The sequence below is a fragment of the Rhodococcus sp. PD04 genome, assembly GCF_035918275.1.
Classification (GTDB): Bacteria; Actinomycetota; Actinomycetes; order Mycobacteriales; family Mycobacteriaceae; genus Rhodococcus; species Rhodococcus rhodochrous.
Genome location: NZ_CP142143.1, coordinates 2,406,769 through 2,522,111 on the forward strand (window position 1 = coordinate 2,406,769; position 115,343 = coordinate 2,522,111).

At 68.6% G+C, this 115,343-nt stretch carries 100 protein-coding genes, 2 tRNA genes and 1 riboswitch (2 of these 103 only partly in view); of the genes, 59 read left to right on the forward strand and 43 right to left on the reverse strand.

Going from position 1 to position 115,343, the window contains the following annotated elements; translation table 11 throughout:
- Nucleotides 1-964: the 5' portion of a polyprenol phosphomannose-dependent alpha 1,6 mannosyltransferase MptB gene (gene mptB / locus U9J23_RS11135; protein WP_370670838.1), read on the reverse strand. Its footprint begins 764 nt before the window's first position; only the first 964 of its 1,728 coding nucleotides appear in the window; it begins with the start codon at nt 962-964; its stop codon lies off the left edge, out of view.
- Between the two features lie 109 nt (nt 965-1,073).
- Between mptB and U9J23_RS11140 the strand changes: the two genes are divergently transcribed.
- From U9J23_RS11140 to U9J23_RS11170, 7 genes are all read left to right on the forward strand, one after another.
- Entirely contained in the window at nt 1,074-1,856 is a 783-nt protein-coding gene (locus tag U9J23_RS11140; protein WP_442802280.1) for a helix-turn-helix transcriptional regulator, read from the forward strand.
- A 115-nt stretch (nt 1,857-1,971) separates the two neighbouring features.
- Nucleotides 1,972-3,417, forward strand: coding sequence for a Fe-S cluster assembly protein SufB (gene sufB, locus U9J23_RS11145; protein ID WP_272266613.1), 1,446 nt, complete (start codon nt 1,972-1,974; stop codon nt 3,415-3,417).
- Nucleotides 3,418-4,623: a Fe-S cluster assembly protein SufD gene (gene sufD / locus U9J23_RS11150; protein WP_059381402.1), complete on the forward strand. Its 1,206-nt coding sequence runs from the start codon at nt 3,418-3,420 to the stop codon at nt 4,621-4,623.
- 50 nt (nt 4,624-4,673) lie between these two features.
- Nucleotides 4,674-5,462 carry a Fe-S cluster assembly ATPase SufC gene (sufC, locus tag U9J23_RS11155; RefSeq protein ID WP_059381403.1) on the forward strand — a complete coding sequence of 263 codons (789 nt, stop codon included), beginning with the start codon at nt 4,674-4,676 and terminating at the stop codon, nt 5,460-5,462.
- A gap of 4 nt (nt 5,463-5,466) precedes the next feature.
- The gene (locus U9J23_RS11160; RefSeq protein ID WP_059381404.1) at nt 5,467-6,720 is read left to right on the forward strand and encodes a cysteine desulfurase; all 1,254 of its coding nucleotides are present in this window, start codon (nt 5,467-5,469) and stop codon (nt 6,718-6,720) included.
- Nucleotides 6,721-6,724: 4 nt separating this feature from the next.
- On the forward strand, nt 6,725-7,216 hold the full coding sequence (sufU, locus tag U9J23_RS11165) for a Fe-S cluster assembly sulfur transfer protein SufU (protein ID WP_026061042.1): 492 nt from the start codon (nt 6,725-6,727) through the stop codon (nt 7,214-7,216).
- Nucleotides 7,216-7,635 (forward strand): metal-sulfur cluster assembly factor, encoded by a 420-nt coding sequence (locus U9J23_RS11170; protein WP_059381405.1) that lies wholly within the window; start codon nt 7,216-7,218, stop codon nt 7,633-7,635. Before sufU ends, U9J23_RS11170 begins: the two co-directional genes overlap by 1 nt.
- A 56-nt stretch (nt 7,636-7,691) precedes the next feature.
- On the opposite strand, the gene ku is transcribed toward U9J23_RS11170, so the two are convergent.
- Together ku and U9J23_RS11180 are read right to left on the reverse strand one after the other, a co-directional pair.
- A complete protein-coding gene (gene ku, locus U9J23_RS11175; RefSeq protein WP_085468128.1) occupies nt 7,692-8,732 on the reverse strand; it encodes a non-homologous end joining protein Ku in 1,041 nt (346 codons plus the stop codon).
- Nucleotides 8,733-8,830: 98 nt separating this feature from the next.
- On the reverse strand, nt 8,831-9,946 hold the full coding sequence (locus U9J23_RS11180) for a lycopene cyclase family protein (protein ID WP_059381407.1): 1,116 nt from the start codon (nt 9,944-9,946) through the stop codon (nt 8,831-8,833).
- 168 nt (nt 9,947-10,114) lie between these two features.
- Here U9J23_RS11180 and U9J23_RS11185 point away from each other — a divergent pair, with 168 nt between their 5' ends.
- Nucleotides 10,115-11,746, forward strand: coding sequence for an ABC-F family ATP-binding cassette domain-containing protein (locus tag U9J23_RS11185; protein WP_059381408.1), 1,632 nt, complete (start codon nt 10,115-10,117; stop codon nt 11,744-11,746).
- A 120-nt stretch (nt 11,747-11,866) separates the two neighbouring features.
- Nucleotides 11,867-12,118 carry a helix-turn-helix domain-containing protein gene (locus U9J23_RS11190; protein WP_026061044.1) on the forward strand — a complete coding sequence of 84 codons (252 nt, stop codon included), beginning with the start codon at nt 11,867-11,869 and terminating at the stop codon, nt 12,116-12,118.
- Nucleotides 12,119-12,135: 17 nt separating this feature from the next.
- On the opposite strand, the gene U9J23_RS11195 is transcribed toward U9J23_RS11190, so the two are convergent.
- Both U9J23_RS11195 and acnA read right to left on the reverse strand, forming a co-directional pair.
- A complete protein-coding gene (locus U9J23_RS11195; protein ID WP_085468129.1) occupies nt 12,136-12,702 on the reverse strand; it encodes a TetR/AcrR family transcriptional regulator in 567 nt (188 codons plus the stop codon).
- 105 nt (nt 12,703-12,807) lie between these two features.
- The gene (acnA, locus tag U9J23_RS11200) at nt 12,808-15,612 is read right to left on the reverse strand and encodes an aconitate hydratase AcnA (RefSeq protein ID WP_272266623.1); all 2,805 of its coding nucleotides are present in this window, start codon (nt 15,610-15,612) and stop codon (nt 12,808-12,810) included.
- A gap of 342 nt (nt 15,613-15,954) precedes the next feature.
- Here acnA and U9J23_RS11205 point away from each other — a divergent pair, with 342 nt between their 5' ends.
- The 8 genes from U9J23_RS11205 (at nt 15,955) to U9J23_RS11240 (ending at nt 25,084) form a co-directional block, all read left to right on the forward strand.
- A complete protein-coding gene (locus U9J23_RS11205) occupies nt 15,955-16,503 on the forward strand; it encodes an Rv1476 family membrane protein (protein ID WP_272266624.1) in 549 nt (182 codons plus the stop codon).
- A 365-nt stretch (nt 16,504-16,868) separates the two neighbouring features.
- Entirely contained in the window at nt 16,869-18,818 is a 1,950-nt protein-coding gene (locus U9J23_RS11210) for an NlpC/P60 family protein (protein ID WP_326602671.1), read from the forward strand.
- Nucleotides 18,819-18,989: 171 nt separating this feature from the next.
- Entirely contained in the window at nt 18,990-20,384 is a 1,395-nt protein-coding gene (locus U9J23_RS11215) for an AAA family ATPase (RefSeq protein WP_080968168.1), read from the forward strand.
- On the forward strand, nt 20,381-21,340 hold the full coding sequence (locus U9J23_RS11220; RefSeq protein WP_059381412.1) for a DUF58 domain-containing protein: 960 nt from the start codon (nt 20,381-20,383) through the stop codon (nt 21,338-21,340). Before U9J23_RS11215 ends, U9J23_RS11220 begins: the two co-directional genes overlap by 4 nt.
- Entirely contained in the window at nt 21,337-22,317 is a 981-nt protein-coding gene (locus tag U9J23_RS11225) for a VWA domain-containing protein (protein WP_059381413.1), read from the forward strand. The genes U9J23_RS11220 and U9J23_RS11225 overlap by 4 nt, the downstream gene beginning before the upstream one ends.
- A 65-nt stretch (nt 22,318-22,382) precedes the next feature.
- Nucleotides 22,383-23,132 (forward strand): 3-oxoacyl-ACP reductase FabG1, encoded by a 750-nt coding sequence (gene fabG1 / locus U9J23_RS11230; protein ID WP_326602672.1) that lies wholly within the window; start codon nt 22,383-22,385, stop codon nt 23,130-23,132.
- A gap of 46 nt (nt 23,133-23,178) precedes the next feature.
- The gene (inhA, locus tag U9J23_RS11235; protein ID WP_016694069.1) at nt 23,179-23,985 is read left to right on the forward strand and encodes an NADH-dependent enoyl-ACP reductase InhA; all 807 of its coding nucleotides are present in this window, start codon (nt 23,179-23,181) and stop codon (nt 23,983-23,985) included.
- A 22-nt stretch (nt 23,986-24,007) separates the two neighbouring features.
- Nucleotides 24,008-25,084: a ferrochelatase gene (locus U9J23_RS11240; RefSeq protein ID WP_059381415.1), complete on the forward strand. Its 1,077-nt coding sequence runs from the start codon at nt 24,008-24,010 to the stop codon at nt 25,082-25,084.
- 10 nt (nt 25,085-25,094) lie between these two features.
- On the opposite strand, the gene U9J23_RS11245 is transcribed toward U9J23_RS11240, so the two are convergent.
- Nucleotides 25,095-25,775, reverse strand: coding sequence for a winged helix-turn-helix transcriptional regulator (locus U9J23_RS11245; RefSeq protein ID WP_326602905.1), 681 nt, complete (start codon nt 25,773-25,775; stop codon nt 25,095-25,097).
- 169 nt (nt 25,776-25,944) lie between these two features.
- On the opposite strand from U9J23_RS11245, the gene U9J23_RS11250 reads away from it, so the two are divergent.
- On the forward strand, nt 25,945-26,775 hold the full coding sequence (locus U9J23_RS11250; protein ID WP_326602673.1) for a class I SAM-dependent methyltransferase: 831 nt from the start codon (nt 25,945-25,947) through the stop codon (nt 26,773-26,775).
- An 18-nt stretch (nt 26,776-26,793) separates the two neighbouring features.
- On the opposite strand, the gene U9J23_RS11255 is transcribed toward U9J23_RS11250, so the two are convergent.
- Nucleotides 26,794-27,603, reverse strand: coding sequence for a hypothetical protein (locus U9J23_RS11255; RefSeq protein WP_272266631.1), 810 nt, complete (start codon nt 27,601-27,603; stop codon nt 26,794-26,796).
- An 82-nt stretch (nt 27,604-27,685) separates the two neighbouring features.
- On the opposite strand from U9J23_RS11255, the gene U9J23_RS11260 reads away from it, so the two are divergent.
- The gene (locus U9J23_RS11260; RefSeq protein WP_272266632.1) at nt 27,686-28,519 is read left to right on the forward strand and encodes a DUF3097 domain-containing protein; all 834 of its coding nucleotides are present in this window, start codon (nt 27,686-27,688) and stop codon (nt 28,517-28,519) included.
- 12 nt (nt 28,520-28,531) lie between these two features.
- Here the strand turns inward: U9J23_RS11260 and U9J23_RS11265 are convergent, their stop codons facing one another.
- The 11 genes from U9J23_RS11265 to U9J23_RS11315 form a co-directional block, all read right to left on the reverse strand.
- Nucleotides 28,532-29,227: a hypothetical protein gene (locus tag U9J23_RS11265; protein ID WP_272266633.1), complete on the reverse strand. Its 696-nt coding sequence runs from the start codon at nt 29,225-29,227 to the stop codon at nt 28,532-28,534.
- Entirely contained in the window at nt 29,224-30,174 is a 951-nt protein-coding gene (locus U9J23_RS11270; RefSeq protein WP_272266635.1) for an MlaD family protein, read from the reverse strand. The genes U9J23_RS11265 and U9J23_RS11270 overlap by 4 nt, the downstream gene beginning before the upstream one ends.
- The gene (locus U9J23_RS11275; protein ID WP_272266636.1) at nt 30,171-31,199 is read right to left on the reverse strand and encodes an MlaD family protein; all 1,029 of its coding nucleotides are present in this window, start codon (nt 31,197-31,199) and stop codon (nt 30,171-30,173) included. The genes U9J23_RS11270 and U9J23_RS11275 overlap by 4 nt, the downstream gene beginning before the upstream one ends.
- Nucleotides 31,196-32,296: an MCE family protein gene (locus tag U9J23_RS11280; RefSeq protein WP_272266637.1), complete on the reverse strand. Its 1,101-nt coding sequence runs from the start codon at nt 32,294-32,296 to the stop codon at nt 31,196-31,198. The genes U9J23_RS11275 and U9J23_RS11280 overlap by 4 nt, the downstream gene beginning before the upstream one ends.
- Before the next feature lies 1 nt (nt 32,297).
- A complete protein-coding gene (locus U9J23_RS11285) occupies nt 32,298-33,314 on the reverse strand; it encodes an MlaD family protein (RefSeq protein WP_059381423.1) in 1,017 nt (338 codons plus the stop codon).
- Entirely contained in the window at nt 33,314-34,351 is a 1,038-nt protein-coding gene (locus tag U9J23_RS11290; protein WP_059381424.1) for an MlaD family protein, read from the reverse strand. Before U9J23_RS11290 ends, U9J23_RS11285 begins: the two co-directional genes overlap by 1 nt.
- Nucleotides 34,348-35,364 (reverse strand): MlaD family protein, encoded by a 1,017-nt coding sequence (locus U9J23_RS11295; RefSeq protein WP_059381425.1) that lies wholly within the window; start codon nt 35,362-35,364, stop codon nt 34,348-34,350. Before U9J23_RS11295 ends, U9J23_RS11290 begins: the two co-directional genes overlap by 4 nt.
- A gap of 7 nt (nt 35,365-35,371) precedes the next feature.
- The gene (locus U9J23_RS11300) at nt 35,372-36,256 is read right to left on the reverse strand and encodes an ABC transporter permease (RefSeq protein WP_059381426.1); all 885 of its coding nucleotides are present in this window, start codon (nt 36,254-36,256) and stop codon (nt 35,372-35,374) included.
- Nucleotides 36,256-37,101, reverse strand: a complete 846-nt coding sequence (locus U9J23_RS11305; RefSeq protein WP_226949813.1) for an MlaE family ABC transporter permease — start codon at nt 37,099-37,101, stop codon at nt 36,256-36,258. Before U9J23_RS11305 ends, U9J23_RS11300 begins: the two co-directional genes overlap by 1 nt.
- 161 nt (nt 37,102-37,262) lie before the next feature.
- Nucleotides 37,263-38,126, reverse strand: a complete 864-nt coding sequence (locus U9J23_RS11310) for an oxygenase MpaB family protein (RefSeq protein ID WP_145706777.1) — start codon at nt 38,124-38,126, stop codon at nt 37,263-37,265.
- A 43-nt stretch (nt 38,127-38,169) separates the two neighbouring features.
- Entirely contained in the window at nt 38,170-38,805 is a 636-nt protein-coding gene (locus tag U9J23_RS11315) for a TetR/AcrR family transcriptional regulator (protein WP_059381428.1), read from the reverse strand.
- A gap of 216 nt (nt 38,806-39,021) precedes the next feature.
- Here U9J23_RS11315 and U9J23_RS11320 point away from each other — a divergent pair, with 216 nt between their 5' ends.
- Both U9J23_RS11320 and U9J23_RS11325 read left to right on the forward strand, forming a co-directional pair.
- Nucleotides 39,022-39,462, forward strand: coding sequence for an NfeD family protein (locus tag U9J23_RS11320; protein ID WP_326602683.1), 441 nt, complete (start codon nt 39,022-39,024; stop codon nt 39,460-39,462).
- 2 nt (nt 39,463-39,464) lie between these two features.
- Nucleotides 39,465-40,706: an SPFH domain-containing protein gene (locus U9J23_RS11325; protein ID WP_059381430.1), complete on the forward strand. Its 1,242-nt coding sequence runs from the start codon at nt 39,465-39,467 to the stop codon at nt 40,704-40,706.
- Between the two features lie 103 nt (nt 40,707-40,809).
- On the opposite strand, the gene U9J23_RS11330 is transcribed toward U9J23_RS11325, so the two are convergent.
- Nucleotides 40,810-41,850, reverse strand: coding sequence for a DMT family transporter (locus U9J23_RS11330; RefSeq protein ID WP_272266640.1), 1,041 nt, complete (start codon nt 41,848-41,850; stop codon nt 40,810-40,812).
- A 142-nt stretch (nt 41,851-41,992) separates the two neighbouring features.
- Nucleotides 41,993-42,082, reverse strand: a riboswitch (glycine riboswitch).
- A 262-nt stretch (nt 42,083-42,344) separates the two neighbouring features.
- Between U9J23_RS11330 and U9J23_RS11335 the strand changes: the two genes are divergently transcribed.
- The 13 genes from U9J23_RS11335 (at nt 42,345) to U9J23_RS11395 (ending at nt 55,317) form a co-directional block, all read left to right on the forward strand.
- Nucleotides 42,345-43,838, forward strand: coding sequence for a class I adenylate-forming enzyme family protein (locus U9J23_RS11335; protein ID WP_272266643.1), 1,494 nt, complete (start codon nt 42,345-42,347; stop codon nt 43,836-43,838).
- 40 nt (nt 43,839-43,878) lie between these two features.
- Nucleotides 43,879-44,922 (forward strand): NADP-dependent oxidoreductase, encoded by a 1,044-nt coding sequence (locus U9J23_RS11340; RefSeq protein ID WP_272266645.1) that lies wholly within the window; start codon nt 43,879-43,881, stop codon nt 44,920-44,922.
- Between the two features lie 104 nt (nt 44,923-45,026).
- Nucleotides 45,027-45,791 (forward strand): SDR family NAD(P)-dependent oxidoreductase, encoded by a 765-nt coding sequence (locus U9J23_RS11345; RefSeq protein ID WP_326602687.1) that lies wholly within the window; start codon nt 45,027-45,029, stop codon nt 45,789-45,791.
- Between the two features lie 40 nt (nt 45,792-45,831).
- A complete protein-coding gene (locus tag U9J23_RS11350; RefSeq protein WP_059381434.1) occupies nt 45,832-46,926 on the forward strand; it encodes an ABC transporter substrate-binding protein in 1,095 nt (364 codons plus the stop codon).
- Nucleotides 46,927-46,957: 31 nt separating this feature from the next.
- Nucleotides 46,958-47,785 (forward strand): mycofactocin-coupled SDR family oxidoreductase, encoded by an 828-nt coding sequence (locus U9J23_RS11355; RefSeq protein ID WP_059381435.1) that lies wholly within the window; start codon nt 46,958-46,960, stop codon nt 47,783-47,785.
- Nucleotides 47,782-48,597, forward strand: coding sequence for an SDR family NAD(P)-dependent oxidoreductase (locus U9J23_RS11360; RefSeq protein WP_229580036.1), 816 nt, complete (start codon nt 47,782-47,784; stop codon nt 48,595-48,597). Before U9J23_RS11355 ends, U9J23_RS11360 begins: the two co-directional genes overlap by 4 nt.
- 44 nt (nt 48,598-48,641) lie before the next feature.
- Nucleotides 48,642-49,829 carry a thiolase C-terminal domain-containing protein gene (locus U9J23_RS11365; RefSeq protein ID WP_059381436.1) on the forward strand — a complete coding sequence of 396 codons (1,188 nt, stop codon included), beginning with the start codon at nt 48,642-48,644 and terminating at the stop codon, nt 49,827-49,829.
- Entirely contained in the window at nt 49,826-50,308 is a 483-nt protein-coding gene (locus U9J23_RS11370; protein ID WP_059381437.1) for a Zn-ribbon domain-containing OB-fold protein, read from the forward strand. Before U9J23_RS11365 ends, U9J23_RS11370 begins: the two co-directional genes overlap by 4 nt.
- On the forward strand, nt 50,305-50,736 hold the full coding sequence (locus U9J23_RS11375) for a Zn-ribbon domain-containing OB-fold protein (protein WP_059381438.1): 432 nt from the start codon (nt 50,305-50,307) through the stop codon (nt 50,734-50,736). Before U9J23_RS11370 ends, U9J23_RS11375 begins: the two co-directional genes overlap by 4 nt.
- Nucleotides 50,733-51,875, forward strand: a complete 1,143-nt coding sequence (locus U9J23_RS11380; RefSeq protein ID WP_059381439.1) for a thiolase family protein — start codon at nt 50,733-50,735, stop codon at nt 51,873-51,875. The genes U9J23_RS11375 and U9J23_RS11380 overlap by 4 nt, the downstream gene beginning before the upstream one ends.
- Before the next feature lie 56 nt (nt 51,876-51,931).
- Nucleotides 51,932-53,221 carry an acyl-CoA dehydrogenase family protein gene (locus U9J23_RS11385; RefSeq protein ID WP_326602694.1) on the forward strand — a complete coding sequence of 430 codons (1,290 nt, stop codon included), beginning with the start codon at nt 51,932-51,934 and terminating at the stop codon, nt 53,219-53,221.
- On the forward strand, nt 53,221-54,336 hold the full coding sequence (locus U9J23_RS11390) for a phosphotransferase family protein (RefSeq protein ID WP_059381441.1): 1,116 nt from the start codon (nt 53,221-53,223) through the stop codon (nt 54,334-54,336). Before U9J23_RS11385 ends, U9J23_RS11390 begins: the two co-directional genes overlap by 1 nt.
- Nucleotides 54,337-54,423: 87 nt before the next feature.
- Nucleotides 54,424-55,317 carry a TIGR03619 family F420-dependent LLM class oxidoreductase gene (locus tag U9J23_RS11395; protein WP_059381442.1) on the forward strand — a complete coding sequence of 298 codons (894 nt, stop codon included), beginning with the start codon at nt 54,424-54,426 and terminating at the stop codon, nt 55,315-55,317.
- 61 nt (nt 55,318-55,378) lie between these two features.
- Here U9J23_RS11395 and U9J23_RS11400 read toward each other — a convergent pair whose 3' ends face one another.
- The 3 genes from U9J23_RS11400 to U9J23_RS11410 form a co-directional block, all read right to left on the reverse strand.
- Nucleotides 55,379-56,098 carry an SDR family NAD(P)-dependent oxidoreductase gene (locus U9J23_RS11400; RefSeq protein WP_059381443.1) on the reverse strand — a complete coding sequence of 240 codons (720 nt, stop codon included), beginning with the start codon at nt 56,096-56,098 and terminating at the stop codon, nt 55,379-55,381.
- Nucleotides 56,099-56,196: 98 nt separating this feature from the next.
- Nucleotides 56,197-57,453 carry an MFS transporter gene (locus U9J23_RS11405; protein WP_145706770.1) on the reverse strand — a complete coding sequence of 419 codons (1,257 nt, stop codon included), beginning with the start codon at nt 57,451-57,453 and terminating at the stop codon, nt 56,197-56,199.
- 130 nt (nt 57,454-57,583) lie between these two features.
- A complete protein-coding gene (locus U9J23_RS11410; RefSeq protein WP_059381444.1) occupies nt 57,584-58,372 on the reverse strand; it encodes a FadR/GntR family transcriptional regulator in 789 nt (262 codons plus the stop codon).
- A gap of 141 nt (nt 58,373-58,513) precedes the next feature.
- Between U9J23_RS11410 and U9J23_RS11415 the strand changes: the two genes are divergently transcribed.
- The 12 genes from U9J23_RS11415 to U9J23_RS11470 all read left to right on the forward strand — a co-directional run bounded on the left by U9J23_RS11415 (nt 58,514) and on the right by U9J23_RS11470 (nt 71,862).
- Nucleotides 58,514-59,320 carry an SDR family NAD(P)-dependent oxidoreductase gene (locus tag U9J23_RS11415; protein ID WP_442802281.1) on the forward strand — a complete coding sequence of 269 codons (807 nt, stop codon included), beginning with the start codon at nt 58,514-58,516 and terminating at the stop codon, nt 59,318-59,320.
- Between the two features lie 204 nt (nt 59,321-59,524).
- Nucleotides 59,525-60,742 (forward strand): CaiB/BaiF CoA transferase family protein, encoded by a 1,218-nt coding sequence (locus tag U9J23_RS11420; RefSeq protein ID WP_059381446.1) that lies wholly within the window; start codon nt 59,525-59,527, stop codon nt 60,740-60,742.
- Nucleotides 60,743-60,855: 113 nt separating this feature from the next.
- On the forward strand, nt 60,856-62,025 hold the full coding sequence (locus U9J23_RS11425) for an amidohydrolase family protein (RefSeq protein ID WP_059381447.1): 1,170 nt from the start codon (nt 60,856-60,858) through the stop codon (nt 62,023-62,025).
- 244 nt (nt 62,026-62,269) lie between these two features.
- Nucleotides 62,270-63,523: an acyl-CoA dehydrogenase family protein gene (locus tag U9J23_RS11430; protein ID WP_145706766.1), complete on the forward strand. Its 1,254-nt coding sequence runs from the start codon at nt 62,270-62,272 to the stop codon at nt 63,521-63,523.
- Between the two features lie 82 nt (nt 63,524-63,605).
- Entirely contained in the window at nt 63,606-64,667 is a 1,062-nt protein-coding gene (locus U9J23_RS11435; protein ID WP_059381449.1) for an ABC transporter substrate-binding protein, read from the forward strand.
- Between the two features lie 87 nt (nt 64,668-64,754).
- Nucleotides 64,755-65,039 (forward strand): hypothetical protein, encoded by a 285-nt coding sequence (locus tag U9J23_RS11440; protein WP_059381450.1) that lies wholly within the window; start codon nt 64,755-64,757, stop codon nt 65,037-65,039.
- Nucleotides 65,040-65,097: 58 nt separating this feature from the next.
- Complete coding sequence (locus U9J23_RS11445; protein WP_145706763.1) at nt 65,098-66,285, forward strand: acyl-CoA dehydrogenase family protein; 1,188 nt, start codon at nt 65,098-65,100, stop codon at nt 66,283-66,285.
- A 28-nt stretch (nt 66,286-66,313) separates the two neighbouring features.
- On the forward strand, nt 66,314-67,480 hold the full coding sequence (locus tag U9J23_RS11450) for an ABC transporter ATP-binding protein (RefSeq protein WP_059381452.1): 1,167 nt from the start codon (nt 66,314-66,316) through the stop codon (nt 67,478-67,480).
- 7 nt (nt 67,481-67,487) lie between these two features.
- Nucleotides 67,488-69,221 carry an ABC transporter permease gene (locus tag U9J23_RS11455; RefSeq protein ID WP_272266656.1) on the forward strand — a complete coding sequence of 578 codons (1,734 nt, stop codon included), beginning with the start codon at nt 67,488-67,490 and terminating at the stop codon, nt 69,219-69,221.
- Nucleotides 69,222-69,334: 113 nt separating this feature from the next.
- The gene (locus tag U9J23_RS11460; protein ID WP_059381454.1) at nt 69,335-70,156 is read left to right on the forward strand and encodes an SDR family oxidoreductase; all 822 of its coding nucleotides are present in this window, start codon (nt 69,335-69,337) and stop codon (nt 70,154-70,156) included.
- A 94-nt stretch (nt 70,157-70,250) separates the two neighbouring features.
- Nucleotides 70,251-71,591, forward strand: coding sequence for a DUF2254 domain-containing protein (locus tag U9J23_RS11465; protein ID WP_228525578.1), 1,341 nt, complete (start codon nt 70,251-70,253; stop codon nt 71,589-71,591).
- A 61-nt stretch (nt 71,592-71,652) separates the two neighbouring features.
- Entirely contained in the window at nt 71,653-71,862 is a 210-nt protein-coding gene (locus tag U9J23_RS11470) for a DUF2945 domain-containing protein (RefSeq protein ID WP_059381455.1), read from the forward strand.
- Nucleotides 71,863-71,877: 15 nt separating this feature from the next.
- Here the strand turns inward: U9J23_RS11470 and U9J23_RS11475 are convergent, their stop codons facing one another.
- The 3 genes from U9J23_RS11475 to U9J23_RS11485 all read right to left on the reverse strand — a co-directional run bounded on the left by U9J23_RS11475 (nt 71,878) and on the right by U9J23_RS11485 (nt 73,755).
- Entirely contained in the window at nt 71,878-72,393 is a 516-nt protein-coding gene (locus tag U9J23_RS11475) for a hypothetical protein (protein ID WP_230822927.1), read from the reverse strand.
- Nucleotides 72,390-72,971, reverse strand: a complete 582-nt coding sequence (locus U9J23_RS11480) for a SatD family protein (RefSeq protein ID WP_059381457.1) — start codon at nt 72,969-72,971, stop codon at nt 72,390-72,392. The genes U9J23_RS11475 and U9J23_RS11480 overlap by 4 nt, the downstream gene beginning before the upstream one ends.
- A 79-nt stretch (nt 72,972-73,050) precedes the next feature.
- Nucleotides 73,051-73,755, reverse strand: coding sequence for a DUF6875 domain-containing protein (locus U9J23_RS11485; RefSeq protein WP_145706751.1), 705 nt, complete (start codon nt 73,753-73,755; stop codon nt 73,051-73,053).
- A gap of 612 nt (nt 73,756-74,367) precedes the next feature.
- On the opposite strand from U9J23_RS11485, the gene U9J23_RS11490 reads away from it, so the two are divergent.
- Complete coding sequence (locus U9J23_RS11490) at nt 74,368-88,122, forward strand: non-ribosomal peptide synthetase (RefSeq protein WP_326602704.1); 13,755 nt, start codon at nt 74,368-74,370, stop codon at nt 88,120-88,122.
- On the opposite strand, the gene U9J23_RS11495 is transcribed toward U9J23_RS11490, so the two are convergent.
- The gene (locus U9J23_RS11495; protein ID WP_059381459.1) at nt 88,101-88,772 is read right to left on the reverse strand and encodes a TVP38/TMEM64 family protein; all 672 of its coding nucleotides are present in this window, start codon (nt 88,770-88,772) and stop codon (nt 88,101-88,103) included. The two genes, U9J23_RS11490 and U9J23_RS11495, sit on opposite strands and share 22 nt — an antisense overlap.
- Nucleotides 88,773-89,049: 277 nt before the next feature.
- On the opposite strand from U9J23_RS11495, the gene mutA reads away from it, so the two are divergent.
- Genes mutA through U9J23_RS11515 form a run of 4 tightly spaced genes read left to right on the forward strand, consistent with a single transcriptional unit; the run spans nt 89,050 to nt 94,951 of the window.
- Nucleotides 89,050-90,915, forward strand: coding sequence for a methylmalonyl-CoA mutase small subunit (gene mutA, locus U9J23_RS11500; protein ID WP_272266664.1), 1,866 nt, complete (start codon nt 89,050-89,052; stop codon nt 90,913-90,915).
- A complete protein-coding gene (scpA, locus tag U9J23_RS11505; protein ID WP_059381461.1) occupies nt 90,916-93,162 on the forward strand; it encodes a methylmalonyl-CoA mutase in 2,247 nt (748 codons plus the stop codon). It abuts the gene before it with no gap.
- Nucleotides 93,163-93,169: 7 nt separating this feature from the next.
- A complete protein-coding gene (gene meaB, locus U9J23_RS11510; RefSeq protein ID WP_059381462.1) occupies nt 93,170-94,219 on the forward strand; it encodes a methylmalonyl Co-A mutase-associated GTPase MeaB in 1,050 nt (349 codons plus the stop codon).
- 3 nt (nt 94,220-94,222) lie between these two features.
- Nucleotides 94,223-94,951: a lysoplasmalogenase gene (locus U9J23_RS11515; protein WP_145706740.1), complete on the forward strand. Its 729-nt coding sequence runs from the start codon at nt 94,223-94,225 to the stop codon at nt 94,949-94,951.
- Here U9J23_RS11515 and U9J23_RS11520 read toward each other — a convergent pair.
- From U9J23_RS11520 to U9J23_RS11550, 7 genes are all read right to left on the reverse strand, one after another.
- Nucleotides 94,891-95,514 (reverse strand): hypothetical protein, encoded by a 624-nt coding sequence (locus U9J23_RS11520; protein ID WP_059381464.1) that lies wholly within the window; start codon nt 95,512-95,514, stop codon nt 94,891-94,893. The genes U9J23_RS11515 and U9J23_RS11520 overlap by 61 nt on opposite strands.
- Nucleotides 95,515-95,583: 69 nt before the next feature.
- Nucleotides 95,584-96,162, reverse strand: a complete 579-nt coding sequence (locus tag U9J23_RS11525) for a hypothetical protein (RefSeq protein WP_145706737.1) — start codon at nt 96,160-96,162, stop codon at nt 95,584-95,586.
- A 16-nt stretch (nt 96,163-96,178) separates the two neighbouring features.
- Nucleotides 96,179-97,219, reverse strand: coding sequence for a sulfite exporter TauE/SafE family protein (locus U9J23_RS11530; protein ID WP_059381466.1), 1,041 nt, complete (start codon nt 97,217-97,219; stop codon nt 96,179-96,181).
- A 294-nt stretch (nt 97,220-97,513) separates the two neighbouring features.
- The gene (locus U9J23_RS11535; protein WP_106199839.1) at nt 97,514-98,749 is read right to left on the reverse strand and encodes a saccharopine dehydrogenase family protein; all 1,236 of its coding nucleotides are present in this window, start codon (nt 98,747-98,749) and stop codon (nt 97,514-97,516) included.
- A 13-nt stretch (nt 98,750-98,762) separates the two neighbouring features.
- Nucleotides 98,763-99,143, reverse strand: coding sequence for a DUF2784 domain-containing protein (locus tag U9J23_RS11540; protein ID WP_059381468.1), 381 nt, complete (start codon nt 99,141-99,143; stop codon nt 98,763-98,765).
- A 61-nt stretch (nt 99,144-99,204) separates the two neighbouring features.
- Nucleotides 99,205-99,573, reverse strand: a complete 369-nt coding sequence (locus U9J23_RS11545; RefSeq protein ID WP_059381469.1) for a universal stress protein — start codon at nt 99,571-99,573, stop codon at nt 99,205-99,207.
- Nucleotides 99,574-99,729: 156 nt separating this feature from the next.
- Nucleotides 99,730-101,199: an SDR family NAD(P)-dependent oxidoreductase gene (locus tag U9J23_RS11550; protein WP_059381470.1), complete on the reverse strand. Its 1,470-nt coding sequence runs from the start codon at nt 101,197-101,199 to the stop codon at nt 99,730-99,732.
- Between the two features lie 86 nt (nt 101,200-101,285).
- On the opposite strand from U9J23_RS11550, the gene U9J23_RS11555 reads away from it, so the two are divergent.
- Nucleotides 101,286-101,519, forward strand: a complete 234-nt coding sequence (locus tag U9J23_RS11555; RefSeq protein WP_059381471.1) for a PLDc N-terminal domain-containing protein — start codon at nt 101,286-101,288, stop codon at nt 101,517-101,519.
- 77 nt (nt 101,520-101,596) lie between these two features.
- Here the strand turns inward: U9J23_RS11555 and U9J23_RS11560 are convergent.
- Together U9J23_RS11560 and U9J23_RS11565 are read right to left on the reverse strand one after the other, a co-directional pair.
- Nucleotides 101,597-101,682 (reverse strand) — tRNA-Leu (locus tag U9J23_RS11560).
- A 283-nt stretch (nt 101,683-101,965) separates the two neighbouring features.
- A tRNA-Leu gene (locus U9J23_RS11565) sits at nt 101,966-102,051 on the reverse strand.
- Nucleotides 102,052-102,184: 133 nt separating this feature from the next.
- Here U9J23_RS11565 and U9J23_RS11570 point away from each other — a divergent pair.
- Both U9J23_RS11570 and U9J23_RS11575 read left to right on the forward strand, forming a co-directional pair.
- Nucleotides 102,185-103,537, forward strand: a complete 1,353-nt coding sequence (locus tag U9J23_RS11570; protein WP_085468146.1) for a M20/M25/M40 family metallo-hydrolase — start codon at nt 102,185-102,187, stop codon at nt 103,535-103,537.
- A 29-nt stretch (nt 103,538-103,566) separates the two neighbouring features.
- Nucleotides 103,567-104,109: a YbhB/YbcL family Raf kinase inhibitor-like protein gene (locus U9J23_RS11575; RefSeq protein WP_059383571.1), complete on the forward strand. Its 543-nt coding sequence runs from the start codon at nt 103,567-103,569 to the stop codon at nt 104,107-104,109.
- Between the two features lie 57 nt (nt 104,110-104,166).
- Here the strand turns inward: U9J23_RS11575 and U9J23_RS11580 are convergent, their stop codons facing one another.
- The 8 genes from U9J23_RS11580 to U9J23_RS11615 all read right to left on the reverse strand — a co-directional run bounded on the left by U9J23_RS11580 (nt 104,167) and on the right by U9J23_RS11615 (nt 111,395).
- On the reverse strand, nt 104,167-105,237 hold the full coding sequence (locus tag U9J23_RS11580; protein ID WP_272267312.1) for a quinone-dependent dihydroorotate dehydrogenase: 1,071 nt from the start codon (nt 105,235-105,237) through the stop codon (nt 104,167-104,169).
- 46 nt (nt 105,238-105,283) lie between these two features.
- Complete coding sequence (locus U9J23_RS11585) at nt 105,284-105,538, reverse strand: DUF5703 family protein (RefSeq protein WP_006551956.1); 255 nt, start codon at nt 105,536-105,538, stop codon at nt 105,284-105,286.
- Complete coding sequence (locus U9J23_RS11590; protein WP_085468148.1) at nt 105,538-106,560, reverse strand: hypothetical protein; 1,023 nt, start codon at nt 106,558-106,560, stop codon at nt 105,538-105,540. Before U9J23_RS11590 ends, U9J23_RS11585 begins: the two co-directional genes overlap by 1 nt.
- 139 nt (nt 106,561-106,699) lie before the next feature.
- Nucleotides 106,700-107,566 carry a heme ABC transporter ATP-binding protein gene (locus tag U9J23_RS11595; protein WP_228525577.1) on the reverse strand — a complete coding sequence of 289 codons (867 nt, stop codon included), beginning with the start codon at nt 107,564-107,566 and terminating at the stop codon, nt 106,700-106,702.
- Nucleotides 107,563-108,660, reverse strand: coding sequence for a FecCD family ABC transporter permease (locus U9J23_RS11600; RefSeq protein WP_145708138.1), 1,098 nt, complete (start codon nt 108,658-108,660; stop codon nt 107,563-107,565). Before U9J23_RS11600 ends, U9J23_RS11595 begins: the two co-directional genes overlap by 4 nt.
- A 7-nt stretch (nt 108,661-108,667) precedes the next feature.
- Entirely contained in the window at nt 108,668-109,693 is a 1,026-nt protein-coding gene (locus tag U9J23_RS11605) for a heme/hemin ABC transporter substrate-binding protein (protein WP_059383565.1), read from the reverse strand.
- Between the two features lie 3 nt (nt 109,694-109,696).
- The gene (locus tag U9J23_RS11610) at nt 109,697-110,362 is read right to left on the reverse strand and encodes a biliverdin-producing heme oxygenase (RefSeq protein WP_085468150.1); all 666 of its coding nucleotides are present in this window, start codon (nt 110,360-110,362) and stop codon (nt 109,697-109,699) included.
- 94 nt (nt 110,363-110,456) lie between these two features.
- Nucleotides 110,457-111,395 carry an aldo/keto reductase gene (locus U9J23_RS11615; RefSeq protein WP_059383563.1) on the reverse strand — a complete coding sequence of 313 codons (939 nt, stop codon included), beginning with the start codon at nt 111,393-111,395 and terminating at the stop codon, nt 110,457-110,459.
- Nucleotides 111,396-111,606: 211 nt separating this feature from the next.
- Between U9J23_RS11615 and U9J23_RS11620 the strand changes: the two genes are divergently transcribed.
- From U9J23_RS11620 to mshC, 5 genes are all read left to right on the forward strand, one after another.
- Complete coding sequence (locus U9J23_RS11620; protein WP_174479658.1) at nt 111,607-112,452, forward strand: undecaprenyl-diphosphate phosphatase; 846 nt, start codon at nt 111,607-111,609, stop codon at nt 112,450-112,452.
- A gap of 36 nt (nt 112,453-112,488) precedes the next feature.
- The gene (locus tag U9J23_RS11625; RefSeq protein ID WP_059383561.1) at nt 112,489-113,217 is read left to right on the forward strand and encodes a histidine phosphatase family protein; all 729 of its coding nucleotides are present in this window, start codon (nt 112,489-112,491) and stop codon (nt 113,215-113,217) included.
- Nucleotides 113,218-113,262: 45 nt separating this feature from the next.
- Nucleotides 113,263-113,853, forward strand: coding sequence for a DUF3090 domain-containing protein (locus U9J23_RS11630; protein WP_059383560.1), 591 nt, complete (start codon nt 113,263-113,265; stop codon nt 113,851-113,853).
- Between the two features lie 4 nt (nt 113,854-113,857).
- A complete protein-coding gene (locus U9J23_RS11635; protein ID WP_059383559.1) occupies nt 113,858-114,664 on the forward strand; it encodes an SCO1664 family protein in 807 nt (268 codons plus the stop codon).
- Between the two features lie 75 nt (nt 114,665-114,739).
- Nucleotides 114,740-115,343 carry the 5' portion of a cysteine--1-D-myo-inosityl 2-amino-2-deoxy-alpha-D-glucopyranoside ligase gene (gene mshC / locus U9J23_RS11640; protein ID WP_059383558.1) on the forward strand. It continues 638 nt past the right edge of the window, so 604 of the gene's 1,242 nt are visible here — the first part of the coding sequence; it begins with the start codon at nt 114,740-114,742; the stop codon falls past the right edge of the window.

Sequence of the window (115,343 nt, forward strand, 5' to 3'; positions counted from 1 at the left end):
CCTCGTCGTCCGGGTGGACCGCCCGCAGCGCGAGCTCGACACCGGCGAGCATGAGCCCGAGCATCAGAGCCTCGTTGTGGATGCCCGCGACCAGGTGGAAGAGCAGCAGCGGGTTCGCGGCGCCCAGCCACAACGCACTCACCGGCGCGACACCGCAGCGGCGGGCCAGTCGCGGCAGCGCCCACACGATCAGGGCCACGCCCACGAGCGCGAGCAGTCGGTGGACGAAGATGCCGGCCACGATGTTCTCGCCCGTGACGTAGGTGATCTTCTCGCCGATCCACAGGAAGGCGGGGCCGTAGGGGGCCGGGGTGTCGCGCCAGATGTTCGGCACCGTCCGGGTCAGGACGTGGTCGACCCCCAGAGCGCCGGCCGGACCGATCGCGTAGGGGTCGAGCCCGCGCGCCGCGATCTCGCTCTGCGCGAGATAGGAGTAGACGTCCTTGCTGAACATCGGCGGCGCGACGACCAGCGGCAGGATCCACAGCAGCAGGGTGCGGTCGAGCTGTGACCGGGACAGTCGGCGCACGGGACCGTCCGGTGCGCTCCGGCCGATCGCGAACCGGCCGAGCAGCAGCCAGGCGAGGATCACCAGCGCCGTGCCGATCATGGTGGTCGTGAGGGCGGCGCTCGGCATACGTGCCGCCAGTCCGAGGGCGCGGACGCCCTGCACGGGGTTCTGCAGGACCGGTTGGGCGCCGGCGCCGAGCGCTCCGACCGCCATGAGGACGGCGCCGGTCGCGCCGAGCAGCCGGATGCGGTGGAGATAGATGTTCTCGATCGCGTCGAGTCCGCGACCTTCGGTCTCGTCGCCGTGCAGGACGACCGAGACATCGGCGTGTGGGCCCGGGGCGTCGAGGCCCAGGGCGCGTCGGATCCACACGTGCAGCCGTTCGCGGACCCCGGATCGGCCCGGCGACGGAGACGTCGTGCGCGGGGCGGACAGGGGAGGAGTCGACGGCACGTCAGAAGCGTAACGGGACGGCGAGGGTGGTCTCCGACGGCTCCGTCATGAGGTGTAACAAAGGGCACCCTTGGTGGACCGTGCTTCCGAATTCCGTCACACTGGTGTTGTGAAATACCCGTCCGACACCACCGACACCGAAGAACGCGCAGGTCACGCACCTGCCGCGACGGCGTCGCGCGTCGAGGACACCCGCAAGAATCCTGCTTCGGCAGGTCGCGAGATCCCGGAGGGGCAGACCCGCGCCGCCGTCGTGCAGCTGCTGCTCGAAGAAGGTCCCATCACCGCGCCGGAGATCGGCGAGCGTCTGGGGCTCAGCGCCGCGGGCGTGCGACGCCATCTCGACGCGCTCATCGAGTCCGGCGAGGCGCAGGCCGCCGCGCCGCCGCGCCGGCAGGGACGCGGTCGTGGCCGTCCCGCCCGCCGCTTCCAGCTCACCGCTGTCGGGCGCGCCCGCCTCGGACATTCCTACGACGATCTTGCCACCGCCGCCATGCGGCACCTCCGCGAACTCGGCGGCGACGCCGCCGTGGAGGACTTCGCGCGACGCCGCGTGGACTCGATCCTCGGCACCGTCGCACCCGCCGACGAGAACGTCGACGACGTCGAGAGTGTCGCCGAGGAGATCGCCGGGGCGTTCACCGCCTCCGGTTTCGCGGCCTCGACCCGCCGCGTCGGCACCGGCGTGCAGATCTGCCAGCACCACTGCCCGGTCTCGCACGTCGCGGAGCAGTTCCCCGAACTGTGCGAGGCGGAGCAGGAGGCCTTCGTGCGGATCCTCGGAACCCACGTCCAACGCCTCGCGACGATCGCGAACGGCGACGCCTTCTGCACGACACACGTGCCCGTGCTCCCCAGAGCCGATGTGCCCCGTCCGGAGCCGCCCACGTGACGATCCCACCGCGAGTGCTCCGCGAACCAGGGCACACCAGGAAGACATCCACCCACCCGTCGACCGTCGACGCACAGCCCGCGCCGACGCCCACCAGACTCCGGAAGGAGCTCGCATGACCGTCGCATCGGATCAGACGTCCGGAACCGCGCCGCTGACGCAGGAAGAGACGATCGATTCTCTCGGCCACTACGAATACGGCTGGGCGGACCCCGACACCGCCGGTGCCACGGCGCAGCGCGGCCTGTCCGAAGCGGTCGTGCGGGACATCTCCGCCAAGAAGAGCGAGCCCGAGTGGATGCTCGACATCCGTCTCCGGGCGCTGCGTACCTTCGACAAGAAGCCGATGCCGGTGTGGGGCTCGAACCTCGACGGGATCGACTTCGACAACATCAAGTACTTCGTGCGCTCGACGGAGAAGCAGGCCGCGAGCTGGGACGAGCTCCCCGAGGACATCAAGAACACCTACGACAAGCTGGGCATCCCGGAGGCCGAGAAGCAGCGCCTGATCGCCGGTGTCGCCGCCCAGTACGAGTCCGAGGTGGTCTACCACCAGATCCGCGAGGACCTCGAGAGCCAGGGTGTGATCTTCCTCGACACCGACTCGGGTCTGCGTGAGCACCCGGAGCTGTTCAAGGAGTACTTCGGTACGGTCATCCCGGCCGGCGACAACAAGTTCTCCGCCCTCAACACCGCGGTGTGGTCGGGTGGCTCGTTCATCTACGTCCCGCCGGGTGTGCACGTCGACATTCCGCTGCAGGCCTACTTCCGCATCAACACGGAGAACATGGGCCAGTTCGAGCGGACCCTGATCATCGTCGACGAGGGCGCCTCGGTGCACTACGTCGAAGGCTGCACCGCGCCGATCTACAAGTCCGACTCGCTGCACTCCGCGGTCGTCGAGATCATCGTCAAGAAGGGCGGTCACTGCCGCTACACGACCATCCAGAACTGGTCGAACAACGTCTACAACCTGGTGACCAAGCGCACCAAGGTCGAGGCCGGCGGCTCGATGGAATGGATCGACGGCAACATCGGTTCCAAGGTGACGATGAAGTACCCGGCCGTGTGGATGATGGGCGAGCACGCTCGCGGTGAGGTGCTCTCCGTCGCCTTCGCCGGGGAGGGCCAGCACCAGGACACCGGCGCGAAGATGCTGCACCTGGCTCCGCACACCTCCTCGACCATCGTGTCGAAGTCGGTGGCGCGTGGCGGTGGACGTGCCTCCTACCGCGGCCTCGTGCAGGTCAACAAGGGCGCTCACGGCTCGAAGTCGACGGTCAAGTGCGACGCGCTGCTCGTCGACCAGATCAGCCGTTCCGACACCTACCCGTACGTGGACATCCGTGAGGACGACGTCACGATGGGTCACGAGGCGACCGTCTCGAAGGTGAGCGACGACCAGCTGTTCTACCTCATGAGCCGCGGACTCGACGAGGACGAGGCCATGGCGATGGTGGTGCGCGGGTTCGTCGAGCCCATCGCCAAGGAACTGCCGATGGAGTACGCCCTCGAACTCAACCGCCTGATCGAACTGCAGATGGAAGGGGCAGTCGGCTAAATGACTGCGGAAGCGAAGAACACTCCTGCTACCGGAGTGCAGGATGCCGTGCGCGCCGAGAACCGTGCCCCGGCGATCAATAAGGGTGAGGTCTTCACGTCGTTCGACGTGAACGCCTTCGAGGTTCCCTCGGGACGCGACGAGGTCTGGCGGTTCACCCCGCTGCGCCGTCTGCGCGGTCTGCACGACGGCACCGCTCCCGCGACCGGCACCGCGACCGTCGAGGTCACCCCGGTCGACGGCGTGCAGGTCGAGACCGTGGCACGCGACGACGCGCGACTCGGGAAGGCCGGCGTGCCGTTCGACCGGATCGCAGCTCAGGCGTACTCGTCGTTCGAGACCGCGACCGTCCTCACCGTCGGCCGCGAGGTCGAGGTCGCCGAGCCCGTCACCGTTACGATCACGGGCCCGGGCGAGGGCGCCGTCGCCTACGGGCACGTGCAGATCCGGCTCGAGGCGTTCGCCAAGCTCACGCTCGTCATCGACCAGCGTGGCAGCGGCACCTACGCCGAGAACATCGAGTTCGTGCTCGGCGACAGCGCACAGCTGAAGGTCGTCGCGGTGCAGGACTGGGCCGACGACGCCGTCCACGTCGCCGCGCACCACGCCCGCCTCGGCCGCGACGCCGTGCTGCGCCACTTCACCGTGGCGCTCGGCGGCGATCTCGTGCGTGTGTCGGCTACCACCAAGTACGACGGCCCCGGCGGCGACGCCGAATTGCTCGGCCTGTACTTCGCCGACGCCGGTCAGCACTTCGAGCAGCGCCTGCTCGTCGACCACTCGCAGCCCAACTGCAAGTCGAACGTCGTGTACAAGGGTGCGTTGCAGGGCGATCCGGCCTCCGGCAAGCCCGACGCGCACACCGTGTGGATCGGCGACGTGCTCATCCGCGCAGAGGCCGAGGGCACCGACACCTTCGAGCTCAACCGCAACCTGGTGCTCACCGACGGTGCGCGTGCCGACTCGGTGCCGAACCTCGAGATCGAGACCGGTGAGATCGTCGGTGCCGGACACGCGTCGGCGACCGGCCGCTTCGACGACGAGCAGCTGTTCTACCTGCGTGCTCGCGGCATCCCCGAAAAGGAAGCGCGTCGCCTCGTCGTCCGCGGTTTCTTCCACGAACTGCTCGAGCGCATCACGGTCACCGAGGTCCGCGAACGGCTCGAGGCCGCCATCGAGGCGGAACTCGCCGCCGTCGGCGCCTGACCGGCCCTGCCTCCCGTACTCCCGATACTTCACTAAGGAAACGCATTTCGATGTCCACACCTTCGAACGTCCTCGAGATCAAGGACCTGCACGTCCGCGTCGCACAGACCGACGAGAACGCCGAGCCGATCGACATCCTCAAGGGCGTGAACCTCACGGTCCGCTCGGGTGAGACGCACGCCATCATGGGCCCCAACGGCTCCGGCAAGTCCACCCTGTCGTACGCGATCGCCGGCCACCCCAAGTACGAGGTCACCTCGGGCACCATCACCCTCAACGGTGAGGACGTGCTCGAGATGAGCGTCGACGAGCGCGCCCGCGCCGGCCTGTTCCTCGCCATGCAGTACCCGGTCGAGGTTCCCGGCGTGTCGATGTCGAACTTCCTCCGCACCGCCGCGACCGCCGTGCGCGGCGAAGCCCCCAAGCTGCGCCACTGGGTCAAGGAGGTCAAGCAGGCGATGTCCGAGCTGGACATCGATCCCGCCTTTGGCGAGCGCAGCGTCAACGAGGGCTTCTCCGGCGGCGAGAAGAAGCGCCACGAGATCCTTCAGCTGGGTCTGCTCAAGCCGAAGATCGCCATCCTCGACGAGACCGACTCCGGCCTCGACGTGGACGCGCTGCGCGTCGTCTCCGAGGGCGTGAACCGCTACCAGGAGAACGAGAACGGCGGCGTCCTGCTCATCACCCACTACACCCGCATCCTGCGCTACATCAAGCCGCAGTTCGTGCACGTCTTCGTGGGTGGCCGCGTCGTCGAGTCCGGTGGCCCGGAGCTCGCCGACGAGCTCGAGACCAACGGCTACGTTCGTTTCACCCAGGCAGCAACGCAAGGAGCGTGATCGGATGACGGTGCCGGTGCGGACCTTGGACATCGCCCGGATCAGGGCCGATTTCCCGATCCTCGCGCGCACGGTGCGCGACGGCAAACCCCTGGTCTACCTCGACTCGGGGGCCACCTCCCAGCGCCCGGTGCAGGTGCTCGACGCCGAGCGTGAGTTCCTCGCGACGCGGAACGCGGCCGTGCACCGCGGTGCGCACGCGTTGTCGGAGGAGGCGACCGACTCGTACGAGGACGCCCGCGCCGTCATCGCGGCCTTCGTCGGGGTCGACATCGACGAGGTGGTGTTCACCAAGAACGCCACCGAGTCGCTCAACCTCGTCGCGTACGCCTTCGCCGACGAACGGTTCCCGCACCGGCTCGGACCCGGTGACGAGATCGTCGTCACCGAGCTCGAGCACCACGCGAATCTCGTTCCGTGGCAGGAACTCGCGCGGCGTACGGGTGCCACCCTGCGCTGGTACGGCGTCACCGACGACGGCCGCATCGACCTCGATTCGCTGACGCTGACCGAGGCTGTGAAGGTCGTGGCGTTCACGCACCAGTCGAACGTGACCGGTGCGGTCGCTCCCGTCGAGGAGATCGTGCGGCGTGCGAAGGAGGTCGGCGCGGTCGTCGTGCTCGACGCATGCCAGTCGGTACCGCACATGGCCGTCGACTTCCGTGCTCTCGGTGTGGATTTCGCGGCGTTCTCCGGGCACAAGATGTTCGGTCCGTCCGGCGTCGGTGTCCTCTACGGTCGCCGCGACCTGCTCGCCGACGTGCCCCCGTTCATCACCGGTGGCTCGATGATCGAGACGGTGACGATGGAGGCCACGACCTTCGCCGCACCGCCGCAGCGATTCGAAGCCGGATCGCCCATGGTCTCGCAGGCCGTCGGCCTCGGTGCCGCCGTGCGCTACCTGCAGGACATCGGGATGGACGCCGTCGCCGCGCACGAACACGAGCTGACCGCTGCCGCGCTCGCCGAGCTCGGCGGCATCGACGGCGTACGCATCATCGGACCCACGACTGCCGAACAGCGGGGCGGGGCGGTGTCGTTCGTCGTGGACGGCATCCACGCCCATGATCTCGGCCAGATCCTGGACGACGAGGGCGTCGAGATCCGGGTCGGACACCACTGCGCCTGGCCGCTGCACCGTCGCTTCGGAGTGGCCGCGACCGCCCGCGCATCGTTCGCCGTGTACAACACGCCGGACGAGGTGCAGGCGCTCGGCGCGGCGATCCGGCGCGCCCAGAAGTTCTTCGGGGAGGCGTGATCCGATGCGGATGGAGCAGATGTACCAGGAAGTGATCCTGGACCACTACAAGCACCCGCACAATCGCGGACTGCGCGAGCCGTTCGGCGCCGAAGTGCACCACGTCAACCCGACCTGCGGCGACGAGGTGACCCTGCGCGTGCACATCGACGGCGACACCGTCGCCGACGTCTCCTACGACGGGCAGGGCTGCTCGATCAGCCAGGCGTCGACGTCCGTGCTCACCGACCAGGTGATCGGTGTTCCGCTCGGCGACGCGCTGAAGATCGTCGAGGGGTTCGTCGAGATGGTCGGCAGCCGCGGCACCGTCGAGGGCGACGAGGACCTGATCGGCGACGGCATCGCGTTCGCCGGCGTCGCGAAGTACCCGGCGCGCGTGAAGTGCGCGTTGCTGGGCTGGATGGCCTTCAAGGACGCGGTCGCGCAGACCGTGGACGCCGCCCCCGCCGACCTGGCAGGCGGCGCGCACACCCTTTCGAGCGGAGGACAGAACTGATGACCGAACCCGCACCGGGCACCGTGAACACCGACGAGAATCCGACGGCCGAGTCCGGCGAGGACGAGACCTCGACGCTGGTCGCGGCCACGGCTCCGCCGCTGGATCCGGGCCGCCTCGACGAACTCGAGGAAGCGCTGCGCGACGTCGTCGACCCCGAGCTCGGCATCAACGTCGTCGATCTCGGTCTCGTCTACGGGATCTCCGAGGTCGACGAGACCGTGACCGTGGACATGACGCTGACCTCGGCGGCGTGCCCCCTCACCGATGTCATCGAGGAGCAGGCCAAGGGCGCACTCGTGCGCAGCGGCCTGTGCGACGAGCTGCGTATCAACTGGGTGTGGATGCCGCCGTGGGGTCCCGACAAGATCACCGACGACGGACGCGAGCAACTGCGCGCACTCGGGTTCACCGTCTGATCCGGCTGTCTCCGGCTCCGAGCCTCGGCGCCTGATCTCCGACTTCTCGTCGGAGCTCAGGCGCCTTTGCGTTCGCCGGAGGTCTTCTTGGCGGCCGTCTTCTTCGCAGGACTCTTCTTGGCCGCCGCACTCTTGGACGCGGTCTTCTTCGCTGTGCTCTTCTTCGCGGGACTCTTCTTCGCCGTGCTCTTCGACGCCGTGCTCTTCGATGCGGTCTTCTTCGCGGGGGCCTTCTTCTTCGCGCCCTCGTCCTCGTCTTCGTCGTCGTCCTTCGAGGACTTCTTCCCGCCGGAGGACGAACCGGAGGGGACCTTCTTGCCCGCCGCGTCGACGCTGCGCTGCAGGGCCGCAACGAGGTCGAGGACCTCGGCGTCCTCTTCGTCGGTGTCGGGTTCGGCGACCTGGAAGACCTTCTCGCCGCCGCGGGCGAGGGCCTCGTCGATCAGGGTGCGCAGTTCCACCTGGTACTCGTCGGTGAACTCGGTGGGATCGAAATCGTCGGACATCGACTCGACGAGGGTCTCGGCCATCGCGAGTTCGCGTTGCTTCGGCTTCTCGATGTCGTCCAGCGACTCGAACTCGGCCGCGCGGACCTCGTCGGGCCACAACAGGGTCTGCAGGATGAGCAGTCCGTCGCGGGTGCGCAGCGCCGCCAACCGGGTGCGCTGACGAAGGGTGAAGTGCACCAGCGCCGTCCGGTCGCTCTGTTCGAGGGTCGCGGCGAGCAGGCCGTAGGCCTTCGGCGACGACGAATCGGGTTCGAGATAGTAGGACTTCTCGAACAGGATCGGATCGATCTGCTCGGTGGGCACGAACTGCAGCACCGGGATCTCGTGCTTCTCGGCGGCGGGGAGCTTGTCGAAATCCTCGTCGGTGAGCACCACCCGCTCGCCGTCCTCGGAGTCGTACGCCTTGTCGATGTCCTGGTAGGGGACGACCTCACCGCACTCGGTGCACACGCGCTGATATTTGATCCGCCCGCCGTCCTTCGCGTGCACCTGGTGGAAGGAGATGTCGTGCGACTCGGTGGCCGAATACACCTTTACCGGGACGTTGACGAGGCCGAACGCGAGTGAGCCTTTCCAGATCGACCGCATGTGTCCATCATGATCGACACCTCGGGAGCACGCTGGAAAGCTGCGAAACTCACCGGCGGGTTCGTCGAGACGTTCGCCACACCGCCGCATCCGTCGGATCAGCGGAGCGAACGCAGAATCGTCATGCGTGCGTCCATCGGCAGCACCCGGAACAACCGCCACATCGTGGCCGCCACGCCGGTCGCATCGTCGCGACCGGACAGGTAGGCGCGTTGCTGCTCGACCGGCAGAGCGAAGAACGCGTCGAAGAACTCGATCGCTCCGCGTGCGTCGAGTCGCAGCAGGACCCGCAGTCCCATCTGCCGGAGGGTCGCCACGGAGCGGGCGCGGACAGGCCACAGGACGCGGTCCGGATCCTCGCCGCGACGCATCGCATCGACCACCGCATCCGCCGTGGACAGGGCGGTCGCCACCGCGTATCCCGTTGCGGGATGCATGAGGCCACCGCGAGCGCCGAAGCCGACCACCCCGGGTGCCGTCGGTGCGCCCTCGACGGCGAAGCGCACCCGTTCGACCACCTCGTCGCCGGTCGTACGCACGCCGCGCGCTTCGAGGCGGACGTGCAGGCGCCGTTCGAGTTCGCCGAGACCGAGTGCCGGGCGACCGACGAGGCAGGTCTCCTCGACGATCGTGCGTCCGTCACCGGCGGGCACCGCGTACAGGAAGGACGGCACGTCGTCGGGGCCGGTGCCGTTGTCGCGACGCCAGTCCATGAACCAGGCGGCGTGACCGTCGAGCGCCGGAGAAGCGATCGCATCGTCCACGATCAGCCCGAACGCCGTCTGCTGAGCGTGTCCCGGATCGGCGGGAACCCCGCGGGCATCGACGACGTAGCGCGCAGGCATCCTGCGACCGTCCCCGAGGACCACACCGTCCGCATCGACGTCGCGTACCCGGCCCGTCACCACCGTGACCTCATCGAGGGCGAGGAACTCCTGCAGGCGCGTCGTGTCCAGCACCCGGTAGGCGCGATCGACGGTGTGGGGTCCGGTCGTCCATGCTGCGGGGCTGTCGATGTGCGCTGCCACCACCTCGTCGGGCAGCCAGGCGGGTAGTTCGTCGGCCCACGCCGCGTAGGTCGCGGTCCACCGGCGCTGCGGGCGCACGTCGACGGCCGTCACCGACAGTCCGGCCGCGGCCGCCCGGAACGCCAGCGCACGGCCGGCGGGACCGAGTCCGGCCACGACGAGGTCGGTGGGGGGAAGGTGGGTCACGGGCGCCAGCCTAGGTCGCGTGCGGAGAGCTCCCTGGCTGCGCGTGGTCAGGGGTAGCGCATCTCACCGTGGGGGAGGGGCGCTGTCACGGTAAAATGAGTGGTTCGTGTGCCCGGCTGTTTGCCACCATGGCACCCAACCATCGTCTTTCTTCCTAGGAGCCCGTGCGTGATCACCGCTACCGACCTCGAAGTCCGCGCCGGCGTGCGGACGCTGCTCACCGCCCCCGGCTCGGGGCTGCGGGTGCAGGCCGGGGACCGGATCGGCCTCGTGGGGCGCAACGGTGCCGGCAAGACCACGACCCTGCGGATCCTCGCGGGTGAAGGCGAACCCTACGCCGGCACCGTGATCCGTTCCGGAGACATCGGGTACCTGCCGCAGGATCCCAAGGAGGGCAATCTCGACGTCCTCGCCAAGGAGCGCGTGCTCTCGGCGCGGGGTCTCGACGAGATCATGCGCAGCATGGAGAAGCAGCAGGCACTCATGGCGGAGGCCGTGGACGAGAAGATCCGCGACCGTGCCGTCCGTAAGTACGGTTCGCTCGAGGAACGTTTCGCGACGCTCGGCGGTTACGTCGCCGAATCCGAGGCCGCGAGCATCTGCCACAGCCTCGGTCTGCCCGACCGGGTCCTCGGCCAGCCCCTCCACACGTTGTCGGGTGGTCAGCGCCGTCGTGTCGAACTCGCCCGCATCCTGTTCGCGGCCTCGGACGGTTCCGGTGGGAAGTCCGACACCACGCTGCTGCTCGACGAGCCGACCAACCACCTCGACGCCGACTCGATCACCTGGCTGCGCGGTTTCCTGCAGAACCACGACGGTGGGCTCATCGTCATCAGTCACGACGTCGACCTGCTGGCCGATGTGGTGAACAAGGTGTGGTTCCTCGACGCGGTGCGCGGCGAGGCCGACGTCTACAACATGGGCTGGAAGAAGTACCTCGACGCGCGCGCCACCGACGAGCAGCGTCGTCGCCGCGAGCGCGCGAACGCCGAGAAGAAGGCGTCGGCTCTGCAGAAGCAGGCCGCGAAGCTCGGAGCGAAGGCCACCAAGGCCACGGCCGCCCAGAACATGGCCAAGCGCGCCGAGAAGCTGCTCTCCGACCTCGACGACGTGCGCGTCGCCGACAAGGTGGCCAAGATCCGGTTCCCCACGCCGGCCGCCTGCGGCAAGACCCCGCTGATGGCCAAGGAGTTGACCAAGGTCTACGGCTCCCTGGAGATCTTCACCGGCGTCGACCTCGCGATCGACCGGGGCAGCCGGGTCGTCGTCCTCGGACTCAACGGTGCCGGCAAGACGACGCTGCTGCGACTGCTCGCGGGTGTGGAGCAGCCGGATCTCGGCGAGCTCGTGCCCGGTCACGGTCTGAAGATCGGTTACTTCGCGCAGGAGCACGACACCATCGACGACTCGGCGACGGTGTGGGAGAACATCCGGCACGCCGCTCCGGACGCCGGCGAACAGGACCTGCGAGGCCTGCTCGGCGCGTTCATGTTCACCGGTCCGCAGCTCGAGCAGCCGGCGGGAACGCTCTCCGGTGGTGAGAAGACGCGACTCGCCCTGGCGGGACTCGTGTCGTCCGCGGCGAACGTGCTGCTCCTCGACGAACCGACCAACAACCTCGATCCCGTCTCGCGCGAGCAGGTGCTCGATGCGCTGCGCAGCTACGAGGGTGCCGTCGTTCTGGTCACCCACGATCCGGGTGCGGCCGAGGCCCTCGACCCGGAACGGGTGATTCTGCTTCCCGACGGAACCGAGGACCACTGGTCCCAGGAATACCTCGAGCTCATCCAGCTCGCCTGATCGGGCTGCCGGTCGGATCCGCCCCCTGATCCGCTCCCGCTGGTCCGATCTGCGTCCGCGCAACCTGACAGTCCTCTAGCCTGGGAAAGGGACCTTTGGCGAGGGCGCAGGGAGGATCCGATGGCGCGAAATTCCGGTGGTGGAGAGACGACCTACGCGAAGGGAGCCCGAGTTACAGGCGAATCGCGGGACCGCTTGCAGGAGGATCTGAAGCGCCGCTACGAGGAAGGCGCGAGCATTCGGAGGCTCGCGCAGGAAACCGGTCGATCCTACGGTTTCGTGCACAACGTTCTCGTGGAGTCGCAGGTGCGGCTGCGGGGCCGCGGCGGCCCGAACCGTCGTCGGGCGGCAGCGAGCGACGAGAAGGCGTGAGGAACGGATCCGGCGCGTCAGTCGCGGCGACGCACGGATTCCTCGACGAGGTCGAGAACCGCGACGAGGTCCTGTTCGGTGTGCCCTGAAGCGAGGCGGGCGACGAGCCCGTCGAGCACGAGGTCGAGATAACCCAGAACGACTTCGGTCGGCACGTCGTCGCGTAGCCGGCCCGCTTCGCGCTGCCGTTCGAGGCGCCCGACGGTGGCCTCGGTGAGTTCGGCCGAATGCTGCATCCACGCCTTCGCGAACTCGGGGTCGGTGCGGAGGCGGCGCGTGATCTCGAGCCGAGTCCCGAGCCAGTCGAACTGGTCGGGGGAGGACAGCATGTCGCGCATGACCTGCACGAGTCCTTCGTTGGCCGCGACGTCGGCCATCCGTCTCGCGTCCTCCTGGGCGAGGGCGAGGAACAGGCCGTCCTTGTCCTTGAAATGATGGAAGATCGCGCCACGGGACAGGCCCGTGGCCTCTTCGAGCAGTCGCACGGTCGCGCCGTCGTAACCGTATTCGGCGAAGCAGCGACGGGCACCGTCGAGGATCTGCCTGCGCCGCGCGGCGAGATGGTCCTCACTGACCTTGGGCACGCGCCACTTCCTTTCGGCTCGAGGGAGGCGGCGGGCCCGAGACGAGTCTCGTCCCGGGCCCGCCGCTCCACACAGGTGTGACCGATCGGGTCACGAGCAGTGCTCTCAGCCGCGGATCATGTTCCGCAGCACGTACTGCAGGATGCCGCCGTTGCGGTAGTAGTCCGCTTCACCGGGGGTGTCGATGCGGACGACAGCATCGAAGGTGACCTTCTCGCCGTTGTCCTTGGTCGCCGTGACCTTGACGGTCTTCGGCGTGACGCCCTCGTTGAGCTTCTCGATGCCCTCGATGTCGAAGACCTCGGTGCCGGTCAGGCCCAGCGACGCGGCCGACTCGCCCGCCGGGAACTGCAGCGGGATGACGCCCATGCCGATGAGGTTCGAGCGGTGGATGCGCTCGAAGGACTCGGTGATGACGGCCTTGACGCCGAGCAGGCGGGTGCCCTTGGCGGCCCAGTCACGCGAGGAGCCGGAACCGTACTCCTTGCCACCGAGGACGACCAGCGGGATGCCGGCCTTCTGGTAGTTCTGCGAGGCGTCGTAGATGAACGCCTGCGGAGCACCGTCCTGGGTGAAGTCGCGGGTGTAGCCACCGGAGACACCGTCGAGCAGCTGGTTCTGCAGACGGATGTTCGCGAAGGTGCCGCGGACCATGACCTCGTGGTTGCCACGACGCGAACCGAGCGAGTTGTAGTCCTTGCGCTCGACACCGTGGGCGTCGAGGTACTGCGCGGCCGGGGTACCCGGCTTGATCGGACCGGCCGGGCTGATGTGGTCGGTGGTGACCGAATCGCCGAGCAGCGCAAGGACGCGAGCGCCCTTGATGTCGCTGACCGCGTCCGGCTCCATCGTCATGCCCTCGAAGTACGGAGCCTTGCGGACGTACGTCGAGTCCTCGTCCCACGCGAAGGTGTCGCCCTCGGGGGTCTCGAGGTTCTGCCAGCGCTCGTCGCCCTTGAAGACATCGGCGTAGGACTTGCGGAACATGTCCTGGTTGATCGCCGACTTGATGGTGTCGTCGATCTCCTGGGCGGAAGGCCAGATGTCCTTCAGGAAGACGTCGTTGCCGTCCTTGTCCTTGCCCAGCGCGTCGGTCTCGAAGTCGAAGTCCATCGTGCCCGCGAGCGCGTACGCGATGACCAGCGGCGGCGAGGCCAGGTAGTTCATCTTCACGTCGGGGGAGATACGACCCTCGAAGTTGCGGTTGCCGGAGAGCACCGCGGTGACCGAGAGGTCGTTGTCGTTGACGGCCTTCGAGATCTCCTCGGGCAGCGGGCCGGTGTTACCGATGCACGTGGTGCAACCGAAGCCACCGAGGTAGAAGCCGAGCTTCTCGAGGTACGGCCACAGGCCGGCCTTCTCGTAGTAGTCGTTGACGACCTGCGAACCCGGAGCCATGTTGGTCTTGACCCACGGCTTGGTGGACAGGCCCTTCTCGACGGCGTTGCGGGCGAGCAGTGCAGCGCCGAGCATGACCGACGGGTTGGAGGTGTTGGTGCAGGAGGTGATGCCCGCGACCACGACGGCGCCGTGGTCGAGGACGAACTCGCCGCGCTCCTCCGAGACGACCTTGACCGGCTTGGTGGGGCGACCGTGCGAACCGTTGGCGGCCGAGTGGACGTCGACTGCACCGTCGTCCGCGAAGGACAGCACGGCCGGGTCGGACGCCGGGAAGGACTCCTCGACGGCCTCGTCGAGCTTGCTGTGCTCGGCCGGGAGGTTCTCCTCCACGTAGTTGTGGATGTCCTTGCGGAAGGCGACCTTCGACTCCGACAGCAGGATGCGGTCCTGCGGACGCTTCGGGCCGGCGATCGACGGGACGACCGTCGACAGGTCGAGCTCGAGGTATTCGGAGAACTCGGGCTCGCGGCTCGGATCGTGCCACAGGCCCTGCTCCTTGGCGTACGCCTCGACGAGAGCGAGCTGCTCGTCGCTGCGGCCGGTCAGGCGCAGGTAGTTGATGGTCTCGCCGTCGATCGGGAAGATCGCTGCGGTGGAACCGAACTCGGGGCTCATGTTGCCGAGGGTTGCGCGGTTGGCGAGGGGGACCTCGGCCACGCCGGCGCCGTAGAACTCGACGAACTTGCCGACGACGCCGTGCTTGCGCAGCATGTCGGTGACGGTGAGCACGACGTCGGTCGCGGTCACGCCGGGCTGGATCTCACCGGTGAGCTTGAAGCCGACCACGCGCGGGATGAGCATGGAGACCGGCTGGCCGAGCATCGCGGCCTCGGCCTCGATGCCGCCGACGCCCCAGCCGAGCACGCCGAGGCCGTTGACCATCGTCGTGTGCGAGTCGGTGCCGACGCAGGTGTCGGGGTAGGCCTGGCCGTTACGGACCATGACGGTCGGGGCGAGGTACTCGATGTTGACCTGGTGGACGATGCCCATGCCCGGGGGCACGACGCGGAAGTCGTCGAAGGCGCCCTGGCCCCAGCGCAGGAACTGGTAGCGCTCACCGTTGCGCTCGTACTCGAGGTCGACGTTGCGCTCGAGAGCGTCGGCGCGACCGAAGTAGTCGAGGATCACCGAGTGGTCGATGACCATGTCGGCGGGGGAGAGGGGGTTGACCTTGTTGGGGTCGCCGCCCAGGGCCGTGACGGCCTCACGCATGGTGGCGAGGTCGACGACACAGGGGACACCCGTGAAGTCCTGCATGATCACGCGGGCGGGCGTGAACTGGATCTCGATGCTCGGGTCGGCGGAGGGATCCCAGTTGGCGATGGCCCGGATGTGATCGGCCGTGATGTTCGCACCGTCCTCGGTGCGCAGCAGGTTCTCGGCCAGGACCTTCAAAGAATAAGGAAGTTTCTCGGTGCCGGGGACGGCCGACAGGCGGAAGATCTCGTAGGAGTTGTCTCCGACCTGCAGCGAACCCTTGGCGCCGAACGAATCACTACTGGTGCTCACGTCAGCTCCACTCGTCGTTTCGGCTGGCCGCCGACGGGGCTGTGTCGACGGCTGAAGCGAGGCACACGACGTCCACCCGCGGCCCGTGGCCCGGATGCAGAAGTCGTGGCGTCTCGCACTCGATTCTAACAGTACGCTTGTCCTGTAATGAACCGAAGTCGGGTCCGTCGTCCCGACGAGGCGTCGCGCCGGCATCGGTCCTGCTCGAGGCGAGTGCTTGGAGCCGCCGTCGCGCGATCGCGTAGTGTTCTCCCTTGCCGCACGGGTGTGGCGCTTCGTGTCGTCTCCGCGCGGCCGGATCACCGTATCGCCCGGCTTCTGCCCCAGCACCACCGGAGAGAGATGTCTGCGCCACTGCTTCGCATACCGGGCCCTGCGCTCACGGATCTTCCTGCCGGGGTCTCGGTCGAAAAAGTGCTCGCCGATCTCGCCGACGACCAGGTGGCCGCACCCTCCCAGTACGTGGACGATCTCGTCGCCGAGGTGCAGCGCGCGCAGGAGAACGGCATCGACCTCAGCGTGGTCGTGCTCGATCGGGATCCCCGTATGGATTCGCAGCTGCGCGACCTCGCGACGGAGGTCGGCGCCGAGGACGGCGGAACTGTCCTGGTCCTCAGCCCCGGATGGGTCGGAACGTTCAGCGCGGATCTCGACCGCGTCACTCTCGAGGCAGCGCAGGATCGCACCTATACCGGCGATCCGGTGGTCTCCACTCGCAACTTCGTCGATTCGGTGCTCGAACCGTCACCGCCCTGGACTCTGATGACGTTGCTGATCGTCGCGGTGGTCGCCCTCGCGGCCGGCGCGACCTATCTCGCCAAAAGCCGCCGCGCAGCCGGTGATGCGACCGTTGCCGGAGGTAACGGATCGTCATCGTCCACGGACGTCTGAGGTCTCTTTCGCGTCACCGCGGGCGTGATTTCGGGGCTGTCCGCGCCTCTTTCGCGACGGAACCCGGCAGGGAGGATCGTTCGGCATCCTCACGGTCTTCCTCGGTGTCCTCGCCGTGTTCGTTCGGCGTTCTTTCCGCCGATCTTCGTGACTGTCATGCGACATACCCCTGTGGTGTCGTACGGTTCTCATGACGCTCTTGGGGAAGGTGTGTCACAACCCGGCTCGTGGGGACGCTGCCCACAACCGGTGTACGACTGCAGCGTGTGAGCCGTGGGGCACCCACGGCCGGCGGATGCTGCCTGCCTTCCTCGGGTCGTCTGGCCGGATGTCTCGGCCACCAGGTGCGACCGAGGGAGACGCAAGTGAGACGGTTCGGTATCCACGGAGGGATTCCGCGACGGTCGGGGCCGGACGGCACCGCCACGACGCTCACTGCAGGCCGTCGACCCGACGGACCGGCACCCGGTCGCGCCCCGCGGACGCGTACCGGCACGCTCCTTGCCGGTTTGGGGTTGGTCACAGCCGTGCTCCTCACCGTGACCACCACGGCGTCCGCCGCACCGCCCCCGCCGCCGAACCCCTCCGACGCCGAGATCGACCGCGCGGGTGCAGCGGTCGCGGCCAACATCGATCGGGTCGGGCAGCTGATCGTCCGGATCGCCGACGCGGATCAGCAGCTCGCCGAGCTCGATGCGCAGGTCGCCATCCGCCGCGAGGACGTCAACCGGGCGCTCGTCGACCTCCAGAGCGCGCGCGACGCGGCGGACCTCGCCGAGTGGGTGGTCGTGGACTCCCGCCGCGCACTCGACGACGCCGCCGACCGGATCGCCGCTGCCCAGAAGAACTTCGACGCGTTCGTCCGCGACAGCTACACCCGCGGCGCCAACTCGGTCTCCCTCGCGGCCTTCCTCGATGTCGACGGGCCCGACGATCTGCTCGACCGCGCCCAGGTCATGCGACTGCTGTCGGCCGGGCGCACCGCAGTGCTCGATGCGCTCCAGCGCGCCCGGGCGCAGGAGGCCAACTCCCATTCGCGGGCACGCGCAGCCAAGCTCGAGGCCGATGCGGCAGCGGAGGCCGCCGAGCAGCGCAGGGCAGAGGCAGAGGCCGCGATCGCCGTCGCGCGAGCCGAACTCGGTCGGCAGGCCGCCGAGAAGTCGCGTATCGAGCAGGAACGTGCGAGCGCGCAGAGCGAACTCGACCGGGCCCGCGTCAACGTCGCGGGCCTCGAAGGGCAACGCGCGCAGTACCAGGACTGGGAGCGTCGCCGCGCGGCCGAGGAAGCAGCTGCCGCAGCGGCCGCAGAGGCGGCACGGGTCGCGGCGGCGGAGGCGGCCGAGCGGGTCGCCGCCGACGCCGCAGCCCGAGCGCGCGCGGCGGAACTCGCCAACGGCCGGCGCCCCCACACCCTGATCGAGGAATCTCCGTCGACCGGCGGCAGCGACGTCACCTCACCGGGTGAGGTCACCACCGAATCCGGAGCGTCGGACGGCAGTGACACCGATGCGAGTGGCCCCGATAGGAGTGACACCGACGCGAGTACGCCGGATTACACCGAGGACGTCACCGTCCCCGATTACGGCGACCGGGGAAGCGTCCTGGACGACGTTCTGGACGACACGGACAGTGGAACGGTCCCGGATTACGACGACGGTGGAACCGTCCCCGATGACACCGACGACACCGTCCCGGACGATACCGACAGCGGCACGATCCCGGACGAGGGCGACGACGAGGGCACCGGTAGCGACGGTGGGATCGACTGGGACAACCCGGATCCGGGCGACCCCGTCTTCGAATCCCCGGGATCGGGCACCGGAGGATCGGGTTCCCGTCCCTCCACACCGAATTCGACGCCCAGCACCCCGTCGCGTCCGTCCGTCACCGGTCCCGCTGCGGTGGAGATCGTCATCGACCGCGCGATGTCCCAGATCGGCGTCCCGTACGCCTGGGGTGGTGGAAACGAGAACGGCCCGACCCGCGGTATCCGCGACGGCGGCGTCGCCGACGTCCACGGCGACTACGCCAAGGTCGGCTTCGACTGTTCCGGGCTGATGATCTACGCATTCGCGGGCATCGGCATCTCGCTCCCGCACTACACCGGCTACCAGTACACGGCAGGCACGCAGGTCCCGTCGTCGCAGATGAGGCGGGGCGACATGATCTTCTACGGGCCCAACGCCAGCCAGCACGTCGCGTTGTATCTCGGTGACGGACAGATGCTCGAGGCGCCGCAGTCGGGATCGTTCGTGAAGATCTCGCCGGTACGCTGGGGCGGCATGACACCGTACGTGGTGCGCATGGTGTCGTGAGGGCGAGGTTTGCCGCGGCCCTCGCACCACCGAGGAGGGGCTTCATCCGGTCGTTTCCGGGTGCCGTCTCCCGGTCGGTGCAGGGGCGACGACACACCGAGCCGGCACCTGCAATAGTGGTGCAGCAGGTGTTTCCAGCGGAGCGACGTAGGCGAAAGCGGTGGATTGTTGGTGACCTCACGCGAGGGTGGGACGTCCGGTTCGGCAACGCCGGGCAACGAGGGCGGTAACGACGGACGCAAGAACAACCAGGCTGCGGCGGGCGCCGCGCCGGCGCCGAAGGCGGCCGGCGTGAACGGTCCGGCCCCGCAGGGGTCCGGTGCGAACGCCCAACCGGCTCCGCAGGGGCCCGGTGCGAACGCCCAGCAGGGACCTGGTGCGACCGCTCAGCCGGCAGCCGGCGTGAACACTTCGCCTGCTCCGCAGACAGCCGGCGCGAATATGCGGAAACCCGGCGACGCTCCCGCGAAGGCGTACGACCCGGCCGACGACGTCCGTCTCCTCGAACGGGCCATCTACGAGGTCAAGCGTGTGATCGTCGGCCAGGATCTGCTGGTCGAGCGGATGCTCGTCGGTGTGCTCGCGCGCGGGCACGTGTTGCTCGAAGGCGTTCCCGGCGTCGCGAAGACGCTGGCCGTCGAGACCTTCGCGAAGGTCGTCGGTGGATCGTTCTCGCGCGTGCAGTTCACTCCCGACCTCGTGCCGACCGACCTCGTCGGTACCCGCATCTACCGGCAGGGACGCGAGGAGTTCGACACCGAACTCGGACCCGTCGTCGCGAACTTCGTGCTCGCCGACGAGATCAACCGCGCCCCGGCGAAGGTGCAGTCGGCGCTGCTCGAGGTGATGGCCGAACGCCACGTCACCATCGGCGGCAAGACCTTCCCGATGCCCGAGCCGTTCCTCGTGATGGCGACGCAGAACCCCATCGAGAACGAGGGCGTCTACCCGTTGCCGGAAGCGCAGCGCGACCGCTTCCTCTTCAAGGTCCTCGTCGATTACCCGACGGTGGAGGAGGAACGCGAGATCGTCTACCGGATGGGTGTCGCCGCTCCCGAACCGAAGCAGGTGCTCGACAACGAGCAGCTCCTGCGCCTGCAGAAGATCGCCGGACGTGTGTTCGTGCACCACGCGCTCGTCGACTACGTCGTGCGGGTCATCTTCGCGACGCGTCGGCCCGCCGAGCTCGGCCTGCACGACGTGCAGGGCTGGATCGCCTACGGTGCCTCGCCTCGCGCGACGCTCGGCATCATCTCCTCGGCGCGTGCCCTGGCGCTCGTGCGCGGCCGCGACTACGTGGTGCCGCAGGACATCGTCGACGTCATTCCCGATGTGCTCCGTCACCGCCTGGTGCTGTCCTACGACGCGCTCGCGGACGATGTCTCCCCGGACCAGATCATCACGCGCATCCTGCAGACCGTGGGTCTTCCGCAGGTCGCCCCGCAGGCCAACGCACCCGTACCGACCGCGACTCCCGGCCCGGCGCCCGCAGATCCGCGGGCCGTTGCCGGTCAGCAGGCGCCCGTCGGTGCACCCGGTCCGCAGGGAGGTGCGGGCGCGCGGTGAGCACACGTCCTCACGACGGGTCGCCACCGCGGTTCCGCTCCGGTGAACTGCGCGATCCCGCGCTCACCGCCGCGCTCCGCACCCTCGAGCTCACCGTGCGGCGCCGTCTCGACGGCGTCCTGCACGGCGACCACCTCGGTCTGATCCCGGGCCCGGGTTCCGAACCGGGGGACGCCCGCGAGTACCAACCGGGCGACGACGTGCGGCAGATGGACTGGTCGGTCACCGCGCGCACGACGCACCCGCACGTGCGGCAGACGGTCGCCGACCGGGAACTCGAGACGTGGCTCGCGGTCGACCTGTCGGCCAGCCTGGACTTCGGTACCGGCATGTGCGAGAAGCGCGACCTGGCGATCGCAGCGGTGGCCGCGCTCGCACATCTGACCACCGGCGGTGGAAACCGGATCGGCGCGGTGATCTCCACCGGCAGCGAGACGATCCGCGTCCCCGCGCGCGGCGGACGGCTGCACGCCCAATCGTTGCTGCGTACCGTCGCGACCACCCCGCACGCACCCGACGGGACCCGTGGCGATCTCCAGGGGCTCGTCGAGTCGCTGCGACGTCCTCAGCGCCGCCGCGGTCTGGCTGTCGTGGTGAGTGATTTCCTCGGTCCGCTCGACTGGGAGCGATCCCTGCGGGCGCTGTCCGGCCGGCACGAACTGCTCGCCGTCGAGATCATCGACCGCCGCGACCTCGAACTGCCCGATCTGGGCGACGTGGTGCTGCACGACCCGGAGACGGGCCGCACCCGCGAATTCACGACCACTCCCGAACTGCGGGCCGATTACGCGCAGGCCGCCGCCGAACATCGCGCGGCCGTGCACCAGGCGCTGCGCAGTTCCGGTGCACCCGTGCTGACGTTGCGCACCGACCGCGACTGGATCGGCGACGTCGTCCGGTTCGTCGCGGCCCGGCGACACAGCTTCGGCGCACCCGCACGGCAGGGGGGACGATGAGCCTGTCCGGTTTCACCTCACCGTGGTGGTTGCTGCTGCTGTTCGTCGTCGCTGCCCTCGGCGGCGCCTACGTGTTGGTCCAACGCCGGCGCCAGACGAACACGCTGCGCTTCACCAATCTCGAGCTGCTCGAGAAGGTCGCACCCGCCCGCCCGGGACGCGCCCGGCACATCCCCGTCGCGTTGTTGCTCGTCGGCCTTGTCTTCCTCACCGTGGCGCTCGCCGGCCCGACCGCCGAACAGCGGGTGCCGCGCAACCGGGCCACGGTCGTGCTCGTCATCGACGTGTCGTTGTCGATGGAGGCCACGGACGTCGCACCCACGCGACTCGCGGCCGCGCAGGAGGCGGCCAAACAGTTCGCCGACGACCTGACGCCCGGCATCAACCTCGGTCTCGTCGCATTCTCGGGGACCGCCTCGGTCCTGGTCTCGCCGACCACCAATCGGGAGGCGACCAAGTCCGCGATCGACAACCTGCAGTTGAGCGAGCGCACCGCGACCGGTGAGGCGATCTTCACGGCGATGCAGTCGATCGACACGCTCGCCGCCGTGCTCGGCGGCAGCGACCAGGCGCCGCCCGCGCGGATCGTGCTGCTGTCCGACGGCAAGCAGACCGTCCCCGAGAGTCCCGACGATCCCCGCGGTGGGTTCACCGCGGCGCGACAGGCAGCGGAGAAGGGGATTCCGGTCTCGACCATCTCCTTCGGCACCCAGACGGGCACCGTCACCATCGAGGACGATCGGATCCCCGTGCCCGTCGACGATCCGTCGCTCAAGGAGATCGCGAACCTCTCGGGCGGGAGTTTCTTCACGGCCGCCAGCCTCGAGGAACTCGAGGACGCCTACAACACGCTCGAGGAACAGATCGGTTTCGAGACGACCCGTGGCGACGCCAGCCGTCCGTGGCTCATGCTCGGAGCGCTGTCGGTGATCGCGGGGCTCGGCGCGGCCATGGTGTTGCGCCAGCGGCTGCCCTGATCCACCTTGTGCACGCTCACTGAGCGTTTTCCGTACCGGACCGGCCACCAGATAGGTTGGAATGCATGACTGACGCAGAAAGTGCCGCAGCGTCCACGCGCGCGGGAGTCACCCCTCGATCCGTCCTCGTCACCGGCGGAAACCGTGGAATCGGCCTCGCCGTCGCCCGTCGCCTGCAGGCGGACGGCCACAAGGTCGCCGTCACCCACCGCGGTTCGGGCGCGCCCGACGGCCTGTTCGGTGTGCGGTGCGACGTCACCGACGCCGACTCGGTCGACGCCGCGTTCAAGGAGGTCGAGGAGCGTCAGGGCCCCGTCGAGGTGCTCGTCGCGAACGCGGGCATCACCGACGACACCCTGCTGATGCGCATGACCGAGGACCAGTTCAGCTCGGTGATCGACGCGAACCTCACCGGCGCCTTCCGGTGCGCCAAGCGCGCCAACCGCGCGATGCTCCGCGCCCGCTGGGGTCGCATGATCTTCCTCGGCTCCGTCGTCGGCCTCGCCGGCCAGGCCGGCCAGATCAACTACGCGTCCTCGAAGGCCGGCATCATCGGTCTCGCCCGCTCGGTCACCCGCGAACTCGGTTCGCGATCGATCACGGCCAACGTCGTCGCTCCCGGCTTCATCGAGACCGACATGACCGCGGATCTGTCCGACGACCTGCGCGACACCGCGAAGAAGTTCATCCCGCTGCAGCGACTCGGCAAGCCCGAGGACGTCGCAGCCGTCGTCAGCTTCCTGGCTTCCGACGACTCCGCCTACGTCTCCGGCGCCGTGATCCCGGTCGACGGCGGCATGGGCATGGGCCACTGACGGTCTCGCGACCACATCCGAATCTCACTGGAGGACCGACACACTCATGGGCGGACTGCTCGAGGGCAAGACCATTCTCGTCACCGGCATCATCACCGATGCCTCGATCGCCTTCCACACCGCGAAGGCCGCGCAGGAACAAGGCGCGAAGGTGATCATCACCGGCTTCGAGCGACTCCGGTTGATCGACCGGATCGCACAGCGTCTCCCGCAGCCGGTGCCGCCGGCGATCAGCCTCGACGTGCAGAACCAGGAGGATCTCGACGGTCTCGCCGACAAGATCCGCGAACTCGCACCGGAGGGGATCGACGGTGTCGTCCACTCCATCGGCTTCGCACCCCGGTCGTGCCTGGGCAGCCCGTTCCTCGACGCGCCGTGGACGGACGTCGCGGTGGCGCTCGAGGTGTCGGCCTACTCCTACGGCGCGCTCGCCAAGGCCGTCCTGCCCGTCATGAACGAGGGCGGTTCGATCGTCGGAATGGACTTCGACCCGTCCCGGGCCGTTCCGTTCTACAACTGGATGGGTGTCTCCAAGGCGACGCTCGAGTCGGTCAACCGCTACGTGGCCAAGGAGGTCGGCCCGCGCGGTATCCGTTCGAACCTCGTCGCGGCCGGCCCGATCAAGACGCTCGCCGCCAAGGCCATCGCGGGCGACGCGACCGGCCCGGGCGCGGAGATGAACCGACTGAACGAGGGATGGTCGGCCGCGTCCCCGATCGGCTGGGACGTCGACGATCCGACGCCTGTGGCGAAGACCGTGTGTGCGGTGCTGTCCGACTGGCTACCCGGGACCACGGGATCCATCGTCTACGTCGACGGTGGCTTCCACTCCCAGGTCGGCTTCGGTAGCTGACCGCACCACGGAAGGCACTTCCATGACGAACACCCCCGGGGCGTACGACGCGCTGCTGCTGCTGTCGTTCGGCGGACCGGAAGGACCCGACGACGTGCGGCCGTTCCTCGAGAACGTCACCCGCGGACGTGGGATCCCGCCGGAACGTCTCGACGAGGTCGCGCAGCACTATCTGCACTTCGGGGGTGTCTCGCCGATCAACGCCCTGAACCGGGCGATCATCGACGACGTCCGCGCCGAGTTCGACACGCACGGTATCGATCTGCCGATCTACTTCGGCAACCGCAACTGGCATCCCATGGTCGAGGACACCGTCGCGCGGATGCGCGACGACGGGATCCGTAACGCCCTGGTGTTCGCGACCTCCGCATGGGGCGGCTACTCGGGATGCCGGCAGTACCACGAGGACATCGCCCGGGCGCGGGACGCCGTCGAGAACGCGCCCCGGCTGACGAAGCTCCGGCACTTCTACGACCACCCGTTGTTCCTCGACGCCGTCACCGACGCCGTGCGCGCCGCCCGCGTCGAACTCGCCGACGAGGTGCGCGATTCCGCGCGGGTGGTGTTCACCGCCCACTCCGTGCCGACCTCCTTCGACGCGACCGGTGGTCCGCCGGAGGAGGGTGGCCGTCTCTACAGTCGGCAGGTCGCCGAAGCGGCGCGGTTGGTGGCCGAGGCTCTCGGCGAGGACGACTACGACCTGGTGTGGCAGTCGCGATCCGGTCCGCCGCAGGTGCCGTGGCTCGAGCCCGACATCGTCGACCACATCGACGCGCTGCACGAACGGGGAGTCCGCGCCGTCGTGGTCGTGCCGGTCGGATTCGTCTCCGATCACCTCGAGGTCGTGTGGGATCTCGACACCGAGGCCCGCGACCGTGCGGCCGAACTGGGCATGGGCTTCTCGCGTGCGGCGACGGCCGGAACCGACCCGCGCTTCGCGCAGCTGGTCCGCGAACTCGTCGAGGAACAGCGCGAGGGGGTCACCGCTCGCCGCTGCGGCACCGAACCGCTGCTCGGGTCCGCGTGCAACGGGAGCCTGTGCGCCGTGGGATGCTGCGAGCCGCCGAAACGCCCGTCCCGGCCGGCCGCGAACCGATAGATCCCCCGCCTCACCGGGCGGCGTGCCCGGCCGGTGAGGCCAGAGGAGAGTCGAACCAGCGCGGCAGAGACCGGCGCAGAGCGCTCGGACCGTCGACGACCACGGCGCCCGAACGTAGTGCGTCCGGCCAGGTGGCTTCGCTACGCCAGATCTCGGTCAGTTCCCGCAGCCCCGCCGTCACCCGGATCGAGACCTCGAATCCGGGGTCCTCGTCGCACACGTCGACGTCGTGCGGCGTGATGACCATCCACCACCGGCGCGACGCGTGGGTGACCGCGGGGAAGACGAACTCCACGACCACCCGGGAGTCCGGCAGGGCCGCGTGGTCGACGTGCCGGTGCATGTCCCACATCAGCAGCCGCGGATCGAGGTCGACGTCGCCGAGCTTCCCGGTCCACCGCGTACCCCAGGCACCGAGTGCGTCGACGACGGCCTCGAGGTCGCGTCCCGCGGGTGTGAGCACGTATCGGACGTCGGCCCCGTCCTCGAGACGCCGCAGGATGCCCGCTGCCGTGAGCTGGTGCAGTCGCTTCGACAGTAAGGTCGGCGACATACGGGGCAGGCCGCGTCGGAGATCGTTGAACCGTTCGCTGCCGAGCACGAGTTCGCGCACCACGAGCAGCGTCCACCTCTCGTCGAACAGTTCCATCGCCTTGGCGACGGGACAGAACTGGTGGTAGGGCGGGCCCATGATCGGATCGTAGGCCGGTCGGACCGCGGTGACCAGCACGAATGTGCGGCCGTGCAGTACAGATTGTGTACTGGAGGACACCGTGCCCGCGTTCCTACAGTCGATCTGTGACCCGGACCGCCTCTCCGACGGCGCCGACGCCGGGTCCCTCGACAGGAGGAATCCTCTGATGACCGACATCTTGACGACACACGACGCCGATCTCGCCCTGAAGGCCAAGCACCGGGCGATGTGGGCACTCGGCAACTATCCGGCGGTGGCGACCGAGGTCATCGCCGAACTCGGCCCCACTCTCGTGGCCGCCACCGGAATCGGTCCGGACGACCGCGTCCTGGACATCGCCGCCGGATCGGGCAATGCATCGATCCCCGCCGCGCTCACCGGTGCGACGGTGCTCGCGACCGACCTGACCCCGGAACTGTTCGAGGTCGGCCGCCGTGACGCCGAAGCGGCAGGTGCGACGCTCGACTGGCAGGAAGCCGACGCCGAAGCGCTCCCGTTCGACGATGCGAGCTTCGATGCCGTGATCTCCTGTGTGGGAGTGATGTTCGCGCCCCATCATCGGGCCGCCGCCGACGAACTGCTCCGGGTGACCCGGCCGGGCGGACGCATCGGTCTACTGAGCTGGACCCCCCGCGGCTTCATCGGGCAGATGTTCGCGACGATGAAACCGTATGCGCCACCGCCTCCGCCGGGTGCACAGCCGCCGCCACTGTGGGGCGACGAGGTGCACGTGCGCGAGTTGATCGGCGACCGTGTCACCGACCTGCAGGTACGCACCGACAATCTGCGCGTCGAACGCTTCGCGACCGGAGAGGACTTCCGCGACTTCTTCAAGTCCGCCTACGGTCCCACGATCGCGGTGTACCGCAACATCGCGGACGACCACGAACGGGTCGCTGCTCTCGATCTCGACCTGCTCGAGCTCGCCCAACGTCACGATCTCGGTGGGGGAGCGATGGATTGGGAGTATCTGCTCGTCACCGCGCAACGAAGTTGATGCGCACTGCCGCCGCGGTCAGTGATGGTGCTCGGCCCGCAGAGCCGCCGCGACCGCACCGGTGCGGGCCTCGCGCACCGCGGCCCACAGGGGCTGCAGTGCACCATCGCGACCGGTGGTGGCGGACGCCGAACCGGCCCGCAGACCCCCTCCGCGGCCGGCCACGGTGAGGATCGCCGCGACCTGGTCGGCGGTGTCCAGCACGCGCACGGCACGTGGGGGCAGTGACGGGGGGTAGCGGTGCCGGGCGAGCTCGGCGACCTCCTCGGCGATCTCCGCCCGCGGATCGGTGCGGCGACCGTCCGTTCCCACCGTCGGGATCCCGCTCAACGCGGAGGCGGCATCACGCACCGCCTCTCGGATCGCGAACTCGGCCGCACCGAGACCACCGTCGACGGCGATCTCGGGGACCGCCGGCAGCGTGAAGACGTTCCACCGCAGGACGTCCGGGCCCTCGATCACGGGCACCAGACCCAGTCCGGGGGCGCCGGGCGCTCCCACCACGACGCCCTCACCGGCCGCGAGCGCCGCGGAGGCGAAGGCTGTACCGGCGGGCAGTGCGCGGACGTCGCCCGGGGCGGGAAGGACGAGATGCAGACCGGCGCCGGCGGCGGAGTCGACGCGGCGGATCAGGGTGAGCAGCAGGGCGGCACCGTCGGCCACACCCCGGTCGGGCAGACCCGCCGCGGAGGCCGTCGCCGCGTCGTGGGCACCCACGAGATGCATCGGCGCCCACTCGTGCAGCGCATCGATCACATCGTCGGGGGAGGCGTGACCGGACAGCCAGGACCCCGCCCACACGGTCAGCGTCAGGCTCGGAGAACTCACCCCGAAAGCATACGGCGACCCGGTGCAGCGGTCCGGCGTGGCAGCGTGAGCGGTCCCGCGCGATGTCCTAGGGTCGACTGGCGTGAGCCCACGCGATATCTACGGCGGCGACATCTATGCCGGTCACGCCCGCACCAAGAAGAAGGCCGTCCCCGAACTCGCGGCGGAGCGCGGTGTCGTCGTCGAGGACGCCGCATCCGGTTGGTGCGGCGCGATCGTGGGGATCGAGAAGACCTACGACGGCGACTTCGTGCGGCTCGAGGACGCACAGGGGCGCACCCGGTTGTTCGCGATGCGCCCTGCGGCCTTCCTGGTCGACGGAGCACCCGTCACCCTCGTCAAACCGAAGATCCGTCCCGCCTCCGCACCGACGAGATCCGCCTCGGGGTCCACCCGGGTGGACGGTCTGCGCGCACGCGTGGCGCGGGGGAGCCGGATCTGGGTGGAGGGCGTGCACGACGCCGCCCTCGTCGAACGGGTGTGGGGGCACGACCTGCGGGTCGAGGGCGTGGTCGTCGAACAACTCGAAGGCCTGGACAATCTCGGTGTCCGGCTCGCCGAGTTCGAACCCGGCCCGGGTCGGCGGGTCGGTGTCCTCGCCGACCACCTCGTCACCGGCTCCAAGGAAGAGCGCCTCACCGCGAATCTCGGTCCGCACGTGATGGTCACCGGCCATCCCTACATCGACGTGTGGCAGGCGGTGAAGCCGAAGGCCGTCGACATCGACGCCTGGCCCACCATTCCCCGAGGCCAGGACTGGAAGACCGGTGTCTGCCGAGAACTCGGCTGGGGCACCCCGCAGGACGGCTGGCGGCGCGTCTACAACGCCGTGAACTCGTTCCGCGATCTCGAATCGCACCTCATCGGCGCCGTCGAGCGCCTCGTCGACTTCGTCACCGAACCCGACGAGGGCTGACCGACCGGAAACTCAGCGGCCCCCGTCCGCCGGCGCCGGCGCAGGTTCCGGCTCCCCGGTGCCGCCCGGCAGGCCGGTGCCCACCCCGCCGACGTCGGTGATGGTCCAGTCGGACGCGCGGTCCATCGTCACCGTGTAGGTCGCGGTGGCGGCGACACCGTCGGGTGTCTGCTTGCTCGTCGAGATCATGTCGACGAACACCTGCACGACGAAGGTGTCGCCGTCGTTGCTCGCCACCTCGGCGGCGAGCAGACGGGCGTCGGCGGTGTACTCCATCTGCGTCAGCCACGGAGCCACGACGTCCACGGCTCCTTCGAGTTTCGGCGCGAGTTGCTCGCTGACGCCGTTGGTCAGCGCCGTCCGCCAGGTGTCGAGGTCACGGAAGTCGACCTCGGAGACGCTCAGCGCGTAGTCGGAGGCGACGGCCTCGGCCTCGGCCTCGGTGTCGAGCCGGCTCTGCAGGGCCTGCAGCTGCTCGGACGAGTCGTCGGTCGCCCACAGCACCCCGAAGGTCACCGCGGCGACGACGGCGAGCACCGTGACGACCGCGAGTGCACGCACCGACGACCACCACGGACCGCGACATCCCGCCTCGGTGGCAGTGGCGGTAGGGGCGGAGACGGCCGGTTCCTGTTCGCTGACCCCGATGTTCGAGGGCCCGGTGTTCGAAGGTCCGGTGTTCGACATGACGATTTCTTCCTTCTTCATCGGGGTACGTTCACGGTGAATCGGACACTGTCGCCCGGCATGGTCGCGATGGCCTGTTCGAGCAGGGTACCGAGATCCATCCGGCCCACCACGGAACCGGTGGCCTGGGTCACCGGGCGGAGCGCGACACCGATCGCGCCGAGTTCGGGTGCGAACCTCCTGAGGAAGTCGGCGAGTTCGATCTCCTCCTCGCGCCACGAGCCGAGGATCTCCTCACCCTTCAGTACCGAGGACCCCTCGAAGAGGTACTCGTACGAGATACCGAGGGTCTCCCCGAACTGGTCGAGCATGGGAGGCGCCGCGACCATCGCGGGCCGCACCCAGTCGACGTCACCCATCATCCACATCAGGTCGCTCAGTACCGTTTCCAGCGATCCCTCGTGCCGGGTCAGGGTCGACAGGAGCAGCTCGGCGCCACGACCCGCCGCGGGCATGGTCTCCTCGAGACCCGCAACCGATTCGGTGAACGTCGCGACGAGTTCGTTCAGCGATTCGGCGTCGGTCTGTTCGAGCAGCTCCGAAGTGGTGGCGAGGAGATCGGGGACCGAGGTGGGCAGCTCGACGACCTCGGTCAGGTGGGCGCCGTCCTCGAGATAGGGCCCTTGTGTCGAGGCAGGGAGGAACGAGAACACCGGTTCGCCCAGCGACGACAGGTTCTCGACGCGCATGGTGCTGTCGACGGGGATGCGGTGTTCGGCCTCGTAGGAGATGTTCATGCGGACGAAACCGTCGAGGTTCTCCATACCGTCGACCCGCCCGATGTTCACCCCCCGGTAGACGACGCTCGATCCGGTGCGCAGTCCTGCCGCGTCGCGCATGTCCACCACGGCGTGCGCGCGGGGCCGGGTCGGATCGATCTGCAGCACACCGACGACGAGATACCAGGTGCCCAGGATCATCACGAGGGTCAGGGCGAGTGCGGACATCCAGGCCGGGATTCGGGTCACGGGATCGCTCCGATCATGCGCAGGAGAACCAGTCCGTCGGCCGCCGGACTCCCCTCGTTACCGGCGATGGTCACCTCACGGATGTCGATGCCGGGTTCGAGCAGGAAGGGGACGAGCTTCTCGTCGACGAGCTCCACGAGTTCTGCTGCGTTGCCGCGCAGTTCGGTGGCGTTCGGCGACGGTTCGCGCAGCAGCGGTGTGAGGATCTCGAGGTTGTCGTTGATGTGCGGGAGGCGGGGGATCAGCCATTCCAGGCCTGTGACCATGGTGTTCACGTCGATGACGATGTTGAGCACGGCCTCCATGAAGTACGGCACCCGGTCGAGACGTCGTCGCGCGGTGTCGGAGAACAGGAACCCCACGTCGTCGCGAGCGGCATCGAGCCGTTGGGACAGGTCCTCCGTCGCGACGACGATGCGATCGATCTGGTCGAGGTTCGCCGCGGCCTCGCTCAGATCGTTGGAGACGAGCGCCGACAACTCGCGGGTCTCCTCCGTGTCCTCGGGCAGCACGTCGTTCAGTCGCGCGAGCGAATCCTGCAGACGGGTCAGGCTTCCGCCGTTGACGAACATCGCGATCCGTTCGAGCATGTCCTCGATCTGCGGACCCGGATCCGTGTCCTGCAGCGGGATCGTGTCGCCGTCCTGCAAGGGCGCGCCGCTGCCGTCCTTCGGCGGGAGCAGAGCGATGTAGATGTCGCCCAGTACGGTGTTCTGCCGCAGTTCGGCGCGGGTGCCCGCCGGCACGATCACCGACTCGCGCACGTCGATCCGGGCGACGGCGCTGTGCGGCTCGAGATCGATCGCCCGCAGGGTGCCGACGGAGATGCCCTCGGAGCGGACGTCCGCCCCGGCCGGCAGGCTCAGCAGCGATTCGAATTCGAGGTTCAGCCGGTAGATCGGTCCGCGCACCCCGGAGCCGGGCAGCGCGTGGTCGCTGGGGTCGAAACTGCATCCGCACAATGCCACCAGAGCGGTGAGGACCGCACCGATGAGAAGGCGGGACCGGAAGAACGAACGGGTCACGGCGTTGCTCCGATCGTCGACAGGACCAACTGGGGCAGCGGCACCGACACTGAGCGGGAAGACACCACGGTGCAGCTGTCGGGTGCGATCTGCTCGAGTGCCGTGCACGTCAGCGCAGCGTCGGGGGTCGGCACCTCGGCGCGGGCGGGGTCGAGTTCGACGGCGATCGAGCCGGGACGGGTCTGCACCATGGTCTCGAGCATGGTGATCGTGCCCGGAATGGTGGCGAGCAGTTCGCTCGAGCTTTCCGCCTGCGTGCGCAGCATCGTCAGCGTGGGCAACGTCGAGTTCAGGGCGTTCATCAGGTACGGGAAGTGCTCGTTGAACAGCCGGTCGAGCGGTCCGACGGCCAGTGACAGCTTCTCGACGAGGATCTTCGCCACGACGAGCATCTGCTCGATGCCGGCCAGGCCCGGAGCGAACGTCCGGATCGTGGACTCGACGTTCTCCCAGTCGCCGGTGAGCAGGGTCGTCATCTCGGCCGAGTTGTCGAGGACCTGTCCCAACTGGTCCATGAAGTTGTCGGGGGAGGACAGCAGGTCTGCGAGGTCGCGCAGTTCGCGGTTGAGCGTCGGCCCCAGGTCTTCGAACTCGCGGCCCGCGTCCTTCAGCGCGGATTCGAGCGGCGCGGTCCCGTCGGGCCCGCGCTCGGTCATCTGACGCACGAGCTCGGAAAACGAGCCGAGCGCATCCGACACGCTCACGGGGGTACGGGTGTGCGCCGTGTCGATGCACGTCTCCGGAGACAGGGTCGGTCCGGGCCGGGGATCGGCGTCGACGAGTTCGAGCCTGCGGTCGGTGAGGATGGACGCGTTGGTGATCACCGCACCGGTCTCGGCGGGAAGTTCGCGGTCGCCGACGGTCATGTCGACGCGCACGCGCGCACCGTCGGGTTCGATCCGGTGCACGGTCCCGACCGAGATGCCGCGGATGGTCACCGGGGAACCGGGGTAGAGGCCGTAGGAATCCTCGAAGTACGCGCAGATCGAGGTGTCGTCCCCCGAGGTCGCGGCGAAGGCGGTCGCGCCGGCCACGGCCAGCGCCACGACCGTCACCGCGGGAACGAGTCGTCGTGTATTCGTTGTCGGTGTTCGCACGTCAGCACCGTGTTCCCGGCATCGGGAGACAGACGTCGGGTCGCTGGACCGTCAGTCCGCTCTGGTCGACAAGGGCCTGGCCTTCGGGACCGGCGACGGCCGCCAGTCCTGTGAGGGTGGAACGGAGGGATTCCGTCATCGACTCGACGGAGGCCGACAGTTCCGCGCTGCTGTCGGCGGCTTCGACGAGGTGCGGGATGATCGGTTCGACCTTCTCCTGGTACGGGCCGCTGAGGAAGTCGAACAGCAGCCCGGCGAGCCCGGAGAGTCCGTCGGCGAAGATCTTCACGTCCTGATGTGCCTCGACGATCTTCGGGCCGAGGATCGCGTAGCCCCGGATGATCTCGAGCGCGAGCTCCTTGTTGTCGTTGGCGGTGCGGAGATACTCGTTGGACAGCTCGAGCAGGCTCTCGATCTGGTCCTTCTGATTCGCGATGACGTCCATGACCGCTTCGAGATCGGTGACCGTGATCCGCACCGAATCCGGGGATTCGCCGAGCAGCGCCGCGGTCTTGTCCAGGGCGGTGCGCAGCGCCTCGGTGTCGAGTTCCTCCACCACCTCCGTGGCCTCCTCGAACATGTCGTTCACCAGGAACGGTAGTGCTGCGCGGTTCTCGGGGATCGGCTCTGTGAGCGGCTGCCGGCCGGCCGGGTGCACCGCGAGATACAGGCCCCCGATGGGGGTGAGCATCCGCACCGACACGGAGGACTGATCACCGACGAAATGCTCGGAGTCCACGGTGAACTCGACGTCGACGTGGTCGTCTGCCAGCTGCAGGCCGGTGACCGACCCGACCGGCACACCCGCGATGCGCACGTCGTCGCCCGCAGCGAGCCCCGCCGATTCCGGCAGTTCGAGTCGGTAGGTCGTCGAACCGACCGGTCGCAGATAGAGCACGAGGACGATGCCTGCGACGAGGGCGAGAACGATCAGACCCGACAGTGCCCACCACATCTGGGTGCGGGGATCGGCGTCCTCGGCGCCGAAGTCGAGTCGTCCGAACAGGCGGGTGCGCATCAGGCACCTCCGTTGCAGATGGTCAGGGGACGGCCCCGGAGCAGCACGTCGGCCTCGATCGGCAACTGCACCGCGCCGTTGCTGCACTGGCGGGACTCGTCCACCTGCGGCACCAGTGAGTTGATGCCCTCGAAGATCCCCGGCAGCACCGACAGGGTGTCGATGGCCGTCTGCGGGTCCGGGATCACCTGGTCCACCCGGACGATGAAATCGTCGTTGCGTTCGAGGAATCCGTCGTGCTCGGCGGGCGCACCGAGGCCGAGCCGGGAGAGCAGGTTCACCGTGCGGTCGACCTCCGCCATCTCGAGAGCACCGAGCTTGGTCAGGGACAGGAACTCGGTCATGCGCGTCACCAGCGGTGTGAAGATCGAATGGAAGACTTCGAGGATGTTCTCGAGGTTCTCGGACCGGCCTTCGAGTTGCTCGTTGAGGGCCGTGAAGTTGTCGAGCAGGGTGCTCATCAGGGCGCTGCGGTCCTCGGCGTAACTCGCGAGCTCGGCGATGTCACGCATCACCGGCGTCGGACTGGACTCGCTGCCTTCGATCAACGCGGCCACATTGGTCGCAAGCCGGTTGTAGACGGCCGGATCGGCTTCGCGCAGAAGTGGTTTGAGGCCGTTGAAGACCGTGGTGATGTCGAACGAGTCGACGGTGTTCACGACCAGCTCCGACGGGTCCACCTCCTGACCGCCCTCCTCACTGCGATCGAGTTCGAGATAGCGCTGACCCGTGAGGTTCTGGAACTTGACGAGCAGCCGGTCCGACTCGCGCAGGCGGTACTCCTCGAGCACCGTGAAGTCGACGAGCGCACGGTTGCCGTCGGACACCGAGATGTCGGTGACCTTGCCGATCTGTACGCCCCGCAGGCGCACGTCGGCGTTCTCCTTGAGGCCGAAGACATCACCGAACTGGGCCTTGTAGGCGACGGTCGATCCTCCGACGGGGCGTTCGATCGCCTGCACGATCAACACGACGATCAGGACGACGACGCCGGCGAGCAGGGCGAGCCGGACGGCTGCCTGGCGTGGAGTTCTCATCGGGTACCCCCGGTGGTCTCGAGCGGGACCCGGAAGGCCGGGAAGGTGTCGACGAGCACGTCCACCCCCAGGACCACCCGGTCGCCCTGGTGCTGCAGTGCGCCGTCGGCGCCGTCGACGAGCCGGTCGACCTGGTCGGGGGTGACCCCGCCCAGACTCTGGTTCAGCGGGATCAGGATGTCGAGGAGCATGTCGACGGCAGACGAAGTGGGGCCGAGCGCGCCGACGATCTCACCCGAGAGTGCGAGCACCAGATGCGAGACCTCGGTGATCGTCTCGCTCGCCTGCTGCGTGCGGAAGTCGTCCTCGAGTTCCTCGACGGACGCGATGGCCGACAGAGTGTTCAGTGCCGACGGAGTGAACGCCGCGACACCTTCGGAGACATCCGCGAATTTCGGCAGCAACTCACTGAGCGGCTCGTTCTGGGTGCGGGCGATGTTGCGCATGACGAGCAGCGACGAGGCGAGCAGCGGCGCCATCTGCTGGGTCAGTTCGGCGGCGCTGTCGATCGAGTCCGACAGCTGTGGCGTCACCACGTCGAGCAGGAGACGACCGGAATCGCGCAGCACCGTGGTGACGGTGTAGTCCCCGACATCGCCGAGGGCGAGGGTGCTGCCGGCTCGGATCGGCTCGCCGCCCGGCATCGGGATGAGCTCGAGTGCGGTGGAACCGAAGATGTTCGACGAGACGAAACGGGTGTGCATGGCCGTCGACAACTCGTCGACGCGGTTCTCGTCGACACTGAGCGTGACGATCTGTTGCTGCGGGCCCTGCGGTTCTACCTCGATCACCGATCCGATCGAGATGCCCCGCAGACGCACGGCGGTGTCGGTGGAGACCCCGTCGCCGAGATTCGATGCGGTGACGGCGAACTGCACCTCTCCGGAACGGTCGGGCTGCGAGGCCCACCAGGCCGCGGTGACGACGAGTGCGGCGGCGACCACGACGGCGAGCCCGCGGATCCGGAGTCCGCGGCGGCTGGGGCCGAAGCCCGAATACTGTGCTGCGCTCACTGGTTCCTCACCCCGAGAAGCTGATCGTCGCGTCGAGGCCCCACATGATGAGCGTGAGCACCATGTCGGTGGTCACGATCAGCACGAGGCTCGCCCGGATGGCGCGGCCCGAGGCGATCCCGACCCCCTCGGGACCACCGCTCGCGTGGTAGCCCTGATAGGCGTGCACGAGCGTCACGACCAGGACGAATACGACCACCTTGATCAGCGAGTAGAGCAGATCGATCGGCTCGGTGAACATATGGAAGTAGTGGTCGTAGGCACCCGCTCCCTGGCCCTGCACCACGGTGACGGTCGCGCCGGTGGCGGCGAATCCGAGGGCGAGCGCGATCAGGTAGGACGGGACGACGGCGCCGACGGCGGCGATGAGGCGGGTGGAGACGACGTACGGGATCGAGTCGATGGCCTGCGCTTCGAGCGCGTCGATCTCCTCCGAGATCCGCATGGCGCCGACCTCGGCTGTGATGCGGCAACCGGCCTGGGCTGCGAACCCGATCGCCGCGATGAGGGGAGCGAGTTCGCGGGGATTCGCCAGGGCCGACATGGCTCCGGTCAGCGGTCCCATGCCGAGCATGTCGAGTGCGGAGAAGCCGACGAGGCCGACCATCGCCCCGGCGACGATGCCGAGGATGGCCAGCACCGGTGCGACGCCTCCGCCGACGATGACTGCGCGGCCGTTGCCCCATGTCAGGTCGGTGAAGATGGCGACGGTCTGGCGGCGGTTGCGGCGCAGGGCGTGGCCGATGCCTCGGAACGAGACGACGACGAAGTGCAGGTGGAGCCCGAGGGCTTCGATCGGGTTCCACGCCCGGCCGGCGTGGCGGGTCCACCGCAGACCGCGGGGGCGATAGGGCGACGGCGTCGCAACGGGTCCGCTGCGCGTGGTGCTCATCAGAGGAACCTCATGGGGACGAACATCAGGACCACCTGGGTGATGAAGAGGTTGACGACCATGCAGGCGATGATGCTGAGCACCACGGCCGCATTGACGCTGTCCGCCACGCCCTTCGGGCCGCCTTTGGCCTCGAGACCGCGCTGGCTGGAGATGACCGCCACCACGTACCCGAAGACAGCGGCCTTGAACAGGCAGACGATCAGGTCGGTGGTCGAGGCGAAGCTGCCGAACGACAACCAGTACGAGCCGGGGGCGACCCCCTGACCGAGCGAGGCCACCGCGAAGCTCGCCAGAATGCTCATGAGGATGATCAGCACCGACAACATCGGGGCGACGACGACCATCGCCAGGATGCGGGGCGAGACCAGCCTGCGCTGGGGGTCGATGCCCAGGGTGCGCAACGCGTCGATCTCCTCCCGGATGGTTCGCGAGGCGAGGTCGGCGGAGATGGCCGAACCACCGGCACCACCGATGAGCAGTGCCGCGGCCAGGGGCGCGATCTGCTGCATCACTCCCATTCCGCCCACCGCGCCGGCCATCGAGTTGGCGCCGACGTTGTCGGTCATGCTGCCGACCTGCACGGCGATGACCACGCCGAGCGGTAGCGCCACCAGAACGGCGGGCACGGCCGAGACGGAGACGAAGAACCATCCCTGGACGATCGCCTCCCGCATCGGGAAACGACCGCGTGCGATGTCGACGATCAGGTATGCGGTGGCGCGGAACGCCAGACGGAGCGTGCGTCCGAATGTGCGTGTGGAGTCGGCGGTGCGTGTGACCACGGCACCCCCGAACGTCCGCTCGCCCCGGACGTCTGCGTCCGTGGGTTGCGAGGTCTTCATCGGGCCCCCTGATGAACTGCACCGAATCGATCGGTACTGGTCGGAACCGGCGCCGAAGCAACCGGATCTCCGGGTCGGGTATGTGCAGAACGGCCGACGACTGCACCATCGGCTCGCGTCCGCAGCGAGCGGACGCGTGTACGGGGATGACGACCGGTGGGTCAGACCCCCAGTGCGGCGCGGGCTTCCGGGATCGAGCGGAGGCGCTCGGGAACCAACCGGGAACCGACGCGCGCGAGTGCGAGGATTGCGCGGAACTCACGTTCGCGGGCCGCGCTCCACGGCACTCCCCAGATCCGGCGGACGGACTCGGGGAATGCGCCGAACATCAGCGTCTCCACCGGCCGCCCCGTCATCTTCCTCAGGACGGCGGGAAGGGGCCGGGGGAGTGCGGCGAGTTTCGGCTCGAGGGTTGCGATCACGTCCTGTTCGTCGACGAGTTGCTGCATCCGCCGGGTGCCGGGCGACATCGCGAGCTTGTCGGCGACCCCTCGGTCGACGTAGGCGCGAAGACCTGCCACATCGTCCGGCATGTCCTGCTCACGGACGCCGAACAGCATGCCGAGTCGGCAGCTCTCCCGGTAGAAGGCCTCCACCTCCGGTGCGGGTTGCGCACCGAAGCAGACCTCGATCGCGTAGATGAGCGATTCGATGGTGGTGAGGTGGACCCAGGTCCACACGTCGCGGTTCCAGGCGTGGTATCTCCGGCCGTCGTAGTCGAGTCCGGTGACAGGTCGGTGCATCTCCCGCAGTTCCCGTGCCGAATCGGCGACGTTCTCGCCGAAGTAGATGCGGTAGGTGTACGCGAGCGTGTTCTCCGCGCGTACCGACGGTTCGGTGAACGATTTCGAATGCTGTTCGAGCGCAACCATGACGGTGGGGTGGGTGCCCTGGAGCGACAGTGCCCGGAACAGGAACATGGGCCAGATGCGGCGGTCTGCCAGCAACCGGACGAAGGTGCGGTCGGCGACGGGTACATCGCTTTCGATGTCGGTGCGAACACGTTGTGCGGGAGTGACTTCCATTGCCGGACTCCTCGGGTTCGATGGCGGGGAACGGATGCGGAGATCAGCTGTCGGTGGAGGGGTTCGAGGGCACGATCAGGAAGGACAGCATGGTCCGGGCCACCCGTCGTACCCCGTCGTCGGTCGCGGTGGCGTCACCCAGATCGGGTGCGAGCCACACACTTGCGAAGAACCGCGCGACGATTTCTGCGGCGGTGGCCGTGTCGAACGTGATCCCCGCCCGTTGTGCGGTGAGGTCGAGTTCGTGGCGGACCGAGGTGAGCAGTGCGGCGGTGATCTGGGGGTCGTGCAGAAGCGGGAGAGCGGCTCCGTCGACGACGAATCGTCGTGCGACCGGGTGGTTGCGGACGGTACGGACCGCTTCGACGATCCATTCGACTGCGCGCTCGTACGGGTCCTCGATGTCGTCGATGGCCGCGTGGAACCGCGTGACGAGCTGATCGAGCTCCCACGCGAATGCGCGACCCAGGAGTTCTTCCTTGGTGTCGAACCGCCGGAAGACCGTGGCGCGACCGACTCCGGCCTCCGCCGCGACGTCGGCCACCGTCGTCCGTTCGAGTCCGTGGTGGCTCAGGCAGCGGATGGTGGCCGCAAGGATTGCGGTGTCGGTCGGATCGGCGTCGGCGCTCTGGCCGATCAACGCTCCCACGAGGAGCGAACGCACGGGGGTGATACCCATAGTTCGGGGACGGTATCACCGATCTCACATCGGCAAAAGGATGTGTTTTCGGCTGACTTCACTTATGAGCCGAATGGGAGTCCGATCAGGACGGAAAATAAAAAAATATAGAACTTCCGGCCCGTGGATCTCCCCTCCGGTACCAGCATCGAGGTCGAGGAGCCCGCAAGGCTTCCTCGACCAGGGCATCTGCCAGGATGTCCGATTTGTGGTTCGATGGAGACCGTGGCCGCATTGATTTGGTTGATCGCCGGAGTGGCGTTGGCGGCCGGCGAAGCGCTCACGGGCGATTTCGCGCTGCTGATGCTCGGCGGTGCAGCGCTCGTCACCGGGGGTGTCTCCGCGGTGACCGATCTGCCCGTCTGGATCGACGCGGTGATCTTCGCCGTGACCTCGCTGGTTCTGCTGGCCGGTGTCCGGCCGATCCTGAGGCGGCGGTACTCCCAGCCGCCCGCTCTGCCCACCGGGATCGACGCTCTTCCGGGAAAGCATGCGCTGGTCCTCGAGCAGGTGGGGGAGCATTCCGGGCGTGTGAAGATCGACGGTGAGGTGTGGACCGCCAGGCCGCTGGACGCCACCGAGGTGTACGAGCCGGGAACGACAGTGACAGTGATGCAGATAGACGGCGCGACAGCCGTCGTATGGAGGGGTGTCTGAGGATGGAAGCTCTGATCGTGCTCGCCGTGGTGGTGGCACTGGTCGTGGTGGTCGTGGCCAAATCGGTATCGCTGGTACCGCAAGCGGAGGCCGCGGTCATCGAACGTCTCGGCCGGTACTACCGGACGGCGTCGGGTCAGCTCACCTTCCTGGTGCCCTTCGTCGACCGCATCCGGGCGAAGGTCGATCTGCGCGAACGCGTCGTCTCGTTCCCGCCGCAGCCGGTCATCACCCAGGACAACCTGACGCTGAGCATCGATACGGTCGTGTACTTCCAGGTCACGAACCCGCAGGCGGCCGTCTACGAGATCAGCAACTACATCGCCGCGGTCGAGCAACTCACCGTCACCACGCTCCGCAACGTCGTCGGCGGAATGACCCTCGAAGAGACGCTCACCTCGCGCGACTCCATCAACGGTCAGCTCCGCGGTGTGCTCGACGAAGCCACCGGCCGATGGGGACTGCGTGTCGCGCGAGTCGAACTCAAGAGCATCGATCCGCCGCCGTCGATCCAGGAATCGATGGAGAAGCAGATGAAGGCCGACCGCGAGAAGCGCGCGATGATTCTCACGGCCGAGGGGCACCGCGAATCCGCGATCAAGACCGCCGAGGGCGACAAGCAGTCGCGCATCCTCTCCGCCGAAGGCGCGAAGCAGGCCGCGATCCTCGAGGCCGAGGCCGACCGGCAGTCGCGGATCCTGCGTGCGCAGGGTGATCGCGCGGCGCGGTACCTCGAGGCCCAGGGTGAAGCCAAGTCCATCGAGAAGGTCTTCGCCGCGATCAAGGCCGGCAAGCCCACTCCGGAGCTGCTCGCCTACCAGTACCTGCAGACCCTGCCGCAGATGGCCCAGGGTGACGCGAACAAGATGTGGGTGGTGCCGAGCGACTTCGGCAAGGCGCTCGAAGGATTCGCGCGGACGCTCGGCGCACCCGGCGATGACGGCGTCTTCCGGTTCGAGCCGAGTCCTGTCGACGAAGAGCTGCAACGCCCCGAGGACGACAGCGCCGAGGTCGAGGACTGGTTCGCGACCAAGCGCGACCCCGAGGTGGCCCAGGCAGTCGCCGAAGCCGAGGCGGTCGCGCGCAAGCCGGTCGATCCCGCGGTCCGGACGGGTCTCGCCACGGAAGGTGCGCAGGGTGGTGCCGGTGAAGGACAGTCGGCGCTGCCCACCCCGCCGCCGGCCCAGCGCTGGATGGCGAACGACGCATCCGAGCAGCCGGCCGAGCCGCCGCAGCAGCAGTAACAGAACGGATTCGAGAGGGAGGGCCCGCCGGTCGGCGCGCCCTCCCTCTCGTCATATGCGGCGGGACGTCGGCAGTGTCATCTGCGGCCGGATGTCGGCAGTGTCATCGACGACCGAGCATCGGCAGGGCCATCGCTACCACGATGAGACCGGCGCCCGCGGCGGCGAGCACGGTCACGGACTCTCCGAAGGCGACCACGCCGATCATCAACGCGACCACGACTTCGAGGTAGGACAGGCCGGACAGTTCTGCAGCGCGAAGGTGCTTTCCCGCGACGACGAGCAGCCCCAGTGCGAACAGGCCGCAGACGACGAAGAACCCACCGGCCCACAGCCAGTTCGTCGCAGTCATCCCCGACATGTCGGGTCGGGTCACCGCGACCATCCCACCTGCCGCGACGGCACCGAAGACGAAGTTCCACAAGGACCGGACGTCGGACGGCATGTCGGTGCGATAGCGGTAACACAGCAGGGCCGCGCCGTAGAAGACTCCCGAGGCCGCGCCCAATACGGTGCCCAGCGTTTCGTGCTCACCCCCGGACGACTCACCGCCCACCAGACCGGCGGCGAGCAGCATCCCGGCGAACGCCGTGCCGATCGACAAGGCGTCGAGACGACCGACCCTCTCCTTCAGGAACACCCGGGCGAGAGCCGTCGCGACGACGGGACCGAGGTAGTGGAGAACCACGGCACGGGACAGGTCGGTCAACACCGTGGCGGACAGATAGGTCGCGAGGGACAATCCGAGAAGGACGCCTCCGCCGACAACCGACCAGGACAGGCGGGTCCGGCGCAACTGTCCGAGGCGGCGGGACACCGCGATCAGGACGAGCATGCCGATCGCTCCGACTGCCATCCGCCCGAGTGTCAGTGCCTCACCGAGGACCGCGCCTTCGGGAGTTGCCTTGCGGCCGAACAACCCTGCGGCGCCCATCGCGGTCGCGGACAGCACGATCGCGGCGATCCCGAGTCGCCGGTTCGTGCGAGGCGGCGATTTCGGAGCGGGGGAGGGAGGGAGAGCGGGGCCACGCGACTCGGTCGACGCAGTGTCGGCGCGCTTCTGCTCTAACAGCGCATCATCGGCGCGCAGGGGCACGGACAGCGCATCATCGGCGCGCAGGGGCGCGCCCAGGGAAACGGTCACACGTCTACCTCGGGTCCAGGGTGCACGAAACGAGCACCAGCGGGTGTTGTCGTTCCCCGCTCTGTCATCGGACCTGAGAGCTTTCGCGGACGGAGCCGCTTACACCTTCGGTGAACCCGGAAGAGTTGCTTTCCAGAGGAGCCTCGCCGTGGCGGTCTGGGGGCCTGAGAGATTCCCGGGGAGGTTGCTCCTTCGGCGCCCGCTGTGTGCGGGACTCTCCCGCCGCGGTTCGGTGGCTGTTCAGTTGTGGCGTCAAGTATGCCATGTGCTTCGACGTCGGTTCATCAGGACGCTCCCGGGGTGGCGTGTCGCACATTTCGCCTGGTGAGAAGGCTGTCAGAAAATTCCGAGCGATACCTTCACAAATATTGGCATAATTGCTATGGTGTGCATCACACGGTCTCGCGACCGAGGGTTCGGTGCCCGATGATCGCGAGCGCCGGTCGATTCGTCTCTTCTCTCGTACGGCAAGGCTTCTGAAGACAGGTGGTCATATGGGTATCGGGATGGTCCTCGACATGGCGTCCGCCGCCACCCCCGATCGGATTGCGATGGGTCCTCGCGCGAACGGCGTCACCTACCGCCGGCTCGACGAACTCGCTTCGCGCGGTGCGGGATTGCTCGGTGAGCTCGGAGCCCGACACGTCGTCTTCGTCGGAGTGAACGGTCCGGTCCTTCCCACGCTCATGTTCGCTGCCGGTCGTGCCGGTGTTCCACTGGCGCCCTTGAACTACCGGCTTCCGGCCGCGCAGCTGCTCGAACTGATCGACAGGCTGGACGAACCGATCGTCGTTGCGGATGCCGACTTTGTCGGCAAGCTCGACGGGTGCGCGCACCGAATCGTCTCGACCGACGAATTCCTCGGTCTCGCGGAGGGTACGGACCCTCTGGAGGGCGACCGATCGGACGACGAGGGAACCGCGATCGTGCTGTTCACCTCCGGGACCACCTCGGCTCCGAAAGGGGTGCTGCTCCGGCACCGGCACCTGCTGTCCTACCTCATCAACACCGTCGAATTCGGCTCCGCAGCAGAGGAACAGGCCACTCTGGTCAGCACGCCGCCCTATCACATCGCAGGTCTCGGTGCCGTCCTGAGCAACGTCTACTCGGGTCGCCGCATGGTGTACCTGCCCGACTTCACGCCGCAGGGTTGGCTCGATCTCGTCCGCACCGAGGGCGTCACCAGCGCGATGGTGGTGCCCACGATGCTCGCTCGCATCGTCGACCACCTCGACGGTGCGCCGGCCGAGGTTCCGACTCTCGAGTCGCTCGCCTACGGAGGGGCGAGGATGCCCCAGCCGGTCCTCGAACGTGCTCTCGCGGCGTTCGGTGACACCGGATTCGTCAACGCCTACGGGCTGACGGAGACCAGTTCGACGATCGCGGTGCTCGGACCCGAAGACCATCGGGAGGCCTTCGCGAAACCAGAACTGCGAGGGCGTCTCTCCTCGACCGGGCGGATCGTGCCCGGCATCGAGGCGCAGATCCGATCCGAGGACGGCGAACGCGTGCTGTCCGACGGGCAGACGGGTCTGCTGTGGGTGCGCGGGGCCCAGGTCAGCGGCGAGTACATGGGCAACGGTTCGGTTCTGGACGCGGAGGGTTGGTTCCCGACCAGGGATCGCGCCCGGATCGAGGACGGCTATCTCTACATCGGTGGCCGCGCGGACGACACGATCATCCGAGGTGGGGAGAACATCGCACCGGCCGAGATCGAGGACGTGCTGGCGCACCACCCGCAGGTGCGCGAGGTGGCCGTCATCGGTACTCCCGACGACGAATGGGGCGAACGGATCTGCGCGGTGATCGTGCCGGCCGTCGACAACCACGACGACGCCGATTCGATCCGCACGTGGTGCCGTGAACGTCTGCGCGGTTCGAGGACCCCCGACGACGTCGTGTTCGTCGACGACCTGCCCCGTACCCCCACCGGCAAGCTCGTGCGCCGCGATCTCGTCGAGCAGGTCACGGCCGGACTCGCGGGATGATCGCGCTGCCGTCCGCATCACGAAGAGAACGGGCATCCTTGTGACCGACACCGTGGACACCGAACTCGTCCGACGCGAATGGATCCTCCGGGCGCGCCCGAGCGGCCGTCCCCGTGACACCGACGTCGAGTTGGTCGGAACCGCTCTCGGCGAACCCGCCCCGGGGCAGGTCCGCGTGCGGAACCTCGTCATGTCCGTCGAGCCGTACATGCGGGGCAGGATGGGCGGTGAGGCGACCTACGCGGAGCCCTATGCACTGGGGGAGCCGATGCTGGCTCCAACGGTCGGGGTCGTGTCCTGGTCCGATCGACCCGAGTTGCCGATCGGATCGCTGGTTCTCCACGAGTACGGCTGGCGGACGGAAAGTTTCGTCGACCCGTCCGACTGCCGCAGGCTCCGGCACGACGACCTCCCCGCAGCCCTGCACCTGAGTGTCCTCGGCATCCCGGGTATGACCGCCTGGGTGGGAATCGATCGGATCGCGCAGGTGCGCAGCGGCGATGTGGTGTTCGTGTCGTCCGCGGCCGGTGCGGTCGGATCCACTGCGGTCCAGCTGGCGAAACAGCGTGGTGCCGTGGTGATCGCGAGCGCCGGCTCTCCTGAGAAGGTCTCTCTTGTCAGGGAACTCGGTGCCGACGCGGCGTTCGATCATCACGAGGGGCCGGCGAAGGACCTGCTGCGCAGTGCTATGGCCGAGGTCGGTGCCACCGCGCTCGACGTGTATTTCGACAATGTCGGGGGCGAACAGCTCGAAGCGGCCATCCGCGTGCTCGCCGACCACGCCCGAATCGCTCTGTGCGGGATGATCAGCGTCTACAACTCCGCGACACCCGTGCCCGGACCGAACAACCTGCTCAAACTGATCTGGCGTCGCGCCCGGATGGAAGGCTTCCTGCTGGCCGACCATCTCGATGCGCGCGATGCCTTCGAGGACGAGATGGCCGCGCTCGTCCGGAGCGGCCGGATCCGGCCCGTCCACACCGAGTTCGCCGGTGGTATCGGCGGTGCATGGGATGCCTTCATCGGGATGCTCGACGGCGCCGCAACTGGTAAGGCCCTCGTCCCTCTCGTTCCCTCGACCTGACTCCATCGGGACCGTCCCGACGTCGCTGCGGCGGCGCCGGTGTCCCGCCGCACCTTCTCACTCTTTCGGCGCCTTCGACGCCGACCTCATCGACAGGAGCCCGCATGACCACGCATCCCCGTCCGCTCGAAGGAAAGGTAGCGCTCGTCACCGGTGGCAGCCGCGGCCTGGGCCGCGAGATGGTTCTCGCCTTTGCGAACGCCGGTGCCGACGTCGTCATCGTCAGCCGCAAGGTCGACAGCTGCGAGAAACTCGCCGCGGAGGTCGCCGAGACCACCGGGCGTAAGGCCCTGCCTCTCGCACTGCACGTCGGTGACTGGGACGCCCACGAGCCGGTCGTCGACCGGGTCTACGACGAGTTCGGCCACCTGGACGTCCTGGTGAACAACGCCGGCATGGCGCCTCTGTACCCCAGCCTCGACCAGGTGACCGAGGAACTGTTCGACAAGGTGATCGGTGTCAATCTCAAGGGTGTCTTCCGTCTGACCGCCCTCGTCGGTCCCCGGATGGCGGCGGGTTCCGGGGGGTCGATCATCAACATCAGCTCCATCGCCTCCCAGCGGCCGATGACCACCGATCTGCCGTACGCGGCGGCCAAGGCGGGATTGAACACCCTGACCAAGGGCTTCGCGCAGGCATACGGTCCCAGCGTGCGGGTCAACACGATCATGGCCGGTGCCTTCCTCACCGACATCAGCAAGGCGTGGGACATGGACTCGGCCAACGAACTGTTCGGGGCGATGCCGCTCCGGCGTGCCGGAAATCCGGACGAGATCGTCGGCGCCGCACTGTATCTCGCGGGGCCCGGTTCCACCTACACCACCGGTGCCGTGATCCCCGTCGACGGCGGCCGCACCTCCACCCCCTGACCCGATCCGCGGCCCACGGGCCGACGACCAGGAGCCTCTCATGGACTTCATCCGAGCACCGCGCCGTACCCGGCGCACCTTCCTGTCGACCCTGACCGCCGCCGCGCTCGCCGCGACCCTCGCGGCCTGCGGTGGAAACGGTGGGGACGACCGCATCACCTCGGAATCGATCGGATCGACCGGCCCGGCCGGCGACGATGCCTGGCAGCAGGTGGTCGAGGCGGCCAAGGCGGAGGGCGAGGTCACGATCTACTCGTCGAACGCGGCGGACGCTCTCGCCGAATTGGGCCGCCGCTTCGAGGCCGACTACGGCATCCGCCTGAACGTCGTGCGTGACGTCGACGCGAATCTGCACCAGAAGATCGGTGCGGAGGCCGAGACCGGCAACCGGGTCGCCGACGTGGTCACGCAGGCGAGTGTGCCGTGGGCCGTGAGCCTCGGCGCGGAGGGGGAGTTCGCCGAGCCCGTCGGCCCGGCCTTCACCGACTCTGCCAGTGAGTACGACGTCACGACCCTGAAGGACGATACGGGTTATTTCGTCTCCAATGCGTCCGTCCTGACCTTCGGCTGGAACACCCAGCGCTACCCGGACGGCGTCGACAGCTACGGCGATCTCCTGGATCCGGCGCTCGGCGACGGCAGGATCGGCATCGTCCTTCCCACGTCGACCGCGCACGTGGATTTCTACGACAACTATCTCGAGCAGGTCGGAGGGGAGGGCTATCTCGAGAAGCTGGCGCAGCAGCGTCCGCGGATCTACCCCAGCGCGCTGCCGTTGGCGCAGGCCCTCGCCTCCGGTGAGATCGCCGCCGCCGCTTTCGTGCAGGACCAGAAGAGCGAGCAGGAGACCGGCGCCCCCGTCGACTCGGCCTTCGGAGACGTCGTGTGGGGCGCGCCCATGTACACCGCGATCCTCGCCGACGCCGTTCATCCCAATGCAGCCCAGGTCCTGGCCAACTACATGATCACCCCGGCGGGTCAGGAAGCGGTCTCGTTCCGCAATGCCTCCGTTCTGCCCGGCATCGGCTCGGCGGTCACCACCGTCGACAAGGTCGCCCCTCAGAACACGGACGCCATGACGCCGGAAGCACTCGAAGAACTCAAGGCCCGCTTCGGCCGTCTGTTCAACCAGTAGTTCCGGGATCGCCGGAGAAGGAGTCACCCCCATGGGAAGAGTTGAAGGAAAGGTCGCACTGATCACCGGCGCGGCCCGTGGCCAAGGACGCGCGCACGCCGTGCGTCTCGCCGAAGAAGGGGCGGACGTCGTCCTCCTCGACGTGTGCAGGTCGATCGACTCGGTGCCGTACCCGCTTGCCACCGGGGACGACCTCAAGGAGACCGAGGCGCTCGTCGCCGCGACCGGCCGCCGGGTCCTGTCCCGCATCGCCGACGTTCGGGACCAGGCACAACTCGACGCTGCGGTCGCGGATGCGATCGGAACGTTCGGGCACATCGACATCGTCTGTGCCAACGCGGGCATCGTGGGCTTCCGGCCCACCTGGGAGTTGAGCGACGCAGAGTGGCAGGACATGCTCGACGTCAACCTCACCGGGGTGTTCCACACCGTTCGAGCCGTCGTCCCGGAGATGATCCGCGCCGGCCGCGGTGGATCGATCGTCATGACCAGCTCGATCCAGGCGATGCTCGGCTCGGCCAACATCGGTCACTACAACGCGTCGAAGAGCGGTGTCGTCGGCCTCATGCGGACTCTGGCCACCGAACTCGGCCCCCACGGCATCCGCGTCAACACGGTCAATCCGAGCGCCGTGGAAACCCCGATGCTGCACAACGAGGCGACCTTCCGGATCTTCGGGCCCGATCTCGAGAATCCGGGACCGGACGACCTGTGGGAGCGCTCGAAGGACCGCAATCCGATGGGCATCGGCTGGGTGGCGCCCGAGGACATGAGCAACGCCGTGTTGTTCCTCGCCTCGGACGAAGCACGATTCATCACCGGCGTGGCGCTGCCGGTCGACGCGGGGGTGCGACTGTGACCGCTCTGGACAACGAAACCCGGCCCGAGACCGCCCGGGTGCCGCGCAGACTCGAAGGTCGCCGGATCTTCGTGACCGGCGGTGGAAGCGGCATCGGTGAGGCCGTGGCGAAGCGACTCGCCGCCGAGGGTGCAGCGGTCGCGGTGACCGACGCCCGGGGCGAGGCCGCGGAGACCGTGTCCGCCTCGGTCGCGGAGACCGGCGCACCGACGCTGGGGCTGCGGTGCGACGTCGGCGACGAGACCTCGGTCGCGGACGCCGTGGCTGCCGCGGCCGACGAGTTCGGAGGCCTCGACGGCGTGGTGACCTGTGCGGGCATCAACGGGACGGCGATGCTCCACGAGATGGAACTCGCCCATTGGGAACGCATCCTGCGCGTGAACCTCACCGGCACCTTCCTGCCGTTGCGGGCCACCCTGCCCCACCTTCTCCAGGCCGGCGGGGGCTCGATCGTGACCGTCGGCTCGGTCGCGTCGCTGGTGGCGACCAACCTGAACACCCCCGGTTACGACGCGTCCAAGGGCGGTGTCCTGCAGCTGACCCGGTCGGTTGCCATGGGGTACGCCGACCGGAACATCCGGGCGAACTGCCTGTGCCCCGGCCTGGTGCGAACGGGCCTGCGCGTGAACTCGCAGGCGTTGCAGGGCCCCGAGCCCGAGGCGACCCGCAGCCGCGTGGTGGAGAACACCGCGCTCGGACGCTCGGCGGACCCGGCAGAGATGGCATCGGTGGTGGCCTTCCTGCTGTCCGACGACGCCTCCTTCGTGACCGGCGCGGCGATCGCCGCCGACGGCGGACTGACCGCGAACTGACTCCCCGCCCGCTGCGGCGGGCACGACACAGAGGTGACCCACACATGTCCACCGACCCGACCTGGCGCAGGGATGCCTGCGCCATTGCAGGAATCGGAACCACCGCGTTCTCCAAGGACTCCGGTGTCTCCGTGACAGCGCTCGCCGTCGAGGCCGCCGCGGCGGCCCTCGAGGACGCCGGACTGACCCCGGCCGACGTCGACGGCGTCGTCCGCAACGATATGGATCTCGTCTCGTGCGCGGCGCTCGCCGACGGCCTCGGCGTCCCGCACCTGACCTACTGGGGTGAAGCCGGCCCGGGTGGATCGGGACCGGCCGCGATGGTCGCCCAGGCCGTCGCCGCCATCATGAGCGGACAGGCGACCACCGTCGTCGTGTTCCGTTCGCTCAACGGCCGATCGGGCCGTCGGTTCGGCCTGTCTCCGGTCGTCACCCCCGAGGTGGGCGGCAACGAGACCTTCGAGGAGTTCTTCGGCCCGTACGGGCTGCTGTCGTCCGGCCAGTACTTCGCGCTCATGGCTCAGCGCTACATGACCGAAACCGGCCTGACCTCCGAACAACTCGCGCAGATCGCGCTGGTGACCCGCAAGCGCGCCAATGCGAATCCGGCCGCCCAGATGTACGACCGGACGATGACGCTCGACGACTACTTCGATTCGCGCATGCTGTCGTCGCCCCTGCGACTGTTCGACTACTGTCTCGAAACCGACGGTGCCGCAGCGGTCGTCGTCACCACCGCCGAACGCGCCAACGACCTGCGGCAGACGCCGGCACTCATCCGGTCGGTCGCGATGTCGACCTGCCGTCACCCCCAGCCGGGCCTGATGTACCCGACTCTCATGCGTGAGGACATCACCGCCCTGCCGTCGCGGGAATGCCAGGACACGCTCTACAGCCGTGCCGGTCTCGGTCCCGCGGACGTCGACGTCGCGCAGATCTACGACTGCTACTCGATCACGGCCCTCATCCAGCTCGAGGACTACGGGTTCTGCAAGCGCGGCGACACCGGCGACTTCCTCGCCGAGGGTCAGATCGACCTCGGTGGAGCGATACCGATCAACACCAGCGGAGGACACATGTCCGAGGGATACATCCACGGAATGAACCACGTCGTCGAAGGGGTGCGGCAGATCCGCGGTACCTCCACGAGTCAGGTCGAGGGTGCGCAGGTCTCCCTGGTCACCTCGGCCCCGCCCCCGGCGGCGTCCGCGCTGATCCTGGTGGCGGCATGAGCGCCGCAGCAGCCGCGAGCGCGGCGACCACCGACCGTCTTCGTCCCCTCGTCACCGAACGGGGCAGCGCCGGCTTCTTCTCCGCCGCCGCCGAGCGCCGCATCGAGATCCTCACCTGCGAGGACTGCGGGCGACGCATCCACCTGCCGCGCCCGCGATGCGTGTATTGCGCGAGCACCGAGGTGTCGTGGAAGCCGGCGCCCCACACCGGCACGGTGTACAGCCACACGATCGTCGAGCATCAGGTGCATCCGCTGTTCCCGGTCCCGTACACCGTGATCGTCGTCGACCTCGACGGAGAGCAGGCCGGCGTGCGCCTGATCGGCAATCTGCCCGGTCGTGCGGACGTCACCGCCGGAACCCCGGTCCGCTGCACCTTCGAGGACCTCGGCGAGGACGCGGCCGGAAACCCTGTGGTGTTGCCGGTCTGGGAGATCGACACCGAGCGCGCGAGCGCCGGAACCGGGGAGGACGAATGACCACGGCACCCACCCGACCGATCGACCCGCTCCTGTTCGTCGACGACGACCCGAACGTCGCCCTGCGCGGCGCCCGTTGCTCCCGCTGTTCGACCGTCACCTTCCCGATCCAGCACAGCTGCCCGCGCTGCGGGGCCGCGGAGATGAACCCCGAGGCACTGCCCACCGAGGGGGTGCTCTGGTCCTACACCGTGCAGTCGTTCGCCCCGAAGAAGCCCTTCCTGCACACCGAACCGTTCACCCCCTTCGGGGTCGGCTACATCGATCTCGGTGACGTGATCGTCGAGTCCCGCCTCACCGTGAACGACCCGGAATCGCTGGAGATCGGTATGCCGATGCGGTTGTGCAGCATCGTCAACCACGTCGACGACGACGGCACCGAGGTCGTCACCTTCGCATTCGCACCGAGCAAGGAGGAGGCGGCATGAAGGTCGCGATCGTCGGTATCGGTATCCACAGGTTCGGTCGCACCGAGGGCGTGAGCGGCCTGGACCAGGGCGCCTACGCGGCCCGGCAGGCGATGGCCGACGCCGGGGTCGAGTTCGAGGACATCCAGTTCGCCTACGGCGGCAGCGATTCCGCCGGCAACGCCGACACCCTCGTGTCGACCCTGGGCCTGACCGGACTGCCCTTCGTCAATGTCTCCAACGGCTGCGCCACCGGTGGCAGCGCCCTGACCTCGGCGGTCAGCCGGATCCGGTCCGGCGAGTCCGATCTCGGTCTCGTCGTCGGCTTCGACAAGCATCCGCGCGGAGCATTCAACCCTCGTCCCGAGGACAACGGGTTGGGCCGCTGGTACGGCGAGACCGGGATGATGGTCACCACCCAGTTCTTCGCCATGAAGATCCAGCGGTACCTCGTCGAGCACGGACTGCCGAAATCGCTGCTGGCCACGGTGGCGGCCAAGGCGTTCCGCAACGGCTCGCTCGCCCCCCATGCCTGGCGGCGAACTCCGCTCGGCGAGGAGGAGATCGCCGGGTCGACGATGGTCAACGATCCGCTCACCCAGTACATGTTCTGCTCCCCGGCAGAGGGCGGGGTCGCGCTCGTGCTCGCCCGCGCCGACCGGGCCCACCGCTACACCGACACGCCGGTCTTCCTCGAGGCCGCGGAACTGCGCTCGCGGTTGTTCGGTTCGTTCGAGGTGTTCAGTCCGTGGACCTCACCCGAACGTGCCGACGGGCCGACGGTGACCGCCTCCCGCGCGGCCTTCGAAGCGGCGGGGATCGACCCGAGCGACATCGACGTGGCGCAGATCCAGGACACCGAGGCAGGTGCGGAGATCATGCACCTGGCGGAGACGGGACTGTGCAAGCACGGCGAGCAGGAGACACTCATCCGCTCCGGCGCCACCGAGATCGGCGGATCGATCCCGGTCAACACCGACGGTGGATGCCTCGCGAACGGGGAACCGATCGGCGCGACCGGTCTGCGTCAGGTCTACGAGAACGTCGTCCAGCTGCGCGGTGCAGCGGGGGACAGGCAGGTGCCGGGCGACCCCAAGGTCGGTTTCACCCATGTGTACGGGGCGCCGGGCATCAGTGCGTGCACCGTCCTCACACGCTGAATCGGCGACCGGATCGCCGACGAGAACTTTTCATCACACGGTAGGAGACGATCGACATGGCATGGGATTTCGAAACGGACCCGGAGTTCCAGGAGAAGCTGGACTGGGTGCAGACCTTCGTGAACGAAGAAGTCGCCCCCGTCGACCGCGTGATCGAACACGCCTGGGACGTGACCGATCCGACGCGCAACAAACTCATCCGTCCGCTGCAGCAGATCGTGCGGGAGAAGGGCCTGTGGGCCTGCCATCTCGGCCCGAAGCTCGGCGGTCCGGGCTACGGGCAGCTCAAACTCGCACTGCTCAACGAGATCCTGGGTGCCACCCACAGCGGTCCGGTGGTGTTCGGCTGCCAGGCGCCGGATTCCGGTAATGCCGAGATCCTCGCGCACTACGGCACACCGGAGTTGAAGGAACGCTACCTGCAGCCGCTCATCGACGGTGAGATCGCATCGTGCTACTCGATGACCGAACCCCAGGGCGGCTCCGACCCGACCAGCTTCGTCACCCGTGCGGTGCGCGACGGCGACCACTACGTGATCAACGGTGAGAAGTGGTTCTCCTCGCACGCACGGTTCTCGTCCTTCCTCATCGTGATGGCCGTGACCGACCCCGATGCTCCCCGGACGAAGCGAGCATCGATGTTCGTCGTCCCGATGGACACGCCGGGCATCGAGATCGTCCGGAACGTCGGTGTCTGGGGCCATCAGGAGTCCGAGGGCACGCACGCGTACATCCGGTACACCGATGTGCGGATTCCGGCCGATCATCTCCTGGGGGAGGAGGGTGAGGGCTTCGCGGTCGCGCAGACGCGTCTGGGCGGCGGACGGATCCACCATGCGATGCGCACGGTCGGCCTGGTCAAGGCGTCGCTGGACATGATGCTCGAGCGTGCCGTGTCGCGGCAGACACGCGGCCGTTCGCTCGCCGACATGCAGTTGGTGCAGGACATGATCGCCGAGTCGTGGGTCGAACTCGAGCAGTTCCGCCTTCTCGTGCTGCGGACCGCGTGGAAGATCGATCAGCTCGACGACTACAAGAAGGTCATCGCCGACATCTCCGCCGTGAAGATGGTGATGCCGAAGGTTCTCAACAATGTCGTCTCCCGCGCGATCCAGTTGCACGGTTCGCTCGGTATCTCCACCGAGATGCCGTTCGGCAAGTGGCTTCTGGAGAGCTACCACATGGGCCTGGCGGACGGTGCGACCGAGTTGCACAAGCAGCAGATCGCCAAGCAGTTGCTGAAGATGGCGACGCCGGCCGAGGGGCTGTTCCCCACGACCCACCTGCTCGCACTGGATGCTGCGGCAGAGGCCAAGTTCGGGTTGCCGGCGCTGGGGGTGCAGTGATGACGGGCGTCGCCGAAGAGTCGCGCGTCGAGGGCGTGGAGGAACCGCGGGTCGAGATAGCGCCGGTCCGTCCCGGGGAGGAACTCGACTGGGACGCGCTCGAGGCCTACCTGCGGTCGAACCTCGACGGTCTCGACGGAGAGTTCTCGGTGCTGCAGTTCCCGCGTGGTTCGGCGAACCTGACCTACCGGGTCGCCTTCGGTGATCGACTGCTGGTCGTGCGCCGTCCTCCCTTCGGGCAGATCGCACGCGGCGCGCACGATATGGCGCGCGAGCATCGGGTGCTCGCCCGCCTGTACCGCGCGTACGACCGGGCTCCGCGTGCGCTGCTGCACTGTGCCGACACCTCTGTCGTGGGCGCCGAGTTCTTCGTCTCCGAGTACCGCGACGGGATCGTGGTGTGGGACGAGATCCCGGAGTCGATGTCGCATCGTGCCGATGCGGGCAGGCGGATCGGTTTCGCCGTGGTCGACGGGCTCGCCGACCTGCATGCCGTCGATCCGGCATCGTGCGATCTCGCGGATCTCGGTCGTCCGGAGGGATACCTGGAACGGCAGGTCTCCGGATGGTCGGCCCGGTGGGACGCCGTCGCCGAGTACGTCTCCGACCGTGAGGTCGCCGATCTCGTCGAGGAGGTCGGCCTTCGGATCCGGGCCGACGTTCCCGCGAGTCAGCGGGCCGGCATCGTGCACAACGACTACAAGGTCGACAACTGCCAGTTCCCGCACGGCGACCCCGACCGGGTGAAGTCGGTGTTCGACTGGGACATGGCCACGACCGGTGATGTGCTCGTGGACCTGGGCACCCTGCTCAACTACTGGCCGGACCGGACCGTGGCTCCCGACTCGGACGCGGCGTTCATCGTCGTTCCCGGTATGCACGCGCTCGATCTGCCGTCGCGGGCGGAGATCGTCGAGCGCTACGCATCGGGCAGCGATCTCGATCTCTCGCGCATCGACTGGTACGAGGCCTTCGGTTGCTGGAAGACCGTGGTCATCCTGCAGCAGCTCTATGCGCGGTTCGTCCGTGGAGAGACCACCGATCCGCGGATGGGACAGCGAGGGGAGCTCGTCGCGCCGCTCGCGCGCCGAGCGCTCGGCCTGCTTCCTGCATGAGCGGAGATCCTCTCCGCACGGGGCACGTCCGGCGGTGCGAACCGCCCGGGCATGCCCTGTCTCCGTACCAGACCACGAGGAGAAGACGTGCCCACCATCGGATTGTGCACCTACGGAATCACGCCGCTCGAGGCGCTCGAATTGGCCCGCGCGGCCGACGAACTCGGGTTCGACGCGCTGTGGCTGGGGGAGCACGTGTTGCACCCGGCCGCGTACACGAGCGATCACCCGTCGACGGGAACCCGCCAGCATCATTCGGGACCGATCGTCGACGACACCACCGAACTCACCGATCCGCTCGCGCTGCACGCGTCGATCGCGGCGGTCACCGAGCGGTTGAAACTCGGCACGGCCGTGTACGTCACGGCGCTGCGTCACCCCTTGCACACCGCGCGTACCACGATCACCCTCCAGGAACTGAGCGGTGGGCGGCTGTTGTTCGGTGTCGGCGCAGGGTGGCTCGCAGAAGAGTTCGCCGCGCTCGACGTGCCCTTCGCCGGGAGGTTCTCGCGCACCGACGAATGCGTGGAGATCCTGCGCAAGGCGTGGGGCGGTGAGTCGTTCTCGCACGAGGGCGCCCACTACCGGTTCGACGAGGTGCGATCGCATCCTCGACCCGTGGCCGTGCCGGTCGTCTACGGAGGCAACGGACCTCGTGCGCTTGCGCGTGCGGCGCGTCTCGGCGATGCCTGGATCTCCTCGGGCACGCCGACCTTCGAGGAGGCCGTCGAGTTGGTGGACGTGCTGCGTCGGCACCGCGTGGAAGCGGGCGGGAATGCGGAGTTCCCGTGTTACGTGCGGGTCGAGGTCACCGAGGCGACGACGGCGGCCGATCTCGAATGCTACCGGGATCGTGGACTGGACGATCTGGTCGTGTGGGCGGATGCGGGTTGGAAGGGCGCCACCGTCGCGGAGCGACGCGAGAATCTCGCGGCCCTCGCGGGCCGGCTCGGTGTGCGATCTCCCGCGTATCTCCGGTGAACCGGATGCAAGAGGACCCCGCGGATTCGACCGCGGGGTCCTCTTGCGTCGGGGACCGGGATCAGTGATCGGATGTGGTTCCGGTGACGGGGATCAGCGCGCCGGTCACCGAGCGGGACGCGTCGCTCAACAGGAAGGTGATGACGTCGGCGATGTCGGCCGGGCGGGCCCACGACGAGGTGTCGGCGTTCGGCATCGCGCTGCGGTTGGCAGGGGTATCGATCATCGATGGCACGAGACCGTTGACGCGGATGGCGTCGGGTGCGTACTCGACCGCCATGCTCTGGACCAGCGCCGCGACAGCGGCTTTGGAGGCGATGTAGCCGGCGGCTCCCGGGAACGGGCGGGTCGCGGCGGCCGACCCGATGCACACGACCGATCCGCCACCGCGTCGGATGAGTTCGGGCAGTGCGGCCTGGGTGACGAGATAGGCGATCCGCAGGTTGAGGGAGAGCTGGGCGTCGAGCACCTCCACGGGTGTCTCGTGGACGCGGCTACCGGAGTGGAAGCCCCCGACGAGGTTGACCAGGCCGGTCAGGGGGCGGGACTCGTCGGCGGTGGCGAGGCCGAGCACCCGCTCGACATCGTTCTCGTCGGACAGGTCGGCCTTGACGAGGACGAGATCGGGGTGGGGTGTCAACCGGTCGGCTTCGGCCTCGTCGTACCAGGGGACGACCACCCGTGCGCCGGATGTGAGGAGGCGTTCGGTGACTGCGGTGCCGAGACCACCGGTTCCGCCGGTGACGACGACGGAACCGGATCCGAGGGAAAGTTCGCTCATGACGAGGCCTTTCGTGCCGTAGGCAGAAGAGGGAATCGACGATCAAAACATCGTCATATTTGGGATATTAGAGAGCATAGCGCGTGGAGTGGCCCACGTCACCCCCGGATCGTAGAGGGACTCCCGACAGTCGCTCGATCAGGGTCGCCCTCCCCGGACACAGCACGTCGAGGTCGCGGAGGCAGGCTCTTCCGGCCGAAGGCGAGGGCGCCCAGGCCGAGTGCGGTCGCGCCCGCCGCCGCGGCGAAGGGCACGGACGGAGCGGTGGCCTCCCCGAGCCATCCGGCGAGCCACGGCGCACAGGCGCCCCCGCCGAAGCGGACGAAACTGTAGCTCGCCGCAGCTGTGGCGCCGTCCACGGGGGAGACGTGCATGCCGATCTCGGTCACCAGTGCGTTGAGCACACCGACGAACAGCCCGGAAACGACGATGCAGACCGTCACGACAGCTCTGTTCTCGGTGTAGACCGCGATGAGCGCGATCGTCGTCGCGAACAGGGCCAGTGCCGCTGCAACGGTCGGCACGGCACCGACGGAACCCCGCAGACGGGGTGCGGCCACGACCGACGCGAAGACCAGACAGACACCCCAGCCGGAGAACACGAAACCCGTGTGCGCGGGCGAGAACCCGAGCACGAACGGTGCGTAGGAGAACACCGTGAAGAGACCGAGATGGTAGAGCAGCGACACCGCCGCGACCGAGAACAGACCCCGGTGGGTGAGGGCTCGGAACGGCGCGACGAGCGAAGTCGGTTCGGCGGCACGCGGGGTACGGGGAAGTACGACCGCCAGAAGGGCGAAGGACAGTGTGACCAGAAGTGCGGATCCGAGAAAGGCGGCCCGCCACGAGATCTGCCCGAGGAGACCGCCGACGAGCGGACCGGTGGCGATGCCGGCCCCTACCGCGGCCTCGTAGTAGGTGATCGCACGTGACCGCCGTCCCGGCATCGCGGCCACGATTGCGGCCAGGGCCGTCGCGACGAACAGCGCGTTGCCGAGTCCCCAGCCCGCGCGGAAACCGATGATCGGTCCCAGCGCCCACGATGCACTCGACCCCACCGCGGCCACCGCGATCAGTGCCAGGCCGATCAGGAGAGTGGCGCGAACCCCGGTGCGGCTCGAGATCCAGCCGGTGACCACCATCGCCAGACCCATCACCGCCATGTAGCTGGTGAACAGCAGGGAGACCTGAGCGGGGGATCCTCCCAGTTCGTCGGCCAGGGACGGAAGGATCGGACTCACGACACCGATGCCCATGAAGACACCGACGGTGGCGAACGAGATCGCCCACGCCGCGCGGGGGAGCGCGATGCGTGGGCGTGTACGTTTCGGATCGGACGCAGCTTTCGGCGACACACGGACTCCGGTTCGATACGGCGACCTGCGTCGACGATCCGTCGGGCACGCAGGCACGCCGGGCCGTGGTTGATCGATGTTCAGGTCGCGGGCGGATGCCCGGATGCAGGTCGTCGCCGAGAGGGAGGGCTCAGCGCCAGTCCACGCGTTCGTCCAGCATCCGGGGGTTGAGGGCGGAGAGGCGATCGATGACCTCACGCATGTGTTCGCGGGCCAGGCGGCGGGCGCGTTCCGGTTCACCGGCGGCGATGGCATTGTGGATCGCCTGGTGCGGCCCTTCGAATCCCTCGCGTTCCTCGTCGTCCCAGACGTCGGGGTGCGCCTCGAGCATGCGGAAGGTGTAGATGTGCGCGAGCGCCGATCCGGTGAGGGTGAGCACGTAGTTGCCGGACATCTCCCGCAGTGTCTGGTGGAACCCGACCGCGGTGTCGACGACCTCGTCGTCGGTCATCTCCGGCACGATCTGTTTCCCGGCCAGGGCATCGAGATCGACGTCCTCGCCGGCAGCGACCCGGTCGGCGAGCATCGCGGCTGCGAGCCCCTCCATCTCCAGTGCGGCCTCGGCGACCTCTCGGAATCGAACGCCTTTGGCCTGCAGGTACATCGACAGTGTGTCGCCGAATTCGCTCCCCGTGGGTTCGGAGACGATGGGGCCACCGCCGAGGCCTTGCCGGACCGTCACCAGGCCCTGGGCCTCGAGCAGTCGCAGCCCTTCGCGGACGGAGGCGCGGCCGACGCCGAAGCGGCGAGCCATCTCGGACTCGGCTTCGAGGGCCGAACCGGGAGCGAGCTGCCGGTCGGCGATCTCCTTGGCGACCATGCGTGCCACTGTGCGCGAAACCTTCTCGGTGCGAGTCATGGCTACCGCGCGTCGTCGCGCGGCGGTGTCCGACTGCGAGCTCGTGAAGTTGCGGGTCATGGTGTCCTCGTCGTCTCTGCAGGGGCCCGCACTCGTCCGAGCGGGGGTGAGCGTGCGGCCGAGTATAGGGAGGAAGCCCGGTGCTGAGGGCTACCCGGAAATATATGTATGTTTCGGTTAGTTGATGTTATACCACTCTCTATGACCCAGAACACACGTATACCCCGAGATTCTGCGAACTACACCGGCGCGGGCTCTCTCGCCGGGCAACACGTCCTCGTGACCGGAGGGAGCGAGGGCATCGGCTACGGCATCGCCGAGCGCCTGCTCGATGCCGGAGCGACGGTCTCCCTCGCGGCACGTCGGCTCAAAGTGCTCGACGCGGCGGTCGAGAGACTGCAGATGCGGTGCAAGGCTGCGGACCGGGTCTCCGGCGTCGTCGCGGACATCAGCGACGCGGACTCCATCGCCGCGATGTTCGAGACCGCGGAGGACCGGAACGGGCCGCTCAACGTACTCGTCGCCAATGCCGGGAGCGGGAGTGTGGTGCCCTTCCTCGAACTGACGCCGCGGCAATGGCAGGACTGCATCGATCTGAACCTGACGGGGACGTTCCTCTGTGTGCAGGCGGCGGCGCGATCCATGGTCGAGCGCACGGACGAGAACCGGTCCATCGTCGTCGTCTCCTCGATCCGCGCACTCGGTGCCCGGCCCTCGCTCGTTCCCTACGGCACCTCGAAGGCGGGCCTGAACCAGCTGGTCCGGCTCGCGGCCTACGAGCTCGCGCCCACGGGGGTGCGCGTCAATGCGCTGTCTCCCGGCATCACTGCGACCCCGCTCGCCCAGGACCGCAACAACCTGTTCGACGAGCGCGCCGCGACGGTCCCCATGGGTCGGGCCGGCACCCCGGCGGACATGGCCGCTGCCGCACTGTATCTCGCGAGTCCGGATTCGGCGTTCGTCACCGGCACGAACCTCGTGGTGGACGGGGGTGAGTCGCTCTACTGACCCGCCCTGCGTGGCGTCGCCTCGCGACCTCCCGAAAAATTGTGATGTACAACGCACAAAACATTGCTATAGTTACGGTGTTTTCAGCTCGCGTTCGAGCTTCCGCCGAATCCCCCGACCCGCATCTCACGGAGTCGCTCGGCGCTCACTTCCCATGCTGTGCGCGGCCTCTCGTGGCCGTGAGACGACGAAGGAGAACACTCGATGACCACGGTGATGAACGGGATCAAGGTCGTAGAGGTGGCGCTGTACGCGTTCGTCCCCTCGGCGGCCGCGATCCTCTCCGACTGGGGAGCCGACGTCGTCAAGATCGAGCACTCGGATTTCGGCGACCCCACTCGATCCACCGCAGCCTGGGGTGTCCCCGCCCAGGTCGACGGCCTCGCGAGCCTGTTCGAGATCAACAACCGCGGAAAGCGCGCTGTCGCACTGGACATCGCCCACCCCGAGGGGCGTGAGGTGCTCATGAAGCTCGTCGAATCCGCCGACGTCTTCATGACGAACTTCCTGCCCGACGCGCGCGCCAAGCTGGGTATCGACGTAGACGACATCTTCGCGCGCAATCCGCGGATCGTGTACGCCCGCGGCACCGCTCAAGGTGTGGCCGGCCCGGACAGCGACAAGGGCGGTTTCGACGGCATCACCTACTGGGCGCGCTCGGGTGCGGCCGGATCCATCGCCCCGGACGATCTGGACTGGCCTGCCAACATGCCCGGTCCGGCCTTCGGCGACTCCCAGAGCGGCATGGCCCTGGCCGGCGGCATCGCGGCGGGTCTGCTCCACCGCGAACGCACCGGTGAGGGCATCGTCGTCGACACGTCGCTGTTCTCGGTCGGCGCCTGGGCGATGCAGGCGACCATCGCGGGTTGCCAGATGATCGGTGCCGACGAACTGCCGTACCCCGACCGCTACAACCCGGTCAATCCCGTCTCGAACATCTACCGCACCAGCGACGGGCGCTACATCCATCTCGCGCTGCTGCAGAGTCAGAAGTTCTGGCCCGGCCTCTGCGAGGCGATCGGCCTGTCCCACCTGATCGACGACCCGCGGTTCGCGACGTTCGAGGACCGCGCCCGCAATTCCCGTGAGTGTACGGCGATCCTGACGGAGATCTTCGAGCAGCGCACCCTTGCGGAGTGGACCGACATCCTGGGCAAGCAGGAAGGGCAATGGGACGTCTTCCGCAAGCCGATCGACGTGCTGTCCGATCCGCAGGCCCTGGCCAACGGCTTCGTCCGCACCGTCGAATACGAGGACGGGCGGACCCTGGACATGGTGACGGCACCGACCTCCTTCGGCGGGGAGGCCCCGACACTGACGCGAGCCCCGCACCACGGCGAGCACACCGACGAGGTGCTGCTCGAGCACGGTCTGGATTGGGACCGCATCGTCGAACTCAAGATCTCCGGCGCGATCAAGTAACCCCTTCCGGGCGATCACAGAATCTTTCCCGGCTGCGACCGGACGTCGCCGCCCTTCCAGCGCACGTGCGCACCCGAATCTCCACTTCCCGATCTCCACAAGGAGGAGTTCTCGTGTACGACCTTCGCGATATCAAGATCATCGATACCGACACCCATGTCGTCGAACCGCCGGACCTGTGGACGTCCCGGATGTCGAAGAAGTGGGGCGATCTCGTTCCCCACGTGCGGTGGGACGAACAGCGTGGCGACGAGGCGTGGTTCGTCTCCGGTACCCGCATGAGCGCCGTCGGTGCGCCCGCGATGGCCGGCTGGCACGAGTACCCGCCGAGCTGCCCGCCGCGCTTCGCCGACACCGATCCGCGTTCGTGGGATCCCGCCAAGCGTCTGGCGCTGATGGACGATTACGGCATCCACGCACAGATCCTGTACCCGAACGTCGCGGTCTTCAGTCAGAAGACGCTGCAGTCCAACGGATCCAACGATCTGCAGCTCGAGTGTGTCCGTGCCTACAACGACTACCTCACCGAGTGGGCCCAGTTCGCACCCGGCCGCTACGTCCCGGTGGGCATCCTGCCCTTCTGGGACATGGAGGCGACCATCGCCGAGGTCGAGCGGGTCGCGGCTGCCGGGCACAAGGGCCTGGTGTTCACGCAGAACCCGGCCGCATTCGGATTGCCGGTACTGACCGACCCGTACTGGGACCGGCTGTGGGCGTCCGCGCAGGAGAAGAAGCTGCCGATCAACTTCCACATCGCCTCCGGCGAGGTCGATCTGAGCGGCTTCGGGCACGAGAGCAACGGTGTGGCGGCCAACTACGGCATGATGGGCATCTCGTTCTTCATGGACAACGCCCGCACGATCTCGCAGCTCATCTTCGGCGGCATCTGCGACCGGTTCCCCGAATTGAAGTTCGTCTCCGTGGAGTCGGGCATCGGCTGGATGCCGTTCGCGCTCGAGGGCATGGACTGGCAGTGGCGGAACAGCGGCGTGCACAAGGAGCACCCGAACTACGAGCTTCTGCCCAGCGAGTACTTCAAGCGGCAGATCTACGGCTGCTTCTGGTTCGAGCAGGATTCGGCGCGCAGCGCGATCGAGCAGCTCGGTGCCGACAACGTGCTCTACGAGACGGACTACCCGCACCCGACCTCGATGTCCCCGGGGCCGGCGAGCGATGCCGTGCGGCCGGACGACTACCTGCGTCGCAACTTCGCGCATCTCTCCGAGGCGGACGCGCGAAAGATCCTGCACGACAACGCTGCGGCGCTCTACAACCTGGACTGACGTCCTCGAGTCCCAGGTGCCGGCCCGTGCCCTCCAGGGGCGGGCCGGCACCGGCGGTTCGCAGCCGGTTCCCGGTCCTCGGCGGGGTGACACGCATCTCTCGCATCACTGGACTGTGACTTAAATCTCCGTTAATATGCGTATGTTCCTAATGGATGCCGAGCGGGTAGCTTCTGCCACCGGCCGCGGACCGACCAACAGCCCGATCGCCCCACACGGGACGATCTCAGCCAGTGGAGTATTCATGTCCCTCTCGGAATTCGAGACCCGCGCCCGCACCTGGGTGACCGACACCCTGGCCCGACTGGCGTTCACCGTCCGCGACGACGAGTACGACGTCTCGGTCTTCCACGATCTCCCCGAAGACGAGGAGCGGGCGCTCCTCGACCGCCACCGCACCTGGCAGCGCGAGAAGTTCGACGCCGGCTACGGTGCGCTCGGATGGCCGATCGAATACGGCGGCACGGAGACCGGAACCGAGGTTGCGGAAGCCTTCGCGCGCATCGAGAACGAACTGTGCCCGCTCCCGCCGCACGAGCTCGTCTCGGTCACCCTGCACCTCATCGCCCCCACCATCAGGCTCCTCGGTACCGACGAACAGAAGCAGCAGTTCCTGCCGAAGATGCTTCGTGGTGAACTTCTTGCGTGCCAACTGTTCTCCGAGCCCGACGCCGGCTCCGACCTCGCGAATCTCGGAACACGCGCGGTGCGGGACGGCGACGACTGGATCGTCTCGGGGCAGAAGGTCTGGACGTCGGGCGCGCAGTTCGCCGAATGGGGCGAACTCATCGCCCGCACCGATCCCGACCAGCCCAAGCACCAGGGCATGACCGCCTTCCTGATTCCTCTCGACGCTCCCGGTGTCGAGATCCGCCCGATCCGGCAGATGTCCGGGGGCAGCAGCTTCAACGAGGTCTTCCTCGACCGGGTCCGCATCCCCGACAGCCTCCGTCTCGGGGAGGTGGGCAAGGGGTGGTCCGTCGCCCTGACCACACTTGCCTTCGAACGCGAAGGCGGGTCCAACACCGCCAATGTCGGCGGGCAGTTCGATCAGCTCGTGGCCACGGCCCGGCGCCTCGGGCGCGACGAGGACCCGCGTGTGCGTGAGCAACTGGCCCGGGTGTACCTGCGCCAGCAACTTGCCGCGGTGGACCTGCTGCGGGACCGCCAGGCTCGCGACGGCGGAGCGGCGCCCTCGGCGATCGGATCCGTCCGCAAGATCCAATGGGTCGACAAGCTCGCCGCGGTCTCCGCTGCGGCACGAACCGTGCTGGGGCGTAACCTCATCGCGGACACCGGCATTCCCGGTACCTACGAATGGAATGCGCACGTTCTCGGCGCCCCCGGTTACAGCATCGCCGGCGGGTCGGATCAGATCCAGCGCAACATCGTCGCGGAACGACTTCTCGGGCTCCCCGCGGAGGCTCGTGCGGACCGTGGCCTGACCTGGCGCGAAGCGCGTAATCGCGTCCACGGTCGGGTCGCCTCCGGAAGCTGAGCATCCCGGCCGTCCCACCGCATCGCCCTTGTGCCTCCCGGCGCACGGTCGCTCGACTCTTCAGAAAATGGAAAGGTCTGCCATGAGATTTCCGTCGCTTCGTCGCTCGATTGCCGGAATCGGCATCGCCGCAGTGACGTTCGCTGCTGCTGCGTGCGGGTCCGGTACCACGGAGGTGTCCGCGGAGGATCTCGGTCCGGCCGGCGACAGCGCCTGGGAGGAGCTGGTCGAGGCCGCGAAGCAGGAAGGCTCGGTCACCTATTTCACCGGGCAACCGACGGACAACCTCCAGGAAGTCGCGGCCCGATTCGAGTCGGTGTACGGCATCGGGGTGGAGATCGTCCGCGACAACGACGCCAACCTCCAGACCAAGCTGGCGGCGGAGGCGGAAACCGGTCGCCACACGGCCGATGTCATCGCCACCGCTTCCCAGCCCTGGGTGGACACACGGCTGACCGAGGACTACTTCGTCCCGGTCACCGGCCCCGCCTTCGACGCCTCCGAGTTCGACCGCGAGAAGTTCCTGCGGGACGACGACCGGATCTTCCTCTCGTCGGCTGCGGTGCTCACCTACGGCTGGAACACCGGCCGGGTCCCGGACGGCATCGACGGATACGAGGACCTGCTCGATCCCTCCCTCGCGGACGGGAAGATCGGTGTGATGCTTCCGGTGTCCTCGGCCATCGTGGACTTCTACGACTTCCTGGGAGACACGGTCTCACCCGACTACGTCGAGAAGCTCGCCGGGCAGAAGCCCCGCACCTACCCGGGCGCCCAGGCGATGGCCCAGGCACTGACCTCCGGTGAGATCGCCGCGGCCCTCTACACCATGCCGCTCACCGCGGAGAAGGAAGCCGGTGCTCCGGTCGACTCCGGTCTGCCCTCGCCGGTCTTCGGTGCCCCCTTCCTCACAGGGGTCCCGGCGACCGCACCGCACCCCAACGCCGCACAGTTGTTCGCAAACTTCCTGGTGACCAAGGCCGGCCAGGAGGCCGTCGCCGACCGCGCCGGCTCCGTGCTGCCCGACATCTCCACGGCGGCGACATCCGCGGACGACATCTGGGTCAACAGCCGGATCGTCACCGCCGACGACACCGAGGCCTTCCGCGCCGAGTTCGCCCAGCTGTTCGGCTCCAGCCAGTAGAACCCACCGCCGCCGGCAGTGCCGCGTCCGGCACCCGGCGAGCCCTCCGGAGACCCGGATCGGTCCCGGACACGAGAGGAAAGAAACATGAAGGTCGGAGAACGTCTCAAGAGCCCCGTGTGCGGTGCCGAAGTCGTGGTCGTCCGAGTCGACGATGCGGTGACCGGACCTCTGTTGTGCGGGGGAGAGCCGATGTCCGCCGATGCCGCACCGGCTTCCGACGCGGCCGCAGGCCAGGGTCTTCTCATCGGCAAGCGATACGAGGGTGGGGGAGTCGAGGTGCTGTGCGTACGTCCCGGCACCGGACCCCTCGCGATCGGCGACGCGGTTCTCGCCGAGAAGCAGGCCCGGCCCCTTCCGTCCTCGGATTGAGCAGATCCAGACGCCGGCAGCAGCTCCCACGGCCGGCATCCCCAGGAAAGGCGACACCATGATTCTCTCGAGCGCGACCGGCGCGGAGGATACGGCGCTCCTCGTCGACACCGTCCGAGCCGCCGTCGGCCGGGCCGACCCGGCCGACGGGCGGACCGATCGGGTCTACCGCGACGGTGCCCTCGACCGCGAACTGTGGTCCGTGCTCGGCCGCGAGATCGGAATCGGCGCTCTCGCCGTCCCCGAGAACCTCGGCGGTCTCGGCACCTCTTTCGCAACCGTGGCAGCCGTTCTCGAAACCCTCGGTGCGGAACTGACCCGGGTCCCCGTCCTCGGCGGTGTCGTCGCCGCCGCGGCTCTCACCCGCTGCACCGAGCACCCCCTCGCCGGGGACCTCCTCGAAGGGATCGCCTCGGGCGCACGAATCGTCGCCACGGTGGTCCCCGGGGACGAGTGCGACGCTCACTCCACCGAGAGCGCCTTCCGCGCGGTCGAGGGAGGATCAGGCGTGACCCTCACGGGCCGAGCCGATTTCGTGCTCGACGGAACTGTGGCGGATACGCTTCTGATCCATGCCGTCGATCGGTACGGAGCCCTGGGTCTCTACGCAGTCGACCGCGTCCATCTGACGGTCGAACCGATGGAGACCACCGACGCCACCCGAGACCTGGCCCGTGTCCACGCCGAGAACGCCCCGGCCACCCTGCTCACCGACCGGCCCGAACCGGGCCGCGTACGCGATCGGGCTCTCGTCGCGCTGGCCTGCGACAGTCTCGGCGTCGCCCGGGCGTGCCTCGACGCCGCGGTGGCCTACGCGAAGGAACGTGTGCAGTTCGGCCGCCTCATCGGCGAGTTCCAGGCCGTGAAGCACATGCTCGCCGAGGTGGCCGTGGCCGTGGAACTGGCCGACTCCGCTGTGGCACACGCGGTGTGGGCAGTCGAGGAGGGCACCGACGACGAGCTCGCCGAGGCAGCGGCCATCGCGGCGATCGCGTGCGGAGACGCAGCCGGCCTTGCCACGGCGACGAATGTCCAGGTGCACGGAGGCATCGGTTTCACCTGGGAACACACCGCCCATTTGTACTACCGCCGGGCCCTGAGCTCGAGCGTGCTGTGGGGCACCGCCGACGAACACGCACAGCGGCTGTATCGGCTCGCGACCGGCCGCGCAGACCGGGACGGCGGCACCCCGTCCCCTGAACCCGTCCGCGAACCGGCACCCGCCCTGTTCGCCACCGAGCACTGATCTCCGACGGTCGGAAAGTGAGTACACGATGTCCCATGTCTCGATACGCCAGCTGCTGAAGAACTTCGACGGCAAGCCCCCGACGGTGGCCGTGGATCATCTCGACCTCGAGATCGAGGACGGCGAATTCCTGGTACTGCTGGGCCCGTCCGGGTGCGGTAAGACGACGACGCTTCGATGCCTGGCCGGCCTCGAACAGCCTGCGAGCGGCTCCATCACCCTCGGCGACGAGGTGGTCTTCGACGGTGCCCGCCGTGTGAACCTGCCGCCCGACAAGCGCTTCATCGGCATGGTCTTCCAGTCCTACGCGCTGTGGCCGCACATGACCGTCCGCAAGAACATCGCCTACCCGCTCAAGTCCCGCAAGCTCACCGACGCGCTCGCCGACGGCCGGGTCGAGGAGACCGCGGCACTGGTGGACTGCGAACGTCTGCTCGACCGGCTCCCGGCGGAACTGTCCGGTGGGCAGCAGCAGCGCGTCGCTCTGGCACGCGGCCTGGTCTCCCACCCCGATCTCGTCCTGTTCGACGAGCCGCTCAGCAACCTCGATGCGCGCCTGCGTGATCAGGTCCGGGCGGAACTGCACGACCTGCACCAGCGCAAGCCGTTCACGGCGGTGTTCGTGACGCACGACCAGAGCGAAGCCCTCGCGCTGGGCACCCGCATGGCCATCATGCGCGCCGGCCGGATCGTCCAGATCGGGCCGCCGCGCGAGGTCTTCGAGGAGCCGGTCGACGAGTACGTCGCAGGCTTCACCGGTATGTCGAACCGGGTGCCCTGCGAGTACGTCGACGGACGCTGGTACGCGCTGGGCACCGAGATCCACGGCATGCAGCCGCGGGCGGAGGCTTCGGTGGGTTCGTTCGTCCTGCGCCTGCGACCGGAGAAGGTCCGGCTGGTGACCGACGTCGCGGACCTGCTGCCCGGTGAAGCCGGGATGGCCGTGCACATCGACGATGTCGAGTACGGTGGCCTGCACTTCGACGTCATGTGCTCGGTGGTGGGCGACGGATCGGTGCGCCGCCAGCTGCATGCCCGCATCCAGACATTCGACACGGCGCGCATGCCGCGCACGGTGAATCGCGGCGCGACGATGATCTTCGCGTTCGATCCGCTCGACGCGCGCACCTTCGACACCGACGGCACGGCACTGGCAATGCCCCGACAGGCGCTGACCGGCGCTCTGGTGGGGTGAGGCGGACATGGCTGTCATGACGTTGCCGACCGCCGAGGTCGGTGAAGCCCCTCCGAGCGTCCCCCGCGGGCCCGGGAACGACGCGGTGCGGGTCGTCGCGCGCCGCCTCGGCGTCGTCGCCTTCGTGGCGCTGCTCTGCTACCTGGTCGTGCTTCCGGTGGTGCGATTGCAGGCGACGGCCTTCGAGGACGGAGCCGCCGGCTACGACCGTGCCTTCGGTCTGCCCCGTATCGGTCAAATACTCTGGAACACGGTCGGTCTGGCGTTCGGGTCGTTGGTGATCGCGATGGTTCTCGGTACGGCACTGGCGTGGGCGGCGAACCGGCTTCCCCGACGCCTGGCCGTGTTGCAGATCCTGCCGATCCTGCCGATCGTGATTCCGGCCGTCGCCGCGATCGTCGGCTGGGCGTTCCTGCTCTCACCCCGTCCCGGCTACCTCAACGCGATGCTGCGGAACCTGCCGTGGTGGTCGCATCTCGAAGAGGGCCCGATCGACATCTACTCGATCCAGTGGATCGTGATCATCACCGGGTTCTCGCTGAGTTCGTTCGTGTACATGTTCGTCCGCTCGGGTTTCGAGAGCATCAACTCGGAGATGATCGAGGCCGCCCAGGTCTCCGGGATGCCGGAATGGAAGGTGTTCTTCAAGATCACCCTGCCCTTGTTGCGTCCCACGCTCATCTACGGCGCGGGCGTCGCGCTCCTGCTCGGGCTCGGGCAGTTCACCGGCCCGCTGTTGCTGGGCACCAACACCGGGGTCAGCGTGCTGACCACGGAGATGTACTTCCAGATCAGCGACTCGCCGGCGCAGTTCGCCACCGCCGCGGCCCTCGGCTCGCCGCTGCTGATCGTGGGGATCGTGGTGGTCTTCGCGCAGAAGGCGATGCTGGGCAATCAGCGTCGCTTCGTCACCCACGGCGGCAAGGCGTTCCGTTCCCAGGGGCGCCCGTCGAAGACCGGTGTGGCGATCATCCTGCTCTTCTCGCTGCTGTCGACGGTACTGCCGCTGCTGGCACTGGTGTTCGTGGCCCTGTCGCGTTACTGGAGTGGCACCGTCAACTTCTCCGCGCTGACCTTCGAGAACTTCCGGACGATCTTCTCCGGCACGGCGGTGCCCGCTGCGGTGGGCAACAGCGTGATGTTCTCCCTGATCGCGATGGCGATCGTCCTGCCGCTCGGCTTCGTCGCCGCGAACCTCATCGTGCGTGGCACGAAGTACCCGGTGCTGCGAGTGGTCACCGACGTGCTCGTGTCCATGCCGTTGGGAGTGCCGGCGGTCATCTTCGGTGCCGCCTTCCTGCTGACCTACACGCAGGGGCCGATCGTCCTCTACGGCACGTCGTGGGTGGTGATCCTGGTGTACGTGACGCTGATGCTGCCGTTCGCGACCCGCATGCAGCTGTCCTCGATGCTCGCCCTCGGCGAGACCTACCTCGAGGCGTCCCGGGTGAGCGGTGCCGGTTTCGTGGCCACCAACGTGAAGATCCTGTTGCCGCTCATGCGCGGCAGCCTCGGCGGGACCGCGGCCCTGTTGTTCGTCCTGCTCACCCACGAGTTCACTGCGTCGCTGCTGGTGCGGGCCTCGCAGACGCAGGTGATGGGCACCATCCTGTTCGAGTACTGGTCCAACGGCGGTTACCCGCTCGTCGCCGCCGTCGCCCTGGTCATGACCGGGGTCACCGCGGTCGGTGTCGCCGCGGCGATGCTGGTGGGCGGAACCGACGCGCTCAGCAAGATGTGACCACACGGATCGAGATGTCATCACCGGGCCCGGCAGCGAGTCGCTCGTTGCCGGGCCCGGTCTCGCCTGCCGCCTCGGCAAGTCCGGGGCCGGCACGAACGGAAGGACGCCAGTTGACGTACAGGACGGCTCCGGATCATCTCCGGGACGCGGGTGTCGTCGTCACGGGAGCCGGTAACGGTATCGGCCGGGCTCTGGCCCACCGCCTCGCGCAGGCCGGCGCCCGTGTCGTGGTCAACGATCTCGACGCCGACGCGTGCGCCCGCGTCGCCGAGGAGATCGGTGGCATCGCAGTACCGGGGGACGCGGCAGGGGAGCAGGGCGTCGCCGAGTTGGTCGCCCGCTCGCTCGCCGCTCTCGGATCCGTGGACGTGTGGTTCGCCAACGCCGGGGTCGAGACGGGAGCGGCCGAGAGCGAGGCGGCATGGCAGCTGTCCTGGGAGGTCAACGTCATGGGGCACGTCCGCGCCGCCCGGGCACTGCTGCCGGAGTGGCTCGAGCGGGGTGCCGGACGGTTCGTGGTGACGGCCTCGGCGGCGGGACTGCTGACCATGCTCGGTTCCCCGGCGTACTCGGTGAGCAAGCACGCTGCCGTCGCCCATGCGGAGTGGCTCTCGGCGACCTACGGGGACAAGGGCGTGATCGTCCAGTGTGTGTGCCCGCAGGGCGTCGCGACGGATCTGCTGCCGACCGACGCTGCGGGCCGGGTGATCTTCGAGAGTGGGGTGCTCACCCCGGACGAGGTCGCCGACCATATCGTCGGAGCGCTCGGCGACGACCGGTTCCTGATCCTTCCGCACCCCGAGGTGGCGGAGTACTACCTGCGGCGAGCATCGGATCCGGATCGGTGGCTGCGTGCGATGCGGCGAGTGCAGGATCGCATCGAGGTCGTCGCGGAAGAGGAGGAGAAGCGTCCGCTCCGGACGACCGGGTGAGCGGATGACACCTCCGGCGCGGTGACCGCTCCTGGTCGAGGTGTTCTGCGGAAGTCGGGTTGCCGGAACCGTGCGCGTCGATAGCGTGGTCGGCATGAGTGCTCTGCCGAGATCGTGGATGCAGTTGCGGCTCGCCGCGGGTGAGTACCGATTCCGGGAGAGCCTGTTCGCGCTGCCCGCGCTGGTCGTCGTCGCCGGAGCTGTGCTCGCCGAGGTGAGCGGCTACATCGATCGGACCTTCGGCCCCTTCCCGTGGGGCATGAAGATGAACAGCAACGCGGCGATCTGGCTGCTGAGCACCGTGGCGGGCGCCACGATCACCACCGCCGGCGTCGTCTTCTCGTTGACCGTCGTGAGCCTGCAGTTGGCGAGCAGCCAGTTCTCACCGCGGGTGATGCGGTCCTTCATCCGGGATCGGGTCAGCCAGACGGTGATCGGGATGCTGGTGGCGACCTTCGTCTACTGCGTGCTGACGCTGCGTCACATCGGCGCGGACGACGCCGCACCTGCCCCGACACTGTCGACGACCCTCGCGCTGGTCCTCGCGGTGTCGACCGTGGTGCTCATCATCGCCTATCTCAACCGGCTGGCCCACGGTCTGCAGGTCGGGGAGGTGGTGCGCAGCATCGCCTCGGAGGCCGAGAAGGTCATCTCGAACACGAGTCGGAGTGCGCACCGTGAGATCCACGTCGACCGGGCGCCGGAGCCGGATTTCGATGAGGGGGCGACGGTGCACGCCCCGCGCGACGGCTGGGTGACCCAGGCACCGGCCGAACTCGTTCTCGCCGTGGTACCGCCGGGCGCGGTGGTGCGGATGGAGACACGTCCCGGCGCGTACATCCACCGCGGGGAACCGTTGCTGCGGATCCATCCGAAGCCGGAGCGGACCGTGATCCTGCGGCGGCTCGAGGCGGCCGTGGAGATCTCGAACGTGCGCACCATGCAGCAGGACGTGGACTTCGCATTGCGGCAGCTCGTCGACATCGCGTTGCGCGCGCTGAGCCAGGCGATTAACGACCCGACGACCGCGACCGAAGTGGTGCTCCGGCTCGGCAGTCTGCTGCGCACCCTGCTGGTCACCGACAGTCCGGCGCCGGCGATCGAGGGTGCGGAGGGTCGGATCCTGCTGCGTCCGTGGATCCTGTCGCCCGACGAGTACATCGAGCACGCCTTCGAGCAGATCCGGCAGGCCGGTTCGGCGCAGTTGCACGTGGCGACGGCACTGGCCCGGGTGTTGCGCATGCTCATGGATCACCTTTCGACGGAGGGGCGCACCGAGTCGGTGCCGGCCTTGCAACACCAGTTGCGTCTGCTCGTCGACGCGGTGGTCGACCGGCCCGAGTTCCGTCCGGAGGACCTGGAACGGTTCCGCGCCGTCGCGGAGGGGTCCGCGGATCCTGCGGAGCATCGAACGGTCCGACCGACCGGGGTGTAGGACCGACGGGAGACGGCTATCCGACTGTCACAGGAAGCGGGCCGATCGGGAGGACGACGACATGGCGACCCACTTCTCCATCGGTGACCACGTCCGATGGAACTCCGAAGCCGGATACGTCGAGGGCGTGATCATCGCGAAACACACGAAGGACGTGGAGTTCAAGGGACGTACTCGGCGGTGCAGCGAGGACGAGCCGCAGTACGAGATCCGGAGCGACAAGACCGATCACGTCGCGATGCACAAGGGCAGTGCACTGAAGAAGATCTGACAGCGGTATTCGGGATCAGGTGATCAGCGCCTGTCCGACGCCGCACACCGCGACCGCCCACAGCACCGAGGTGGACGTGCCGATGATGAACTGTTCGGAGGCGTTCGGTTCGCGCAGTTCGGGATAGCGGGCGAGACCCTTCACCGCCATGATGACCGCGATCCCTTCGGGCCATCCGGCGAGGATGGAGGCGGTGACCGCTCCGCGTTCGAGCACGCCGATGACCCGTCCGCCGCGGAGCGGACCCGGGGGAGGGGTGGGCTCGGGACCGGCGTCGGGTTGCCTGCGCGCGATCCGGAACGCCACGAGAACCGCGGGTCCGCCTCCGGTGATCGCCGCCGTGGCGGTGAGGATGAGCGTGGCCGCGAGCGCGATGCCCTGAACCGGGGTGGTCGCGGTGGCGGCGAGCGCGGCCCCGGCGAGACCCGCGATGCTCAGCGACGCGGCCGGCCACAGCGGCAGGCTCGGACCCAGGGCGAGCGCGGGTGCGAGGGCGACCACTGCCAGGCACACCAGTGAGAGGACGGTCAACGATCGGCCCTTTCCAGGAGTCGGCGTACGAGTTCACGTCCGGCGAGTTCGGCCTGCCATCCGGCGGTGGCGAGACGCTGGGACACCGCTTGCTTGCTGATGCCGAGACGCTCCGCTATCCGCGCCTGCGACAGACCCTGACGCGCGAGGTCGACCGCCTCGTGTCCCTGTTCGGTCCGGCGTAGGACGACGGTGGCGAGCAGGGTGAGCGCGGCGTCGACGTCGGCAGTGGCCTCGGTGTCGTCGCCTTCGGCCGCGACCTGCCCGGGTGCGTTCTTGGCGCGTTCGACGGCGATACGGGCGTGTTCGAAGGCGGGTCCACGACCGGCGCGTGTCTGTTCGGGGAGCGGGGTCTCCACCGGCCCGACCCCCACCCCGATGCTCCAGCGTTCACGCCGGAGGAGGTCGAGGACGAGATCGACGACGAGGGCGGGATCGTCCGCGACGGCCTGGACTTCGTCGCCCGCGGTGCGATCGAAGGGACGTACCAGCGGAACGTCCTGCAGGTCGGTGAGAAGGTCCGCCACACGGTCGATGTCTCGGCGGCTGCTCCGCTGGTCGACCGTCAATACGAACATGTGTCAAGTGTGAGGGCTTGATTTCCGATAATCAAGACCCTGAGCTTGACGATGATGTGCGGTGGGGGTCGCGTACAGGCTATCTGGCCGGCTCGTTCCCCGTCAGCTCGTGATGTGTGGTGATCGCGTCCACCGCATCGCCGTCGTACTTCATCCGTTTCGCGATGGTGAGGCGGAGTGTCGAGGGCAGGGCCGGGGCGAACTTCTTGAAGTAGGCGCAGAGCCATTCCTGGCGTCCGACGAGAAACGGGAAATCGGTCGTCATCATGTTGCGGGCGACGAGCATCGGCAAGGGGGCGTCGAGTGGATGGAAGTCGTGATTCCACAGTCCCGGCTGGGTGCAGCCCGGGTAGAACTGGCCGAGCATGAAACCGTGTTCGACGAACTGCGATTTGAATTCCGCGTGGACGACGTCGATCACCTCGAAGCCGGTGAGGTCGGGCAGTACGGTCACGAGCGTCTTCAGGCTTCGATCGCGATCGTCTTCGCGTGAGAGCGTCGTGTACAGGTCGAACTGGTCCTCGACGATCGTGCCGAGGGCTCGGGCATCGATTCCGGATCCGTGGACGAAGGCGGCTCCGAAGAGTTGCTTACCGATGGAGGGGCGAACGAACGGGCAGACGGGTCCACTGCGGCCGAGTTCGGGGTTGGGTTCGGTGAGATACCCGCTCGCCCATCCTCTCAGCAGATCGGCGCTCGCTTCGCCTGTGTATTCGGAGGTTTCACCGAACAGGTCCACCCAGACCGTGCCCGAGCGGGGTCCGACTCGTCTCTGGATCGGCATCTGCGCTTCCTCCCTCCCGGGGACGGATATCGCGGCTGAGACGGGAGCGGCCGGGTCGGGAGCTGCGGAGGTCTCCCGGAAGGATTTGTAGCGAGGCCGTTTCGGACAACAGGAGTACGAACGACGGAAAACGTTGCAGCGCAACATTGTCGAATGTCTCGGTCCGGTCGCGTGCATCGTCCGCTCGCGCGGCTCCGGTGCCCGTTCGACCGTCGGGCCGACGTGAAGTCTCCTTCGTGCGGAGTTTACCGAAAGTTTTGCATTCTAAGTTTGTAAAACGAGCATAGCGCGAACGGGGGGTTTCTATCCATCCCTCAAACAAACCTTGGGTTGATGGAGTGAATATTCCGAATGTCGGAATGCGCGAATGCGGCCGTCTACGGAATGTCCCGGTCGCATCTCGATCTCGTTCTCCCGCAGAGCATTGCAGCAACCCCGCCCTCGTCCTACGCTGACGCATACATTTTCGAAGCGACGTGCCGACTCGGTCGTCCCTACTCGCGAGCTACGCACGGTACTCGATGGCATCCGGCTCATCGAGACGTCCCCGTTCGACACTGCCGCTGCACGCACATGCAGCTACTGCATACACATCCTCGTGAAGGGGGCGCTGTGGCCACTCCCGTCGTAGGCGCCGCGCAGAACTCCGACGACGAGCGCGCGGGTGCGTTTCCGCTGACTCCGGCGCAGTACGGTATCTGGCTCGCTCAACAGCTCGTACCCGACGTCCCTTTCGTCATCGCCCAATATGTGGAATTCCGTGGGGAACTCGACCTCGATCTGCTGAAGTGGGCGTCGACGACCGCCGGGCGGGAATTCGGGACCGCCTTCCTGCGCCTCGTCGACGTGGACGGCCGTCCGTGCCAGGTCGTCGACCGGGACCTCGACGTCCCCACCGAGGTCATCGATCTCCGTGACGAACACGATCCGGAGAAGGTGGCCGAGGAGTGGCTCCGGCGGGATGCGGAAGCACCGATCGACCTCATGGCGGACCGGTTGTGCCGCATCGTCGTTCTGCGAACAGGTGATGCCGGTTATCTCGTGTACGTCAAGGCCCATCACATCGCGCTCGACGGGTTCGGAGCGATGATCATCGTGCGCAGGGGAGCCGAACTCTATTCCCGGGCACTCGCCTCCCGGAGTTCCGGCCGGGACGAGATACCGACCCCGGACAAACCGCCGGCCGATCTTCGGACGCTGTACGAGAAGGACCGGCAGTATCGTGCGTCGAAGCGGTTCGTCGCGGACCGTGAGTACTGGAGCGAGCGGGTCCGCGATCTGCCCGAGGCCGACACCACGGAGGTTCCACCGGCGGTCCGGACCCTCACGGCGGAGACGGATCTGTCGGCCGCTGCGGACGCCTGCTTGGCGGGGTCTCCGGCGATGCGGGATGCCTCCTCGGCCGCTGTGGTACTCGCGGCCGCTGCCTGTTTCTTCTCGCGGCGGTCGGGACGGTACGACGTGCTCGTCAATATTCCGGTGTCGGCGCGGACGACGGCCGAGCTGCGACGGTCCGCCGGAATGCTCGTCAACGTGGTTCCCCTGCGGATCCGGGTGGATCCGAACGAACCCGTGGAGGATCTCGTCCGGCGGATGCAGGTCGAGCTGGTCGGAGCCCTCCGACACCAGGCGTGTGGACTCGACGACATCCGCCGAGCGACATCCGAACGGGTGTCCCGATTCTCGGTACCCCTGGTCAACGTCATGCTGTTCGATCAGCAACCCGTACTGGGTGACATCGTGGGAACGCCGCACGTCCTGTCGCGCGGGCCCGTCGGGGACCGGCTGATCACCGTCCACCGCCGCAGCGCGCCGGCCGGCACCGTCATCGAGTTCCGGGCGAATCCGAACCGCTACGAGGAAAACGAGATACAGGCGCAGTGCATCTGTTTCACGGAGATCCTCGAGCAGTTCGTCGCAGCCGACCCTCGAACGCCGGTCGGTTCGATCCACCCGCCGAGTGCCGGGGCGGCCGCACCTCGTTACCGACGGAACACCGTGCTCGATCACTGGCGGCGCATTCTGGCGGGCGCACCCACACCCCCCGCCCTGACCCCGGCCGGTGGACGGACGGGCGGCGTGGGATCTGCTCCGGTGTGGGAGCAGTTCGTTCATCCCCTCGGGAGTGCACTGCGTCGAGCGAGTGCCGGATGTGCCGACGATTGTTTCCCGATGCTGCAGGCTGCGACCGCGATTCTCCTCGCCAGGTCGACCGGTACCGACGATGTCGTCCTCGGCTTCCCGGTCCCGGCCGGTACCACTCCCGTTCGCACGGTGCTGCCCCTGCGTATTCGAGTGCGCCCCGACGCGTCGTTCCGAGATCTCCTCGAGGGCATCTCCCGTGGGACTCGGGACGCTCTCGCACACGCCGACGTCCCTGCGGTGGCGCTGCTCGAGGCGCTGGCGCCGACACGGAACGGATCGCACGCCCCGCTCTTCCGCATCACCGTCGAAGGTCGAGGCGATGTGGACAAGGAGGTGGAGAACGCCGTCCTCGGCGACGTCGACCTGCGTATCGATCTGGAGCGTCCGCAATCCGGCGACGGTGCCGGGCGCGAGGTGACGTCCGCGGACGTGCTCCGCATCCGGTACGTCACCGACGCATACACCGCGCCGATCGTCGAGCGCATCGCTCGCCGATTGGAGCGGATCCTCCTGGCCGTCGAAGACGATCCGACGATGTGGGTCGGCGACATCGATCTGCTCGACGCAACCGAACGGACCACGCTCGTCCCCGTGACGGGTCCGCCGTCCCTGCCCGAACGTCTGCTCCCGGAGATCCTTGTCGACGCTGCCCGCCGTGTCCCCGAGGCGACCGCACTGTCGTGCGGCGACACCCGATTCACCTACCGAGCACTCGACGAGCGGTCGAATCGGCTGGCCCGCATGCTCATCGAGCGGGGTGCAGGCCCGGAACGTTTCGTCGCGGTCGGCATGGCCCGGTCCGTCGACTCGATCGTCTCGATCTGGGCGGCGGCGAAGGCGGGTGCGGCCTTCGTTCCGGTGGACCCCTCCTATCCGCCCGCCCGGATCGAGTACATGCTGCGCGACTGCGGCGCCGTGCTCGGACTCACCACCACCGGCGAGCGGTCCCTGCTTCCCGCCACCGTGCCGTGGACGGCGGTCGACGATCCGGACATGGTAGCGGAGACGAAGCGATACAGCGCGGCGCCGGTGGCCGACGCGGACCGGTGCGCGCCCGCGCGTGCGGATCAACCCGCCTACCTCATCTACACCTCCGGATCGACGGGACACCCGAAGGGCGTGGTCGTCACCCACCGCGGTCTGGCGAACCTCGTCGCGCACACCCGCACGCTCGCCGACGCCGACGCGCGGGTCCGGCACGGAACCTCGCCGAGCTTCGACCTGGCGGTGCTGGAGCTGCTCGTGGCGTTCGGCTCCGCTGCGCACCTGGTGATCGGCCCGCCCGACGCGTCCGCCGGTGACGACCTCGCACGTGCCTTGCGCGCCGAGCGGATCACCCACTTCTGCACCACGCCCGCGGTCCTCGCGACGATCGATCCGGTGGACGCCGAGAAACTCTCGTTCGTGAGCGTCGGTGGTGAGGACTGCCCGGCCTGGCTCGTGGAGCGGTGGGCGCCGGGCCGTCGCATGGTCAACGGGTACGGGCCGAGCGAGATCACCGTGCAGATGTCATCGGACGAGCTCGTGCCCGGTAGACCGGTCACGGCAGGCACTCTCGGACCCGGATTCCGGGCCGTCGTGCTCGACGCACGTCTGAATCCGGTGCCGACCGGAGTGATCGGAGAGCTGTATCCGGCAGGGCCTGCTCTGGCACGGGGATACCACCGGCGACCGGGGACGACGGCGACGCGGTTCGTCGCCGACCCGTTCGGGCCACCGGGGTCGAGGATGTACCGCACCGGTGATCTCGTGCGGTGGTCGACGGGTGGCGGCGACAGCCCGGACGACGACAACACAGCGGCCGCCCCGGATCTGCGGCTGATCTACGCAGGTCGCGCCGACCTCCAGGTCAAGGTGCGGGGGCGGCGTATCGAACTCGGCGAAGTGGAAGCAGCACTGCTCCGCCACCCCGACGTCGAGCGGGCCGCGGCGGTGGTTCGGCGCGAGACCGGATCCGACCGGGTGGTGGCGTACGTGGTGCCGCGCACCGGAACGGTCCCGGATGCCGAAGCGATTCGTGATGCGCTCGCGGCGGAGCTCCCGGATTTCATGGTCCCGGCCGTGGTGGTGCCGCTGGCAGCGATGCCGATCACGGCCAACGGCAAACTCGATCGTGCCGCGCTGCCGGCCCCGGAGCGCCGTGGCGTGCTCCATCGCCCTCCGCGCAAGGGGCTGGAACGAACTCTCGTGGGGGTCTTCGCGGACGTTCTGCATCTGTCCCCGGATCGTGTCGGCGTCGACGACAATTTCTTCGAACTCGGGGGTGATTCGCTGTCGGCGACCGGTGTCGTGGCGGGGATCCGATCCGCGCTGCACGTCGAGACACCCATCAGGATGCTCTTCGAAGCACCGACGATCGCCGAGTTGGTACCGCGGCTCGCGGACTGTGGTGTCGCCCGGGCACCGTTGATGCCCCGGCGTCGACCGGACCGGATCCCGTTGTCCTACGCGCAGTCCCGGTTGTGGTTCATCCACCGCTACGAAGGTCCGTCGCCGACCTACAACATCCCCATGGCGGCGCGGCTGACCGGACGGGTGGACGTCGACGCGATGAGGGCCGCGTTCGCCGATGTCGTGGTGCGCCACGAGTCCCTGCGCACGGTGTTCGAGGAATCCGACGGAATTGCCTTGCAGCGCATCCTGCCGATCGAGCAGACCTCGTTGTTGCTGCCCGTGCGGGCGGTGCCTGCCGACGAGGAGCAGCCGGCCGTGAGCGCCGAGGCGCGGCGGACCTTCGACCTGTCCACCGACATCCCCGTGCGCGCCACCCTGCTGCGGACCGGGTCCGACGACCACGTGCTGGTGCTCGTGCTGCACCACATCGCCGGCGACGGTGCATCGATGGTGCCGCTGGTGCGCGACATGCTGCTCGCATACGCGGCCCGATCGGCGGGGACCGAACCGCGATGGGATCCGCTGCCGGTGCAGTACGCCGACTACGCACTGTGGCAGCGGGACGTGCTGGGCGACGAGGGCGAGCCGGGAAGCATCCTGCACAGGCAGTTCTCCTACTGGCGGGAGGAACTGGCCGGGGTCCCGGAATGCCTCCCGCTTCCGCTCGACCGCCCCCGCCCAGCGGTGCAGTCCTTCCGCGGCGGCCGGGTGGAGTTCACGATCCCCGCACAGTTACGCCTCGCGGCCGACGAACTGGCCGCCGAGCACGGAGCCACCGCGTCGATGGTCTTCCAGTCGGCACTTGTGGTGCTCCTGCACGAATTCGGTGCGGGAGACGACATCACGATCGGAGGCCCGGTGGCCGGGCGGACCGACGAGGCTCTGACGGATCTCGTCGGATTCTTCGTCAACACCTGGGTGCTGCGCGTGAACGACATCACCGGACGATGGACACTCGCCGATGTCCTCGACCGCGTGCGGACCAAGGCGCTGGCCGCCTACGAGAACCAGGACGCGCCCTTCGAGCGGTTGGTGGAACTGCTCGCCCCGGCGCGCTCGACCGCCCACCACCCGCTGTTCCAGGTCGCATTCGCGTTGCAGAACAATCCGTTGCCGAACCTGGACCACCCCGACATCCACGTCGAGATGCTGCCCGTCGCGACCGAGGTCGCGCGGTTCGACCTGTACATCAGCGTGTCGGAACGTGCGTCCACCGACGACGACGGGATGCTCGTGAGCATCGAGTACGCGAGCGATCTGTTCGAGCACGACACCGTCGAACGGTTCGCCAATCGGTATCTCCGCGTCCTCGATGCCTTCGTGAGGTCGCCGCACCGGCGGGTCGACGGTGTCGAACTTCTCGATCGCTCGGAGCGCGATCTGCTCCTCGTCGCGTGGAGCGGCCCGGCTGCCACCACTGCCGATCTGACGGTTCCGGCGATGCTCGCCGAGCGGGTCGCGGCGACACCGGACGCACCGGCGCTCACCGGCGTCGTCGGCCGATGGACGTACCGCGACCTCGACGCCCGGGCCAACCGACTGGCTCGCCTGCTCGTCGACCTGGGCGTGGGGCCCGAGTCCGTGGTGGTCGTCGCCCTCGACCGATCCCCGGCACTGGTCGTCGCCCTTCTCGCGGTGTCGGCGGCGGGTGGCGCCTATCTGCCGTTGGACCCCGCCTATCCGAGCGAACGCACCGCTTTCGTCCTCGCCGACGCCGCGCCCCGCGTGCTGATCACCGACAGTCGTTTCACCTCGTGCGCGGACCCGGCCGTCGCGGTGATCCTCGACGAGACGGGCCGCCCGACGTCCCACGACCTGCCGGACGACGCGCGACCGCTCACCGACGTCGACAGGAACGCGCCCCTGCGCCCGTCGAACACCGCGTACACGATCTACACCTCCGGTTCCACGGGCGTCCCGAAGGGCGTGGCCGTCACGCATCGGAACCTCGTGCACCTGATCGAGCACGGCTGGACCGAGTCGCGACCGCGACGCCGGATGTCGCTGGTGTCCTCACCGGGCTTCGACGCGTCGGTGTACGAGATCTGGCCCGCCCTGATCGGCGGTACCGAACTCGTGCTCGCCCCTTCCTGTCTGCTCGATCCGTCGACCGTCGCGCACATGATCTCCGAACACGGTGTGACGACGATGTTCGCCCCGACACCGCTGTTCCATGCCCTAGCCGACCCCGCCGTCGTCCCGGCTCGGATGTGGGACGGAGTCGACCAGGTGGTCACGGCCGGGGACGTGCTGTCGCCGGATGTCGCACGCCGTTTCCACGAATCACATCCCTCGACGCTGCTCGTCAACGCGTACGGACCGACGGAGACCACGGTGTGCGCGACGATGTATCTCGTCGGGGACGCGTTCGCTCGGGGGGAGCGTGTATCGGTCCCGATCGGCACGCCGATCCCGGGCATCACGGTCTTCGTCCTCGACGCCGGACTGTTGCCGGTACCTCCCGGCGTCCCGGGCGAGTTGTACATCGCCGGCGACGGGGTGTCCCGCGGATATCCCGGTCGTCCGGCCACGACCGCGGCACGATTCGTGGCCTCTCCGTTCGGTGGGCCGGGGGAGCGGATGTACCGCACCGGCGACATCGTGCGGTGGATCCTTTCGAAGAGCGGCGCCGACCCCGAGTGCGCAGGAGGGCACCTGGAATTCGTGGGCCGTTGCGACGACCAGGTGAAGGTCCGCGGTTTCCGGGTCGAGCCCGGTGAGATCGAAGCGGTCCTGGGTGCGCATCCGGCGGTGGCCCGCGCCGCCGTGGTCGTCCGGGACACTCCGGGCCCTCACGAGACCGGACGACTGGTCGCGTATGTGGTGCTGGACCGGGAGCAGACACTGCTCGCCGATCCGACTCGCGCGATCGGCACCGTCGAGCGGTGGAGAGCCGTGTACGACGACGTGTACTCCACGCCGCCACAAGAGGACACCGGTGACACCGGCGCCTTCGCGGGTTGGAACGCCACCGACACCGGGCAGCCCATTCCGGTCGAGCAGATGCGGGACTGGCGCGACGCCGCCGTGCGGGCCGTCCGGCGGCTCCGGCCCCGACGCCTGCTCGAGATCGGCGTGGGCTCCGGTCTTCTGCTCCGAGAACTGGCCCCCGACTGCGCCGAGTACTGGGGCACGGACTTCTCGGCCCCGACGATCGAGACGCTGCGCTCCGCCGTGCGATCGCAGCCGTGGGCCGATCGGGTGACGTTGAGGACGCAACCGGCGCACGCGACCGAGGGGTTGCCGCAGCGGTACTTCGACACCGTCGTGCTCAATTCTGTGATCCAGTACTTCCCGGATGCGGCGTATCTGCTCGAGGTGCTCCGGAAGATCCTGCCGCTGCTCGCACCCGGCGGATCGGTCCATCTCGGCGATGTCCGGAACCAGGCGCTGCTGCCGTACTTCGCCGCCGCGGTGGAACTCGCCCGTGCCGACGGCACCGAGACCGCGGACACTATCCGCGAACGCGTCCGCCGTGCCACGCTCTCCGAGCGGGAACTGCTGCTCGCCCCCGAGTTCTTCGCCGGCCTGGCCGGTCGTCTGCCCGGTGTCACCGGGGTCGACATCGAACTCGGCCGGATGCGGACGGCCAACGAACTCGGCCTGTACCGCTACAGCGTCGTGCTGCACACCGGTACCGGACCCAGGTCGCTCGCCGATGTTCGGTGCCGGTCCTGGTCGGGATTCGGAACCCTCGCCGCGCTCGCCGACCACCTGCGGACCGACCGTCCCGCTGCCCTGCGCGTGACCGGCGTACCGCACACCGCCCTGCGGTCGGTGATCGCCGCGGCGACCGCCCTCGATGCGATGCCCGGACACGCACTCGTGTCGGAACCGGACCTCCGGCCACGATCGGACCGCATCGGCCCTGCGGACTTCGATCGGCTCGGCGCCGTACTCGGCTATCGGGTCGCGGTGACCTGGTCGCAGGAACCGGGATCGATGGAGGTGGTCGTCCTCCGCGACGACCCGGACGGCAGGGTCGATACGGCGCTGACCGACGTCTTCCGTCCGGCCGACGACGTGGGCAGCCTCGCGCGCTCCATCAACGACCCCGCCGCGGAGGAGCGACTCGACGACGTCCGACGCTTCGTGCGGGAACGGTTGCCCGACTACATGGTTCCGGCCGCGTTCGTCCACATGGCCGATCTGCCGGTGACGGTGCACGGCAAACTCGACCGCCGCGCACTGCCGGTCCCGGAGGCCGCGACGCGCAGCGACAGCTACATCGCACCGACCACCGACACCGAACGGTCCCTGGCCCGGGTCTTCGCGGACGTGCTCGGCGTCGACCGGGTGGGAACACAGGATTCGTTCTTCGCCCTCGGCGGCGATTCGATCATGTCGATCCAGTTGGTCGCACGGGCGAAGGCCGCAGGTCTGGTGTTCTCGCCCCGAGATGTGTTCGAACACAGGACCGTTGCAGCGCTCGCCATGGCAGTCACCCCGGCCGGCCCGACCGCGTCGATGCTCGAGGAACTGCCCGGCGACGGCGTCGGCGACGTTCCGCTCACCCCGATACTGCGCTGGCTGGTCGAGCGCGGCCGAACGTATCCGGGTTTCTGCCAATCGGTATCGGTTCCGCTGCCGGACCGACTCCGCGAGGCCGACCTTCTCGCGGCGCTGCAGGCTGTCGTGGATCGGCACGACATGCTGCGGGCGCGCCTGCACGCAGTGCCCGGAGTCGCCGACGACCTGCGCCTCGAGACACGGCCGATCGGATCCGTCTCCGCGTCGTCGATCCTGCGCTGCGTCCGGGTCGATGATCCGACAGGGCCCGAATTCTTTGCGATCGCCGCCGCCGAACATGCCGCCGCGACCGGACGACTGGATCCCGGCAGGGGAGTGATGCTGCAGGCGGTCCGGTTCGACGCCGGATCCGCCTCGCGGTTGTTGCTCGTGGCACACCATGCCGTGATCGACGGTGTCTCCTGGCGCATCCTGCTGGGCGACCTCGCTGCTGCGGCGGCTCGCCTCGAACACGGACTCGCTCCGGATCCCGCACCGACGGGCACCTCGATGCGCCGCTGGGCGCACGGTCTCGTCGAGGTGGCCCGCCGCGGCACGCGCACTCACGAACTGCCGTTCTGGGTGTCGACGCTGTCGGGTCCGGATCCGCTGCTCGGCACCCGAGAGGTGGACCCCGCGGTCGACGTCGGGGCCACCGTCGACACCGTCACCGTCGAGGTACCCGCCCCGACGACCGCCGCGTTGCTGACCGTCCTTCCGGCGTCCTTCCACGGGAACGTGATGGACGGTCTTCTCGCAGCACTGGCCGGAGCCGTCGTCGCGCAGCGCGCCGACCGGGGGATCGACCTCGCCCAGGTGCTGGTCGGGCTGGAAGGGCACGGCCGGGAGGAGCAGGCCGTGCCGGGAGCCGATCTGTCCCGGACGATCGGATGGTTCACCACCGCCTATCCGGTGCGACTGGACCTGACCGGTATCGACGTGGAGGCCGTGGCATGCGGCGGCACTGCAGCGGGGACCGCGATCAAGACCGTCAAGGAACAACTGCGTGCCGTTCCCGACCACGGGATCGGATACGGAATGCTGCGGTACCTCGACGACGAGGGGCGCGCCGCGCTCGAGCCTCTGCCGACGCCCGAACTCACCTTCAACTTCCACGGCCGGAGCACGACGCCGGACGCCGTCACGGACATCGAGTTCGGCGGTGGTCTAGATCCCGCCCAGCCGGTACCGGCGGTGATCTCCGTCAACGCCATGGTCGTCCACACTGCCGACGGTCCGGTGCTGCGCGCGGATCTCGCCTATCCGACCGGGGTCATCGCCCGCCCGGAGGTGTCCGACCTTGCCGAACGGTGGCGCCGCACGCTGAGTGGACTCGCCCGGCACGTCGCGGAGCCGGGAACGGGCGGGCGCACGCCGTCGGATCTGCCACTGGTCCCGATGACCCAGGAACGCCTCGACGAACTCGAGCGCCGCTATCCCGGCTTCGAGGACGTGTGGCCCCTCACCCCCTTGCAGCACGGCTTCCTGTTCCATGCCCTCCGGAACGATTCGATCGACGCGTACACGGTGCAACTGACCCTGCACCTGGGCGGTGTCGTCGATCCGCGACGTCTCCGGCGGGCGGTGGCCGCCATGTCGGCACGGCATCCGAACCTGCGGGTGAACTTCGTCTTCGACGGGGAGTCCCCACCCGTGCAGGTCGTGCAGGCGTCGGTCGAACTGCCGCTGCGGGAGCGGGATCTGACCGATCCGGACCCCGACGCCCGTGCGGCGGAACTGGTCCGTCTGCAGGCGGAGGACCGGACCCAGCGTTTCGACACAGCTGCCGGACCGCTGGTGCGCCTGAGCCTGATCAGGATGGGACCGGACGATCACCGGTTGGTGTTCACCAATCACCACATCCTGCTCGACGGCTGGTCGGCGCCGTTGCTACTGAAGGAACTCCTCGTGCTGTACGGAACCGATGCGGACACCGGTGCTCTCCCGCCGGTACGTCCCTACCGGGACTATGTGCGGTGGCTCGTGCAGCAGGACCCGGCTCCCGCCCGCGATGCCTGGTCGCGGTACCTGGCCGGTCCGGATCGCCCCACGCTGGTCGCTCCGGAGGCGGAGCAGGCCTCCGTGCAGGCCCTGTCCGAGGAGACCGCACGGGCACTCGATCCGGTGGACACCCGGCGCCTGGAAGGCTTCGTCCGGGACCACGGGCTCACCGTCGGCACGGTGGTGCAGGTCGCCTGGGGCATCGTGCTGGCGAAGCTCACCTCGCAGTGCGACGTCGTGTTCGGATCGACCGTCTCCGGGCGGCCCGCAGACGTCGATGGGGTCGAGGAGATGATCGGCCTGTTCGTCAATACGGTTCCCGTGCGGGTCCGGCTCGACCCGTACGAGACGCTCGCCGCGCTCGTCGAGCGAATCCGCGCCGAGCAGACCGCACTGCTCGACCGGCACCATCTCGGCCTCACGGAGATCCAGCAGGTCGCCGGACCTGCTGCCGGATTCGACACCCTGACGGTGTTCGAGTCGTATCCGATCGACCGTGCGGCTCTGTCCGATGCGGTCGACATCGCCGGCATGCAGGTGCGCGATGTGACCGGACACGACGCCGGTCATTATCCGCTGACCCTGATCGCTCACGTCGACGACTCACTGCGGCTGCGATTGAGTTACCGTCCCGACCTGTTCGATCGGGCGGCAGCGGAGACGATACTGTCGCAGGTCGCCCGGGTTCTCGAGGTCGTCGTCGGCCGGCCGCAGGTGCCGCTCGGCCGCCTCCGCCTGTTCGGGGACGAGGTGCCGGTCGTGTCCGCTCCCGGCTCCGCCCGTACGCGGACGTGGAGGGAGATCCTCGACGACTGGATGTCGTGTTCCCCGGAGGCCGTCGCCGTCGTCGACGCGGGCCGGCAGTGGACCTACGCGGAACTGGACGCGCGAGTGGAGCGGCTCACGCAACTGCTCGTCGTCCGCGGAGCGGTACCGGAGACCACCGTCGTCGTGGCGATGCGGCGTTCGTTCCTGCGGGTCGCCGCGATGCTCGCCGTCGTCCGTGCCGGTGCCGTCTACGTACCGGTCGACCCCGACCAGCCCCGTGACCGTGTCACCGCGATGATCCGGACGGTCGCGCCCTTGTGCGTGCTTGTGGACGGCCCGGAACCGGCGGTGCCCGACGAAATGTCCGTCGTGCCCGTTCGGGATGTCGACCTCGACGGTGGGCCGGCAACACCGGTGTCGGATGTTCATCGCCGCGCGCCGGTGCGCGCCGACAACCGTGCGCCGGTACGCGCCGACAACGCCGCGTACGTGATCTTCACGTCCGGATCGACGGGCACGCCGAAGGGGGTGACGGTGACGCATCGCGGTATCGCCGAGCTGGTCGATCGGATCTCGACGATCGCCGACGGCGATTCGCGTGTCGCACAGTCGATGCTGCCGGTGTTCGATGCCTCGCTGCTGGAGACGATCGTTGCGTTCTCGGCCGGGGCGCGGCTCGTCGTCGTGCCGCCCGGTATCGCCGCCGGCGACGACCTCGAGCGTGTCCTCGCAGACGGGGAGATCACGCACCTCTACACCACACCCGCGGTGCTGGCGACGCTGGATCGGGACGCGCTGCCGGCCCTGACCTTCGTGAGTGTCGGCGGTGAGGCGTGCCCGCCGTCCCTGGCGGAGACGTGGGCCCACGGTCGTCACATGGTCAACGGCTACGGTCCGAGCGAAGCGACGGTGATGTCGAACCTGCTCGATCCGCTCGTCCCCGGTGGGAATCTCACCGTCGGGCCGCCGATGCCCGGCTTCGACGAGTACCTCCTGGACTCGTACCTGCAGCCCGTGGCCGGCCGCGCGGTGGGGGAGTTGTACCTCACCGGACCGGGTCTGGCGCGAGGGTATGCCGGACAACCCGGCCTGACCGCGACGCGTTTCGTCGCCGACCCCCTCGGCGTACCGGGACGCCGGATGTACCGCACCGGGGATCTGATGCGCTGGGTGCGTACCGCGGCGGGCCCCGAGCCCGTTTACGTGGGGCGCAGTGATTTCCAGATCCAGCTACGCGGTCTGCGCATCGAACTCGAGGAGGTCGAAGCGGTCCTGCTCCGGCATGGGGCCGTCGCTCAGGCGGTGGTCGTGGTGCGTGACGACGGCAGCGGTGACCGGCTCGTCGGATATGTGGTGCCCACGGGGGTCGTTCCCGTCGAGGCGCCCGAGATCCTGCACTTCGCGGCCACCCGATTGCCGCGGTACATGGTTCCGGCGGTGATCGTCGTGCTGCCCGGACTGCCGGTCACTCCGAGCGGGAAGGTGGACAGGTCGGCGTTGCCGGCGGCCGCGCCCGTCGGGGCCGCCTACCGGGCGCCGCGCACACCGAGCGAAGGGGTCGTCGCCCGCGCGTTCGCCTCCGTCCTCGAACGCGATCGGGTCGGGATCGACGACAACTTCTTCGACCTCGGCGGCAATTCGCTCGCCGCGACTGCCGTGGCGTCGAAGCTGCGCAGCGAGCTGGGCAGGGAGGTTCCGTTGTCCCTGGTCTTCCTCGACCCCACCCCGGCCGGACTCGCGGATCGCCTCGACGAACCGCCGGCGACCGCTGCTCCGACGACCGGGATGTTCGATGTGCTGATTCCTCTGCGCGGGCACGGTCACCGCCCACCGGTGTTCTGTGTGCATCCCGCGATCGGCCTGTCCTGGGTCTATGCGGGACTACTGCGCTACCTGCCGGACCGGCCGGTATACGGGCTGCAACTGCCGTACCTCTCGGGCGGATCCCTCGACGCGACGCCTGCCGAACTGGCGCACCGCTACGTCGAGGAGCTACGGGTCGTGCAACCGGAGGGCCCCTACACCGTGCTCGGCTGGTCCCAGGGCGGGCTGATCGCCCACCACATGGGTGTCGAACTGCGCGCCGCGGGGGAGACCGTCGACCTGGTCGTTCTCGACTACTACCCGCTCGAACGCGAACGGCGTGCCCACGCCCACGCGGAACTGCTGGCGGGGCTGGGCATCGAACTGCCCGGTGCCGAACCGGACGAGGTGACCTCCGATCAGCTGCTCGACGCGGTGAACCGCGGTCTCGGGCACGAGACCGGACTGTCCGCCGCGGACCTGGAACGGATTCTCACGGCCTACGCGCAGGTCCACCGGGCGGCGCCGGCGCTCGACCTCCGACGTTTCGACGGCGACCTGCTGTTCGTCGCCGCGGCGCGATCGCTCGGCACAGGCGACGGTGCGTCACCGGCCCTGTGGCGCCCGTGGGTGTCCGGCACGATCACCGATCACACGATCGATTGCGATCACCTGGAGATGATGACCCCGGCCGTGCTCGCGGTCCTCGGCCCGATCCTGGCCGGCTATCTCGCCGCCGGGTCCTGATGCGGATCGACGACGGCGTCGAGCGCCGAGCCGGCGGGTTCGGGGAGCCGGGCCTCGAGCAGCAGTCCGGCGAGACCGAGCGCGATGCACACCCCGGTGATCACCATCAACCGCGGATCGGTCTGACCGGTCAGGGCATCGCCGAGGAGCACGACGGCCACGGTGCCCGGCAGGATGCCCACGATCGTCGCGAGCGTGTAGGGGACGAGACGGACCGCCGAGACCGCGCAGCAGCAGTTCACGACGAAGAACGGGGCGGCGGCGATCAACCGCAACGAGCCGACCGCGAGCCATCCGCGGCGTGCCAGGCGCAGATCGATCGCTTTCGCCGCCGGGTGCGTGAGACGTGATTCCACGGCCTTGCGTCCGACGGCCCGCACGAGCAGGAACGCGAGGACGGCACTGACCGTGGAGGCGGCGACCGTCACGCCGATGCCGACGGCACTGCCGAACAGCACGCCGGCGCTGAGCGTGAACACCGTGCGCGGAATCGGGGCGATCGTGGCCAGGGCGTGGACGGCGAAGAACACCAGGACCAGTGCCGGACCGTGCACCGATTCGGACCATTCCCGGATCTGAGCGATCGTCGGATGCGGCACCACGAGAGCTACGACGACGAGCGCCGCCACCAGGCCCAGGATGCCGAGCACTCTGCGGTCTGCGGCAAGCCTCGTCACGAGCGTCCACACTACCGGCCGAGCAGTGACTGCTTCCCCGCGAGCACAGTGAGGAAGACGGCACGATACCGTTCCGATCGAGGACGTCGTTATCGAACGCTAGAAAAACTGTGGTGATCCCCACAACGACCGCACGGTGTGTGGGGATAGCATCACACCGAAGGCAACCTACCCTTTTCGAGGTTGTCCACCTCCGGCCGACAACGCCGTCCGTACAAAGCCTGCAAACCCGCAGTAGGAGGAATCGCCCGTGTCATTAGCTGCAGAAGCCGAGGATGCCGCGCGCGCATATGCGCAGTGGCAGGACGCGGTGGCGGGGGTGCTGGCCAAGTCCCGACGCGTCGACCCGGCCGAACTCGGACCCGAGCCGCAGCGTCTGCTCGAGACCACGACCTACGACGACGTCACCGTCGCGCCGCTGTACGGCGTGCGCGACGAGCGCGACGAAGCGCCGCTGCCCGGTGAGTTCCCGTTCGTCCGCGGCGGCTCGTCCACGCGCGACGTCAACACCGGCTGGCTCGTCGACGTCCGGTTCACCGGCACCGACGCGGCCTCGGTCAACGAGCGCATCCTCGACGCCCTGAACAACGGTGTCAGCTCGGTGTGGCTCGGTCTCGGCGCCGGCGCGGTCCCCGTGGACGCGCTCGACACCGCGCTGAGCGGTGTGCTCCTCGACCTCGCGCCGGTCCGTCTCGACGCCGGTGCCGACGTGGTCGCAGCGACCACCGCCGTGTACTCCGTGCTCGACAACCGCACCGACATCGAGGACCGCGCCGTCGTGCGCATCTTCCTCGGTGCAGCGCCGCTCACCAGCGCGTTCTCCGAGCGTCCCGACGTGTCTCTCGACGAGGCCATCGAGCTGGCACGGGCCGCCGCCGACCGCACCGAAGGGGTGCGTGCCCTCACCGTGGACGGCACCGCCTTCCACAACGCCGGTTCGTCCGACGCCGAGGAACTCGGTGCCGCGATCGCCGCCGGCCTCGATTACGTGCGAGCACTCGTCGACGCCGGGGTTCCCGTCGCGGACGCGCTCGGTCAGCTCGAGTTCCGTCTCGCCGCGACCGACGACCAGTTCCAGACCATCGCGAAGTTCCGCGCGGGTCGTCAGGTGTGGGCGCGCGTCGCCCAGGTCGCCGGTGCCCCCGAGGCCGGCAACGCTCCGCAGCACGCCGTGACCTCCGCGGCGATGATGGCCCAGCGCGATCCGTGGGTGAACATGCTGCGCACGACCCTCGCTGCGTTCGGCGCGGGTGTCGGTGGCGCCGACGCCGTCACGGTCCTGCCGTTCGACTCCGCGCTGCCGGCCGGTGTGCTCGAGGTGTCCGAGGCGTTCTCCGCCCGGATCGCCCGCAACACCCAGCTGCTGCTGCTCGAGGAGTCCAACCTCGGTCGTGTCCTCGATCCCGCCGCCGGTTCCTGGTACGTCGAGGAACTGACCGCGCAGATCGCGGAGAAGGCGTGGGGCTTCTTCCAGGAGATCGAGGCGGCCGGTGGCTACCGCGCCGCTCTCGAGTCGGGGCTGATCGCCGAGCGTGTCGCGCAGACGCGTGCCCGCCGCGAGTCCGACATCGCGCACCGCAAGTTCTCGGTGACCGGTGTCAACGAGTTCCCGAACCTGGCCGAGAAGCCGCTGCCGGTCGGTGTCGCCGAGGCCGGCGCGTCCGCCGCGCGGTATGCCGCACCGTTCGAGGCGCTGCGCGACCGCTCCGACACCTACCTGGCCTCGCACGGTGCCCGCCCGCGGGTGCTGCTCGCCCCGCTCGGGCCGATCGCCGAACACAACGTGCGTGCGACCTTCGCGGCGAATCTGCTCGCCGCCGGTGGAATCGAAGCGGTCAATCCCGGACCGCTCGATCTCGACGCCGACCTGTCGTCCCTGGTGGGAGACACCGGAACGTCCGTCGCCGTGCTGTGCGGCACCGACACCCGCTACGGCGAGCAGGCCGGTACGGCCACCGCTGCGCTGCGTGCGGCGGGGATCACGACGGTGCTGCTGGCCGGACCCGAGAAGGCCGTGAAGGACGCGCAGGGCGACGATCGTCCGGACGGCTTCCTCACCGCGCGCATCGACGCCGTCGCCGCCCTCACCGACCTGCTGAACACTTTGGGAGCGTAAGTGAGCATCGAACACGAAATCGGCAGCTTCGCCGACGTCCCGTTGACGGACCCGGCCGTGCCGGCGCCCACCGCTCCCACCGCGGAGCAGGCCGCCGCGCTCATCGAGTCCGTCGCCGAGGCGAACAACTACGGCACCGAGGACGTCGTGTGGTCGACGCCCGAGGGAATCGACGTCAAGCCGGTCTACACCAAGGCCGACCGCGACGCCGTCGTCGCCGAGGGTTACCCGCTCGGCAGCTACCCGGGTATCGCCCCGTTCGTGCGTGGGCCGTACCCGACGATGTACGTGAACCAGCCGTGGACCATCCGGCAGTACGCCGGCTTCTCCACCGCCGCCGAGTCCAACGCCTTCTACCGGCGCAACCTCGCCGCCGGTCAGAAGGGTCTGTCGGTGGCCTTCGACCTGGCCACGCACCGCGGCTACGACTCCGATCACCCGCGCGTGCAGGGTGACGTCGGTATGGCCGGTGTGGCGATCGACTCGATCCTCGACATGCGTCAGCTGTTCGACGGCATCGATCTGTCGCAGGTGTCGGTGTCGATGACCATGAACGGCGCGGTGCTGCCGATCCTGGCGCTGTACGTCGTGGCGGCGGAGGAGCAGGGCGTCAAGCCCGAGCAGCTGGCCGGAACCATTCAGAACGACATTCTGAAGGAGTTCATGGTCCGCAACACCTACATCTACCCGCCGAAGCCGTCGATGCGGATCATCTCCGACATCTTCGCGTACACCTCGGCGAAGATGCCGCGCTTCAACTCGATCTCGATCTCCGGCTACCACATCCAGGAAGCCGGTGCGACGGCCGACCTCGAGCTCGCCTACACCCTCGCCGACGGCATGGAGTACATCCGCGCCGGACTCGACGCGGGCATGGACGTCGACAAGTTCGCGCCGCGCCTGTCGTTCTTCTGGGCGATCGGCATGAACTTCTTCATGGAGGTCGCGAAGCTTCGCGCAGGTCGCCTGCTGTGGAGCGAGCTCGTCGAGAAGTTCGGGGCGAAGAACCCGAAGTCGAAGTCGCTGCGTACCCACTCGCAGACCTCCGGCTGGTCGCTCACCGCGCAGGACGTCTTCAACAACGTCGCGCGTACGTGCGTCGAGGCGATGGCCGCGACGCAGGGCCACACCCAGTCGCTGCACACCAACGCGCTCGACGAGGCGCTGGCGCTGCCCACCGATTTCTCGGCGCGCATCGCCCGCAACACCCAGCTGCTGCTGCAGCAGGAGTCGGGCACCACGCGGCCCATCGACCCGTGGGGCGGCTCGCACTACGTCGAGTGGCTCACCCACGAGCTCGCCAACAAGGCCCGCGCCCACATCGCCGAGGTCGAGGCCGCCGGCGGTATGGCGCAGGCCATCTCGGAGGGCATCCCGAAGCTGCGTATCGAGGAGGCGGCCGCCCGCACCCAGGCGCGCATCGATTCGGGTCGCCAGCCGGTCATCGGCGTCAACAAGTACCAGGTGACCGAGGACCACGAGATCGAGGTCCTCAAGGTCGAGAACTCGCGTGTGCGGGCCGAGCAGCTGGCCAAGCTCGAGCAGCTGCGCGCCGACCGTGACGAGGAGGCCACCCGCGCCGCCCTCGACGCACTCACCCGCGCCGCCGGTGCGCAGAGCCAGGGTCTCGACAACAACCTGCTCGCGCTGGCCATCGACGCGGCCCGGGCGAAGGCCACCGTCGGTGAGATCTCGGACGCGCTGGAGAAGGTCTACGGCCGCCACCAAGCCGAGATCCGTACGATCAGCGGCGTGTACCGCGACGAGGCCGGTAAGGCCACCAACATCACCGCCGCGACCGAGCTGGTCGAGAAGTTCGCCGAGGAGGAGGGCCGTCGCCCCCGCATCCTCGTCGCGAAGATGGGCCAGGACGGTCACGACCGAGGCCAGAAGGTGATCGCCACGGCCTTCGCCGACCTCGGATTCGACGTCGACGTGGGACCGCTGTTCCAGACCCCCGAAGAGGTCGCCCAGCAGGCGGCCGACAACGACGTGCACGTCATCGGCGTGTCGTCGTTGGCTGCGGGTCACCTGACGTTGGTTCCTGCCCTCAAGCAGGCACTGGCCGAGGTGGGCCGCGAGGACATCATGATCGTCGTCGGTGGTGTCATCCCGCCGGGTGACTTCGACGAGCTCTACGCGGCGGGTGCGGCGGCGATCTTCCCGCCCGGCACCGTGATCGCGGATGCGGCGACCGGTCTGCTGACCAAGCTCGCCGCGCAGCTCGGCCACCACCTCGGAGGCTGACGTCGGCATGAGCGACACCTCGGTCGGCGCCGCGCAGACCCGCCGACGGCAGATCGACGTCGACGCCCTCGCCGAGGCCGTGCTCGCCAACGAGCGGGCCGGCCTCGCGCGGGCGATAACGCTGATCGAGTCGACCCGCGACGACCATCGGGAGCAGGCGCAGCAGTTGCTGTTGCGCTTGCTCCCGAAGGCGGGCAACGCGATTCGTGTCGGTATCACGGGTGTGCCCGGTGTCGGCAAGTCGACCTTCATCGACGCGCTCGGCATGTATCTGCTCGAGCAGGGGCATCGGGTCGCGGTGCTGGCCGTCGACCCGTCGTCCACCCGCACGGGTGGGTCGATCCTCGGCGACAAGACGCGGATGGCGCGTCTCGCGGTACAGCGGGACGCCTACATCCGCCCGTCGCCCTCGGCCGGCACGCTCGGCGGGGTCGCGAAGGCCACCCGCGAGACCATGGTGCTGCTCGAGGCCGCCGGATTCGACGTGATCCTCGTCGAGACCGTCGGTGTCGGGCAGTCCGAGGTGACCGTGGCCAACATGGTCGACACCTTCTGCTTCCTGACCCTGGCCCGCACCGGCGACCAGCTGCAGGGCATCAAGAAGGGCGTGCTCGAACTCGCCGATCTGGTGGCGGTCAACAAGGCCGACGGAGAGTTCGAACGCGACGCGCGGGTCGCCGCCCGCGAACTCGCCGGCGCGATGCGCATGGTGCATCCGCACGACGCGATCTGGAAGCCGCCGGTGATCACCATGAGCGGCATGACCGGCAACGGTCTGGACACCTTCTGGAACACCGTGCTCGAGCACAAGAAGGTGCTCACCGAGGCGGGTCTGTTCGACGAGAACCGGCGCCGCCAGCAGGTGGACTGGACGTGGACGATGGTGCACGACCAGCTGTTGCGTCGTCTCGAGACCTCCCCGCGTGTGCGGGCGATCCGCAAGGACGTCGAGGCCGGGGTGCGCGACGGTTCGCTGACCGCCGCGCTCGCCGCGCAACGTCTGCTCGACGCCTTCGACGGGGTGAACGACCCCGGAACGTCCGGCGAGGATTCCTGATCCATGAGCCGCCGCACGATCGCCGTCACCGTTCTCGGTGCGTTCGCGATCGTCGCGGCGGCTCATCTCGTCTTTCAGGTTCTCGCGCCCGATTCGGCGTTCACCGACGTCTCGCAGTGGTTCCTCATGCCGCTGCTCGCGCTCGGACTCGTTCTCGTCACGTCCGCACCGCGCGACCGGCTGGTCGTGGGCACGCTTGTGGCACTGGGATTCTCGTGGCTGGGGGACACCGCACCCGACCTCGTCGACGGGGATGCCTCGTTCCTGGTGCTGGTGGGTTTCTTCCTGTGCGCCCAGCTCACCTACATCGTCGCGTTCCGGCCGTACCGGAGGTCGAGCGTGGTGCGAACCCGCCCGTGGGTGGTCGGTCTCTACGCTCTCGCGGTGATCGCCATGGTCGCCGTGTGCGCTTCGGCGGCAGGGATTCTCGTCGTTCCGATGGCGATCTACGCGTCGTGTCTCGCGGCGATGGCGGTGCTCGCCACCGGCGTGAACCGGACGGCGGCGGTCGGCGCGATGCTGTTCGTCGTCTCCGATGCGCTCATCGCCGTCCGTGCCTTCGTCGACGCGGATCTGCCTGCCATGGGGCTGTGGATCATGGCCACCTACATCGCGGCCCAGGCCCTGATCGTGCGCGGTGTGCTCACCGCGCACGATCGGAGCGGGCGGGCCTACAGGTCGAGCAGTTCCTTGGCGACGGTCACCGATGTCGCGGCGTCGAGCGACGGATAGTCGCCCCACTGCCCGCCGGTGATGGACACCTCCACGTCGGGCAGCTGGATCTGGGTGACGGAGACGGCGGCGACCGAAACGGCCTCTCCCATGGTGTAGGCGACGCCGCCGGCGGCCTCGATGTCGGCGTCGGGAAGCAGTTCGAGACCGCCGGTTTCGAGGTCGCTCGCCGACGGAACGTTTCCGGATCCCGGCGCCAGCACGATCTCCACCGACCGGATCTCGTCGAGGTTCGTCGCGGTCTCCGGGGTCTCCCACGCGCAGTAGACGCTGTACTCGTCCACCCCGCTCGACGAACGCAGGCTCAGTCCTTCGATGTAGGGGGCGACGGCGGGCGCGACATCGTCGCACGAGTCGAAGCGGGCGAGGATGTCGCTGCCGAGGCCGGTCGGTTCGCCGAGGGCGTCGGCGTCGAAGGTGGTGGTGTCGAAGGCCGCGGAGTCGGCGTCCGAGGCGGTGGTGGAGGACGAGGCGTCGTCGCCGGAGGAGCACGCTCCGAGGAGCAGGGCGCCGGCGAGGGCCGCGGATGCGGCCGCGTATCGGGTCGGATTCACACGGCGCATCGTAGCGTCCGTACGAGTTGTATGTGATCTTGGTTCCGCCCGGGCGGTCGAGGGCCGCGACACCGCGCGTTACAGCCCGAGAAGTTGCTTGGCGACCGCCACGCCGCCCGCCGGATCGAGGACCGTCGCGGCGTCGCGGCCGCCGACGGTGATCGACACGGAGGCCTGGGGGAGTTCGACGCCGGTCGCGGTGAAAGCGGTGCCGGCCATATTGATCGGCATGCTGTGCGCGAAACCGCCGGCCGCTTCGATGGCGGAATCGGGAAGCACCACCAGGCCGGTCTTCGCCGCGGTGGCGGACGTGACGGTCTCGGGTTCGACGACGACCTCGACGGAACGGAGTCCGGAGGGCGGCTCACCGGCTGCGGCCTCCCACACGCAGTTCACGCGCTGGGAGCTCACGATGCCGCCGGGAGCGGGCGTCAGCCCGTCGATGTAGCGCTCGAGGGTCGCGCCGATGGCCTCGCAGCTGGGGAAGTTCTGCGCGATCTTCACCAGATACGGCGATTCGGCGGAGGCGGAGGTCGGGGAGTTGATGTCGGCTGCGTTGCGGATGCCGACCGTGGAATCGTCCGAGGAACAGGCCGTCAGGGCCACGCCGGCGGTGAGAAAGACGAAGGCACCAGTATGTATTCGCTTTTGTCGCACGCGGGCATAATAGCGATTATCGAGCGCCGTCGGGGAAGCGTGGTGACGGGGTGGAATCGAGGCGAGTTTCGTTGTGTCCGGGCACCTCCCGACGCTCCGGACGGGCACCTGCGAGAGGCGCCGCGTCGGCGCCTTCGAGCAGCGCCACCGGCGTCGGCTGCGCCAGCGGTTCGAGCGAACCGCTCTTCTCCGCCGGGGTGAGGCGCGAACGCTTCCAGGACACGATCAGCAGGGTGAGCCAGGCGGCGACGATGGCGAGGTAGAGCACCGCCAGTGCCGTCCCGGAGAGATCGAAGGTCTTGGCGAGCTTGTGCGCGTTGGTCAGCACGATGACACCGCCGACACCGGTACCGAGCAGGGTCGCGGGGACCCGGCTGACCAGCCACGCCGCGACGGGCGCCGCGAGAGCACCGCCGAGGGCGAGACCGGCGACGATGACCAGATTGCCGAGCGAGTCGTGGCCGAGCCCGAACAGGAAACCGATGCTCGCCGCGACCGCGACGAGGAACTCCGAGGCGCTCACCGATCCGATCACGGTGCGCGGCGCCGTCTTTCCGCGGGAGAGCAGAGTGCTGGTGGTGATCGGTCCCCATCCGCCACCGCCGCTCGCATCGATGAACCCACCGAAGAATCCGAGCGGGGACAGGAATTTCGCGGTGTGCGGGGAGGTGCGGGCATGCGCGACCGCAGGAGGCCGCACCGAGAAGCGCAACGCGACGTACACGCCGATGGCCAGCAGGATCCCGGCGGTCACCGGTTCGGCGGCCTCGGTCGACAGCCCCGACAGCACGGTCGCGCCGAGGAAGGCGCCGATGGCACCGGGCACGCCGAGCCGCAGCACGACCTTCCAGTCGATATTGCGGAAACGCCAGTGCGAAGCACCCGAGACGAGGGTGGTTCCCACCTCGGCGAGGTGCACCGCGGCGCTCGCGTGCGCCGGACCGACACCGCTGAACAGCAGCAGGGTGGTCGCGGTGACACCGAAGGCCATGCCGAGTGCGCCGTCGACGAGCTGTGCGCCGACACCGACGAGCGTGAAGATGAGCAGATTGAACATGCGTTGGCTCCGAAAGCTGGAAGAACCCGAAAAGCTGGACGAGCGCCGAAGCGCTCAGCAACACTCCCGGGTGCAACACAGACAATCGAAGCAGGCGCCGCGACGGGTCGGCCAGAACGGCATGAGCGCGAGGCGAGCGGCCGGAGCCATCTCGGTACTCGTCGCAGCCATGGTCACGTCCTCAGGTCTCGTTCCGCGCGCGGATCGTTCGGTCCGGTCGAGCATAGCCCGTTCCCGCGGCGGAGCCACACTCGGCGGGCCCGGCGCGCCCCGGTCGGCGCGCCGGACGCGAGGTCAGCCGAGGCGGCGGGCGGAGATCTCGAAACCGGCCGCGCGGAGCCGTTCGCTGAGCACGTCCCCGAACGCCACCGCAGGGGTGAGGACACCGCCACCGGCGTGCAGGGCCGCGCCGCCGAGGGCGAGCGAGAGGGCGGACTCGGCGAGCATCACGGCCGTGGCCTTGTAACCCGGGTCGCCCTGCGCGGAGAACCGCGCGGTGTAGCGGGCGCCCGACTCGGTCGAGGCGTACAGGTCCACCGTGAAGTGACCGTTCTCGCGGGTCTTCTCCGACGGTCCCTCGCCGGGGGCGGGCAGGAGCTTGTCGAGGACGAACCGCGTGGGCGGGAACGACAGGCCGGCGGCGAGGGCGCCCGTCCCGAGTCCGACGAGCCCCGCGAGGACGGGGGAGAACGGCGAGGAGCCGACGCTCATCACTTCCCGGTAGCGGAAGCGGCGTCCGTAGGCCCAGTCGCGCAGCGCGTTGCTGCGTCGCACGATGCGGGTGTTGTAGGAGGCCATCACGAACGGGGCGAGCCGGCCCGAGACCTCCGGCGCGACGGACTTGCCGTCGACGAACGCGAAGTCGTTCTGGCGACCGAGATCGGGTTCCCGAGCCGGGGCGGGGGACAGCGAGTACGGGCGCGCGGCGATCTTCCGGGCGGTGGAATCCTTGCGGATCGCGTCGAGTTGTTGCCGGAGCGAATCGATGGTGCCGCCGCTCACGCCGCCGCGGAAGGATCGGAGCACGAAGGTCGTGTCGGTGAGCGGCAGGTTGCCGTCGGCCTCCGCAGCGCGGTAGAGCGCGTGGACGCCGAGATCGGACGGGACCGAGTCGAATCCACACGAGTGGACGATGCGGGCGCCGGTGCGCCGGGCCACGTCGTCGAAGCGGTCGATGCTCTCGCGGTGGAAGAGCACCTCGCCGGTGAGATCGACGTAGTCGGTGCCGGCCTCGGCGCACGCCTGCACGAGTGGCAGTCCGTACGCGGCGTAGGGACCGACCGTCGTGATCACGACGCGGGTGGATTCGGCGAGCGCGGCCAGCGAGGCGGGATCGTCGGCGTTCGCCTCGATCAGCCGCCAGTCGGTTCCGAGGTCGGCGGCGAGCTTCTCGAGTTTGGTGCGTGAACGTCCTGCGAGTCCGACGGCGACGCCGTCGGGGAGGTTCTCGGCGAGATAGGCGGCGGTGAGGCGCCCGACGAAGCCGGTGGCGCCATAGACGACGATGTCGAGATCCCGGGAGACAGTCATGCCCCCACCCTACTCAGGAGTAAGTCTCGGGGGCGACCTTCGTCACACGGACGCGGCGCCACAGCACCACCCACGAGACCAGCACGGCGAGGGCGGCGAGGACGCGGACCGCACCGAGTGCGGACTCCGGGTAGATCACTCCGGTGAGGTAGTGGTCGATGAATCCGCTCGGCGGCAGACCCTCCTGACCGGCCTCGTGGCGTGCCCAGTTCTCCACCGCGGTCAGTGGGCAGTCGAACCCCACGGCCACCGAGGCCGCTCCCCACACCACCGCGGCGACGTGAGCGACGATCGTGCGGGGCCACCGCCACGCGAGGAAACCACCGAACGCGACGTAGAGCACGAACAGCAGATGCACGAAGGCCGTGAGGTCGGCGACCACCCGGAACGCCATGTGCCCAGGGTAGAACGAACGGCCGCGGAACGGACAGGGTTGCCGGAGGGCAGGCGGCGTCTCAGCCGGCCTTGATGACGAGCACCGGTACCGACGACTCGGTGATCAGCCGCTGTACCGCTCGCTCGACGAGGAACTTGCCGGTCGCGGTGCGCCCGCGGCTGCCGATGACCACGCGTTCGGCGCCGCTGCGCGCGAGCAGTTCGACGGTCGTGCCGACCGGATCGCCGTCGTGGACGGCAGAGAGCAACTCCCAGCCGTCGGTGCCGGCCACCTGGCTCACCTGTGCCCGCACGCCCTCCACCTCGTCGGGCTCGTCGAGCGGGTGGAGCACCACCAGCGACTGCTGCCGGTCGGCGGCCTCCCGCACCGCGGCCTGCAGAGCGACCCGGCCTTCGGGGGTATCGGCGTGAACGACAGCGACAGTCATGACTCTCCTCGTGCGGGCCTGCGGGGACGTCCTCCATTATCGCCGTGACCGGGAGGGCGGGCCACGATCGACGGTGTGGAACCGGTCTCCCCGGACCACGGCGCCCCCGGACCACGGCGCCCCCGGACCACGGCCACCCGGATCACGGCGTCCGGATCACCAGGGTGCCGGGCGGAAGTCCTTGAGGAAGCATCCGTACACGTCCGTGCCGGCCTCGCCCTGGACGATCGGGTCGTAGACGCGGGCGGCGCCGTCCACGAGATCGAGCGGGGCGTGGAATCCCTCCTCGGCCAGCCGCATCTTGGTGTGGTGCGGCCGTTCGTCGGTGATCCACCCGGTGTCGACGGCGGTCATGAGGATACCGTCGGTGAGCATCTCCTCGGCGCTGGTGCGGGTGAGCATGTTCAACGCGGCCTTGGCCATATTGGTGTGCGGATGCCCGGCGCCCTTGTAGCGGCGGCCTCCGAACTGCCCTTCCATCGCCGAGACGTTCACGACGTATTTGCGGCGGGCCGGGGACGCGGCGAGCGCGGGACGCAGGCGGTTGACGAGGATGAACGGCGCCACCGAGTTGCACAGCTGCACCTCGAGCAGTTCCAGCGGCTCGACCTCGCCGACGGTCTGCACCCAGCTGTTGGTGTGCACGAGATCCGGCAGCAGGCCGCCGGCGTCGACGGCGACCCCGGCGGCGACGCGCTCGGGTGTCGCCGACCCGGCCACCAGTGCCAGGGAGGTCAGCGAGTGTGCCGACAGTTCGGCCGGCAGCGATCCGGCGAGGGCGGCGGGGTGAGCGTCCGAGGGCTTGCCGAAGGTCAGGACCTCGGGGCGCGGACCGGCGGGCAACGGATCGGCTTCCGCCTCGGCCAGCGCCGAGTAGGCGCCGGGGGAGCGGCGCACCGTCTGCGCGGCGTTGTTGATGAGGATGTCCAGCGGACCCTGCGCGGCGACGTCGTCGGCGAGGGCGACCACCTGGGCGGGGTCACGCAGGTCGATGCCGACGATGCGCAGCCGGTGCAACCAGTCGCCGCTGTCCTCCATGGCGCTGAAGCGGCGGATCGCGTCGTTGGGGAACCGCGTGGTGACGGTGGTGTGCGCGCCGTCGCGCAGCAACCGCAGCGCGATGTACATGCCGATCTTGGCGCGACCACCGGTGAGCAGGGCGCGACGGCCCCGCAGGTCGGTGCGCGCATCGCGCTTGGCGTGGTTCTCCTCGGCGCAGGTCGGGCACAACTGGTGGTAGAAGGCGTCCACCTGCGTGTACTTGTCCTTGCAGATGTAGCAGTGCCGCGGCCTCAGCAGCGTTCCCGCGCTCGCACCGCGGGTCGCCGAGGCCAGCGGGAGTCCGGCGGTCTCGTCGTCGATGCGGGTGGGGGAGGCGGTGGCGGTCGCGGACAACACCTGACGATCGGCGTCGACGCGCTGCTTGCGGGCCTCGTTGCGGCGCAACCGCTTGAACTTCTTGAACATGTGCCCCACGGCGCGCTGCACGGTGATCGCGTCGGGATGTTCGGCGTCGAGACCCGCGGCCTGGTCGAGCACCCGCAAACAGGTGGCCAGATCGTCGGGGTCGATGCGGGTGAAGCCGTCGGTGGCGGGCTCGGCGGTGGTGTCGCTGTGGGGGTTCATCTGCCTTTTTCCGTGTGCTGCTGTGGTCCCGATCGTATCGGGCAGGATGATCGTGTCCGAATCACCACGGAAGTACCGGAGGAACGATGAGCCCGAGCTCACCCCTGTCCAAGAAGAAGTTCGCCGAACTGAGCCGCCCCCAGCAGGTTCTGGTGGTCCTGCTCGCAGCGGTGCAGTTGTCGCTCGCCGTCGCGGCGTGGGCCGATCTGGCGAGGCGACCGGCCGACAAGGTCAACGGCAGCAAGCTGCGCTGGGCGCTGACCATCGCGGTGAACTTCTTCGGCCCGATCCGTTACTTCCGCAAGGGCCGCCGGGACTGAGCGGTCCGCTCGCGCCGACCCCCGGACGAACCGAAGGCCCCGAACCGATATCGGTTCGGGGCCTTCGGGTTTCGGTGTGTCCGAGGGGGGACTTGAACCCCCACGTCCGTTAATAGGACACTAGCACCTCAAGCTAGCGCGTCTGCCATTCCGCCACTCGGACCGACGCCCACACGGGGCATGTCGGTAGAACCCGCTCCCGCGGGCGCTGAAGAAACAGTAGCGCATGGGGCGCCCGATCCCCAAAACGGCACTTCAGGCGCGCTCGTGACGTTCGGCGGGTCGGGCCTCACCCGGATCCGCTCGCTTCTTCGTCATCCGCTGCAGCAATTGCCGCAGCGGATGACGAAAGTGGTAGCGGCTGTCGCCGGTTCGATCTTCTTCCGACAACGACGAAGGCCCCGAACATGATGTTCGGGGCCTTCGTCGTCTGTCTCGACTCAGAGTGTCCGAGGGGGGACTTGAACCCCCACGTCCGTTAATAGGACACTAGCACCTCAAGCTAGCGCGTCTGCCATTCCGCCACTCGGACCTGATGCTCACGCCCACTCGTCGTGGGCGCTGTGAAAGAGTAACCCACCGCGCCCACGGTCCCAAATCGCCACCTCCACCTGCGGTGATCCGAACTGTCGTGATGGCGGACCGGCGGTGGTAGACATACGGCCATGGCCATTGACACGCGCGCCCACCAGCCGTCCCGGGCGGAAGAGGAGGTCGTCGACCTCGTCTCCCGCCTCATCCGGTTCGACACCTCGAACACCGGCGAACCAACCACCACCCGCGGCGAACGCGAGTGCGCCGAATGGGTGGCCTCCGTGCTCGAAGAGGTCGGCTACGAGACGACCTACGTCGAATCCGGAGCGCCGGGCCGCGGCAACGTCTTCGCGCGTCTGCCCGGCTCCGACCCGAGCCGCGGTGCCCTCATGCTCCACGGCCACCTCGACGTCGTGCCGGCCGAAGCCGCGGACTGGAGCGTGCACCCGTTCTCCGGGGCCGTCGAGAACGGCTACGTGTGGGGGCGCGGCGCGGTCGACATGAAGGACATGGTCGGCATGATGATCGCCGTCGCCCGCTACTTCAAGGTCGAGGACATCGTGCCCCCGCGCGATCTGGTGTTCGCGTTCGTCGCCGACGAGGAGGCCGGAGGCAAGTTCGGTTCGCAGTGGCTGGTCGAACACCGGCCCGAGCTGTTCGAGGGCGTCACCGAGGCCGTGGGGGAGGTCGGCGGGTTCTCTCTGACCGTGCCGCGCCCCGACGGCACCGAACGTCGCCTGTACATGGTCGAGACGGCGGAGAAGGGCATGCGCTGGATGCGCCTGACCGCCACGGGCGTCGCCGGGCACGGCTCGTTCCTGCACGAGGACAACGCCGTCACCGTCCTCTCCCGCGCGGTGGCACGGCTCGGCTCCCACACCTTCCCGCTGGTCGTCAACGATTCCGTCGCGGAGTTCCTCTCCGTCGTGAGCGAGGAGACCGGCCTGGACTTCGACCCGGCCTCACCCGATCTCGAGGGGACGCTCGCCAAACTCGGGTCGATCGCCCGCATCGTGGGCGCGACCCTGCGCGACACCGCGAACCCTACGATGCTCGACGCCGGGTACAAGGCCAACGTCATCCCGCGCACCGCGCATGCCGTCGTCGACTGCCGCATCCTGCCGGGCCGGCTCGCCGAGTTCGAACGCACCGTCGACGAGCTGATCGGCCCGAACGTCACCCGCGAGTGGATCACCGGACTCGAGCCGTACGAGACCACCTTCGACGGCGACCTCGTCGACGCGATGAATGCCGCGATCCTCGCGCACGACCCGATCGGCCGGACCGTGCCGTACATGCTCTCGGCCGGCACCGACGCCAAGGCGTTCGCCAAGCTCGGCATCCGCTGCTTCGGTTTCGCGCCGCTGCAGTTGCCGCCCGACCTGGACTTCGCCGCGCTGTTCCACGGGGTCGACGAGCGTGTCCCCGTCGACGCACTGCGCTTCGGCACGCGGGTCATGGAACACTTCCTCATGCACGCCTAGAACACTCGAAACGTCACGAAAGGACCGGAATGGCTTTCGATTACGACCCGTACAAGTTCCTGCCCGAGCTGCCCACCTTCGAGGTGACCAGTGCGGACTTCGCCGAGGGCGAGGAATGGAAACTCCCGCAGGCCAGCGGTGCGTTCGGGATCCCCGGGGGCGGCGACGTCTCCCCGCAGCTGTCCTGGTCGGGTTTCCCTGCCGAGACGAAGAGCTTCGTCGTCACGGTGTTCGATCCGGACGCTCCGACGGCGTCGGGTTTCTGGCACTGGGCCGTCGCGAACATCCCGGCCTCGGTCACGGAACTGCCGGCGGGCGCGGGTAGCGCCGACTCGGACGCTCTTCCGGAGCAGGCCGTGACGCTGCGCCACGACGGCGGCGCCCACGGGTTCATCGGTGCCGCTCCGCCGGCCGGACACGGCTACCACCGCTACATCGTGGCGGTGCACGCACTCGACGTCGAGGTGCTCGAGGGTGTCACGCCCGAATCGAGCCCGGCCTTCCTCGGTTTCAACGTCTTCGGGCACGCCATCGCCCGCGGTCTGCTGACCGGCACCTACGAGGTGCGCTGACGGATCGTGACGGACGGGGCCCGGGTCGCATTCGACCCGGGCCCCGTCCGTTGCAGATCAGACCTGTGCCGTGGCGCCGACCGCGTCGGCGATGGAGCGGTAGCCGTGTGCGCGCAGCTTGCGGGCGATGCCCTTGTTGATGCGCCGCGCCCAGAACGGACCGCCGTAGATGAACCCGGTGTAGCCCTGGACCAGCGACGCGCCGGCGAGGATGCGCTCGAACGCCTGCTCCGGCGTCTCGATGCCACCCACCGAGACCAGGGTGAGTCGATCGCCGACCCGCGCGCGCAGTCGGCGCAGCACCCCGAGGGATCGCTCGGCGACCGGGGCGCCCGACAGGCCGCCCGCGCCGATCTCCTCGATGCGGCTCTGCGGGGTGTTCAACCGGTCGCGGCGGATGGTGGTGTTGGTGGCGACGATGCCGGCGAGGCCGAGTTCGAGCGCCAGGTCGGCCACCGCGTCGACGTCCTCGTCGGACAGATCCGGGGCGATCTTCACAAGCACGGGCACGGTGACGGTGTCCAGCACCGCGGCGAGGATCGGGCGCAGCGACTCGACGGCCTGCAGATCCCGCAGGCCCGGGGTGTTGGGGGAGGAGACGTTGACGACCACGAAATCGGCGAGCGGGCCGAGGAGGCGCGCGCTCTCGGTGTAGTCCTCGGCGGCCTGCTCGGCCGGCACGACCTTCGTCTTGCCGATGTTGGCGCCGATGGGAACGGTGCGGCGGCGCTGCCGGAGCCGGTTGGCGGCCTCCCCGGCGCCGTGGTTGTTGAAGCCCATCCGGTTCACGATCGCGCGGTCCTCGGGGAGGCGGAACAGTCGCGGCTGCGGATTGCCCGGCTGTGCCTGGGCGGTGACGGTGCCGATCTCGGCGAACCCGAAACCGAGCGGCCCCCACACGTCGACACCCGTCGCGTCCTTGTCGAAGCCGGCCGCCAGACCCACCGGGGTGGGGAACTGCACGCCGAAGACGGTGTTGCGGAGAATGGGGTCGTCGGTGACGAGCACCTTCGCCACCAGGGCGCGCAGCGGCCCGAAGCGTGTCGACCAGCGCATCGCGAGGAAGGCGAGATGGTGGGCTCGTTCCGGCGGCAACAGGAACATGAGCCGAAGAAGATAGCGGTACACGAACTACTCCCTGCAAGCCCGGTCCACGACGGTCCGGGATCTGTTATCAACCAACGGTGGGTTCGGGGACGTGATGGGCGGTCTTGCGGCGGCGCAGCAGCACCCGCCGGCTCCCGTCCGGATACAGACGCACCCGGGTGAGTTCCCAGCCGTGGAATTCGGCGGAGATCGCCAGACGCATCGATGCGCTCACCCGGGACACGTCCCGGGGCAGCTTGAGCGGCACGTATTCGTATTCGTCGTTGCTGGTGTCCCAACCGACAGGCATCCGGGTGAGCCGGCCGAGTCGCTCGTTCGCCATCACTGTCCTTCGATCGGGATCCGTTGCAGTCCGTCACCGGTTGCCGACGCGATCACCAGTGCCGCATCGGCCGGATCGACGGCGATCGAATTCGGTTGCCGCACCGTTGCGAAGCGGTGGCGTTCTCGCGGGATCCCGGTCGAAAGATCGTAGCCCACGACCTCGTTGCTGCCGGTCAGAGTCACCCAGATCAGGTCCCGCGTCTCGTCGTAGGTCACAGCGTACGGGGCGGGGCCGACGGGATAGCGCTGCCGCAGGACGATCGCGTCGAGGGTGTAGACGAGCAGTTCGTCGCCGGTGGTGTCGGTGACCACGACGCGCCCGAACGGGTCGGTGGTCAGCTGTGTCGCGCCTTCGCCGGCGCGCAGTGCGGGACCGAGATGGGCGTCGGCGAGGTCGAGTTCGGTGAGGGAGGTCTGCCGACGGTCGAGCGCCGCGACGGCGTCACCGGTGACGGCGAGGGCGTCGACGGAGGCGAGGCCCCCGATGGTGGTGGCCACCTCACCGGATCCGGGATCGACGACGAGCACGCGGCCGTTGTCGGTACCGACCGCCCAGCGGCCATCGGACAACACGGCCGCCGACGCGGCGTTGCCGTCGACCGGGACCTCGGTGATGGTGCCGTCGGCGACGTCGATGCGCAGCACGGCCCCGGACACGGGCGCGAGCACACTGCCCTCGGGTCCGGTCACCACGGTCGCGGCGGACGAGGGCAGGTCCACGAGGCGCGGTTCCGTCCCGGGACCGTCGAACGTCGTGTCGTCGAACAACGCGAGCCGTGCTCCGTCGTCGACGAGGGCGGCGAAGGTACCCGTGGACGGTTCGACGACCAGCGCGTCGACCTGCAGGTCGAGCGGACGGACGTCGCCGGCGGGGGACGGGCCGACCTCGGGGGCGGCCGCGGGGGCGGCGGGTTCGATGGTCTGCAGCACGTCCGGGGTGCTCTCCGACGAGCAGCCGGCCAGCACGACCATCGCGATCGCGCCCACCATCGTGACCGCTCGGATCCCCGCTCTGCCCATCGTTGCTCCTCGTCCTCGGATTCGATTCGCACCTGCCGGACGCGTCCCGGCGCCCGGCGCGCCGACCTTCAGTGTTCCTGATGCCGGTCGCGGGGAAGAAATCAGTGGGTCGTCCCACGGGCCGGATGTGACCTGCTGCTCAGGTCTGTGCCGACGCGGACCGGTCGCGGTCCGGACGTCGCGGCACCACGAGCGGGGTGCCGGTCTCGGGGTGACGGCCGATCGCCACCGGGTACTGGTAGACGCGGCCGAGGAGCTCTTCGGTGAGGACGTCGTCGGGGGCGCCGTCGGCGACGATGCGGCCCTGTTCGAGCACGCAGACGCGATCGGCGTAGGCGGCGGCGAGGCCGAGATCGTGCAGCACGACCACCACGGCGTGCCCGTGGTCGGCGCGGGCCCGCACGACCTGCATGACCGCCTCCTGGTGGCCGATGTCCAGTGCCGCGGTGGGTTCGTCGAGCAGCAACGTCTCGGTATCCTGGGCCAGCACCCGCGCGAGCGCCACCCGGGCGCGTTCGCCACCGGACAGCGCGGGGAACGGCCGGTCGGCCAGATGGGCGACGTCGCAGGTCGCGAACGCCTCGGCGACGATGCGATCGTCGTCGTCCTGCCGAGGGGTGCGCGCCCACGCGGCCCGTCCCATCCGCACGACCTGCCGGGCGGTGAACGGGAACCCCACGGCGTGCTGCTGCGGCAGCACCGCGCGACGGCGGGCCAGGGCGATCGACGACCACCGCTCGAGGGGACGGCCCTCGACCTCGACGGTGCCACCGCTGATCGGATGGTCGCCGGACAACGCTGCGAGCAGGGTGGACTTGCCGGCCCCGTTGGGGCCGACGAGCGCGACGACCTCGCCGGTGCACACCTCGAAGTCGACACCGTGCAGGATTTCCCGCTCTCCGCGCCGCAGCCGCACACCCACCGCGCGCATCGTCGCGGTGCCGGGCGCCGAGCGGGCCGGGACGGCCGTCGCCGGGGATCCGAGGGAACGGGGGAGCAGCCTCATGCCCATCCACCCTGCTTCGCGCGGGTGCGGCGCAGCATGAGGAAGAAGACCGGGCCGCCGATGAGTGCGGTGATCATGCCGAGCGGTAGGTCGGCGTTCTCGACCAGCGTGCGCGCCGCGAGGTCGGCGGCGAGCAGGACGACCGCGCCGGCGAGCACACTCGCCACGACGAGTACCCGGTGGGCGGGGCCGAGCGCCAGGCGCATCAGGTGCGGCACGACCAGTCCGACGAACATGATGATGCCGGTGAAGGCGGTGGCGCCGCTGACCAGCACGGCGACCGCCAGGATCGACAACTGACGGACGCGTTCGACGTCCACACCCAGATGCCGGGCGACGCTCTCGCCGAGCGCGAGCAGGTCGAGTTTCGGGGCGAGCAGCACCGCGACGAGCACCCCGGCGAGGGTCAGCGGGGCGACCACCGCGACGATGTCCCAGGTGGCGCCGCCGAGACTACCGAGCTGCCAGAACACGATCTGGTCGCGGGCGGCCGGACTGGCGACGAAGGTGAAGAACGCGATGAGTCCACCGGCGACGGCGTTGACGGCGACACCGGTGAGGATGACCGTGACCACCTCCGTGCGTCCGTTGGACCGGGACAGCACGTAGACCAGCACGGTGGTGATCAGGCCGGAGACGAGTGCGGCGCCGGCCAGTGCCCAGCCGGCGGTGAAGGCGCCGCCGAGCACGATCACGGCGGACGCGCCGACGGCGGCGCCGGAGGACACGCCGATCACGCCGGGTTCGGCGAGGGGATTGGCGAAGATGCCCTGCAGCAGCGCCCCGGAACAACCGAGGGCGGCACCGACGAGCATCGCGAGCACCACGCGCGGGAAACGTACCTCCCACAGGGTGACCTCCCCGGCGGGGTGCGCGGGCACCGGCCCGAGGTCCAGTCCCGTGCGGTGCAGCAGACTGCCGATCACCTCGGCGGGGCTCGTGGGTACCTGACCGAGGCACGCCGACGCGACGGCCAACGCGAGCAGGGCGACGACGAGACCGACGAGAACGACGGTGGTGCGTCCCCGTCCGGCCTTCCGCAGTGCCCGTTCGGGCAGGCCGGTGGATTCGGTGACTTCTTCGCTCACGGACATCCGGCGATCACGACCGGTCCGACGGGTAGAACGCCTCCACCAGAGCGGCCAGGACCTTGCCGGTCTGCGGGCCGAAGCTGAGCAGGGTCGAATCGTCCATGTCCACGATGGTGCCCGTCTTCCCGGCCGGGGTCTGCGCGACGCCCGGGAGCTGTGCGAGTCCGTCCGGTCCGCCCACCGAGTCGAGGCTGTGCGTCATCACCAGGATGATGTCGGGTGCCGAGGCGATCATCGCCTCGCTGGTGATCGGCACGAACTGCGAGTCGAGGCCGGCGAGGATGCCGGCGTCGCGACCACCGGCGGCCGCGACGAGCGCGTCGGCCCCCGAACCGGGACCGCCGAGCATCTTGATCGCCGCACCGCGCAGGTAGAGGAACGCGACGGTGGGTTCGGGATGGTCGGCGGGGATCGAGTCCTTCGCCGCGGCGATCTCGTCGAGCGTCCGCTGCGCGAGCGCGGCGCCGGCCTCGGGCACACCGAGCGCGGCCGCGACCGCCTCGATGTCGTCGGCGACGGTGTCGAGGGAGCGTTCCGGGTCGACGAACACCACCGGCACGCCGGTCGCGCGGATCTGTTCCTGCACCGCGAGCGGACCGATGGAGGTGTCGGTGAGCACGACGGTCGGGTTCAACGCGAGGATCGCCTCGGCGTTGAGACCGTGCCCGCCGGGGGTGACGTTGGGGACGTCCTGGATCGCGGGGAAGGACGCGGTGGAGCGGCCGACGAGCTTGTCGCCGAGTCCGAGGGCGTACACGGTCTGCGCCAGGGTGCCGGAGCGGTCGGCCACCACGATCCGGGAGATGTCGGTGATCGTGGTCTCGACGCCGTCCACGCCGCGCACCGTGGCCGGCAGCGCGGGTGCCGGGTCGGTGGTGATCGGCTCGGGTTCGGCATCGACGACGGCGGTGCGCGGACCGGTCGCGACGTCGGTGACGGTCGTGCCGTCGGTGGTGGGGGCGCTGCATGCGGCGACGAGGAGGACACCCAGCACTGCGATCAGCGCGACCGGGAGGCGGAGGAGGGAACGGAACATCGGTCAGGCACGCACCCGATACCGGTCGATATCGCGCGCGAGGTCGGCGAACAGGGCACCGTTGAGCCCGTACACGAGGTTCGCCTCGTCGATGACGGTCTGTTGCTGGTCGCCGTCGAGCGGTGCGGCGTCGAGCTTCGCGCGGTAGGCGTCCTTGAACGGCTTGGTCTTCGGGATCCCGTCGAAGATGTAGAAGCGCAACCCGTCGCGCTCGTAGCCGTAGGCGCGTTCGAGCATGCGGCGGATGATCTGGCCGCCGGACAGGTCGCCGAGATAGCGCAGATAGTGATGTGCGAGGAAGGCTTCCGGGGACACCGCCGCGACCTGCTCGAGCCGGTCGACGTAGGCGACGGTCGCGGGCAGCGCCGCGATGCGGTCGCGCCAGTCGGAGCCGACGAGGAAGTCGAGGTCGGCTTCGAGCGCGGCGGTGCGGAGCAACTCGTCGCTGAGGAAGGGACCGGCGATCGGATCGTCGGTGTAGCCACGACCGATCCGCTCGAGGCTGTCGTAGACGAACCAGGTCTGCGCGATGAGCGCGGCGTGAGCTTCGGTCGACAACTTGCCCCCGAGCAGTTCCGAGACGAACACCGAGTTCTCGGTGTCGCTGTGGGCCTGCTGGGTCTCGAGCCGGATGCGCTCGGCGAATCCGACGACTTCGGTCGCGGCCATCGACCGACCTCCCTCACATTGCCTGTACCGAACGTACTCGGGAGGCTAGCCTAACCTTCGTGAAAAGGGCAGGGGGCAGTCGGTGTGGTCGGGATCACGCGCTCACGTCGTCGAGCGCCGCGGCGATCGCCGGCGGCAATGCCAATTCCTCCGCGACGAGCACTCCGGTGAGCTGCGCCAGATCCCGGGCACCCACGAGCGTCGAGGCGACGTGCGGACGGTCGCGCACCCACGCCAGTGCCACGGCAAGCGGCGAGGTGCCCAGACCGTCGGCGGCCGTGGCGACCGCATCGACCACGCGCACCGCGGATTCGGTGAGATAGCGGCGCACCTCCTCGGTGTGCACGTCGTCGGCGCCCCGCGAATCCGCCGGCACCCCCGACCGGTACTTACCGGTGAGGACACCGCCGGCGAGAGGAACCGCCGCGAACACACCCACTCCGTGGTGGGCGGCTGCGGGGATCAACTCCTCCTCGACCCCGCGGGCGAGCAGGGAGTACTCGACCTGCGTGCTGATCAGCGGCGCGGGGCGCCGGGCCGCCGCGGCGGCGGTGGCGAGCTGCCAGCCGAGATAGCCGCGCACCCCGACGTATCGCACGCGCCCGCTGGTGACGGCGAACTCGAGAGCGTCCATCACCTCGTCGACGGGGGTGTGCGGATCCCACGTCGCCACCTGCCACACGTCGAGGTGATCGGTGCCGAGTTCACGCAGCGTCGCGTCGAGTTGGTTGAGCAGACCCGAGCGGGAGCAGTCCACCCGGCCGGAACCGAGTGTGGTGGTGTCGATGCCGGAACTGCCCGACAGCACCAGTTGGTCGCGGGGCACCACGTCGTCGAGCAGTTCGGCGAGGATCCGTTGCGCGACCCCGTCCCCGTAAGCGGGGGAGGTGTCGACGAGCGTGCCGCCCACATCCACGAAGGCCGACAACTGCGCTGCGGCCTCGTCGCCGTCCGTTCCGCGACCCCACGTCAAGGTGCCCAGGCCGAGCCGTGAAACCCGCAGGCCGCTCGCACCGACTGTCCTGTATTCCATAACCGTCCGCGTTTCCTCCCGACACGACGGGACGTCGCCGCGCTCGGCCACGACCCCGGTACTGCACCCTAATGCGCGACAGGCGCGCGACAGCGTCCGGCGCGCCGACCGGACGGCTTCCACGTACCCTTCGGCGAGTGAGAACTGCTCCCTGCATCCGCGACCGTCGACCCGTCCCCACCGCAGGCTCCGTGCCGGGAGTCGCCGCATGATCGGCGAATCGATGACCTGGCTGCAGACGATCGTGCTCGGCATCGTGCAGGGGCTCACCGAATTCCTGCCGATCTCGTCGTCCGGCCACCTGCGGATCGTCTCGGAGATCTTCTTCGGAGAGGACGCGGGCGCGTCGTTCACCGCGGTCACCCAGCTGGGCACCGAGGCCGCCGTGCTGGTGTTCTTCGCCGGCGACATCTGGCGGATCCTGCGGGCCTGGTTCCGCGGCCTGTTCCACAAGGAGCACCGCGCCGATCACGATTACAAGATGGGCTGGTACGTCATTCTCGGCACCATCCCGATCGGCATCCTCGGCGTGCTGTTCAAGGACGACATCCGCACCGTCGCCCGCAACCTGTGGCTCGTCGCCACCATGCTCATCCTGTTCTCGATCGTCATCGCGGCCGCCGAGTACTTCGGCAAACAGCGGCGCGACGTGAGTCAGCTCACCCTCAAGGACGGCCTGATCATGGGTTCGGCGCAGGCGCTGGCCCTGATCCCCGGCGTGTCCCGCTCCGGCGGCACCATCTCGGCCGGTCTGTTCCTCGGACTCACCCGCGAGGCCGCCGCCCGGTACTCGTTCCTGCTCGCCATTCCCGCCGTCGTCGCCTCCGGTCTGTTCAGCCTGCCCGACGCCTTCGAACCGGCCGGTGAAGGGCTGAACGCGTCCGGGGCGCAGCTGCTCGTCGCGACCGTGATCGCCTTCGCGGTCGGCTACGCCGCGATCGCCTGGCTGCTGCGCTTCGTCGTCAACCACTCGATGTACTGGTTCGTCGGCTACCGCGTGATCCTCGGCGTGATCGTGCTCGGACTGCTCGCAACCGGCGTGGTCTCCGCCACCTGACCGGCTGCCGGCAGGCGGTACCTCTAGGCTGGGCGCATGACGGTCATCCTGCTGCGGCACGGGCGGTCGACGGCGAACACCTCGCACGTGTTGGCCGGTCGTTCCCCCGGTGTCGAACTCGACGAGGTAGGCCACGTCCAGGCGAAGAATCTCGTCACCCGGTTCGCCGGGCTCGAGATCACCGAGATCGTGCGGTCGCCGCTGCTGCGGTGCCGGCAGACGGTGCAGCCGCTGGCGACCGATCGCGGACTCGAACCGGTCGTCGACGAGCGGCTCGCCGAGGTCGACTACGGGCAGTGGACCGGCCGTGAACTGAAGGAACTGGTCAAGGAACCGCTGTGGGCGGTCGTGCAGCAACACGCCTCCGCAGCGGTCTTCCCGGACGGTGAAGGGCTCGCACAGGTGCAGTCCCGCGCGGTCGCCGCGATCCGCGAACACGACCGGCGCCTGCGCGACGCGCACGGCAAGGACGTCGTGTGGATCGCGTGCAGTCACGGCGATGTGATCAAGTCGATCCTCGCCGACGCGTTCGCGACGCACCTCGACAGCTTCCAACGGATCGTCGCCGAACCGGCGTCGATCAGCATCGTCCGCTACACCGACACGCGGCCGTTCGTGCTGCGCGTGAACGACACCGGTTCGGACCTGTCCGGGCTTGCTGGGCCGTCCGAACCCAAGTCCGTGCCCGGCGGCGAAGTGCCCGGCGCGGTCGAGGAACCCGGCGACCCACCGCAGGGGCACCGACAGGAGACGGCACGCGGATAATGACAGTGTCCGTCATGGCAGAGTGTGGGGACTCGAGGAGGTGTGATGGCCCGCGCGATACACGTGTTTCGAACACCTGATCGGTTCATCGCCGGCACTGTCGGTGAACCGGGCGACCGGGTGTTCTACCTGCAGGCCGTGCACGAGTCCCGTGTAGTGAGCGTGCTTCTGGAGAAGCAGCAGGTGCAGATCCTGGCCGACCGGATGGGGCTGTTGCTCGAAGAGGTACAGCGCCGCTTCGGCACCGTGATCCCAGACGACCCCCAGGTCGACGTCAGCCCGTTGGTGACACCGATCGAGGCCGAGTTCCGGGTCGGCACCATGGGTCTGGGCTGGGACGCCGACGCAGGATCGGTGGTGGTGGAGCTGCTCGCGGTCACCGACACCGAACTCGACGAATCGGTGGTACTCGACGACACCGAGGAAGGCCCCGACGCGGTGCGGGTGTTCCTCACCCCGGTGCAGGCCCGCGAATTCGCGGCCCGCTCCGAACTCGTCGTCTCGGCCGGGCGCGCGCCCTGCCCGCTGTGCGGCGAACCGATCGGCGCCGACGGACACATCTGCGTCCGCACCAACGGTTACCTGCGTACGCCCGGATTCGATCCGGCCGCGTGGTTCGGCGAGGAAGAAAGCTGACCGCGTGACGGCGCCGGACGTGCGGAGCGTGCTGACCGACGGCGATCTCGACGTCGTCGGGCAGATCGCGCACGCGAGCAACGCGACCCTCGTGTGCGACGCGCAGCTCGACGACACCGAGGTGCGGTGCGTCTACAAACCCGTCCGCGGGGAGCGGCCGCTGTGGGACTTCCCTGACGGCACCCTCGCCGGACGCGAGGTCGCCTCGTACCTGATCTCCGAGGCACTCGGCTGGGACGTCATCCCGCTCACCGTGCTGCGCGACGGCCCGTACGGCCCCGGCATGGTGCAGCGCTGGATCGACACCGTCGACACCGCGCAGGGCGGAACGGAACGGCTCGACCTGGTGGACCTGTGCCCGGCCGGCGCGGTCGCGCACGGGTGGCTGCCGATCCTGCGTGCCCGCGATCTGGACGGCGCCGAGGTGGTGCTCGTGCACGCCGACGATCCGCGCCTGCAGCGCATGGCGGTGCTCGACGTCGTCCTCAACAACGCCGACCGCAAGGGCGGGCACGTCCTCGAAGGTCTCGACGGGCACGTCTACGGCGTCGATCACGGCATCTGCTTGCACCAGGACGACAAGTTGCGCACCGTGCTGTGGGGGTGGAGCGGCGACCCGGTCGAGCCGATCCTCCTCGCCGACCTCGACAAGCTGCTGCGCCGGTTCGACGGCGGCTTCGCCGAGGAGCTGTGCGAGCACATCACCGCCACCGAGGTGCGTGCCCTGCAGCAAAGGATCATCCGCTTGCTCGAGCATCCCGTGATGCCGCATCCGCGCGGCGACCGGCGCATTCCCTGGCCCGCCTTCTGACGTCCCAGCCGTTCGCCTGCCGCACGCCCGGGTGCCCGCGCGGAGCACTCCCGCGACTCCATTAGGCTCGTAGTCATGCAATCTTGGTCCGACGTCGCGATCCCGTCCGTCCCCGGTCAGGGGCCTCCGTTGCGGTTGTTCGACACCGCGGACCGAGCGGTGCGTCCGGTCACCCCGGGCGACACCGCGACGATGTACGTGTGCGGCATCACCCCCTACGACGCCACGCACCTCGGCCACGCCGCCACCTACCTGACCTTCGATCTGGTCAACCGCATCTGGCGCGACGCCGGCCACGACGTCCACTACGTGCAGAACGTCACCGACGTCGACGACCCGCTGTTCGAACGCGCCGAGCGCGACGGTGAGGACTGGGTCGTCCTCGGTATGCGCGAGACGGCCCTGTTCCGCGAGGACATGGAGGCGCTGCGCGTGCTGCCGCCGCGCGACTACATCGGTGCCGTCGAATCGGTGAACGAGGTCGTCGAACTCGTCGAGAAGCTCGTCGCCTCCGGTGCCGCCTACATCGTCGACGACGCCGAGTACCCGGATGTCTACTTCCGGACCGACGCCACCGAGCAGTTCGGTTACGAGTCCGGCTACGACCACGACACGATGATGCGGTTCTTCGCCGAGCGCGGCGGCGACCCGGAGCGCCCCGGCAAGCGCGACCCGCTCG

Bases quoted from the DNA above. Each gene is read 5' to 3' on its own strand.
- U9J23_RS11290 (WP_059381424.1), bottom strand. From the start codon at position 34,351: ATGAGAACTCCACGCCAGGCAGCCGTCCGGCTCGCCCTGCTCGCCGGC.
- sufB (WP_272266613.1), top strand. From the start codon at position 1,972: ATGACCGTCGCATCGGATCAGACGTCCGGAACCGCGCCGCTGACGCAG.
- U9J23_RS11450 (WP_059381452.1), top strand. From the start codon at position 66,314: ATGTCCCATGTCTCGATACGCCAGCTGCTGAAGAACTTCGACGGCAAG.
- U9J23_RS11310 (WP_145706777.1), bottom strand. From the start codon at position 38,126: ATGGAAGTCACTCCCGCACAACGTGTTCGCACCGACATCGAAAGCGAT.
- U9J23_RS11355 (WP_059381435.1), top strand. From the start codon at position 46,958: ATGGGAAGAGTTGAAGGAAAGGTCGCACTGATCACCGGCGCGGCCCGT.
- U9J23_RS11590 (WP_085468148.1), bottom strand. From the start codon at position 106,560: ATGGGCAGAGCGGGGATCCGAGCGGTCACGATGGTGGGCGCGATCGCG.
- U9J23_RS11335 (WP_272266643.1), top strand. From the start codon at position 42,345: ATGGGTATCGGGATGGTCCTCGACATGGCGTCCGCCGCCACCCCCGAT.
- U9J23_RS11600 (WP_145708138.1), bottom strand. From the start codon at position 108,660: ATGTCCGTGAGCGAAGAAGTCACCGAATCCACCGGCCTGCCCGAACGG.
- U9J23_RS11325 (WP_059381430.1), top strand. From the start codon at position 39,465: ATGGAAGCTCTGATCGTGCTCGCCGTGGTGGTGGCACTGGTCGTGGTG.
- U9J23_RS11190 (WP_026061044.1), top strand. From the start codon at position 11,867: ATGGCGCGAAATTCCGGTGGTGGAGAGACGACCTACGCGAAGGGAGCC.
- U9J23_RS11570 (WP_085468146.1), top strand. From the start codon at position 102,185: ATGGCCATTGACACGCGCGCCCACCAGCCGTCCCGGGCGGAAGAGGAG.
- U9J23_RS11605 (WP_059383565.1), bottom strand. From the start codon at position 109,693: ATGTTCCGTTCCCTCCTCCGCCTCCCGGTCGCGCTGATCGCAGTGCTG.
- U9J23_RS11630 (WP_059383560.1), top strand. From the start codon at position 113,263: ATGGCCCGCGCGATACACGTGTTTCGAACACCTGATCGGTTCATCGCC.
- U9J23_RS11575 (WP_059383571.1), top strand. From the start codon at position 103,567: ATGGCTTTCGATTACGACCCGTACAAGTTCCTGCCCGAGCTGCCCACC.
- U9J23_RS11555 (WP_059381471.1), top strand. From the start codon at position 101,286: ATGAGCCCGAGCTCACCCCTGTCCAAGAAGAAGTTCGCCGAACTGAGC.
- U9J23_RS11465 (WP_228525578.1), top strand. From the start codon at position 70,251: ATGAGTGCTCTGCCGAGATCGTGGATGCAGTTGCGGCTCGCCGCGGGT.
- U9J23_RS11375 (WP_059381438.1), top strand. From the start codon at position 50,305: ATGACCACGGCACCCACCCGACCGATCGACCCGCTCCTGTTCGTCGAC.
- U9J23_RS11400 (WP_059381443.1), bottom strand. From the start codon at position 56,098: ATGAGCGAACTTTCCCTCGGATCCGGTTCCGTCGTCGTCACCGGCGGA.
- U9J23_RS11345 (WP_326602687.1), top strand. From the start codon at position 45,027: ATGACCACGCATCCCCGTCCGCTCGAAGGAAAGGTAGCGCTCGTCACC.
- U9J23_RS11625 (WP_059383561.1), top strand. From the start codon at position 112,489: ATGACGGTCATCCTGCTGCGGCACGGGCGGTCGACGGCGAACACCTCG.
- U9J23_RS11205 (WP_272266624.1), top strand. From the start codon at position 15,955: ATGTCTGCGCCACTGCTTCGCATACCGGGCCCTGCGCTCACGGATCTT.
- meaB (WP_059381462.1), top strand. From the start codon at position 93,170: ATGAGCGACACCTCGGTCGGCGCCGCGCAGACCCGCCGACGGCAGATC.
- U9J23_RS11240 (WP_059381415.1), top strand. From the start codon at position 24,008: ATGACGAACACCCCCGGGGCGTACGACGCGCTGCTGCTGCTGTCGTTC.
- sufC (WP_059381403.1), top strand. From the start codon at position 4,674: ATGTCCACACCTTCGAACGTCCTCGAGATCAAGGACCTGCACGTCCGC.
- U9J23_RS11365 (WP_059381436.1), top strand. From the start codon at position 48,642: ATGTCCACCGACCCGACCTGGCGCAGGGATGCCTGCGCCATTGCAGGA.
- ku (WP_085468128.1), bottom strand. From the start codon at position 8,732: ATGCGGTCGATCTGGAAAGGCTCACTCGCGTTCGGCCTCGTCAACGTC.
- U9J23_RS11530 (WP_059381466.1), bottom strand. From the start codon at position 97,219: ATGTTCAATCTGCTCATCTTCACGCTCGTCGGTGTCGGCGCACAGCTC.
- U9J23_RS11430 (WP_145706766.1), top strand. From the start codon at position 62,270: ATGTCCCTCTCGGAATTCGAGACCCGCGCCCGCACCTGGGTGACCGAC.
- U9J23_RS11245 (WP_326602905.1), bottom strand. From the start codon at position 25,775: ATGGGCCCGCCCTACCACCAGTTCTGTCCCGTCGCCAAGGCGATGGAA.
- U9J23_RS11440 (WP_059381450.1), top strand. From the start codon at position 64,755: ATGAAGGTCGGAGAACGTCTCAAGAGCCCCGTGTGCGGTGCCGAAGTC.
- U9J23_RS11540 (WP_059381468.1), bottom strand. From the start codon at position 99,143: ATGGCGTTCCGGGTGGTCGCCGACCTCACGGCCTTCGTGCATCTGCTG.
- U9J23_RS11615 (WP_059383563.1), bottom strand. From the start codon at position 111,395: ATGGAATACAGGACAGTCGGTGCGAGCGGCCTGCGGGTTTCACGGCTC.
- sufD (WP_059381402.1), top strand. From the start codon at position 3,418: ATGACTGCGGAAGCGAAGAACACTCCTGCTACCGGAGTGCAGGATGCC.
- U9J23_RS11390 (WP_059381441.1), top strand. From the start codon at position 53,221: ATGACGGGCGTCGCCGAAGAGTCGCGCGTCGAGGGCGTGGAGGAACCG.
- U9J23_RS11285 (WP_059381423.1), bottom strand. From the start codon at position 33,314: ATGCGCACCCGCCTGTTCGGACGACTCGACTTCGGCGCCGAGGACGCC.
- U9J23_RS11380 (WP_059381439.1), top strand. From the start codon at position 50,733: ATGAAGGTCGCGATCGTCGGTATCGGTATCCACAGGTTCGGTCGCACC.
- U9J23_RS11370 (WP_059381437.1), top strand. From the start codon at position 49,826: ATGAGCGCCGCAGCAGCCGCGAGCGCGGCGACCACCGACCGTCTTCGT.
- U9J23_RS11470 (WP_059381455.1), top strand. From the start codon at position 71,653: ATGGCGACCCACTTCTCCATCGGTGACCACGTCCGATGGAACTCCGAA.
- U9J23_RS11420 (WP_059381446.1), top strand. From the start codon at position 59,525: ATGACCACGGTGATGAACGGGATCAAGGTCGTAGAGGTGGCGCTGTAC.
- U9J23_RS11535 (WP_106199839.1), bottom strand. From the start codon at position 98,749: ATGACTGTCTCCCGGGATCTCGACATCGTCGTCTATGGCGCCACCGGC.
- U9J23_RS11265 (WP_272266633.1), bottom strand. From the start codon at position 29,227: ATGAAGAAGGAAGAAATCGTCATGTCGAACACCGGACCTTCGAACACC.
- U9J23_RS11300 (WP_059381426.1), bottom strand. From the start codon at position 36,256: ATGAGCACCACGCGCAGCGGACCCGTTGCGACGCCGTCGCCCTATCGC.
- U9J23_RS11305 (WP_226949813.1), bottom strand. From the start codon at position 37,101: ATGAAGACCTCGCAACCCACGGACGCAGACGTCCGGGGCGAGCGGACG.
- U9J23_RS11480 (WP_059381457.1), bottom strand. From the start codon at position 72,971: ATGTTCGTATTGACGGTCGACCAGCGGAGCAGCCGCCGAGACATCGAC.
- U9J23_RS11315 (WP_059381428.1), bottom strand. From the start codon at position 38,805: ATGGGTATCACCCCCGTGCGTTCGCTCCTCGTGGGAGCGTTGATCGGC.
- sufU (WP_026061042.1), top strand. From the start codon at position 6,725: ATGCGGATGGAGCAGATGTACCAGGAAGTGATCCTGGACCACTACAAG.
- U9J23_RS11550 (WP_059381470.1), bottom strand. From the start codon at position 101,199: ATGAACCCCCACAGCGACACCACCGCCGAGCCCGCCACCGACGGCTTC.
- U9J23_RS11520 (WP_059381464.1), bottom strand. From the start codon at position 95,514: ATGCGCCGTGTGAATCCGACCCGATACGCGGCCGCATCCGCGGCCCTC.
- U9J23_RS11455 (WP_272266656.1), top strand. From the start codon at position 67,488: ATGGCTGTCATGACGTTGCCGACCGCCGAGGTCGGTGAAGCCCCTCCG.
- U9J23_RS11445 (WP_145706763.1), top strand. From the start codon at position 65,098: ATGATTCTCTCGAGCGCGACCGGCGCGGAGGATACGGCGCTCCTCGTC.
- U9J23_RS11350 (WP_059381434.1), top strand. From the start codon at position 45,832: ATGGACTTCATCCGAGCACCGCGCCGTACCCGGCGCACCTTCCTGTCG.
- fabG1 (WP_326602672.1), top strand. From the start codon at position 22,383: ATGACTGACGCAGAAAGTGCCGCAGCGTCCACGCGCGCGGGAGTCACC.
- U9J23_RS11225 (WP_059381413.1), top strand. From the start codon at position 21,337: ATGAGCCTGTCCGGTTTCACCTCACCGTGGTGGTTGCTGCTGCTGTTC.
- U9J23_RS11160 (WP_059381404.1), top strand. From the start codon at position 5,467: ATGACGGTGCCGGTGCGGACCTTGGACATCGCCCGGATCAGGGCCGAT.
- U9J23_RS11515 (WP_145706740.1), top strand. From the start codon at position 94,223: ATGAGCCGCCGCACGATCGCCGTCACCGTTCTCGGTGCGTTCGCGATC.
- U9J23_RS11170 (WP_059381405.1), top strand. From the start codon at position 7,216: ATGACCGAACCCGCACCGGGCACCGTGAACACCGACGAGAATCCGACG.
- U9J23_RS11585 (WP_006551956.1), bottom strand. From the start codon at position 105,538: ATGGCGAACGAGCGACTCGGCCGGCTCACCCGGATGCCTGTCGGTTGG.
- U9J23_RS11545 (WP_059381469.1), bottom strand. From the start codon at position 99,573: ATGACTGTCGCTGTCGTTCACGCCGATACCCCCGAAGGCCGGGTCGCT.
- U9J23_RS11435 (WP_059381449.1), top strand. From the start codon at position 63,606: ATGAGATTTCCGTCGCTTCGTCGCTCGATTGCCGGAATCGGCATCGCC.
- U9J23_RS11410 (WP_059381444.1), bottom strand. From the start codon at position 58,372: ATGACCCGCAACTTCACGAGCTCGCAGTCGGACACCGCCGCGCGACGA.
- U9J23_RS11485 (WP_145706751.1), bottom strand. From the start codon at position 73,755: ATGCCGATCCAGAGACGAGTCGGACCCCGCTCGGGCACGGTCTGGGTG.
- U9J23_RS11250 (WP_326602673.1), top strand. From the start codon at position 25,945: ATGACCGACATCTTGACGACACACGACGCCGATCTCGCCCTGAAGGCC.
- U9J23_RS11415 (WP_442802281.1), top strand. From the start codon at position 58,514: ATGACCCAGAACACACGTATACCCCGAGATTCTGCGAACTACACCGGC.
- inhA (WP_016694069.1), top strand. From the start codon at position 23,179: ATGGGCGGACTGCTCGAGGGCAAGACCATTCTCGTCACCGGCATCATC.
- U9J23_RS11320 (WP_326602683.1), top strand. From the start codon at position 39,022: ATGGAGACCGTGGCCGCATTGATTTGGTTGATCGCCGGAGTGGCGTTG.
- U9J23_RS11595 (WP_228525577.1), bottom strand. From the start codon at position 107,566: ATGAGGCTGCTCCCCCGTTCCCTCGGATCCCCGGCGACGGCCGTCCCG.
- U9J23_RS11385 (WP_326602694.1), top strand. From the start codon at position 51,932: ATGGCATGGGATTTCGAAACGGACCCGGAGTTCCAGGAGAAGCTGGAC.
- U9J23_RS11610 (WP_085468150.1), bottom strand. From the start codon at position 110,362: ATGGCCGCGACCGAAGTCGTCGGATTCGCCGAGCGCATCCGGCTCGAG.